The 113,754-nt window shown below is 40.0% G+C and carries 118 protein-coding genes, 1 other RNA gene, 4 pseudogenes and 1 riboswitch; of the genes and pseudogenes, 101 read left to right on the forward strand and 22 right to left on the reverse strand.

The features are described 5' to 3' along the window. Window positions 1-86 precede the first annotated feature (86 nt). The 19 genes and pseudogenes from ACESOD_RS04365 (at window position 87) to tnpA (ending at window position 19,147) form a co-directional block, all read left to right on the forward strand. Window positions 87-1,502 carry a flippase gene (locus ACESOD_RS04365; RefSeq protein ID WP_049528890.1) on the forward strand — a complete coding sequence of 472 codons (1,416 nt, stop codon included), beginning with the start codon at window positions 87-89 and terminating at the stop codon, window positions 1,500-1,502. Between the two features lies 1 nt (window position 1,503). Beyond that, window positions 1,504-2,502, forward strand: coding sequence for an acyltransferase (locus ACESOD_RS04370; RefSeq protein ID WP_049528893.1), 999 nt, complete (start codon window positions 1,504-1,506; stop codon window positions 2,500-2,502). A gap of 12 nt (window positions 2,503-2,514) precedes the next feature. Next, on the forward strand, window positions 2,515-3,615 hold the full coding sequence (gene glf / locus ACESOD_RS04375) for a UDP-galactopyranose mutase (RefSeq protein WP_373094228.1): 1,101 nt from the start codon (window positions 2,515-2,517) through the stop codon (window positions 3,613-3,615). Between the two features lie 57 nt (window positions 3,616-3,672). After that, window positions 3,673-4,542 carry a glucose-1-phosphate thymidylyltransferase RfbA gene (gene rfbA / locus ACESOD_RS04380; RefSeq protein ID WP_373094230.1) on the forward strand — a complete coding sequence of 290 codons (870 nt, stop codon included), beginning with the start codon at window positions 3,673-3,675 and terminating at the stop codon, window positions 4,540-4,542. After that, entirely contained in the window at window positions 4,543-5,136 is a 594-nt protein-coding gene (locus ACESOD_RS04385; RefSeq protein WP_373094232.1) for a dTDP-4-dehydrorhamnose 3,5-epimerase family protein, read from the forward strand. It abuts the gene before it with no gap. Window positions 5,137-5,148: 12 nt separating this feature from the next. Further along, window positions 5,149-6,198 (forward strand): dTDP-glucose 4,6-dehydratase, encoded by a 1,050-nt coding sequence (rfbB, locus tag ACESOD_RS04390; RefSeq protein ID WP_373094234.1) that lies wholly within the window; start codon window positions 5,149-5,151, stop codon window positions 6,196-6,198. Between the two features lie 216 nt (window positions 6,199-6,414). Then, entirely contained in the window at window positions 6,415-8,001 is a 1,587-nt protein-coding gene (locus ACESOD_RS04395; RefSeq protein WP_373094235.1) for a hypothetical protein, read from the forward strand. A gap of 282 nt (window positions 8,002-8,283) precedes the next feature. Further along, window positions 8,284-9,138 (forward strand): dTDP-4-dehydrorhamnose reductase, encoded by an 855-nt coding sequence (gene rfbD, locus ACESOD_RS04400; RefSeq protein WP_373094237.1) that lies wholly within the window; start codon window positions 8,284-8,286, stop codon window positions 9,136-9,138. Window positions 9,139-9,380: 242 nt separating this feature from the next. After that, window positions 9,381-10,572 (forward strand): annotated as a pseudogene (gene ftsA / locus ACESOD_RS04405) (cell division protein FtsA); the annotation flags it as partial. Continuing rightward, window positions 10,563-10,754, forward strand: coding sequence for a cell division protein FtsA C-terminal domain-containing protein (locus ACESOD_RS04410; RefSeq protein ID WP_373094392.1), 192 nt, complete (start codon window positions 10,563-10,565; stop codon window positions 10,752-10,754). The pseudogene ftsA and the gene ACESOD_RS04410, both read left to right, overlap by 10 nt. Before the next feature lie 17 nt (window positions 10,755-10,771). Further along, complete coding sequence (ftsZ, locus tag ACESOD_RS04415) at window positions 10,772-12,028, forward strand: cell division protein FtsZ (RefSeq protein ID WP_049503964.1); 1,257 nt, start codon at window positions 10,772-10,774, stop codon at window positions 12,026-12,028. A 5-nt stretch (window positions 12,029-12,033) separates the two neighbouring features. Further along, window positions 12,034-12,705, forward strand: a complete 672-nt coding sequence (locus ACESOD_RS04420) for a YggS family pyridoxal phosphate-dependent enzyme (protein WP_373094239.1) — start codon at window positions 12,034-12,036, stop codon at window positions 12,703-12,705. Window positions 12,706-12,714: 9 nt separating this feature from the next. Then, on the forward strand, window positions 12,715-13,266 hold the full coding sequence (locus tag ACESOD_RS04425; protein ID WP_049510385.1) for a cell division protein SepF: 552 nt from the start codon (window positions 12,715-12,717) through the stop codon (window positions 13,264-13,266). Beyond that, window positions 13,266-13,529, forward strand: coding sequence for a YggT family protein (locus ACESOD_RS04430; protein ID WP_000576492.1), 264 nt, complete (start codon window positions 13,266-13,268; stop codon window positions 13,527-13,529). Before ACESOD_RS04425 ends, ACESOD_RS04430 begins: the two co-directional genes overlap by 1 nt. After that, complete coding sequence (locus tag ACESOD_RS04435; protein ID WP_373094241.1) at window positions 13,526-14,311, forward strand: YlmH family RNA-binding protein; 786 nt, start codon at window positions 13,526-13,528, stop codon at window positions 14,309-14,311. Before ACESOD_RS04430 ends, ACESOD_RS04435 begins: the two co-directional genes overlap by 4 nt. Before the next feature lie 8 nt (window positions 14,312-14,319). Continuing rightward, window positions 14,320-14,574: a DivIVA domain-containing protein gene (locus tag ACESOD_RS04440; RefSeq protein WP_373094243.1), complete on the forward strand. Its 255-nt coding sequence runs from the start codon at window positions 14,320-14,322 to the stop codon at window positions 14,572-14,574. Window positions 14,575-14,590: 16 nt separating this feature from the next. After that, a pseudogene (locus ACESOD_RS04445) lies at window positions 14,591-15,266 on the forward strand (DivIVA domain-containing protein); the annotation flags it as partial. Window positions 15,267-15,631: 365 nt separating this feature from the next. Next, window positions 15,632-18,424 (forward strand): isoleucine--tRNA ligase, encoded by a 2,793-nt coding sequence (gene ileS, locus ACESOD_RS04450; RefSeq protein WP_373094244.1) that lies wholly within the window; start codon window positions 15,632-15,634, stop codon window positions 18,422-18,424. 208 nt (window positions 18,425-18,632) lie between these two features. Next, a pseudogene (gene tnpA, locus ACESOD_RS04455) lies at window positions 18,633-19,147 on the forward strand (IS200/IS605 family transposase). A gap of 451 nt (window positions 19,148-19,598) precedes the next feature. Here tnpA and ssrA read toward each other — a convergent pair. After that, window positions 19,599-19,946: a transfer-messenger RNA gene (gene ssrA / locus ACESOD_RS04460) on the reverse strand. A 207-nt stretch (window positions 19,947-20,153) separates the two neighbouring features. On the opposite strand from ssrA, the gene recJ reads away from it, so the two are divergent. The 22 genes and pseudogenes from recJ (at window position 20,154) to dnaJ (ending at window position 45,385) form a co-directional block, all read left to right on the forward strand. Then, window positions 20,154-22,379, forward strand: coding sequence for a single-stranded-DNA-specific exonuclease RecJ (gene recJ, locus ACESOD_RS04465; protein ID WP_373094393.1), 2,226 nt, complete (start codon window positions 20,154-20,156; stop codon window positions 22,377-22,379). 553 nt (window positions 22,380-22,932) lie between these two features. Further along, the gene (locus ACESOD_RS04470; protein ID WP_373094246.1) at window positions 22,933-24,594 is read left to right on the forward strand and encodes a ribonuclease J; all 1,662 of its coding nucleotides are present in this window, start codon (window positions 22,933-22,935) and stop codon (window positions 24,592-24,594) included. Between the two features lie 65 nt (window positions 24,595-24,659). Further along, the gene (locus tag ACESOD_RS04475; protein ID WP_373094248.1) at window positions 24,660-25,439 is read left to right on the forward strand and encodes an alpha/beta hydrolase; all 780 of its coding nucleotides are present in this window, start codon (window positions 24,660-24,662) and stop codon (window positions 25,437-25,439) included. 130 nt (window positions 25,440-25,569) lie between these two features. Continuing rightward, window positions 25,570-26,790 carry an aminoacyltransferase gene (locus ACESOD_RS04480; RefSeq protein ID WP_373094250.1) on the forward strand — a complete coding sequence of 407 codons (1,221 nt, stop codon included), beginning with the start codon at window positions 25,570-25,572 and terminating at the stop codon, window positions 26,788-26,790. 4 nt (window positions 26,791-26,794) lie between these two features. Further along, window positions 26,795-27,962: pseudogene (locus ACESOD_RS04485) on the forward strand (peptidoglycan bridge formation glycyltransferase FemA/FemB family protein). Between the two features lie 119 nt (window positions 27,963-28,081). Next, window positions 28,082-28,783, forward strand: coding sequence for a M57 family metalloprotease (locus ACESOD_RS04490; protein ID WP_373094251.1), 702 nt, complete (start codon window positions 28,082-28,084; stop codon window positions 28,781-28,783). 68 nt (window positions 28,784-28,851) lie between these two features. Beyond that, window positions 28,852-30,678: an excinuclease ABC subunit UvrC gene (gene uvrC, locus ACESOD_RS04495; RefSeq protein ID WP_373094253.1), complete on the forward strand. Its 1,827-nt coding sequence runs from the start codon at window positions 28,852-28,854 to the stop codon at window positions 30,676-30,678. 68 nt (window positions 30,679-30,746) lie between these two features. After that, window positions 30,747-31,697: a 16S rRNA (cytosine(1402)-N(4))-methyltransferase RsmH gene (gene rsmH / locus ACESOD_RS04500; RefSeq protein ID WP_000159438.1), complete on the forward strand. Its 951-nt coding sequence runs from the start codon at window positions 30,747-30,749 to the stop codon at window positions 31,695-31,697. 9 nt (window positions 31,698-31,706) lie between these two features. Then, entirely contained in the window at window positions 31,707-32,024 is a 318-nt protein-coding gene (gene ftsL, locus ACESOD_RS04505; protein ID WP_373094254.1) for a cell division protein FtsL, read from the forward strand. 3 nt (window positions 32,025-32,027) lie between these two features. Continuing rightward, window positions 32,028-34,283: a penicillin-binding protein PBP2X gene (gene pbp2x / locus ACESOD_RS04510; RefSeq protein ID WP_373094256.1), complete on the forward strand. Its 2,256-nt coding sequence runs from the start codon at window positions 32,028-32,030 to the stop codon at window positions 34,281-34,283. A gap of 1 nt (window position 34,284) precedes the next feature. Further along, the gene (gene mraY, locus ACESOD_RS04515; protein ID WP_000908759.1) at window positions 34,285-35,265 is read left to right on the forward strand and encodes a phospho-N-acetylmuramoyl-pentapeptide-transferase; all 981 of its coding nucleotides are present in this window, start codon (window positions 34,285-34,287) and stop codon (window positions 35,263-35,265) included. A 126-nt stretch (window positions 35,266-35,391) separates the two neighbouring features. Then, on the forward strand, window positions 35,392-35,919 hold the full coding sequence (locus tag ACESOD_RS04520; protein ID WP_373094258.1) for an FUSC family protein: 528 nt from the start codon (window positions 35,392-35,394) through the stop codon (window positions 35,917-35,919). Window positions 35,920-35,994: 75 nt separating this feature from the next. After that, window positions 35,995-36,351 carry a transcriptional repressor GlnR gene (glnR, locus tag ACESOD_RS04525; protein ID WP_373094260.1) on the forward strand — a complete coding sequence of 119 codons (357 nt, stop codon included), beginning with the start codon at window positions 35,995-35,997 and terminating at the stop codon, window positions 36,349-36,351. A 35-nt stretch (window positions 36,352-36,386) separates the two neighbouring features. Then, window positions 36,387-37,733 (forward strand): type I glutamate--ammonia ligase, encoded by a 1,347-nt coding sequence (gene glnA, locus ACESOD_RS04530; protein ID WP_225750719.1) that lies wholly within the window; start codon window positions 36,387-36,389, stop codon window positions 37,731-37,733. Between the two features lie 119 nt (window positions 37,734-37,852). Beyond that, window positions 37,853-38,173 carry a PadR family transcriptional regulator gene (locus tag ACESOD_RS04535; RefSeq protein ID WP_000423982.1) on the forward strand — a complete coding sequence of 107 codons (321 nt, stop codon included), beginning with the start codon at window positions 37,853-37,855 and terminating at the stop codon, window positions 38,171-38,173. After that, on the forward strand, window positions 38,173-38,748 hold the full coding sequence (locus ACESOD_RS04540) for a DUF2812 domain-containing protein (RefSeq protein WP_373094262.1): 576 nt from the start codon (window positions 38,173-38,175) through the stop codon (window positions 38,746-38,748). The genes ACESOD_RS04535 and ACESOD_RS04540 overlap by 1 nt, the downstream gene beginning before the upstream one ends. 21 nt (window positions 38,749-38,769) lie before the next feature. Then, a complete protein-coding gene (locus ACESOD_RS04545; RefSeq protein ID WP_049504314.1) occupies window positions 38,770-39,282 on the forward strand; it encodes a DUF2812 domain-containing protein in 513 nt (170 codons plus the stop codon). 161 nt (window positions 39,283-39,443) lie between these two features. Continuing rightward, on the forward strand, window positions 39,444-40,478 hold the full coding sequence (gene hrcA, locus ACESOD_RS04550) for a heat-inducible transcriptional repressor HrcA (RefSeq protein WP_314945980.1): 1,035 nt from the start codon (window positions 39,444-39,446) through the stop codon (window positions 40,476-40,478). Between the two features lie 26 nt (window positions 40,479-40,504). Then, window positions 40,505-41,020 (forward strand): nucleotide exchange factor GrpE, encoded by a 516-nt coding sequence (gene grpE, locus ACESOD_RS04555; RefSeq protein ID WP_045763635.1) that lies wholly within the window; start codon window positions 40,505-40,507, stop codon window positions 41,018-41,020. Window positions 41,021-41,275: 255 nt separating this feature from the next. Next, window positions 41,276-43,099, forward strand: coding sequence for a molecular chaperone DnaK (gene dnaK, locus ACESOD_RS04560; RefSeq protein WP_373094263.1), 1,824 nt, complete (start codon window positions 41,276-41,278; stop codon window positions 43,097-43,099). 362 nt (window positions 43,100-43,461) lie between these two features. Then, window positions 43,462-44,094 carry a DJ-1/PfpI family protein gene (locus ACESOD_RS04565; protein WP_373094265.1) on the forward strand — a complete coding sequence of 211 codons (633 nt, stop codon included), beginning with the start codon at window positions 43,462-43,464 and terminating at the stop codon, window positions 44,092-44,094. Window positions 44,095-44,248: 154 nt separating this feature from the next. Then, on the forward strand, window positions 44,249-45,385 hold the full coding sequence (dnaJ, locus tag ACESOD_RS04570; protein WP_049530135.1) for a molecular chaperone DnaJ: 1,137 nt from the start codon (window positions 44,249-44,251) through the stop codon (window positions 45,383-45,385). Between the two features lie 192 nt (window positions 45,386-45,577). Here the strand turns inward: dnaJ and ACESOD_RS04575 are convergent, their stop codons facing one another. The 3 genes from ACESOD_RS04575 to ACESOD_RS04585 all read right to left on the reverse strand — a co-directional run bounded on the left by ACESOD_RS04575 (window position 45,578) and on the right by ACESOD_RS04585 (window position 47,019). Next, entirely contained in the window at window positions 45,578-46,231 is a 654-nt protein-coding gene (locus tag ACESOD_RS04575) for a hypothetical protein (RefSeq protein ID WP_373094266.1), read from the reverse strand. Between the two features lie 80 nt (window positions 46,232-46,311). Further along, complete coding sequence (locus ACESOD_RS04580) at window positions 46,312-46,599, reverse strand: hypothetical protein (protein ID WP_373094267.1); 288 nt, start codon at window positions 46,597-46,599, stop codon at window positions 46,312-46,314. Window positions 46,600-46,608: 9 nt separating this feature from the next. Beyond that, window positions 46,609-47,019, reverse strand: coding sequence for an HIT family protein (locus ACESOD_RS04585; RefSeq protein ID WP_373094268.1), 411 nt, complete (start codon window positions 47,017-47,019; stop codon window positions 46,609-46,611). A 67-nt stretch (window positions 47,020-47,086) separates the two neighbouring features. Between ACESOD_RS04585 and ACESOD_RS04590 the strand changes: the two genes are divergently transcribed. Next, on the forward strand, window positions 47,087-47,818 hold the full coding sequence (locus ACESOD_RS04590) for an ABC transporter ATP-binding protein (RefSeq protein ID WP_373094270.1): 732 nt from the start codon (window positions 47,087-47,089) through the stop codon (window positions 47,816-47,818). Then, window positions 47,815-48,864: an ABC transporter permease gene (locus ACESOD_RS04595; RefSeq protein ID WP_373094274.1), complete on the forward strand. Its 1,050-nt coding sequence runs from the start codon at window positions 47,815-47,817 to the stop codon at window positions 48,862-48,864. The genes ACESOD_RS04590 and ACESOD_RS04595 overlap by 4 nt, the downstream gene beginning before the upstream one ends. Before the next feature lie 187 nt (window positions 48,865-49,051). On the opposite strand, the gene ACESOD_RS04600 is transcribed toward ACESOD_RS04595, so the two are convergent. Further along, complete coding sequence (locus ACESOD_RS04600) at window positions 49,052-49,381, reverse strand: helicase BlpT (RefSeq protein WP_373094276.1); 330 nt, start codon at window positions 49,379-49,381, stop codon at window positions 49,052-49,054. Window positions 49,382-49,659: 278 nt separating this feature from the next. Here ACESOD_RS04600 and ACESOD_RS04605 point away from each other — a divergent pair, with 278 nt between their 5' ends. From ACESOD_RS04605 to ACESOD_RS04705, 21 genes are all read left to right on the forward strand, one after another. Continuing rightward, entirely contained in the window at window positions 49,660-49,998 is a 339-nt protein-coding gene (locus ACESOD_RS04605; RefSeq protein WP_373094277.1) for a LytTR family DNA-binding domain-containing protein, read from the forward strand. A 4-nt stretch (window positions 49,999-50,002) separates the two neighbouring features. Continuing rightward, a complete protein-coding gene (locus tag ACESOD_RS04610; RefSeq protein ID WP_373094279.1) occupies window positions 50,003-50,740 on the forward strand; it encodes a response regulator transcription factor in 738 nt (245 codons plus the stop codon). Between the two features lie 13 nt (window positions 50,741-50,753). After that, window positions 50,754-52,103, forward strand: coding sequence for a sensor histidine kinase (locus tag ACESOD_RS04615; protein ID WP_373094281.1), 1,350 nt, complete (start codon window positions 50,754-50,756; stop codon window positions 52,101-52,103). A 101-nt stretch (window positions 52,104-52,204) separates the two neighbouring features. Further along, entirely contained in the window at window positions 52,205-52,561 is a 357-nt protein-coding gene (locus ACESOD_RS04620) for a hypothetical protein (RefSeq protein ID WP_373094282.1), read from the forward strand. A gap of 346 nt (window positions 52,562-52,907) precedes the next feature. Continuing rightward, entirely contained in the window at window positions 52,908-53,312 is a 405-nt protein-coding gene (locus ACESOD_RS04625) for an immunity protein (protein WP_075230635.1), read from the forward strand. A gap of 502 nt (window positions 53,313-53,814) precedes the next feature. After that, window positions 53,815-54,417 carry a CPBP family intramembrane glutamic endopeptidase gene (locus ACESOD_RS04630; RefSeq protein ID WP_373094284.1) on the forward strand — a complete coding sequence of 201 codons (603 nt, stop codon included), beginning with the start codon at window positions 53,815-53,817 and terminating at the stop codon, window positions 54,415-54,417. A gap of 329 nt (window positions 54,418-54,746) precedes the next feature. Then, complete coding sequence (locus ACESOD_RS04635) at window positions 54,747-55,058, forward strand: role in replication (protein WP_153225109.1); 312 nt, start codon at window positions 54,747-54,749, stop codon at window positions 55,056-55,058. Window positions 55,059-55,378: 320 nt separating this feature from the next. After that, window positions 55,379-56,068: a CPBP family intramembrane glutamic endopeptidase gene (locus tag ACESOD_RS04640; protein WP_373094286.1), complete on the forward strand. Its 690-nt coding sequence runs from the start codon at window positions 55,379-55,381 to the stop codon at window positions 56,066-56,068. Window positions 56,069-56,293: 225 nt separating this feature from the next. Further along, entirely contained in the window at window positions 56,294-57,088 is a 795-nt protein-coding gene (ccrZ, locus tag ACESOD_RS04645) for a cell cycle regulator CcrZ (RefSeq protein ID WP_373094288.1), read from the forward strand. Next, complete coding sequence (gene trmB, locus ACESOD_RS04650; RefSeq protein WP_049508543.1) at window positions 57,085-57,720, forward strand: tRNA (guanosine(46)-N7)-methyltransferase TrmB; 636 nt, start codon at window positions 57,085-57,087, stop codon at window positions 57,718-57,720. The genes ccrZ and trmB overlap by 4 nt, the downstream gene beginning before the upstream one ends. Window positions 57,721-57,846: 126 nt before the next feature. Continuing rightward, window positions 57,847-58,326 carry a ribosome maturation factor RimP gene (rimP, locus tag ACESOD_RS04655; RefSeq protein ID WP_000338687.1) on the forward strand — a complete coding sequence of 160 codons (480 nt, stop codon included), beginning with the start codon at window positions 57,847-57,849 and terminating at the stop codon, window positions 58,324-58,326. A 42-nt stretch (window positions 58,327-58,368) separates the two neighbouring features. Continuing rightward, window positions 58,369-59,505: a transcription termination factor NusA gene (gene nusA / locus ACESOD_RS04660; RefSeq protein WP_049504279.1), complete on the forward strand. Its 1,137-nt coding sequence runs from the start codon at window positions 58,369-58,371 to the stop codon at window positions 59,503-59,505. Window positions 59,506-59,527: 22 nt separating this feature from the next. After that, window positions 59,528-59,821, forward strand: coding sequence for an RNase P modulator RnpM (gene rnpM, locus ACESOD_RS04665; protein WP_000857562.1), 294 nt, complete (start codon window positions 59,528-59,530; stop codon window positions 59,819-59,821). Then, on the forward strand, window positions 59,814-60,113 hold the full coding sequence (locus ACESOD_RS04670; RefSeq protein WP_049504276.1) for a YlxQ-related RNA-binding protein: 300 nt from the start codon (window positions 59,814-59,816) through the stop codon (window positions 60,111-60,113). The genes rnpM and ACESOD_RS04670 overlap by 8 nt, the downstream gene beginning before the upstream one ends. 16 nt (window positions 60,114-60,129) lie before the next feature. After that, the gene (infB, locus tag ACESOD_RS04675) at window positions 60,130-62,883 is read left to right on the forward strand and encodes a translation initiation factor IF-2 (RefSeq protein WP_373094297.1); all 2,754 of its coding nucleotides are present in this window, start codon (window positions 60,130-60,132) and stop codon (window positions 62,881-62,883) included. A gap of 168 nt (window positions 62,884-63,051) precedes the next feature. Next, window positions 63,052-63,402: a 30S ribosome-binding factor RbfA gene (gene rbfA / locus ACESOD_RS04680; RefSeq protein WP_373094299.1), complete on the forward strand. Its 351-nt coding sequence runs from the start codon at window positions 63,052-63,054 to the stop codon at window positions 63,400-63,402. 162 nt (window positions 63,403-63,564) lie between these two features. After that, window positions 63,565-64,344, forward strand: a complete 780-nt coding sequence (locus ACESOD_RS04685) for a hypothetical protein (RefSeq protein WP_373094301.1) — start codon at window positions 63,565-63,567, stop codon at window positions 64,342-64,344. A 1-nt stretch (window position 64,345) separates the two neighbouring features. Next, window positions 64,346-64,528, forward strand: coding sequence for a hypothetical protein (locus ACESOD_RS04690; protein WP_373094303.1), 183 nt, complete (start codon window positions 64,346-64,348; stop codon window positions 64,526-64,528). A gap of 322 nt (window positions 64,529-64,850) precedes the next feature. Continuing rightward, window positions 64,851-65,084: a DUF1858 domain-containing protein gene (locus tag ACESOD_RS04695; protein WP_000368731.1), complete on the forward strand. Its 234-nt coding sequence runs from the start codon at window positions 64,851-64,853 to the stop codon at window positions 65,082-65,084. Continuing rightward, window positions 65,084-66,418 (forward strand): DUF438 domain-containing protein, encoded by a 1,335-nt coding sequence (locus ACESOD_RS04700; protein ID WP_373094305.1) that lies wholly within the window; start codon window positions 65,084-65,086, stop codon window positions 66,416-66,418. The genes ACESOD_RS04695 and ACESOD_RS04700 overlap by 1 nt, the downstream gene beginning before the upstream one ends. Window positions 66,419-66,427: 9 nt before the next feature. Beyond that, the gene (locus ACESOD_RS04705; RefSeq protein WP_061862687.1) at window positions 66,428-66,682 is read left to right on the forward strand and encodes a DUF1912 family protein; all 255 of its coding nucleotides are present in this window, start codon (window positions 66,428-66,430) and stop codon (window positions 66,680-66,682) included. A gap of 37 nt (window positions 66,683-66,719) precedes the next feature. On the opposite strand, the gene ACESOD_RS04710 is transcribed toward ACESOD_RS04705, so the two are convergent. Further along, a complete protein-coding gene (locus tag ACESOD_RS04710; protein WP_373094307.1) occupies window positions 66,720-67,025 on the reverse strand; it encodes a DUF898 family protein in 306 nt (101 codons plus the stop codon). A gap of 164 nt (window positions 67,026-67,189) precedes the next feature. Between ACESOD_RS04710 and ACESOD_RS04715 the strand changes: the two genes are divergently transcribed. From ACESOD_RS04715 to groL, 16 genes are all read left to right on the forward strand, one after another. Next, on the forward strand, window positions 67,190-67,480 hold the full coding sequence (locus ACESOD_RS04715; protein ID WP_373094309.1) for a DUF4651 domain-containing protein: 291 nt from the start codon (window positions 67,190-67,192) through the stop codon (window positions 67,478-67,480). Continuing rightward, window positions 67,477-67,794 carry a thioredoxin family protein gene (locus ACESOD_RS04720; protein ID WP_373094311.1) on the forward strand — a complete coding sequence of 106 codons (318 nt, stop codon included), beginning with the start codon at window positions 67,477-67,479 and terminating at the stop codon, window positions 67,792-67,794. The genes ACESOD_RS04715 and ACESOD_RS04720 overlap by 4 nt, the downstream gene beginning before the upstream one ends. Before the next feature lie 13 nt (window positions 67,795-67,807). Further along, window positions 67,808-68,434, forward strand: a complete 627-nt coding sequence (gene ytpR, locus ACESOD_RS04725; protein ID WP_373094313.1) for a YtpR family tRNA-binding protein — start codon at window positions 67,808-67,810, stop codon at window positions 68,432-68,434. 29 nt (window positions 68,435-68,463) lie between these two features. After that, window positions 68,464-69,225: an SDR family NAD(P)-dependent oxidoreductase gene (locus ACESOD_RS04730; RefSeq protein ID WP_373094315.1), complete on the forward strand. Its 762-nt coding sequence runs from the start codon at window positions 68,464-68,466 to the stop codon at window positions 69,223-69,225. Between the two features lie 74 nt (window positions 69,226-69,299). Then, complete coding sequence (locus tag ACESOD_RS04735) at window positions 69,300-69,695, forward strand: single-stranded DNA-binding protein (RefSeq protein ID WP_000282453.1); 396 nt, start codon at window positions 69,300-69,302, stop codon at window positions 69,693-69,695. A 188-nt stretch (window positions 69,696-69,883) separates the two neighbouring features. Continuing rightward, window positions 69,884-70,867: a substrate-binding domain-containing protein gene (locus ACESOD_RS04740; RefSeq protein ID WP_000164670.1), complete on the forward strand. Its 984-nt coding sequence runs from the start codon at window positions 69,884-69,886 to the stop codon at window positions 70,865-70,867. Then, window positions 70,867-72,183: a sensor histidine kinase gene (locus ACESOD_RS04745; protein ID WP_049527044.1), complete on the forward strand. Its 1,317-nt coding sequence runs from the start codon at window positions 70,867-70,869 to the stop codon at window positions 72,181-72,183. The genes ACESOD_RS04740 and ACESOD_RS04745 overlap by 1 nt, the downstream gene beginning before the upstream one ends. Window positions 72,184-72,189: 6 nt before the next feature. Further along, window positions 72,190-72,873, forward strand: a complete 684-nt coding sequence (locus tag ACESOD_RS04750) for a response regulator transcription factor (RefSeq protein WP_006147185.1) — start codon at window positions 72,190-72,192, stop codon at window positions 72,871-72,873. Then, a complete protein-coding gene (locus ACESOD_RS04755) occupies window positions 72,870-74,168 on the forward strand; it encodes an ABC transporter substrate-binding protein (RefSeq protein ID WP_223140600.1) in 1,299 nt (432 codons plus the stop codon). Before ACESOD_RS04750 ends, ACESOD_RS04755 begins: the two co-directional genes overlap by 4 nt. A gap of 140 nt (window positions 74,169-74,308) precedes the next feature. Further along, on the forward strand, window positions 74,309-74,746 hold the full coding sequence (locus tag ACESOD_RS04760; RefSeq protein ID WP_373094318.1) for a PTS sugar transporter subunit IIA: 438 nt from the start codon (window positions 74,309-74,311) through the stop codon (window positions 74,744-74,746). Window positions 74,747-74,760: 14 nt separating this feature from the next. Then, a complete protein-coding gene (locus ACESOD_RS04765; protein WP_000261775.1) occupies window positions 74,761-75,255 on the forward strand; it encodes a PTS system mannose/fructose/N-acetylgalactosamine-transporter subunit IIB in 495 nt (164 codons plus the stop codon). Window positions 75,256-75,311: 56 nt separating this feature from the next. After that, complete coding sequence (locus ACESOD_RS04770; RefSeq protein WP_006151610.1) at window positions 75,312-76,154, forward strand: PTS mannose/fructose/sorbose/N-acetylgalactosamine transporter subunit IIC; 843 nt, start codon at window positions 75,312-75,314, stop codon at window positions 76,152-76,154. Further along, window positions 76,138-76,992: a PTS system mannose/fructose/sorbose family transporter subunit IID gene (locus tag ACESOD_RS04775; protein ID WP_049530112.1), complete on the forward strand. Its 855-nt coding sequence runs from the start codon at window positions 76,138-76,140 to the stop codon at window positions 76,990-76,992. The genes ACESOD_RS04770 and ACESOD_RS04775 overlap by 17 nt, the downstream gene beginning before the upstream one ends. A gap of 102 nt (window positions 76,993-77,094) precedes the next feature. Further along, complete coding sequence (locus tag ACESOD_RS04780) at window positions 77,095-77,388, forward strand: hypothetical protein (RefSeq protein WP_049530111.1); 294 nt, start codon at window positions 77,095-77,097, stop codon at window positions 77,386-77,388. A 135-nt stretch (window positions 77,389-77,523) separates the two neighbouring features. Then, complete coding sequence (gene groES / locus ACESOD_RS04785) at window positions 77,524-77,808, forward strand: co-chaperone GroES (protein WP_049530110.1); 285 nt, start codon at window positions 77,524-77,526, stop codon at window positions 77,806-77,808. A gap of 15 nt (window positions 77,809-77,823) precedes the next feature. After that, the gene (gene groL / locus ACESOD_RS04790; protein ID WP_373094321.1) at window positions 77,824-79,443 is read left to right on the forward strand and encodes a chaperonin GroEL; all 1,620 of its coding nucleotides are present in this window, start codon (window positions 77,824-77,826) and stop codon (window positions 79,441-79,443) included. Window positions 79,444-79,541: 98 nt separating this feature from the next. On the opposite strand, the gene serS is transcribed toward groL, so the two are convergent. From serS to ACESOD_RS04805, 3 genes are all read right to left on the reverse strand, one after another. After that, window positions 79,542-80,816 (reverse strand): serine--tRNA ligase, encoded by a 1,275-nt coding sequence (gene serS / locus ACESOD_RS04795; RefSeq protein WP_373094322.1) that lies wholly within the window; start codon window positions 80,814-80,816, stop codon window positions 79,542-79,544. Window positions 80,817-81,029: 213 nt separating this feature from the next. Then, window positions 81,030-81,401: a DUF956 family protein gene (locus tag ACESOD_RS04800; protein WP_373094324.1), complete on the reverse strand. Its 372-nt coding sequence runs from the start codon at window positions 81,399-81,401 to the stop codon at window positions 81,030-81,032. Between the two features lie 2 nt (window positions 81,402-81,403). Further along, entirely contained in the window at window positions 81,404-82,768 is a 1,365-nt protein-coding gene (locus ACESOD_RS04805) for an aspartate kinase (protein WP_373094325.1), read from the reverse strand. Between the two features lie 159 nt (window positions 82,769-82,927). On the opposite strand from ACESOD_RS04805, the gene ACESOD_RS04810 reads away from it, so the two are divergent. From ACESOD_RS04810 to ACESOD_RS04880, 15 genes are all read left to right on the forward strand, one after another. Beyond that, window positions 82,928-83,488: a hypothetical protein gene (locus ACESOD_RS04810; RefSeq protein WP_373094327.1), complete on the forward strand. Its 561-nt coding sequence runs from the start codon at window positions 82,928-82,930 to the stop codon at window positions 83,486-83,488. A gap of 110 nt (window positions 83,489-83,598) precedes the next feature. Next, entirely contained in the window at window positions 83,599-84,384 is a 786-nt protein-coding gene (locus tag ACESOD_RS04815) for an enoyl-CoA hydratase (RefSeq protein WP_126419707.1), read from the forward strand. A 91-nt stretch (window positions 84,385-84,475) separates the two neighbouring features. Continuing rightward, complete coding sequence (gene fabT, locus ACESOD_RS04820; RefSeq protein ID WP_075228495.1) at window positions 84,476-84,910, forward strand: fatty acid biosynthesis transcriptional regulator FabT; 435 nt, start codon at window positions 84,476-84,478, stop codon at window positions 84,908-84,910. Continuing rightward, window positions 84,910-85,884 carry a beta-ketoacyl-ACP synthase III gene (locus ACESOD_RS04825; protein WP_373094330.1) on the forward strand — a complete coding sequence of 325 codons (975 nt, stop codon included), beginning with the start codon at window positions 84,910-84,912 and terminating at the stop codon, window positions 85,882-85,884. Before fabT ends, ACESOD_RS04825 begins: the two co-directional genes overlap by 1 nt. 56 nt (window positions 85,885-85,940) lie before the next feature. Then, window positions 85,941-86,165: an acyl carrier protein gene (locus ACESOD_RS04830; RefSeq protein ID WP_000257840.1), complete on the forward strand. Its 225-nt coding sequence runs from the start codon at window positions 85,941-85,943 to the stop codon at window positions 86,163-86,165. 116 nt (window positions 86,166-86,281) lie between these two features. Next, window positions 86,282-87,256: an enoyl-[acyl-carrier-protein] reductase FabK gene (fabK, locus tag ACESOD_RS04835; RefSeq protein ID WP_373094332.1), complete on the forward strand. Its 975-nt coding sequence runs from the start codon at window positions 86,282-86,284 to the stop codon at window positions 87,254-87,256. Next, window positions 87,249-88,169, forward strand: a complete 921-nt coding sequence (fabD, locus tag ACESOD_RS04840) for an ACP S-malonyltransferase (RefSeq protein WP_373094334.1) — start codon at window positions 87,249-87,251, stop codon at window positions 88,167-88,169. Before fabK ends, fabD begins: the two co-directional genes overlap by 8 nt. A gap of 32 nt (window positions 88,170-88,201) precedes the next feature. After that, window positions 88,202-88,936 (forward strand): 3-oxoacyl-[acyl-carrier-protein] reductase, encoded by a 735-nt coding sequence (fabG, locus tag ACESOD_RS04845; RefSeq protein WP_373094336.1) that lies wholly within the window; start codon window positions 88,202-88,204, stop codon window positions 88,934-88,936. A 22-nt stretch (window positions 88,937-88,958) separates the two neighbouring features. After that, a complete protein-coding gene (gene fabF / locus ACESOD_RS04850) occupies window positions 88,959-90,194 on the forward strand; it encodes a beta-ketoacyl-ACP synthase II (RefSeq protein WP_373094338.1) in 1,236 nt (411 codons plus the stop codon). Between the two features lie 2 nt (window positions 90,195-90,196). Then, complete coding sequence (accB, locus tag ACESOD_RS04855) at window positions 90,197-90,679, forward strand: acetyl-CoA carboxylase biotin carboxyl carrier protein (RefSeq protein ID WP_373094339.1); 483 nt, start codon at window positions 90,197-90,199, stop codon at window positions 90,677-90,679. Further along, on the forward strand, window positions 90,676-91,098 hold the full coding sequence (gene fabZ / locus ACESOD_RS04860; protein ID WP_000565515.1) for a 3-hydroxyacyl-ACP dehydratase FabZ: 423 nt from the start codon (window positions 90,676-90,678) through the stop codon (window positions 91,096-91,098). Before accB ends, fabZ begins: the two co-directional genes overlap by 4 nt. Before the next feature lie 11 nt (window positions 91,099-91,109). Continuing rightward, the gene (accC, locus tag ACESOD_RS04865; RefSeq protein ID WP_373094341.1) at window positions 91,110-92,477 is read left to right on the forward strand and encodes an acetyl-CoA carboxylase biotin carboxylase subunit; all 1,368 of its coding nucleotides are present in this window, start codon (window positions 91,110-91,112) and stop codon (window positions 92,475-92,477) included. Between the two features lie 34 nt (window positions 92,478-92,511). After that, a complete protein-coding gene (accD, locus tag ACESOD_RS04870) occupies window positions 92,512-93,375 on the forward strand; it encodes an acetyl-CoA carboxylase, carboxyltransferase subunit beta (protein ID WP_049503080.1) in 864 nt (287 codons plus the stop codon). Continuing rightward, a complete protein-coding gene (locus tag ACESOD_RS04875; protein ID WP_373094343.1) occupies window positions 93,375-94,142 on the forward strand; it encodes an acetyl-CoA carboxylase carboxyl transferase subunit alpha in 768 nt (255 codons plus the stop codon). Before accD ends, ACESOD_RS04875 begins: the two co-directional genes overlap by 1 nt. A gap of 375 nt (window positions 94,143-94,517) precedes the next feature. Next, the gene (locus ACESOD_RS04880; protein WP_373094344.1) at window positions 94,518-95,243 is read left to right on the forward strand and encodes a CPBP family intramembrane glutamic endopeptidase; all 726 of its coding nucleotides are present in this window, start codon (window positions 94,518-94,520) and stop codon (window positions 95,241-95,243) included. Between the two features lie 54 nt (window positions 95,244-95,297). Here ACESOD_RS04880 and nusB read toward each other — a convergent pair whose 3' ends face one another. The 9 genes from nusB to gatC all read right to left on the reverse strand — a co-directional run bounded on the left by nusB (window position 95,298) and on the right by gatC (window position 102,573). Further along, the gene (nusB, locus tag ACESOD_RS04885; RefSeq protein ID WP_049503062.1) at window positions 95,298-95,720 is read right to left on the reverse strand and encodes a transcription antitermination factor NusB; all 423 of its coding nucleotides are present in this window, start codon (window positions 95,718-95,720) and stop codon (window positions 95,298-95,300) included. Beyond that, window positions 95,713-96,102, reverse strand: coding sequence for an Asp23/Gls24 family envelope stress response protein (locus ACESOD_RS04890; RefSeq protein WP_049503061.1), 390 nt, complete (start codon window positions 96,100-96,102; stop codon window positions 95,713-95,715). The genes nusB and ACESOD_RS04890 overlap by 8 nt, the downstream gene beginning before the upstream one ends. 28 nt (window positions 96,103-96,130) lie before the next feature. Next, window positions 96,131-96,691, reverse strand: coding sequence for an elongation factor P (gene efp / locus ACESOD_RS04895; RefSeq protein ID WP_000568646.1), 561 nt, complete (start codon window positions 96,689-96,691; stop codon window positions 96,131-96,133). Window positions 96,692-96,771: 80 nt separating this feature from the next. After that, a complete protein-coding gene (locus ACESOD_RS04900) occupies window positions 96,772-97,899 on the reverse strand; it encodes an SPFH domain-containing protein (protein ID WP_373094347.1) in 1,128 nt (375 codons plus the stop codon). Window positions 97,900-97,908: 9 nt separating this feature from the next. After that, window positions 97,909-98,865: a zinc-ribbon domain-containing transport protein gene (locus ACESOD_RS04905; RefSeq protein WP_373094349.1), complete on the reverse strand. Its 957-nt coding sequence runs from the start codon at window positions 98,863-98,865 to the stop codon at window positions 97,909-97,911. Between the two features lie 50 nt (window positions 98,866-98,915). Continuing rightward, the gene (locus ACESOD_RS04910; RefSeq protein ID WP_373094351.1) at window positions 98,916-99,308 is read right to left on the reverse strand and encodes a hypothetical protein; all 393 of its coding nucleotides are present in this window, start codon (window positions 99,306-99,308) and stop codon (window positions 98,916-98,918) included. A gap of 51 nt (window positions 99,309-99,359) precedes the next feature. Continuing rightward, window positions 99,360-100,805 carry an Asp-tRNA(Asn)/Glu-tRNA(Gln) amidotransferase subunit GatB gene (gene gatB, locus ACESOD_RS04915; RefSeq protein ID WP_373094353.1) on the reverse strand — a complete coding sequence of 482 codons (1,446 nt, stop codon included), beginning with the start codon at window positions 100,803-100,805 and terminating at the stop codon, window positions 99,360-99,362. Continuing rightward, window positions 100,805-102,271, reverse strand: coding sequence for an Asp-tRNA(Asn)/Glu-tRNA(Gln) amidotransferase subunit GatA (gene gatA, locus ACESOD_RS04920; RefSeq protein WP_061862717.1), 1,467 nt, complete (start codon window positions 102,269-102,271; stop codon window positions 100,805-100,807). The genes gatB and gatA overlap by 1 nt, the downstream gene beginning before the upstream one ends. Continuing rightward, window positions 102,271-102,573, reverse strand: a complete 303-nt coding sequence (gene gatC, locus ACESOD_RS04925; RefSeq protein WP_004251926.1) for an Asp-tRNA(Asn)/Glu-tRNA(Gln) amidotransferase subunit GatC — start codon at window positions 102,571-102,573, stop codon at window positions 102,271-102,273. Before gatC ends, gatA begins: the two co-directional genes overlap by 1 nt. 212 nt (window positions 102,574-102,785) lie before the next feature. On the opposite strand from gatC, the gene ACESOD_RS04930 reads away from it, so the two are divergent. From ACESOD_RS04930 to ACESOD_RS04940, 3 genes are all read left to right on the forward strand, one after another. Further along, window positions 102,786-103,460 carry a YwaF family protein gene (locus ACESOD_RS04930; protein WP_004251928.1) on the forward strand — a complete coding sequence of 225 codons (675 nt, stop codon included), beginning with the start codon at window positions 102,786-102,788 and terminating at the stop codon, window positions 103,458-103,460. 34 nt (window positions 103,461-103,494) lie between these two features. After that, complete coding sequence (locus ACESOD_RS04935) at window positions 103,495-104,187, forward strand: YwaF family protein (protein WP_373094356.1); 693 nt, start codon at window positions 103,495-103,497, stop codon at window positions 104,185-104,187. Between the two features lie 207 nt (window positions 104,188-104,394). Beyond that, on the forward strand, window positions 104,395-105,939 hold the full coding sequence (locus ACESOD_RS04940; protein ID WP_001025409.1) for a peptide chain release factor 3: 1,545 nt from the start codon (window positions 104,395-104,397) through the stop codon (window positions 105,937-105,939). Between the two features lie 610 nt (window positions 105,940-106,549). On the opposite strand, the gene ACESOD_RS04945 is transcribed toward ACESOD_RS04940, so the two are convergent. The 4 genes from ACESOD_RS04945 to trkA all read right to left on the reverse strand — a co-directional run bounded on the left by ACESOD_RS04945 (window position 106,550) and on the right by trkA (window position 111,201). Continuing rightward, window positions 106,550-107,242 (reverse strand): CPBP family intramembrane glutamic endopeptidase, encoded by a 693-nt coding sequence (locus tag ACESOD_RS04945; protein ID WP_373094358.1) that lies wholly within the window; start codon window positions 107,240-107,242, stop codon window positions 106,550-106,552. A gap of 61 nt (window positions 107,243-107,303) precedes the next feature. Beyond that, window positions 107,304-107,936 carry a hypothetical protein gene (locus tag ACESOD_RS04950; RefSeq protein ID WP_373094394.1) on the reverse strand — a complete coding sequence of 211 codons (633 nt, stop codon included), beginning with the start codon at window positions 107,934-107,936 and terminating at the stop codon, window positions 107,304-107,306. A gap of 472 nt (window positions 107,937-108,408) precedes the next feature. After that, window positions 108,409-109,848: a TrkH family potassium uptake protein gene (locus ACESOD_RS04955; protein ID WP_373094360.1), complete on the reverse strand. Its 1,440-nt coding sequence runs from the start codon at window positions 109,846-109,848 to the stop codon at window positions 108,409-108,411. 3 nt (window positions 109,849-109,851) lie between these two features. Beyond that, window positions 109,852-111,201, reverse strand: a complete 1,350-nt coding sequence (gene trkA, locus ACESOD_RS04960; protein ID WP_373094362.1) for a Trk system potassium transporter TrkA — start codon at window positions 111,199-111,201, stop codon at window positions 109,852-109,854. Window positions 111,202-111,594: 393 nt separating this feature from the next. Here trkA and ACESOD_RS04965 point away from each other — a divergent pair, with 393 nt between their 5' ends. The 3 genes from ACESOD_RS04965 (at window position 111,595) to ACESOD_RS04975 (ending at window position 113,748) form a co-directional block, all read left to right on the forward strand. Beyond that, window positions 111,595-112,098, forward strand: a complete 504-nt coding sequence (locus ACESOD_RS04965; protein WP_001273606.1) for a tRNA (cytidine(34)-2'-O)-methyltransferase — start codon at window positions 111,595-111,597, stop codon at window positions 112,096-112,098. A 48-nt stretch (window positions 112,099-112,146) separates the two neighbouring features. Beyond that, window positions 112,147-112,381: riboswitch (FMN riboswitch) on the forward strand. A 163-nt stretch (window positions 112,382-112,544) separates the two neighbouring features. Next, complete coding sequence (locus tag ACESOD_RS04970) at window positions 112,545-113,108, forward strand: ECF transporter S component (RefSeq protein WP_000185852.1); 564 nt, start codon at window positions 112,545-112,547, stop codon at window positions 113,106-113,108. Next, the gene (locus ACESOD_RS04975; protein WP_373094365.1) at window positions 113,098-113,748 is read left to right on the forward strand and encodes a phosphatase PAP2 family protein; all 651 of its coding nucleotides are present in this window, start codon (window positions 113,098-113,100) and stop codon (window positions 113,746-113,748) included. The genes ACESOD_RS04970 and ACESOD_RS04975 overlap by 11 nt, the downstream gene beginning before the upstream one ends. Window positions 113,749-113,754 lie beyond the last annotated feature (6 nt).

Consider the following 113,754-nt stretch of genomic DNA (forward strand, 5'->3'; position numbering starts at 1 on the left):
ATGTAGTTTGAAATTTCTAATGATCTATTTTTATTTTGTAAAATAGAATATATTTAATAAAAACGAAGTAGGAGTCTCTCTTTGAAATGAAAATCTTAAAAAACTACGCCTACAATCTTTCTTATCAATTGTTGGTGATTATTCTCCCGATTATTACGACTCCCTATGTAACACGGGTTTTTTCATCGGATGATCTAGGGACTTATGGCTATTTTAACTCCATTGTTACTTATTTTATCCTCTTAGCGACTTTAGGGGTTGCCAACTATGGGACCAAGGTCATTTCGGGGAATCGCAAGGAAATTGGAAAAAACTTTTGGGGAATTTATTCTCTGCAATTAGGTGCAACATTTCTTTCTTTGTCATTGTATGTTGTTCTTTGTTTGACACTTCCCTTTATGCAAAATCCAGTTGCCTATATTCTAGGATTGAGTTTGGTTTCTAAAGGCTTAGACATTTCTTGGCTTTTTCAAGGTTTAGAGGATTTTCGAAAGATTACAGTTCGAAATATCACGGTTAAACTCGTTGGAGTCGCCTCCATCTTCCTCTTTGTCAAGTCGGCAAATGATCTTTATCTCTATGTCTTTTTGCTAACCATTTTTGAACTATTGGGGCAACTCAGTATGTGGTTACCAGCTCGAGAGTTTATCGGTAGACCTCATTTTGATATAGATTATGCTAGTCATCATTTGAAGCCAATTATTTTATTATTCCTTCCTCAAGTAGCTATTTCTTTGTATGTTACTCTAGACCGTACCATGCTTGGAGCATTGGCATCTACAAAAGATGTAGGAATCTATGATCAGGCTTTAAAATTAGTAAATATTCTTCTGACCTTAGTAACATCTCTGGGAAGTGTTATGTTGCCACGTGTTTCGCATCTATTAGCGACAGGTGAAAGCAAAGCGGTCAATAAGATGCATGAAATGTCCTTCCTCATTTATAATTTAGTCATTTTCCCAATTATGGCGGGGATGTTAATTGTAAATGATGATTTTGTTCAATTTTTCCTTGGTCAAGATTTTCAAGATGCACGTTATGCCATTGCTATTATGATCTTCCGTATGTTCTTCATCGGTTGGACTAATATAATGGGAATTCAGATACTGATACCTCATAACCAAAATAAAGAATTCATGATTTCAACAACGGCTCCTGCAATAATCAGTGTAGGCTTGAACTTGCTATTTCTTCCTAAACTTGGTTATATCGGAGCAGCGATTGTCTCTGTATTGACAGAAGCACTTGTGTGGGCAATTCAATTGTACTTTACCCGCAGACATCTAAAAGAAGTTCCTATTATCGGATCAATGGCAAAAATTGTACTCGCATCGGCTATCATGTATGGCCTTTTGTTAGGTTCAAAAACAGTTATACATTTTTCACCAACCTTAAATGTTATAATATTTGCAGTTCTTGGTGGAATCATCTATCTTTTTGCAATTTTATCTCTGAAAGTGATAAATGTGAAAGAACTAAAACAACTTATTAGGAAAAACTAGAATGAGAAAAATTAGAAATATCAACCTAGATTTAATAAAAGTGCTTGCCTGTGTTGGAGTTGTTTTACTTCATACAACAATGGGCGGATTTAAAGAGACAGGCTCATGGAATTTTTTGGCATATTTATATTATTTAGGTACCTACTCTATTCCCCTATTTTTTATGGTCAATGGTTATTTATTGTTAGGAAAGAGAGAGATAACTTATCCCTACATACTCCAGAAAGTAAAATGGATTCTAATAACAGTGTCATCATGGACATTTATCGTATGGCTTTTTAAACGAGATTTTACAACTAATCCAATCAAAAAAATTGTAGGTTCTTTGCTACAAAAAGGTTATTTCTTTCAGTTTTGGTTTTTCGGTGCACTAATACTTATCTATCTATGTTTGCCGATTTTGAAAAAATTTCTAAATTCCAAAAGAAACTATTTATACCTTATTTCTTTATTGGTCGCTATTGGGGTGATTTTTGAGTTATCAAATATTCTACTTCAAATGCCGATACAAACATATGTTGTACAAACTTTCAGATTATGGACCTGGTTTTTCTATTATATTTTAGGTGGTTTTGTAGCGCAATTTAATGTGTGTAGTCTCAAATCAAGGTTTAAGAATTGGATGAAAATAATTAGCCTACTTTTGTTATTGATTTCACCAATAATAATGTTTTTTCTAGCGAAAACAATTTATCATAATCTTTTTGCTGAATATTTTTATGATATTCTATTTGTAAAGATTGTAACTTTAGGCATCTTTTTGACAGTATTCACACTTGATTTGAATGGAGATAAGAGTAAATGGATTGTTTCTCTTTCTAATCAAACTATGGGGGTTTTCATAGTACACACTTATATTATGAAGATGTGGGAAAAACTATTTGGTTTTAGTTTTGTAGGGGCATACTTACTATTTTCTATATTTACATTGTGTGTAAGTTTCATTGTTATTAGAATGTTAATGAAAGTTCCTTATCTTAATCGAATCATTAAATTATAAAAAGGAGAAAAAATGTACGATTATCTTATCGTTGGTGCAGGTTTGTCAGGGGCAATCTTTGCACACGAAGCTACAAAACGTGGAAAAAAAGTTAAAGTGATTGACAAGCGTGATCACATTGGTGGAAATATCTACTGTGAGAATGTTGAAGGTATCAACATTCACAAGTACGGTGCCCACATTTTCCATACTTCAAACAAAAAAGTTTGGGACTATGTCAACCAGTTTGCTGAGTTTAACAACTATATCAACTCACCAGTAGCCAACTACAAGGGCAGTCTTTACAATCTTCCCTTTAATATGAATACTTTCTACGCTATGTGGGGGACAAAAACTCCGCAAGAAGTCAAAGATAAAATTGCCGAGCAAACGGCTGACATGAAAGATGTTGAGCCTAAAAACCTTGAAGAACAAGCTATCAAGTTGATTGGTCCAGATATCTACGAAAAGTTGATCAAGGGATACACTGAAAAACAATGGGGCCGTTCTGCAACAGAGCTTCCACCATTTATCATCAAACGCCTTCCAGTTCGCTTGACTTTTGATAATAACTACTTTAATGACCGTTACCAAGGAATTCCAATCGGTGGTTACAACGTCATCATTGAAAACATGCTAGGCGATGTAGAAGTAGAACTTGGTGTTGACTTCTTTGCCAATCGTGAAGAATTTGAAGCTTCAGCTGAAAAAGTTGTCTTTACAGGTATGATTGACCAGTACTTTGATTACAAACATGGTGAGTTGGAGTATCGCAGTCTTCGTTTTGAACATGAAGTCTTGGATGAGGAAAACCATCAAGGTAATGCCGTGGTCAACTACACAGAGCGTGAAATTCCTTATACTCGTATCATTGAGCATAAGCACTTCGAGTATGGGACACAATCGAAGACAGTCATTACTCGCGAATACCCAGCAGATTGGAAACGTGGGGATGAACCATACTATCCGATTAACGACGACAAAAATAATGCTATATTTGCTAAGTACCAAGAAGAAGCAAACAAAAGTGATAAGGTTATCTTCTGTGGACGTCTAGCAGACTACAAATACTATGATATGCATGTTGTTATTGAACGAGCACTTAGTGTAGTAACGGATGAGTTTGGTTACTGAAACTTGCATTTTTAACAATTTAATTATTGTTCAACAACAAAGAAAGGTACCCTATATATGAAAGGTATTATTCTCGCGGGTGGTTCGGGGACACGTTTATATCCTTTGACTCGAGCTGCATCAAAACAACTGATGCCGGTTTATGATAAACCGATGATTTACTATCCACTTTCAACATTGATGTTGGCTGGGATTAGGGATATTTTGATTATCTCAACTCCTCAAGATTTGCCTCGTTTCAGAGAGCTTCTTCAAGATGGCTCTGAGTTCGGGATTCAACTGTCTTATGCGGAGCAACCGAGTCCAGACGGTTTGGCCCAAGCCTTTATCATTGGGGAAGAGTTTATTGGCGATGATAGCGTTGCTCTGATCTTAGGTGACAATATCTATCATGGTCCTGGTCTTTCGAAGATGCTACAAAAGGCAGCAAGCAAGGAGTCAGGAGCGACTGTCTTTGGCTATCATGTGAAGGACCCAGAACGTTTCGGTGTTGTTGAGTTTGATAAAGACATGAACGCCATTTCTATCGAAGAAAAGCCAGAACACCCTCGTTCAAATTATGCAGTTACAGGCCTCTATTTCTATGATAATGATGTAGTAGAAATTGCTAAAAGTATTAAGCCAAGCCCGCGTGGTGAATTGGAAATTACAGATGTAAACAAGGTTTATCTAGATCGTGGAAATTTATCGGTTGAGGTTATGGGACGTGGTTTTGCTTGGTTGGATACTGGCACTCATGAAAGTTTGCTAGAGGCTTCACAGTACATCGAAACAGTCCAACGGATGCAAAATGTTCAGGTGGCAAACTTGGAAGAAATTGCTTACCGTATGGGCTATATCAGTCGAGAAGATGTGTTGGCCTTAGCTCAACCGCTTAAGAAAAATGAATACGGACAGTATCTGCTCCGTTTGATTGGAGAAGCATAGATGACAGATAATTTTTTCGGTAAGACGCTTGCAGCACGCAAGGTTGACGCAATTCCAGGTATGTTGGAGTTTGATATCCCCGTTCATGGTGATAATCGTGGCTGGTTTAAAGAAAATTTCCAAAAGGAAAAAATGCTTCCACTTGGATTTCCAGAGTCTTTCTTTGCAGAAGGAAAATTGCAAAACAATGTATCCTTCTCACGCAAAAATGTTCTTCGTGGTCTCCACGCAGAACCTTGGGATAAGTACATCTCTGTGGCAGATGGTGGGAAAGTTCTGGGTTCTTGGGTTGATTTACGTGAGGGTGAAACCTTTGGGAATACCTATCAGACAGTAATTGATGCAAGCAAGGGAATTTTTGTTCCTCGAGGCGTGGCCAATGGCTTCCAAGTCCTATCAGATGCAGTTTCTTATAGTTATCTGGTCAATGATTACTGGGCTCTTGAACTCAAACCCAAGTATGCCTTTGTAAACTACGCTGATCCAAGCCTTGGCATCGAATGGGAAAATCTTGCAGAAGCAGAGGTTTCAGAAGCAGATAAAAATCATCCACTACTAAAGGATGTAAAACCTTTGAAAAAAGAAGATTTGTAAAAAGGAAAGAATATGACTGAATACAAAAATATTATCGTGACAGGTGGGGCTGGTTTTATTGGTTCCAACTTTGTCCACTATGTTTACAATAATTTTCCAGATGTTCATGTGACAGTCTTGGATAAGTTGACCTATGCTGGAAACCGCGCCAATATTGAGGAAATTTTAGGTGATCGTGTTGAGTTAGTTGTTGGTGACATTGCTGATGCAGACTTGGTAGATAAGTTGGCAGCTCAAGCAGATGCTATCGTTCACTATGCTGCTGAGAGTCACAATGATAATTCACTCAATGATCCATCACCATTTATCCATACTAACTTCATCGGAACCTATACTCTTTTAGAAGCTGCTCGTAAGTATGATATTCGCTTCCACCATGTATCGACAGATGAAGTTTATGGGGATCTCCCTCTACGTGAGGATTTGCCAGGTCATGGTGAAGGTCCAGGTGAGAAATTTACCGCTGAAACCAAATACAATCCAAGCTCTCCTTACTCATCAACTAAAGCAGCTTCAGACTTGATTGTCAAAGCCTGGGTACGTTCTTTTGGAGTCAAGGCAACGATTTCTAACTGTTCAAATAACTATGGTCCTTATCAACACATTGAAAAATTTATCCCACGTCAGATTACCAACATCCTAAGTGGCATAAAGCCCAAACTGTATGGTGAAGGTAAGAACGTTCGTGACTGGATTCACACCAATGACCATTCTTCAGGTGTTTGGACAATCTTGACAAAAGGGCAAATCGGTGAAACCTACTTGATTGGTGCTGATGGTGAAAAGAACAACAAGGAAGTTTTGGAACTAATCCTTAAGGAAATGGGACAACCTGCCGATGCCTATGATCATGTGACTGACCGTGCAGGACATGACCTTCGTTATGCGATTGACGCAAGCAAGCTCCGTGATGAGTTGGGCTGGAAACCAGAATTCACCAACTTCGAACAGGGTCTCAAAGACACCATTCAATGGTACAAAGATAACCAAGACTGGTGGCAGGGAGAAAAAGAAGCTGTTGAAGCCAACTACGCTAAAACACAAGAGGTTCTTGAAAAATAAAAGTCGGTGGGACAGAAATCGATAGACAAAGTCTCGATTTCCTAGTCTCAGCCCCGCGAAGATGATTAGGAGTTTTTGAAGTCTAAAAGTCAAACAAAAAGTCCAATCAGCTACCGCGTCAAAGTTTGATTGCAAATAAAAGTGAGGTAGGGATCTTTTGTCCCAACCTCTATTGCTATACCGAGGAATTGTGAATCAGTTGAAAGGAAGAAGTATATGAAAGTGAAGAAAAAACGTATACGAAATTTAGAAAAAGAAAAGATGAAATCAATAGAAAAAGCGATGAAGATTGGTATGGATAATTTTCACAGTAATGTGAGTTATCTTCTACAGGAGTTAGAACAAAAAAACGAGGGCTCATCTGAGTATGTCATTTTAAAAAGCGAAGATGATATTTTAGAAGAAATGGACAAACTCAAAAAAGATATTATCTTTCTTTCTAAAGGAGTCAATATAAATTTCACTATACCAATACTTATCAAAGCTTTGGATATAATTTATTTTGATAATAATTGGAAACATTTGAAAGATAAAGGTGTCGCATTAAAAAATCTGATTGCTATTATATGGTCAGAGGGGGATAAAACTATTTTAAGCAATACTTGTCGTCTAGAGAAATCTTTTTTTGATTTAATAAAAAAGATGATTAAGTATTCAAACCTAGTTCCCTATCAGTGGTTATTTTCAGATGAGAAAAATGATTTGCAAATAAATCTTTATTTATCTGAAATGGAGGTAGGACTGGATGAAGCTTCTAGAACATTTTTACAGAATAACTATATCTTTCCAGAAGTTCTATATGGTGATGGACAAAGGTCTACAGAAATAAATAATAATTTATTTTTTGATGATCCTGTAAAATACATTAATTCTATAAATAGAATATTTGATGGAGAAGCACCAAATAATATTGATTATTTTAAAGGAACTTTTTTTGAACATTTCAAAGGAGTTAATGATACTAGGTATACAAATTTTTGGAAGGGTTTCAAAATAAGATTGAATTTGTATACTAATTCCATAGTCCAGCTACAAAATAATAGTGGGATATTTTACTTAAGTATGAGTGAATTTGAGAAAATTATTTCTCGGTACACTTCTGATTTAAACTTTAAAAATAATTTAATGTTAACTAGAGATTTTCTAGATATTGACTATTTAGGAAATCCAAATAAAATTGTCTCAAGACCTTTAATACCATTATTTAATGAGAAATATTGTTTTGCATCATGTTATAATATGTTTGATTCTCTTAATAATTACATTGAATCATTTATTTTTAAAATGAATACAACAAGAACAATATCTGAAAAAGATGAAAAGTTATTTCAAAATATCTATTCAAAACCTTTTGAAATAGAAGTTGTTAAGTTATTATCTAATTTTGGGTATAAATCTGGTGGTGTTACTGATTGTGGTGCTTGGCAAATATATACAGAAACAGGAATAGTGACGGAAGAAATTGCGAATGATGTTTTTCGAAATCAAAATACTGGAGAAATTGATTGTTTAGCAATAAGCGAAGCTAAAGGAATTATCTATGTTATTGAGTGTAAAGTACTACAGTTTCCATCAGATTTTTCGTCGTATAGGAATAGAATAAGTGATCTACATGAAAAGTTTAAAAAACAACTTCAGAAAAAAGTAGATTTTGTAAAAAGTAAGTATAAAGATTATTCTATTAGGCCTGTTATTTTATTAGATAAAAATGTTACAACAATTAGACAGTATCCTAATGATTTAGATAATTTAGACAATTTGAGAATTTTAACTTTAAGTTTATTAAAGGAAGAATTAGAGTAACAGATTTAGTGAAGTCCTGTATTTTTGTAAAACAAGAAGGTAGGGATAGAGGAATTTGCGGATTCTTTTTTGATCATGTGACTAATTGTACAGGACATAAATTTTGCTATGCTATTTACACAAGCAAATTATATGATGACTGGGGGAAAGCCTGAGTTCACCATTTTCGAAGCTGGTGAGCAATTTTGCTAAAAAATAATAGTTTGTTAACTTATAAAAAGCAGAGACTATCTGCATTTTATTGCTATATTGGACAGAGTTAATTATTAGAAAGATGTAGAGATGATTTTAATTACAGGGGCAAATGGCCAATTAGGAACGGAACTTCGCTATTTATTGGATGAGCGTAATGAAGAATACGTTGCGGTAGATGTGGCTGAGATGGATATTACCGATGCGGAAATGGTTGAGAAAGTTTTTGAAGAGGTGAAACCGACTTTAGTTTACCATTGTGCAGCCTACACAGCTGTTGATGCAGCAGAGGATGAAGGAAAAGAGTTGGACTTCGCCATCAATGTGACGGGGACAGAAAATGTCGCAAAAGCATCCGAAAAGCATGGAGCAACTCTAGTCTACATCTCTACTGATTATGTATTTGATGGTAAGAAACCAGTTGGACAAGAGTGGGAAGTGGATGACAAACCAGATCCTCAAACTGAATATGGTCGGACTAAGCGTATGGGAGAGGAGCTTGTAGAAAAACACGTTTCAAACTTCTATATTATCCGTACTGCCTGGGTTTTTGGAAATTACGGCAAAAACTTTGTCTTCACGATGCAAAATCTTGCTAAAACTCATAAGACTTTGACAGTTGTAAATGACCAACATGGTCGACCAACCTGGACGCGTACCTTGGCTGAGTTCATGACTTTCCTAGCTGAAAATCGCAAGGAATTTGGTTATTATCATTTGTCGAATGATGCGACAGAAGACACAACTTGGTATGACTTTGCGGTTGAAATTTTGAAGGATACAGATGTCGAAGTCAAGCCAGTAGACTCGAGCCAATTTCCTGCCAAAGCTAAACGTCCTCTAAACTCAACGATGAGTTTGACCAAAGCCAAAGCAACTGGATTTGTCATCCCAACTTGGAAAGATGCCTTGAAAGAATTTTACAAACAAGATCTTAAAAAATAGCCTTACTGGAGGCTGAAATGTATACAGAAAGAGAGAGAAGAGTGATTCTCTTTCTTTTTTTGTTTACTCGTATATGCAATCGTCGGATAATTATAAAAATTCAAGAAAAAGCTTGTTTAAATGTTAGAAAATTCGAGCACGAATGTTTTTTTTGTGTTATAATATTTTGTGAGTAGTTATGCCTTGGTGTAGCTATTAAAAATAGAAGTGTGAAACTGGGAAGATAGAGAGGACGCAGTGTAATGACTAGAAATGGTTTTTTTACAGGCTTAGATATCGGAACTAGCTCTATTAAAGTGTTGGTTGCAGAGCTTGTAAATGGTGAAGTAAATGTAATTGGCGTTAGCAATGCCAAAAGTAAAGGTGTCAAAGATGGGATTATCGTTGACATCGAAGCAGCAGCGACTGCTATTAAGTCTGCAATTTCTCAAGCAGAAGAAAAAGCAGGAATTTCAATCAAGTCTGTAAACGTTGGCCTACCAGCTAATTTGCTACAAGTGGAGCCAACTCAAGGCATGATTCCAGTGACATCAGATACAAAAGAAATTACGGATCAAGATGTCGAAAATGTTGTCAAATCAGCCTTGACTAAAAGTATGACTCCAGACCGTGAAGTTATCACCTTTATTCCAGAGGAATTTGTCGTAGATGGATTCCAAGGAATTCGTGATCCTCGCGGAATGATGGGTGTGCGTTTGGAAATGCGCGGTCTCTTGTACACTGGCCCACGTACCATCCTCCACAATCTTCGTAAAACTGTTGAGCGTGTAGGCGTTCAAGTCGAAAACGTGATTATTTCACCTCTTGCAATGGTTCACTCTGTCTTGAATGAAGGTGAACGTGAGTTTGGTGCGACTGTTATTGACATGGGTGGTGGTCAAACGACTGTTGCCACTATTCGCAACCAAGAACTTCAATATACAAATGTCAACCAAGAAGGTGGCGATTATGTCACAAAAGACATTTCAAAAGTTCTCAAGACTTCTAAGAAAATTGCAGAAGGTCTAAAATTGAACTATGGTGAAGCTTATCCACCACTAGCTAGCAAGGAAACTTTCCAAGTTGAAGTGATCGGTGAAGTTGAACCAGTTGAAGTAACTGAAGAATACTTGGCTGAGATTATTTCAGCAAGAATCAAGCACATTTTTGAGCAAATTAAGCAAGACTTGGAAAGACGTCACCTATTAGACTTGCCAGGTGGTATTGTCTTGATTGGTGGGAATGCTCTTCTTCCAGGTGTCGTTGAATTGGCCCAAGAAGTATTTGGAGTACGCGTTAAGTTATTCGTACCAAATCAAGTGGGTATTCGCAATCCTGCTTTTGCTCATGTCATCAGCTTGTCAGAATTCGCTGGTAGTCTTACTGAAGTGAATATTTTGGCACAACGAGCAATTCGAGGTGACGAAAGTTTACGCCACCAACCGATTGACTTTAGAAGTTCAGCTCAACCAGTTTCACCTGGTTCTCCACGACCAGTATTTAATACAGTGGCAACTCCTGAGCCTGAAACAACTCAATCTGTTGAACCAGTAGCTCCTCTTCAATCAGAAGAAAAGAGCAAAGGTAAATTAACGGATCGTTTCCGTAGCTTGATTGGAAGCATGTTTGACGAATAAAATAGAGGAATATAAATATGACATTTTCATTTGATACAGCAGCAGCACAAGGTGCAGTAATTAAAGTAATCGGTGTCGGCGGTGGTGGTGGAAATGCCATCAACCGTATGGTTGACGAAGGCGTTTCTGGCGTTGAATTTATCGCAGCCAACACAGATGTACAAGCTTTGAGCAGTACAAAAGCTGAGACAGTTATTCAGCTCGGCCCTAAATTGACTCGCGGACTTGGTGCAGGAGGACAACCTGAAGTTGGTCGTAAAGCTGCAGAAGAAAGCGAAGAAGTATTGACAGAAGCAATCAGCGGTGCTGACATGGTCTTCATCACTGCTGGTATGGGTGGTGGTTCTGGTACAGGTGCTGCACCAGTTATCGCTCGTATTGCAAAAAGTCTTGGTGCTTTGACAGTCGGTGTTGTAACTCGTCCATTTGGTTTTGAAGGAAGCAAACGTGGACAATTTGCCATCGAAGGAATTAACGAACTTCGTGAGCATGTTGATACACTCTTGATTATCTCAAACAACAACTTGCTAGAAATCGTTGACAAGAAGACTCCACTTCTTGAAGCATTGAGTGAAGCTGACAACGTTCTTCGTCAAGGTGTACAAGGGATTACAGATTTGATTACAAATCCTGGTTTGATCAACTTGGACTTTGCAGACGTTAAGACGGTTATGGCCAACAAAGGTAATGCCCTCATGGGTATTGGTATCGGTAGCGGTGAAGAACGTGTTGTAGAAGCTGCTCGTAAAGCAATCTACTCACCACTTCTTGAAACAACTATCGATGGAGCAGAAGATGTGATTGTCAACGTAACGGGTGGCTTGGACTTGACTTTGATTGAAGCTGAAGAAGCATCAGAAATTGTGAACCAAGCAGCTGGTCATGGTGTTAACATCTGGCTTGGAACATCTATCGATGAGACAATGAAAGACGAAATCCGCGTGACTGTTGTTGCAACAGGAGTACGTCAGGATAAAGTTGAGAAAGTTGTAACTGCTCAACCACGTCAAGCAACACATCGTGAACCTGCTCGAACTAGCCATGTACAAACTTTTGACCGTAATTTTGATATGGCTGATACAGCAGAAATTCCAACTCCAAGTTATCGCCGTCAAGAAGCGCCAAAGACATCGGCCTTTGGTGACTGGGACTTGAGACGCGATGCCATTGTTCGTCAAGGAGAACCAGTTGTTTCTCCAGTGGAACGTTTTGAAGTTCCAGCAGCGACAGATGAAGATGAGTTGGAAACACCACCATTCTTTAAAAATCGTTAATGAAGATGAATTTAAAAGAAAATACGAACCTTGTTTTTCAACAGATATCGAATGCAGTTCAAGAAGCCGGTCGTGAAAACGATTCGGTTTCTGTGATTGCGGTGACCAAATATGTAGATGTTGAAACAGCCTCAGCTTTGGTTTCGCAAGGAGTGCAACACATTGGTGAGAACCGTGTTGATAAATTTCTTGACAAGTATCATGCTCTAAGTGATAAGAATCTTACCTGGCATTTGATCGGAACCTTACAGAGACGTAAAGTCAAGGAAGTGATTTCTTATGTGGATTATTTTCATGCTTTAGATTCCTTAAAGCTAGCTCAGGAAATTCAAAAACGAGCGGACCACAAGATTAAGTGCTTTTTGCAAGTAAATATTTCTCAGGAAGAAAGTAAGCACGGTTTTTCGAAAGAAGAATTGTTAGCCCTCTTACCTGAACTTTCAGAATTAGACCAGATTGAGTATGTAGGTCTGATGACCATGGCTCCATTTGAAGCAACTAGTCAAGAATTACTAGAGATATTTAAAGAAACGCAAGAATTGCAAAAAACCATTCAAGAAAAACATCTCCCCCATATGCCGATGACAGAACTAAGTATGGGTATGAGTCGAGACTTCAAAGAAGCGATTCAATGTGGTTCAACTTTCGTTCGAATCGGTACAGCATTTTTTAAATAGGAAATAACCATGTCACTAAAAGATAAATTTGATAAGTTTATAGATTATTTCACTGAAGATGGAGAAGAGGTGGCACCAAGCGTTGCTGAATTAAAGTCTGAACAAACCTTAACTTCAGTTTCGGCTCCAAAGGAAGAACTTCCACGAGCTCAACAATCACCACAGTCTTCACAAGTGAATTCTAAAGAGAAAAATATTACGCGCCTTCATGCCCGTCAGCAAGAGTTGGCGATGCAGAGCCATCGTAGCACAGAAAAGGTAACCATTGATGTTCGTTATCCTCGTCGCTACGAAGATGCAACAGATATCGTTGATTTGTTGGCAGGTAACGAAAGTATTCTAATTGACTTCCAATATATGACTGAAGTACAAGCGCGCCGCTGTCTAGATTACTTAGATGGAGCTCGTCATGTGCTAGCTGGTGAATTAAGAAAGGTTGCAAATACTATGTATCTTTTGACACCAGTAGGAGTTGTGGTTAATATTGAAGACATTCGCTTGCCTGATGGTTCTCACGGTGAAGAGTTTGATTTTGATATGAAGAGAAATCGAGTGAAATAATGATTTTTCTAATTCGTTTTATACAGAATGCTGCAACTATCTATTCATGGATACTTGTAGCTTTTGCTCTATTATCTTGGTTTCCCAATGCCTATGATACAGCACTAGGTCGTTTGTTGACTAGCTTAGTCAAACCGATCCTTCAACCCTTGAGACGTCTGCCCCTAAGTATTGGTGGTATTGATTTTTCAGTTTGGGTGGCTGTCATTTTAGTTCATTTACTTGGAAACTATTTGATCCGTTTTCTTTATATACTAGCATGAGAAAAGATATTTATCAGCATTTCTCAGTCGAGGATATTCCTTTCATTGATAAGGGATTGGAGTGGCTTAGGCAGGTAGAAGAGCACTACGCTCCCATCCTAACTCCCTTTATCAACCCCCATCAGGTCTTTATTTTAAAGACATTGGGGAATCATCAAGGGATTCAAGTTTTTTCAAGCAATGATTTTGTGCCTAGTGAGTATAGTCGTGTGCTTCTTGCACCAGATTATTTCATACCGACTTTGGCGGATTTTGAAATGGAATTACTCGAGATTGTTTATTCTAGTAAGTTTGACCAATTGACTCATTCCAAGATTTTAGGAACCGTTCTGAATCGTCTGGGAATTGATCGCAAGTTATTTGGTGATATATTAGTAACGGAGAATAGAGCCCAAATCATTGTGGACCAAAAATTCACTTCTCTCTTTCAAGATGGGATTCAAAAGATTGCTAGATTGCCTGTCAAACTAGAAGTCGTATCTTTTGAAGAATTGGTAGAAGCCGAGAGTGATTATCAGGAAAAGGAAGTTTTAGTTCCGAGTATGCGCTTGGATGCTTTCTTGTCAAATGTTCTGAAATTGTCTCGCTCTCAGACAGCTGATTTATTAGAAAGAAAGTTTGTTCAGGTAAATTACCATCTGGTTGAAAAATCTGACTATCAAGTTAAGTTAGGTGATTTAGTAAGTGTTAGACGCTTCGGACGGATTATCTTACTCAAAGAAAATGGTCAAACCAAAAAAGATAAGAAAAAAATAACAGTCCAATTACTACTAAGTAAGTGAGAAGAAACATGTCGATTACACCACAGGAAATTATTGATAAAGCTTTCTCCATTAAATTCAGAGGCTATAATAAGGAAGAAGTTGACGAATTTTTGGATAAGATTTATTTTGACTATGAGGAACTAGTCCGTTACAAGGATGAAACTGAAGTCTATATCAAAAGATTAGAAGAATGTCTTTCGTCTTTTACTACTGATTTTCCTAAGAGATCAGTGACAAACGAGCAAGAACCAGAACCATTGAATGATTCTATTTTTTATTAAGTAAGTGAGGAAAAATATGCCAATTACATCGTTAGAAATCAAGGATAAAACCTTTAGTACCAAGTTTAGAGGTTTTAATCCTGAAGAAGTTGATGAATTTCTAGATATTGTTGTTCGTGACTATGAAGCGCTTGTTCGTAGTAACCATGAAAAAGAACAACACATTAAAAATTTAGAGGAACGTTTGTCTTATTTTGATGAGATTAAGGAGTCATTGAGCCAGTCTGTATTGATTGCTCAAGATACTGCGGAGCGCGTCAAGCAATCTGCCAATGAACGCTCACAAAATATCATCAAACAGGCAGAACAAGATGCCCAGCGTTTGCTTGATGAGGCTAAGTATAAGGCTAACGAAATCTTGCGTCAAGCTACGGATAATGCTAAGAAGGTTGCAGTAGAGACGGAAGAGTTGAAGAATAAGAGCCGTGTCTTCCATCAACGTTTGAAATCTACAATTGAAAGTCAATTGGCTATTGTAGACTCATCTGACTGGGAAGAAATTTTGCGTCCGACAGCGACTTACCTTCAAACAAGTGACGAAGCTTTTAAAGAAGTTGTCGGAGAAGTTTTGGGTGAGGATGTTACTGGTTACCATGATGAAAATCCGATTGATATGACTCGTCAGTTTTCACCTGAGGAAGTAGCAGAGCTCCAAGCTCGCATCGAAGCAGCTAATCGAGAATTGGCTGAATCACAAAAAGAAGCAAGACCAGATACTGCTAGCTCAGTAGTAGAAGGAGTAGTTTCTTCAAATCAAGATTCTCAACCAACACTCGTGAAAGAATCTATTGATCTTTTATAAGAAATAAAATCTGAGAACAAGATCTTATCAAACATATTTTTAGCGAGTAGGAGATGGTGGAAGTCCTACAATCCCTGTTGATAAGATTATCCTCTCAAGTTATCAAGTCTGAAGTTAGTAAGATTTGACGTCGCCCACGTTACGGGAAAAGAGGGAGAAAGACTAGTTCTTTTTCCGAATAAAGGTGGTACCACGATCTTCGTCCTTTTTAGCGAGTCGTGGTTTTTATTTTGTCTATATAATAAAGGAGATATCATGAAACTCAAAGAAACTTTAAATCTTGGGAAAACAGACTTCCCAATGCGTGCAGGCCTTCCTACCAAAGAGCCAGTATGGCAAAAAGAATGGGAAGAAGCTAAACTTTACCAACGTCGTCAAGAATTGAACCAAGGAAAACCTCATTTCACCTTGCATGATGGCCCTCCATACGCGAACGGAAATATCCACGTTGGACACGCTATGAATAAGATTTCAAAAGATATCATTGTTCGCTCAAAATCAATGTCAGGTTTCTATGCACCTTACATCCCAGGTTGGGACACTCATGGTCTGCCAATCGAGCAAGTTTTGGCAAAACAAGGTGTCAAACGTAAAGAAATGGACTTAGTTGAGTACTTGAAACTTTGCCGTGAATATGCTCTTTCTCAAGTAGATAAACAACGTGAAGACTTTAAACGTTTGGGGGTTTCTGGTGACTGGGAAAATCCATATGTGACTTTGACTCCTGATTATGAAGCAGCGCAAATCCGTGTCTTCGGTGAAATGGCGAACAAGGGCTACATCTACCGTGGAGCTAAGCCAGTTTACTGGTCATGGTCATCTGAGTCAGCTCTTGCTGAAGCGGAAATCGAATACCATGACTTGGTTTCAACCTCACTTTACTATGCCAACAAGGTCAAAGATGGCAAAGGTATTTTAGACGCTGATACTTACATTGTTGTTTGGACAACGACTCCATTCACCATCACGGCTTCACGTGGTTTGACTGTTGGTGCGGATATTGATTACGTCTTGGTGCAACCAGCTGGCGAATCTCGTAAGTTTGTGGTCGCTTCAGAACTATTGAATAGCTTGTCTGAGAAGTTTGGTTGGTCTGATGTTCAAGTTTTAGCAACTTATCGTGGACAAGAACTCAACCATATCGTAACAGAACACCCATGGGATACTGCAGTAGATGAACTTGTTATTCTTGGTGACCACGTTACAACTGACTCTGGTACAGGTATCGTCCATACAGCCCCTGGTTTTGGTGAGGATGACTACAATGTTGGTATTGCTAATGGTCTTGAGGTTGCTGTGACTGTTAACGAACGCGGTATCATGATGGCTAATGCTGGCGCTGAGTTTGAAGGTCAATTCTATGACAAGGTATTGCCAACGGTTATTGAAAAATTAGGTAGCCTCCTTCTTGCTCAAGAAGAAATCTCTCACTCATACCCATTTGACTGGCGTACGAAAAAACCAATCATCTGGCGTGCAGTGCCACAATGGTTTGCCTCTGTATCCAAATTCCGTCAAGAAATCTTAGATGAAATTGAAAAAGTGAAATTCCATTCAGAATGGGGTAAAGTTCGTCTTTACAACATGATTCGTGACCGTGGTGACTGGGTTATCTCTCGTCAACGTGCTTGGGGTGTTCCACTTCCGATCTTCTATGCTGAAGACGGCACACCAATCATGACAGCTGAAACGATCGAACATGTAGCTCAACTCTTTGAAGAGCATGGATCCATCATCTGGTGGGAACGTGATGCTAAAGACCTCTTGCCAGAAAGATTTACACATCCAGGTTCACCAAATGGTGAGTTCAAGAAAGAAACAGACATCATGGACGTTTGGTTTGACTCAGGTTCTTCATGGAACGGAGTTGTGGTTAACCGTCCAGAATTGACTTACCCAGCAGACCTTTACTTAGAAGGTTCTGACCAATACCGTGGTTGGTTTAACTCATCACTCATCACATCTGTTGCCAACCATGGCGTAGCACCTTACAAACAAATCTTGTCTCAAGGTTTTACGCTTGATGGTAAGGATGAAAAGATGTCCAAATCTCTTGGAAATACTATTTTGCCTAGCGATGTTGAGAAACAATTTGGCGCTGAAATTCTTCGTCTTTGGGTAACAAGTGTAGATACTAGCAATGACGTTCGTATCTCAATGGATATCCTTAGCCAAGTATCGGAATCTTACCGTAAAATCCGTAACACGCTTCGTTTCTTGATTGCTAACACATCTGACTTTAACCCAGCTGAGGATGCAGTGGCTTACGAAGAATTACGTTCAGTTGACAAGTACATGACTATTCGCTTTAACCAGCTTGTTAAGACCATTCGTGATGCTTATGCCAACTTTGAATTCTTGACCATCTACAAGGCGCTTGTTAACTTTATCAACGTTGATTTGTCTGCCTTCTACCTTGATTTTGCCAAAGATGTTGTCTACATCGAGGGTGCCAAATCACTTGAACGCTGTCAAATGCAAACTGTCTTCTACGATATCCTTGTAAAAATCACCAAACTCTTGACACCAATCCTTCCTCACACTGCGGAAGAAATCTGGTCATATCTTGAGTTTGAAGCCGAAGACTTTGTTCAATTGTCAGAATTGCCAGAAGCTCAAACATTTGCTAACCAAGAGGAAATCTTGGACACATGGGCAGCCTTCATGGACTTCCGTGGTCAAGCTCAAAAAGCCTTGGAAGAAGCTCGTAATGCCAAAGTAATCGGTAAATCCCTTGAAGCTCATTTGACAGTTTATCCAAACGAAGTCGTGAAAACTCTTCTTGGAGCTGTTGATAGCAATGTAGCTCAACTCTTGATCGTCTCAGAATTGACTATCGCAGAAGGACCAGCTCCAGAAGGTGCAGTAGCCTTTGAAGATGTGGCCTTTACAGTTGAACGCGCTGCAGGTGAAGTTTGTGACCGTTGCCGTCGTATTGATCCAAGTACAGCAGAACGTCACTACCACGCAACCATCTGTGACCACTGTGCAAGTATCGTTGAAGAAAACTTTGCGGACGCAGTTGCAGAAGGATTTGAAGTAAAATAAATTTATATACTGGAGAGAACAGATGTTCTCTCTTTTTTATGGAGTGAATACTCTCTTATTATGTGACTATTAGTCCGTCTCGCTCCGTGAGGTGCGAGACAAATAAACCACCCGCTATGCGGGTGCGCGTCGAAGGTTATATCAAAAAAACTCCAAACGCGATACAATAAAGGTGTTCAAGCTAATTGTAAAGCGAAAGGAGAAAACCATGGCACAAAAGTCTCATAGTTTATCACACACAAAGTGGATGTGTTCTATCACATTGTGTTCACCCCTAAGTATAGACGAAAAGTCATCTATAATCAATATCGAAGTAGTTTGGGAGAAATATTTCATCGCTTGTGTAGTTATAAAAGAGTTGAAATTATCGATGATCACTTAATGCCAGACCATGTACATATGCTAGTAAGTATTCCACCAAGGATAAGTGTTTCAAGTTTCATGGGTTATTTAAAGGGTAAAAGTGCACTCATGATGTTTGATAAACACGCCAACCTCAAGAACAAATTTGGGAATCGACATTTATGGGCAGAAGGTTATTATGTGAGTACAGTAGGGCTTAATTAAGCCACGATAAGGAAATACATCCAAGGTTAAAGAAATTATCCAGTGGATGATTTCTTCACGAGTATAAAAATTTGAGAACGAGTAAAGCATGAGCTAGCACTAGATAAATTAAGTGTAAAAGAATATGAGGATCCCTTTAGGGATAGTGGTAAGTAGTACCAATGTCTCTTTAAGAGGCAAGTGACGAGTCAAGAGCAGTAAGGCTTGAACAACGTGAAAGCCAGCGTCTTTAGGCGCTGGCTGGTTGATTGGGCTACTTAATGGAAAAGTGGAAAATAAGCAATTTTTAAACTGTTCAAAAGGGTCGTAAATTGAAGTGGAGAAATTTCTATCGAGTATCGTTAGTAGGATCACGAAAAATAAAAGGTGACTGTTTATTTTTAAAATATGGAGATGGAGCCTTGTAAACTAGGCAAACAAAAAGAGGTTGGGATAAAAAAGATCCCGACCTCACTTTTTATTAGCAATCAAACTTTGACGCGGTAGCTGATTGGACTTTTTGTTCGTCTTTTAGACTCCAAAAAACTCCTAATCATCCTCACGGGGCTGGGACTACGAAACCGAGACTTTGTCTATCGATTTCTGTCCCACCGCCTTTTTTTAAATATAATGGAGCCGGTGGGAGTCGAACCCACGTCCAAACACCTGCTAACATATTTGTCTACAACCATAGGTTATGTATTGTTTTAACAGCTCCTCGACACATAACTCAAGCCTAGGAACTGCGAGTCTATAAATCTCTTATCAAACTGCTAGACAAAGTTTGATCGTATCTCGCTAATAATAAGACCTGTCATTGAACACGAGCGATTCAAATCGGGTCACGCCTGCTGGTTTTTAGGCAGCTAGAGCGTAAGAAGTGTTATTTTTTGCAGTTATATTTAACTGAGCGTTTACGTCGCCACACGAGTCGCAAAATATGCCTCATAATGCCTGTCGAATCCGTAACGACCCCAAAAGACAATACAATTATTATACCTTATCTGAGGGGAAATTGCAAAAGTCAAGTAAACAAATGGAAAGAGACTTTGGTATGTATATGTTTTATAAGTGGGTGCTTAGAGTGATGAAGAGTCATTAACTTAGTAAGAAAATCAAGAGAAAAACTGGAAATCATGTTATAATAAAAAGATAGAATCGTAAGAAAGAGTGGATGATTTTTTTGATAATTCCTACTTATAATTGGCAATTCGCTCCGCAAGTTGAGGATGCGAATTTTACAAAGATAGCTAAGAAAGCTGGTTTGGGACCTGAAGTAGCTCGTTTGTTATTTGAACGAGGCATCAAGGATGAAACTAGTCTGAAAAAATTTTTAGAACCTTCTTTGGAGGAATTACATGATCCCTACCTTTTAAATGATATGAAAAAGGCAGTGGAGCGGATTCGCTATGCTATTGAACAAGGGGAACTGATTCTTATTTACGGGGACTACGATGCGGATGGGATGACTTCGGCTTCCATTGTTAAGGAAAGTTTAGAACAGTTAGGCGCTGAGTGCCTGGTTTATCTTCCCAATCGCTTTACGGATGGTTATGGTCCAAATGCCAGTGTCTACAAATATTTTATCGAACAGCAGGGTGTGTCTTTGATTGTGACTGTGGACAATGGTGTGGCGGGGCATGAAGCCATTGATTTGGCCCAGTCTATGGGAGTGGATGTCATTGTGACCGACCACCATTCTATGCCTGAGGTTTTACCAGATGCCTATGCTATTATCCATCCTGAACATCCAGGGGCGGACTATCCTTTCAAGCATTTGGCGGGTTGTGGTGTCGCATTTAAGTTGGCTTGTGCCCTTTTAGAAGAAGTACAGGTTGAGTTGTTGGACTTGGTTGCCATCGGTACAATTGCCGATATGGTCAGCCTGACGGATGAAAATCGTATCATGGTCCAATATGGTCTTGAGGTCTTGCGCAATACTCAGCGAATGGGATTGCAAGAAATGTTTGAAATCGCTGGGATTTCGAGTAGTGATGTGACAGAAGAGACAGTTGGTTTTCAGTTAGCACCGCGTTTAAATGCTCTAGGACGTTTGGATGATCCCAATCCAGCTATTGATTTGTTGACTGGATTTGACGATGAGGAAGTGCATGAAATCGCCCTTTTGATTCATCAAAAGAATGAAGAACGTAAGGAAATTGTTCAGTCGATTTACGATGAAGCCAAGGGCATGGTGGATCCTGATAAAAGTGTTCAAGTTTTGACCAAGGAAGGCTGGAATCCGGGGGTTCTTGGAATTGTAGCTGGACGCTTGTTGGAAGAACTAGGTCAGACAGTTATTGTGCTAAATATCGAAGATGGACGTGCCAAGGGAAGTGCTCGAAGCATAGAAGCAGTCGATATCTTTGAAGCCTTGGACCCACATCGAGAACTGTTTATCGCATTTGGAGGTCACGCAGGTGCTGCAGGTATGACCCTCGAAGTGGATAAGCTGGAAGTCTTGTCTGATGTTTTGGAAGCATATATCCGAGAAAAAGGTGCAGATGCCCAAGGTAAAAACAATCTATTTTTAGACGAAGAACTGGATTTAGAGGCCTTGAGTTTGGAGACGGTGAAAAGTTTTGAACGTCTAGCTCCTTTTGGGATGGATAACCAAAAACCTGTCTTCTATATTCGAAATTTTCAAGTTGAAAATGCTCGCGTTATGGGGGCTGGTAATGCTCATCTCAAGCTGAAAATTTCAAAAGGTGAGGCCAGTTTTGAGGTAGTCGCTTTTGGTCAAGGGAAATGGGCGACTGAATTCTCACAGACCAAGCAACTGGAACTAGCAGTGACTCTCTCTGTCAACCAATGGAATGGACAAACAACCTTGCAGTTGATGATGGTTGATGCCCGTGTAGAAGGTGTCCAGCTCTTTAACATCCGTGGTAAGAATGCCCTGTTGCCAGAAGGGGTAGCCGTTTTGGACTTTACGCAAGAGTTACCTGATGTGACCTCTTGTTCAGCCATTGTTGTGAAGAATATCCCTGAGGATATATCCCTTCTTAAGAAAATCTGTCAGGAGCAGGAATTGTCAGCTCTTTACTTTAAAAATGATATAGCCAAGGCTTACTATTTGACGGGATATGGAACGAGAGAGCAGTTTGCAAAATTGTATAAAACCATCTATCAGTTCCCAGAGTTTGATATTCGCTATAAACTCAAGGATTTGGCGGCCTATCTCAAGATTGAGCAAATTCTATTAGTTAAAATGATTCAGATATTTGAAGAACTTGGCTTTGTGACCATTGAAAATGGAGTCATGAGGGTGAATAAAGAGGCTGAAAAGCGTGATATAGCTGAGAGTCAGATTTATCAAAAGCTGAAACAAACTGTTAAAGAGCAAGAGATAATGGCGCTTGGAACAGTCCAGGAAATCTATGATTTCTTAATGGAAAAAAGTGAATAGAAATAGAAAGAGTTGGCTTGCTGACTCTTTTTGTTTGCTCTCAAGTGGAAGTTAGTTGAAGTAGAAAATGGAGAAAGAAGTGGAAAAGAAATTCCTGATAGATTATAAACCCTAACAGGGGAAAGGATTGAAGTGAGTTTATCTTTGTTCAGGGGATGCTTTTGGATATGTATGATTTTTGGAACAAGAGATAAAGTTGCTTGCCATGCTGATTTTTATTAGAAGCTTATGTCTAAAGGTGTGTGATATAAAGGTTGATGAGGGAGAGATGTTGGGAGCAAAGAGACCTGCTGTGGCCGAGAAGTACTTGTTAATCTTGTCGAAGTAGTTGAAGATTAGAGGTAATCTGACGGCTTAGTCGGAATTTAGCCATCTTGTAATTATAAGATAAAAACAGATGGTTGAAGTCGGATTATGTGTGAGATTCATTTTGAAAATTAGTAAAAAAATGGTATAATGAATGGAAAAGATTCGGCTGAAAGTGAATTGGACTTTCAGAAAAAGAGAGCATTTAAAGCTCTACAAACAGTTGAAGTGACTATTCGGAGGAAAAATGAATACTATTAAATTAACAACACTTGGGGGTGTACGTGAAAATGGTAAGAACATGTACATCGCAGAAATTAACGATTCGATTTTTGTATTGGACGCAGGTTTGAAATATCCTGAAAATGAACAGTTGGGTGTCGATGTCGTTATTCCAAATATGGACTATTTGTTTGAAAATAGCGACCGTATTGCTGGGGTTTTCTTAACACACGGGCATGCGGATGCGATTGGCGCCCTTCCTTATCTCTTGGCAGAAGCTAAGGTTCCTGTATTTGGTTCAGAGTTGACCATCGAACTGGCTAAACTCTTTGTTAAGGGAAATGACAGCGTCAAGAAATTTGATGATTTCCATGTGATTGATGAAAATACAGAGATTGATTTTGGTGGAACGATAGTGTCCTTTTTCCGTACAACCCACTCTATCCCAGAAAGTTTGGGTGTGGTTTTGAAAACATCTGAAGGCAACATCGTCTATACAGGAGATTTCAAGTTTGACCAAACAGCTAGTGAATCTTATGCCACTGACTTTGGACGTTTAGCCGAAATTGGTCGTGAAGGAGTCCTGGCTCTTCTAAGTGATTCTGCGAATGCAGATAGCAATATCCAAGTAGCCAGTGAAAATGAAGTTGGTGTAGAAATCACGCAAACCATCTCTGACTGGGATGGACGCATCATTGTTGCTGCAGTTGCAAGTAACCTTTCTCGTATTCAGCAGGTTTTTGACGCAGCTGCGGAGACAGGACGTCGTGTTGTCTTGACAGGATTCGATATTGAAAATATCGTCCGTACAGCTATTCGTCTGAAAAAATTGTCTCTAGCAAGTGAAAATCTTTTGATTAAGCCAAAAGATATGTCTCGTTTTGAAGATCATGAGTTGATCATTCTTGAAACTGGACGTATGGGTGAACCCATTAACGGCCTACGCAAGATGTCTATTGGTCGTCACCGTTATGTTGAAATCAAAGAAGGTGACCTAGTTTATATCGTTACAACACCATCAATCGCCAAGGAAGCAGTGATGGCACGTGTAGAAAATATGGTTTACCAAGCAGGTGGAATTGTCAAACCAATTACTCATAGCTTGCGTGTGTCAGGACATGGGAATGCGCGTGATTTGCAATTGATGATCAATCTCTTGCAACCTCAGTATCTTTTCCCGATCCAAGGAGAATACCGTGAGTTGGATGCCCATGCTAAGGCTGCTATGGCAGTTGGTATGCTACCAGAACGTATTTTTATCCCTAAAAAAGGGACTACTATGTCTTACGAGCATGGGGACTTTGTTCCATCTGGTGCAGTTACAGCAGGCGATGTTTTGATTGACGGAAATGCCATTGGGGATGTTGGGAATGTCGTTCTTCGTGACCGTAAGGTCTTGTCAGAAGATGGGATTTTCATCGTGGCTATCACTGTTAACCGTCGTGAGAAAAAAATCATTGCTAAAGCTCGAGTGCACACGCGTGGATTTGTCTATCTCAAGAAGAGCCGTGATATCTTGCGCGAAAGTACAGAGTTAGTCAATCAAACAGTAGAAGACTATCTACAAGGTGAAGAGTTTGATTGGGCAGAGCTCAAAGGTAAGGTACGTGATAATTTGGCCAAGTTCCTCTTTGACCAAACCAAGCGTCGTCCAGCTATCTTACCAGTAGTCATGGAAGCAAAATAGGATCAAATAGCAAGAGAAAGTCGAGTTTCGGCTTTTTCTTATCTTAAACGAATAAGGAGCAAGTTATGGCAGTAATGAAGATTGAGTATTACTCAGAAGTTTTAGATATGGAGTGGGGAGTGAATGTTCTCTACCCTGATGCGTCTCGGGTTGAGGAGCCAGATTCTACGGATATTCCTGTTCTTTATCTCCTTCATGGGATGTCCGGGAATCACAACAGTTGGCTCAAGCGGACCAATGTAGAGCGCTTGGTGCGAGGGACTAATCTGATTGTTGTCATGTCTAGTACAAGTAACGGTTGGTATACAGATACTCAGTATGGCTATAACTACTATACAGCTCTAGCAGAAGAACTGCCTAAAGTGCTCAAACGTTTCTTCCCTAATATGTCTAGCAAGCGTGAAAAAACTTTTATCGCTGGCCTTTCAATGGGAGGCTACGGTTCCTTCAAGTTGGCTTTGTCAACCAATCGTTTCTCACACGCAGCTAGTTTTTCTGGTGCTCTTAGTTTCGAAGAGTTTTCTCCAGAAAGTCAAAATCTTGGAACGCTTGCTTACTGGCGAGGAGTTTTTGGCAAGCTTGATAACTGGGAAACTAGTCCTTATTCACTTGAAACCCTTGCAAAAAAGTCAGACAAGAAGACCAAGCTTTGGGTTTGGTGTGGCGAGCAAGATTTCTTGTATGCTGCCAATAACCTAGCGGTGAAGAACCTCAAAAGGCTTGGTTTTGATGTGACCTATAGCCATAGTGCAGGAACTCATGAATGGTATTATTGGGAAAAACAATTGGAACGGTTTTTGGCTACACTGCCGATTGATTTTGTTTTGGAAGAGAGATTGAGCTAGTTTTTTATCGATAAAATAATATAGACTATTTCTCTAAGGTTAAAAATGAAAATGAGAGTTTATTTTCACTAGACTTTTTAATTGAAAGTAGTAAAATAGTAATGAGATACTAGGTGAAAGAGAGTGAGATATGTATCGTTATCAAATTGGTATTTCTTCGTTAGAGCATGATCGATTTATCGAACAACATGAGTTGGTCAATATTTTACAAAGCAGTGCCTGGGAAAAAGTTAAATCTGATTGGAATCATGAGAGACTTGGTGTTTATGAAGGGGAGAAATTACTGGCTGTGGCAAGTATTCTCATAAAGTCTCTGCCTTTGGGGTATAAAATGTTTTATATCCCAAGAGGACCTATATTGGATTATGGGGATACGGAACTCTTGAGTTTTGTCGTTCAGTCCATTAAGTCTTATGCTCGCAGTAAGAGAGCTATTTTTGTGATTTTTGATCCAAGTATTTGCCTGTCTCAAAGTTTAATTAATCAGGAAAAAACAGAATTTCCTGGAAATTTGGCTATTATTGATAGTTTGCAACAAATGGGAGTAAGGTGGTCAGGAAAAACAGAGGATATGGGAGACACCATTCAACCTCGTATTCAGGCGAAAATATACAAGGAAAATTTTGAAGAAGATAAACTTTCAAAGTCAACAAAACAGGCTATTCGAACAGCACGGAATAAGGGGGTAGAGATTCAATTTGGTGGAACTGAATTATTGGAGTCTTTTTCCTTTTTGATGAAAAAAACCGAGAAGCGAAAAGAGATTCATTTGAGGAATGAAGCCTATTATAAAAAGTTGTTAGATAATTTTAAGGACAAGGCCTACATCACCTTGGCAACCTTGGATGTCTCTAAACGTTCGCAAGAATTAGAAGAACAGTTGGCGAAAAACAGAACCTTGGAAGAGACCTTTACTGAGTCGACTCGAACTTCAAAAGTAGAAGCGCAAAAGAAGGAAAAAGAACGTTTGTTAGAGGAATTGACTTTCTTGCAGGAATATATGGATGCAGGTCAAGCAAGAGTTCCCTTGGCGGCTACCTTGACTTTAGAATTCGGACAAACTTCTGTCAATCTATACGCAGGAATGAATGAAGATTTTAGACGTTATAAAGCTCCTATTTTGACTTGGTATGAGACAGCTCGATATTCCTTTGAACGTGGCATTTTATGGCAAAATTTAGGAGGCGTCGAGAATGCTTTAGATGGTGGACTCTATCGTTTTAAAGCTAATTTTAATCCAACGATTGAAGAATACTTGGGTGAATTTACAATGCCCACTCATCCTCTCTATCCCCTGTTAAGACTTGCTCTTGATTTCCGTAAAATATTAAGAAAAAAACATAGAAAGTAAGTATATGGCACTAATTACACTCACGAAAGAAGAGTTTCGTACTTATTCTAATCAGGTTTCTTCTCGTTCCTTTATGCAATCTGTCCAGATGGGGGACTTATTAGAAAAAAGAGGAGCTCAAATTGTTTATCTTGCTTTTTGAAACAAGAAGGAGAAATTCAAGTTGCAGCTCTGGTTTATAACTTGTCCATGCTAGGTGGTCTGCATATGGAGCTCAATTCGGGTCCGATTTATACCCAAAAAGCTGCCCTTCCAGTTTTTTATGAGGGACTAAAAGAATATGCCAAGCAAAATGGTGTATTAGAGTTGCTTGTAAAACCTTATGAAACTTATCAAACTTTTGATAGTGAAGGTAATCCAATAGATACTGAGAAAAAAATATCATTCAAGGTTTAACTGATTTAGGTTATCAATTTGATGACTTGCCAACAGGTTACCCTAATGGCGAGTTTTTTTGGCATTTTATCAAAGATTTGGAGGGTTACGATGAGAAATCTTTGCTGAAATCCTTTAATAAAAACAGTATTCGAAATATTCAATCAGCATATGATTTTAATCTGATTGTAAGAAATATAGAACGAGATGAAATTTCGAAATTCAAACAAATTATTGAAGAAACAGGAAAAAGACAAGGGTTTAAGGATAAGAATTTAGATTATTACTGTAAATTGTATGATACTTTTGAGGACAAGGCGGCTTTTCTAATTGCTGAAGTGAATCCTAAAAAATCAATCGAAGCTCTCGATGTGAAGCAGGCTGGTCTTGATGAAAAGTCAAAGCAATTTAAACAGCAATATCAAGCTTTACAAAAGAAAAAAGATCTTTTGAGGAACTTGGATAGTGAATCTGACAACATTGCTTTAGCTTGTGCTTTAATCATTTACACAAATACGGAAGCAACATATTTGTTTGGAGGCTCATTTACAGAGTATCAGAAGTTTTCTGCTCCGTTTTTGCTTCAATATCATGCAATGAAGCAGGCCCTGGAAAGAAAAATTGACAAATACAACTTCCTAGGTATTCAAGGGATTTTTGATGGAAGTGATGGCATATTACGATTTAAGCAGAACTTTAATGGTTATATTGTGAGAAAGGCAGGAACTTTCCGATATTATCCAAATCCAATCAAGTTTAAGTGTTTACAATTTTTGAAAAAAATAATCGGAAGATAAGTGAACAAAGTGGTTTTAGTTTTCTTTTAGCTTACTAAAGTAAAATAAGGAATCTATCTTTAGAATGGGAATCCATGGTTTAAAGGTGGATTCTTATTTTTTTAGAAAGGCGGGAAATCATGTTCTGGATTATACGTGTTCTATGTCGATTGTTACTAGAAATTTGGCGCATGTTCTGGCGCCTTGTGTGGACTCTTGTAGTCTTAATTCTCATTGCTTTAGGGATTCTCTGGTATGTGACAGGGGATTTATCTGGTGTCTTCAATCAAGCGGGACAACTAGTTCAAGTTGGTCAAGCAGGTTGGCATCAATGGCAAGAAACTGGTAAGTTGCAAGGCTTGTCTCAGACTGATCATCATCAAGATTCAGGAGTAAAATGGTCCCAAGCACAGGCGACGATTTATATTGATCCTCAAATGGATGCAACCTTTCAAAAGGCTTACGTTGAGGCTATTACCAATTGGAATCAGACCGGCGCTTTTAATTTTGTAGTTGTGACAGAACCTGACCAAGCAACTATTTTTGCGACTGAAATGAATGATGGTTCGACAGCTGTAGCAGGTGAGGCGGAGAGTCAGACAAACCTCCTAACCAAACAATTCATTTCAGTGACCGTTCGCCTGAATCATTATTATTTATCTAATCAAAACTATGGCTATACCTACGACCGCATCTTGCATACAGCAGAGCATGAGCTAGGGCATGCCATTGGTTTGGAACATACCAATGAAGTTTCGGTCATGCAGCCAGCGGGGTCATACTATGGTATTCAGGCTCAAGATGTTCAAGCAGTTCAGAAACTTTACGGCTCTGGAGAATAAGTGTTTTTAAGCTCAAATAGGACTTCTTGATGTCAGCAATGGTAAGGAGTTTTTGCTATAATGGAACTATGAATAACTTGATCAAATCAAAACTGGAGCTCTTGCCAACTAGTCCAGGTTGTTACATCCACAAAGACAAGAATGGGACCATCATCTATGTGGGGAAGGCTAAAAATCTGCGTAATCGTGTACGGTCCTATTTCCGTGGAAGTCATGATACCAAGACAGAAGCCTTAGTATCTGAAATTGTGGATTTTGAGTTTATCGTTACGGAGTCCAATATTGAGGCTCTCCTTCTGGAGATTAACCTCATCAAGGAAAACAAGCCCAAGTACAATATTATGCTCAAGGACGACAAGTCCTATCCTTTCATCAAAATTACCAATGAGCGCTATCCTCGACTGATTATTACTCGTCAGGTCAAAAAAGACGGAGGACTCTATTTTGGACCCTATCCGGATGTGGGCGCAGCCAATGAAATTAAACGACTTCTGGATCGGATTTTCCCTTTTCGCAAGTGTACTAATCCACCATCGAAGGTTTGTTTTTATTACCATATCGGGCAGTGCGTGGCTCACACCATTTGTAAAAAAGATGAGGCTTATTTCAAAGCCATGGCTCAAGAAGTCTCTGATTTTCTAAAGGGTCAAGATGATAAAATCATCGATGACCTCAAGGAAAAGATGAATGTGGCAGCTCAGAGTATGGAATTTGAACGTGCAGCTGAATATCGAGATCTGATTCAGGCCATTGGAACCCTTCGGACCAAGCAACGAGTTATGGCCAAGGATCTCCAAAATCGCGATGTCTTTGGCTATTATGTAGATAAGGGGTGGATGTGCGTCCAGGTATTCTTTGTCCGCCAAGGTAAGCTCATTGAGCGTGATGTCAACCTTTTTCCTTACTACAATGATCCAGATGAAGATTTCCTGACTTACGTTGGGCAGTTTTATCAAGAAAAATCTCATCTGGTTCCCAATGAAATTTTGATTCCTCAGGATATTGATGAAGAGGCAGTCAAAGCCTTGGTGGATACCAAGGTTCTCAAACCCCAACGTGGGGAGAAAAAACAATTGGTCAATCTAGCTATCAAAAATGCGCGTGTTAGTTTAGAGCAGAAATTTAACCTACTAGAAAAATCAGTTGAGAAGACACAAGGGGCTATTGAAAATCTAGGGCGACTTTTACAAATTCCAACCCCAGTTCGCATCGAGTCCTTTGACAATTCCAATATCATGGGGACTAGTCCAGTTTCTGCCATGGTTGTTTTTGTCAATGGGAAACCGAGCAAGAAGGATTACCGCAAGTACAAGATAAAAACAGTTGTAGGTCCAGATGACTATGCTAGTATGCGAGAGGTTATCTGCAGACGCTATGGGCGAGTTCAACGTGATGGCTTGACACCGCCAGATTTGATCGTCATTGATGGGGGACAAGGTCAAGTTAATATTGCCAAGCAGGTTATTCAAGAAGAGTTGGGGTTGGATATTCCTATCGCAGGGCTTCAAAAGAATGACAAGCACCAAACCCATGAATTGCTTTTTGGAGATCCGCTTGAGGTGGTAGAGCTGTCTCGTAATTCTCAGGAATTTTTCCTCTTGCAACGCATCCAAGATGAGGTCCATCGCTTTGCAATCACCTTCCACCGACAACTCCGTTCGAAAAATTCCTTCTCCTCTCAATTGGATGGAATTGAAGGCCTGGGTCCAAAACGCAAGCAGAACTTGATGAAATATTTCAAATCTCTGACAAAAATCAAGGAAGCCAGCGTGGATGAAATTGTGGAAGTTGGGATACCAAGAGCAGTAGCAGAATCTGTTCACCAACACTTGAATCCTCAAGAACGAGTAGAACTAGCTCAGGTAGCTGAGTCGCCTGCTGAATACAAGGGCTAAAGTAGTAAGGAAAGGTTTTTGCTTTAGCGAGTGCAAGCTAGTCAGAATTGTGGTAAAATAGATAAGATATGACTAAAGAATTTCATCATGTAACGGTCATGCTCCATGAAACTATTGATATGCTTGATGTGAAACCTGACGGTATTTACGTTGATGCGACCTTGGGAGGAGCAGGCCATAGCGAGTATTTATTAAGTAAACTAAGTGAAAAGGGGCATCTCTATGCCTTTGACCAGGACCAGAATGCCATTGATAATGCGCAAAAACGTCTGGCGCCTTATATCGAAAAAGGAATGGTCACCTTTATCAAGGACAACTTCCGTCATTTGCAGCTACGTTTGCAGGAAGCAGGTGTAGAAGAGATTGATGGTATTTGTTATGACTTGGGAGTTTCTAGCCCGCAGTTGGATCAGCGTGAGCGTGGTTTTTCTTATAAAAAGGATGCGCCACTGGATATGCGGATGAACCAGGAAGCTAGTTTGACCGCTTATGAGGTTGTCAATCACTATGACTATCATGACTTGGTACGAATCTTTTTCAAATATGGAGAAGACAAGTTTTCCAAGCAGATCGCTCGGAAGATTGAACAGGCGCGTGAGTTGAAACCGATTGAGACAACGACTGAATTAGCAGAGATTATCAAGTCTGCTAAGCCTGCCAAGGAACTCAAGAAAAAAGGTCATCCGGCCAAGCAAATTTTCCAAGCCATCCGTATTGAGGTCAATGATGAATTAGGAGCTGCAGATGAGTCCATCCAACAAGCTATGGAATTACTAGCAGTGGACGGAAGAATCTCAGTCATTACCTTTCATTCACTGGAAGATCGCTTGACCAAGCAATTGTTCAAGGAAGCTTCGACGGTAGAGGTTCCAAAAGGCTTGCCATTCATCCCGGATGATCTCAAGCCCAAGATGGAATTAGTCTCTCGCAAACCGATTCTACCAAGCAAGGAGGAGTTGGAGGCCAATAATCGTTCCCACTCAGCCAAGCTACGAGTAGCTCGAAAAATTCACAAGTAAGGGGATAAAATGGTAGAAAAAAGAGAAACGACGAGCCAATTACTGCAAGCTCGTATCAAGAGATTTTCACGTGTTGAAAAGGGCTTTTACCTTTCAATTGCCATCACAGCCCTTGTCTTAGCAATTAGTGTAGTCTATATGCAGACAAAACTTTTTCAGGTCCAGAGTGATTTGACAAGAGTCAATGCACAAATTGAAGAAAAGAAGACAGAGCTGGATGATGCTAAGCAAGAAGTCAATGAATTGATCCGTTCAGAGCGTCTGACAGGAATTGCGGATTCGCAAGAACTAAAATTAAATAATGAAAATATCCGATCGGCGGAGTAGTATATGAAAACCTGGAAAGAAAAAATAATACACTTTGCCATTAAGAATCGCAAATCTCCCCTTGAAAACCGCAGACGAGTTGGAAAGAGCCTCAGTCTCATAGCCGTCTTTCTCTTTGCAGTTTTTTTGGTTAACTTTGCGGTGATTATTGGTACGGGGAAGAAGTTTGGCGTTGACTTGGTCAAAGAAGCAAGTAAGGTTCACCAAACAACTCTGACAGTTCCTGCTAAGAGGGGGACCATTTATGATCGTAATGGAACTCCCATAGCAGAAGATGCGACCTCTTATAATGTTTATGCTGTAATAGATAAAGAATATAAGTCCGCTAATGGTGATGTTCTTTATGTAGAAGAATCTCAGTACAACAAAGTGGCAGAAATTTTTCATAAATACTTAGATATGGAGGAGACTTACGTCAAAAATCAACTCTCTCAACCAAATCTCAAACAGGTTTCTTTTGGTGCTAAAGGGAATGGGATTACCTATGCTAATATGATGTCCATTAAACAGGACTTAGAATCTGCTAAGGTTGAGGGTATTAATTTTACGACTAGTCCAAATCGAAGTTATCCAAATGGGAAATTTGCCTCATCCTTTATTGGTTTAGCACAGTTACATGAAAATGAAGATGGCACGAAAAGTCTAATTGGGACATCTGGTATCGAGAGTTCCTTAAATAGTTTATTGGCAGGGACAGATGGTATTATTACATACGAAAAAGACCGTCTAGGTAATATTGTTCCTGGTACAGAACAAGTCACCCAACAGACCGTAAACGGGAAAGACGTCTATACGACCCTATCTAGTCCTTTGCAGTCCTTTATGGAAAGTCAAATGGATGCCTTCCAAGGAAAACTAAAAGGCAAGTACATGACTGCGACCTTGGTTAGCGCCAAGACAGGAGAAATTCTGGCCACGACTCAAAGGCCGACCTTTGATGCTGATACCAAAGAAGGGATTACAGAGGACTTTGTCTGGCGTGATATCCTTTACCAAAGTAACTATGAACCAGGTTCAACCATGAAGGTCATGACCTTAGCAGCAGCTATAGATAACAACACCTTCCCTGGTGGAGAATACTTCAATAGTAGTGAATTAAAGGTTGCTGATGCGACTATCAGAGACTGGGATGTTAATGATGGCTTATCAGCTGGGAGTATAATGACATACTTGCAAGGTTTTGCTCACTCCAGTAATGTTGGAATGAGTCTTCTTGAACAAAAAATGGGAGATACTACTTGGTTGGATTATCTAAACCGCTTTAAATTTGGGGTCCCAACTCGTTTTGGTATGCCTGATGAGTATGCGGGACAACTACCTGCAGATAACGTTGTTAATATTGCCATGAGTGCATTTGGTCAAGGGATTTCTGTTACCCAAACCCAAATGCTCCGCGCTTTTACTGCCATTGCTAATGATGGGGTTATGCTAGAGCCTAAGTTTATCAGTGCCCTTTATGATCCTAATGATCAGACAGTGCGGAAGTCTAAAAAGGAAATTGTAGGTAATCCTGTATCAAAAGAAGCGGCTAGTCTGACTCGAGAAAATATGATTTTGGTTGGTACAGATCCCGTTTATGGTACAATGTACAATCAACTTACCGGTAAACCAATCGTTACTGTACCTGGTCAGACTGTTTCTGTAAAATCAGGAACTGCCCAGATTGCTGACGAACAAAAAGGGGGATACTTAAAGGGAGTCACCAACTATATCTACTCAGTAGTTTCGATGAATCCGAGTGAAAATCCTGATTTTATCCTTTATGTGACAGTTCAACAACCAGAACATTTTTCTTCAGTACAACTAGGAGAATTTTCTAACCCGATTCTGGAGCGAGCTTCAGCTATGAAGGAGACGCTCAATCTTCAATCTACGGCTAAGAATTTGGACCAAGTGACAACTACAACTAGTTATGCCATGCCTAGCATTAAGGACTCTAGCCCTGGAGATTTAGCTGAAGAACTCCGTCGTAACCTTGTACAACCAATTGTTATCGGTTCGGGAACAAAAATCAAAGAAAGTTCTGTAGCAGAAGGAACCAATCTAGATGCCAATCAGCAAATTTTACTCCTTTCAGATAAGGTAGAAGAGATGCCTGACTTATATGGATGGTCTAAGAAAAATGTTGAAACCTTTGCCAAATGGCTGAATCTTGAAGTTGAGTTTGAAGGTACAGGAGAAACTGTTAAAAAGCAAAGTGTTCGTTCTAATACAGCTTTAAAAGATTTACAGAAAATAAAAATAACATTAGGAGATTAGAATGCTTATTTCTATCTTTGCTGGAGTGATTGCCTTTATTCTAACAGTCATAGGAATTCCAGCCTTTATCCGTTTTTACCACAAAGCACAGATTACCGGTCAACAGATGCATGAGGATGTCAAACAACACCAAGCAAAAGCTGGGACACCAACAATGGGAGGACTCGTCTTTCTCCTAGCAGGAGTTTTAGTTAGTCTGGTCCTTGCTCTCGTGACTAATCAATTAACCAATAATGTCGGAATGATCCTCTTTATCCTGGTCTTATATGGTTTGGTCGGTTTCTTGGATGATTTCCTCAAGGTTTTCCGCAAAATCAATGAAGGACTTAATCCTAAACAGAAGCTCTTGCTTCAGTTAGTCGGAGGAGTTATTTTCTATTTCTTCTATGAAAGAGGAGGAGATATCTTAAATGTATTTGGTTATCCCTTGCATTTAGGTGTTCTGTATATTCTCTTTGCCCTCTTCTGGTTAGTTGGTTTCTCAAATGCAGTTAACCTGACTGACGGAATCGATGGCTTGGCAAGTATTTCTGTGGTGATTAGCCTATCTGCCTATGGAGTCATTGCCTATGTGCAAAATCAGCTTGATATCTTACTAGTGATTGTAGCTATGATTGGTGGTCTTCTTGGCTTCTTTGTCTTTAACCACAAGCCTGCTAAAGTTTTCATGGGAGATGTAGGTAGCCTAGCCCTTGGAGGGATGTTAGCGGCTATTTCCATGGCACTGCACCAAGAATGGACGCTGCTTTTGATTGGTCTAGTGTATGTTTTTGAAACAACATCTGTTATGATGCAAGTCACCTACTTTAAGTTGACTGGAGGAAAACGTATCTTCCGTATGACACCAGTTCACCACCATTTTGAGTTGGGGGGCTTTTCTGGGAAAGGCCAAGCTTGGAGTGAGTGGAAGGTCGACTTCTTCTTCTGGGGAGTGGGCTTACTCGCTAGTCTCTTGACTTTGGCTTTCATGTATTTGTTCTGAAAATAGAATATTGATTATAAGAGAGAAGGATTAAGTTCCTTCTCTTTTCTATTTCCATCAGTTTATTGCATCTCCTTCTCAAAAATAGGTAAATTTATGGTAAAATGGAAATAGAAAGTTGAAATGATGAGTTATTTTAAAAAGTATAGATTTGACAAATCCAAGTTTAAGTTAGGGATGCGAACTTTCAAGACAGGGATCGCTGTTTTTTTAGTTCTCATGATTTTTGGTTTTTTTGGTTGGAAAGGACTTCAGATTGGAGCTCTTACTGCAGTTTTTAGTTTAAGAGAAGACTTTGATAAGAGTGTCCACTTTGGGACATCTCGTATCTTAGGGAATAGTATCGGTGGTTTTTATGCCCTGATTTTCTTTCTCTTAAATAATCTTTTTCACGGCGCCTTCTGGGTAACCCTTCTTGTCGTTCCAATTTGCACCATGTTAACCATTATGACAAATGTTGCCATGAACAATAAAGCAGGTGTTATCGGTGGAGTTGCTGCTATGTTGATTATTACCTTATCAATTCCGAGTGGAGAGACTGTTTTGTACGTGTTTGCTCGTGTATTTGAAACTTTTATGGGTGTTTTTGCAGCAATTCTTGTAAATTACGATATTGATCGTTTACGGAGCATTTTACTGAAAAAAACAAAATAATGTCACAAGATATAACATTATTGATTGACGATTGAATTTTTTTAGACTATAATAGACAGAAAGAAGGAAGTGTACATGAAGGAAAAAGAATTTCGTCGCAATATGGCAGTTTTTCCTATTGGTAGTGTTATGAAACTAACCGATCTTTCGGCGCGCCAAATTCGTTACTATGAAGACCAGGAATTGATTAAACCTGATCGCAACGAAGGTAATCGCCGGATGTATTCTTTGAATGATATGGATCGATTGCTTGAGATTAAAGATTATATCTCTGAAGGTCTGAACATTGCTGCCATTAAGAAAAAATATACTGAACGTGAGGCGAAGTCTAAAAAACCAGTGAGTCAAACTGAAGTACGTCGAGCACTTCGGAATGAAGTTCTCCAGCAAAGTCGCTTTGCTTCTCAACAATCACCTTTTGGTCGCGGTTAGGCAACCGCTAGTCGTCAAATATAAGGAGAAAAAACATGCCAATCACAGCTGCAGATATTCGTCGTGAAGTTAAGGAAAAAAATGTAACCTTTATTCGTCTCATGTTTTCAGATATTTTGGGAACGATGAAAAACGTCGAAATTCCTGCTACAGATGAACAACTAGACAAGGTCTTGTCAAATAAGGCTATGTTTGATGGGTCTTCTATTGAAGGATTTGTCCGTATCAATGAATCAGACATGTATCTATATCCAGATTTGGACTCTTGGACGGTCTTCCCATGGGGAGATGAGAACGGTAGTGTCGCAGGATTGATTTGTGATGTCTATACAACAGAAGGGGAACCATTTGCAGGAGACCCTCGTGGAAATCTTAAACGTGCTCTTCGTCATATGGAAGAAGTTGGATTCAAATCTTTCAACCTTGGACCAGAGCCAGAATTCTTCCTATTTAAGCTTGATGAAAATGGAGACCCAACTCTTGAAGTGAATGACAAGGGTGGTTACTTTGATTTGGCGCCTACAGACCTTGCTGATAACACCCGTCGTGAGATTGTAAATGTCTTGACTAAAATGGGATTTGAAGTAGAAGCCAGTCACCACGAAGTTGCCGTAGGTCAACATGAGATTGACTTTAAGTATGATGAAGTTCTTCGTGCTTGTGATAAGATTCAAATCTTTAAACTTGTTGTAAAAACAATTGCCCGTAAACATGGTTTGTATGCAACCTTTATGGCTAAACCTAAATTTGGTATAGCTGGTTCAGGGATGCACTGCAATATGTCCTTGTTTGACGCGGAAGGAAACAACGCCTTCTTTGATCCAAATGATCCAAAAGGAATGCAATTGTCAGAAACAGCTTATCACTTCCTTGGTGGTTTGATCAAGCACGCTTACAATTACACAGCTATTATGAACCCAACAGTTAACTCATACAAACGTTTGGTTCCAGGCTACGAAGCGCCGGTTTACATCGCTTGGGCTGGTCGTAACCGTTCTCCGTTAGTACGCGTTCCCGCTACTCGTGGAATGGGAACTCGTTTGGAGTTGCGCTCAGTAGACCCAATGGCAAATCCATATATCGCAATGGCTGTTCTTTTGGAAGTTGGTTTGCACGGTATTGAAAACAAAATCGAAGCACCAGCACCAATCGAAGAAAACATCTATATCATGACTGCAGAAGAGCGTAAAGAGGCTGGTATCACAGACCTTCCATCAACTCTTCACAACGCTTTGAAAGCTTTGACAGAAGACGAAGTGGTTAAAGCAGCTCTCGGTGAACACATCTACACTAGCTTCCTTGAAGCCAAACGAATTGAGTGGGCAAGCTATGCAACCTTTGTCTCACAATGGGAAATTGATAACTACCTAGATCTTTATTAATGATAAATCAGAAAGATTGTCCGTGAGGACGATCTTTTTTTCTTGCAAATTATATCGAGATGTGATATATTTTATATAACGAGGTGCGATATATCGAACTAAATAGGAGGACTGATTAAATGGAATTAACAGATAAGATTAGGCGGGTTTACCTTCCTATGACTGAAACGGGTTTTTATATTCTATTCTGTCTGCAAAAGGAGAACCATGGTTATGGTATCACACAAAAGGTCAAGGAGATGACAGATTCGCAAGTTTCGATTAGTCCTGGAACTATGTATGGGACCTTGTCAAAGATGGAAAAGGATGGTTTGGTTTCTTTTGTCCGAGAAGAGGAAAAACGTAAAATCTATCAGATAACAGACTTGGGTCGAAAAGTTTTAGAGATTGAGTTGAAACGTATTGAGCGGCTCTACAGAAATAGTCGGGAGGAGCTTTGATGGAAAAGAAGGTTGTTTATAGAATTGCTACCATTGCGGATTATGATAGAGAGGCTCTCTATCTCGGAGAAATGCATGCTGAGGGCTGGAAACTTAAGGAAGTAAGCTACTCTAACTTAGTAGTTGCGGTTAAGTATACTTTTGAAAAGTGCCAACCGGACCAGGTGGTTTATCAGTTGGACTTTTATCCTATGAAAAAGTCAGAGAGAGCTTCCTATTTACAACTGTTTAAAGATTTTGGCTGGGAGCATATTACAAACTTTAATGGGTTTTCCTATTTTAGAAAGCTTTATTCTGGAGTTGAGTCGGATGCCGAGTTTGAAATTTATAATGACGCGGCCGAGAAGTTAGCCATGGTCAAGCGCATTTTAATAATGCGGATGCTTCCTATTTTGCTTCTCTTTTCGGCTCTACTACCGGTTTTCCCAAAGTTTGTCAGTGGAGGTAGTTCTTTCAGTTGGGGAATGTTCTTGATTGTTATCATAAACTGTACTTTATTGATAGTTTTCACGATTCAGATTTCTTATATTTTTTGGAGATTGCTTCAAAAGTGGAAAGAATTATCTGATAAATAAGACCATTTTGGAGGTTAGACAATGAATAGCAAAGTACAATTTCGAATGTTTACCATTTTTGATTTGGATAAGGTAGAAGATTATTTACATGAGATGCATCTGAAAGGTTGGAAATTTAAATCGAATCGTTTTGGCTTTTTCTATTTTGAGCAATGCCGACCAGATGATGTGATGTACCGTGTGTGGAATACTAGCTACCTTAGAAAGAATGAGGTAGATTTACAAAGTATTAAGGATAGAGGATGGGAATTTGTGGAAAATTGTTCTTATACTGTTTTTCGAAAAGCAACTTGTGATATAGATTCAAATAATCAATCTTTCATGGATAATCGTCTTCGATGGGCTGATGTGAAATCTAGACTTCGTACATCTACAGTTTCTATCTCTGGCGGTCTAGTTATTTGTATGAGCTTGTTTCGTGAAAGTCTCTCTCAATCTTTCTTCCTTGTTTTTGCCCTTTATGCCCTCATGATTTCCTATCTAATCTATAGTTTTTATAGACTTAAAAAGAAATATCTTGAGAATGTAAGATGATTTTCTAGGTCCTCAGACTGATTTTTAGCACTCTTGGGAAAAGAGTGCTAATTTTTTGAGTTTTTGTCTTGACATTCTTTTCTAAGGGTGTATAATAGAATCATAAGTTAGCACTTGGATGTGTCGAGTGCTAAAAAGATCTATCAGAGAGGAGTAGCGAGATGGTTACAGAACGTCAGCAGAATATTTTAAATCTGATTATTGACATCTTTACCAAAACGCACGAACCTGTTGGATCCAAAGCCTTGCAAGAGTCTATCAACTCAAGTAGTGCTACCATTCGAAATGATATGGCAGCTCTAGAAAAGCAAGGTTTGCTTGAAAAGGCTCATACTTCCAGTGGTCGGATGCCGAGTGTGGCTGGTTTTCAATACTATGTCAAACACTCCTTATCCTTCGACCGTTTAGCTGAAAATCAAGTTTATGAGATTGTAAAAGCCTTTGATCAAGAATTCTTCAAGCTTGAGGATATTCTTCAAGAGGCAACTAGAATCTTGACAGACTTGAGTGGTTGTACGGTTGTTGCACTGGATGTAGAACCAAGTAGGCAGAAGCTAACAGCTTTTGATATTGTTGTCCTCGGGCAACATACAGCTCTTGCTGTTTTTACGCTTGATGAGTCTAGAACAGTTACCAGTCAGTTTTTGATTCCGAGAAATTTCTTGCAGGAGGATTTGAACCGCCTCAAGACCATGATTCAAGAACGTTTCCTGGATCAGACTGTTTTGGATATTCACTACAAGATTCGGACAGAGATTCCGCAGATTATCCAACGTTACTTTACAACGACGGACAATGTTATGGACCTCGTTGAACATATCTTCAAAGAAATGTTCAATGAAAATATCGTGGTTTCTGGCAAAGTCAATCTTTTGAATTTCGCTAATTTAGCGGCCTATCAATTTTTTGATCAGCCACAAAAGGTAGCTTTGGAAATTCGAGAGAATCTGATTGGCGACCAGATGCAAAGTGTCCGAGTTGCGGATAGCCAAGAATCCTGTTTAGCTGACTTAGCAGTGATTAGCAGTAAGTTCCTGATTCCCTATCGTGGATTTGGAATCCTTGCGATTATAGGTCCCGTTAATCTGGATTATCAACAATTGGTCAATCAACTCAATGTAGTTAATCGAGTTTTGACTATGAAGTTGACGGATTTTTACCGCTATCTCAGCAGTAATCACTATGAAGTGAATTAAGATTGAAATCATTAAAGGAGGCGAAAATGGCCCAAGATATTAAAAATGAAGAAGTAAAAGAAGAGGAAGTTGTGGAAACAGCTGAAGAAACAACTCCTGAAAAGTCTGAATTGGACTTGGCCAATGAACGTGCCGAAGAATTTGAAAATAAATACCTTCGTGCTCATGCAGAAATGCAAAACATTCAGCGCCGTGCCAACGAAGAGCGCCAACTCTTGCAACGCTATCGCAGTCAAGATTTGGCAAAAGCAATCTTGCCATCACTTGATAACCTCGAACGTGCCCTTGCCGTCGAAGGATTGACAGATGATGTGAAGAAGGGCTTGGAAATGGTCCAAGAAAGTTTGGTACATGCTCTGAAAGAAGAAGGGATCGAAGAAATCCCAGCAGATGGAGAATTTGACCATAACTACCACATGGCTATTCAAACAGTTCCAGCAGATGACGAACATCCAGCAGACACCATCGCACAAGTCTTCCAAAAAGGCTACAAACTCCATGACCGCATCCTAAGACCGGCTATGGTGGTAGTCTATAACTAGGCTAAAGACTTTGAAAACCTTGTCCGAAACGACACTAAACTATGAAAGAAAGATAAGAGGCAAGCCGGAGGCTTGCAAAGCAGATATTTCCCGCCGTGGTGAAAGTTTCAGTAGCTCATGCTACTGAAACAGGGGTATTTTTGAGACAATAGGCTCAAAAATAAGTGATGAAATCCCGAAGGGAGTTGCTCACGTCCCCACCACTTAAGGGAAAATATCAAAAAGAAAGAATAAAAAATTTAAGGAGAAAAACAAATGTCTAAAATTATCGGTATTGACTTAGGTACAACAAACTCAGCAGTAGCAGTTCTTGAAGGAACTGAAAGCAAAATTATCGCAAATCCAGAAGGAAACCGCACAACTCCATCTGTAGTATCATTCAAAAACGGAGAAATCATCGTTGGTGACGCTGCAAAACGTCAAGCAGTCACAAACCCTGATACAGTAATCTCTATCAAATCTAAAATGGGAACTTCTGAAAAAGTTTCTGCAAACGGTAAAGAATACACTCCACAAGAGATTTCAGCTATGATTCTTCAATACTTGAAAGGTTACGCTGAAGATTACCTTGGTGAAAAAGTAACAAAAGCAGTTATCACAGTTCCAGCTTACTTCAACGATGCTCAACGTCAAGCAACTAAAGATGCTGGTAAAATTGCTGGTCTTGAAGTAGAACGTATCGTCAACGAACCAACTGCAGCAGCTCTTGCTTACGGTTTGGATAAGACTGACAAAGAAGAAAAAATCTTGGTATTTGACCTTGGTGGTGGTACATTCGACGTTTCTATCCTTGAATTGGGTGACGGTGTCTTCGACGTATTGTCAACTGCAGGGGACAACAAACTCGGTGGTGATGACTTTGACCAAAAAATCATTGACCACTTGGTAGCAGAATTCAAGAAAGAAAATGGTATCGACTTGTCAACAGACAAGATGGCTCTTCAACGTTTGAAAGACGCAGCTGAAAAGGCTAAGAAAGACCTTTCTGGTGTAACTTCAACTCAAATCAGCTTGCCATTTATCACTGCTGGTGAGGCTGGACCTCTTCACTTGGAAATGACTTTGACTCGTGCGAAATTTGACGATTTGACTCGTGACCTTGTAGAACGTACAAAAGTTCCAGTTCGTCAAGCCCTTTCAGATGCAGGTTTGAGCTTGTCAGAAATCGACGAAGTTATCCTTGTTGGTGGTTCAACTCGTATCCCTGCCGTTGTGGAAGCTGTTAAGGCTGAAACTGGTAAAGAACCAAACAAATCAGTAAACCCTGATGAAGTAGTTGCTATGGGTGCTGCGATCCAAGGTGGTGTGATTACTGGTGATGTCAAAGACGTTGTCCTTCTTGACGTAACACCATTGTCACTTGGTATCGAAACAATGGGTGGAGTCTTCACAAAACTCATCGACCGCAACACAACAATTCCAACATCTAAATCACAAGTCTTCTCAACTGCAGCAGACAACCAACCAGCCGTTGATATCCACGTTCTTCAAGGTGAACGTCCAATGGCAGCAGACAACAAGACTCTTGGACGTTTCCAATTGACAGATATCCCAGCTGCACCTCGTGGTATCCCACAAATCGAAGTAACATTCGATATCGATAAGAACGGTATCGTATCTGTTAAGGCTAAAGATCTTGGAACTCAAAAAGAACAAACCATTGTCATCCAATCAAACTCAGGCTTGACTGACGAAGAAATCGATCGCATGATGAAAGATGCTGAAGCAAATGCTGAAGCAGATAAGAAACGTAAGGAAGAAGTTGACCTTCGTAACGAAGTAGACCAAGCAATCTTTGCGACTGAAAAGACAATCAAGGAAACTGAAGGAAAAGGCTTTGATGCAGAACGTGACGCTGCCCAAGCTGCTCTTGATGATCTTAAAAAAGCCCAAGAAGACAACAACTTGGATGAAATGAAAGCAAAACTTGAAGTCTTGAACGAAAAAGCTCAAGGACTTGCTGTGAAACTCTACGAACAAGCTGCAGCAGCCCAACAAGCTCAAGCAGGAGCAGAAGGCGCACAAGCAACAGGAAACGCAGGCGATGACGTCGTAGACGGAGAGTTTACGGAAAAATAAGATGCAAAGCCCGTTAAAACCTCACAGTGAAAATAGGAAATCTGACGCAGAAACTTTAGTTTCTAGAAAGATTTGTCTTTTTCACCAAGAGGTTAGGGCGTGCTCAGTTCGGTAAGATGTTAAGGCGTTAAGAAAACGAAAGAAAAATAGGAAGCCATCGCCTTGTGCGATGCACAAAAGATGGCTTGTCTTTTTTCCGAAGTTTTTAGCCGAAACTCAATTAAGCCTAACTCGTTAAGAATGTCTAATCACTAAAGTGATTGTCCTTCTACAGTGCTTTGCTTAAATGTTAATAATGATAAGAAGAAATCCAGAGGTTGCAACCCAGCCTCTGTTTTTCGGTAAAATAGAGGATGTTGCGTATGAAAAAAGTACTTTGTATCATTTATCCTAATTTTTCTCTTTATGAGATAACCACTTTAACAAGTACTTTAGCCCTGTCTTTTGACGTAACAATTGATTATGTGGCTTCAGAACATTCGATAGTTATATCTGAGGATGGCTTACCCTGTCAACCGATCAAAACATTGGATCAAATCCGTATAGAAGATTATTCTTGTGTGATTTTGCCAGGAATGGTAAATATAGGTCCTGCTTTACAAGATGAGAAATTGATTTCGTTTTTGAGAAGTCTTGATGAGCAAGATATCCTAATTGCAGCTATTTCTTCAGCCCCCCTTTTATTAGCCAAAGCAGGCTTGTTGAAGGACACGAAATTTACAGGTGGAATTTGGCAAAACTTCTTTGACTATTTTGAATTTCTTCCTCGTGAGAATTTCCAACCGAAAGTTCTTGTGCAAGATAAACAGATCATTACGGCTATAGGATTCGCACATCAAGAGTTTGCAAGGAAAGTGATTCTAAGTCTAGGGTTGGCAGAAAATACGGGCAACTATTTTAAAGAACAAAACGAGTATGCTGAAGAGGATTTGATATTTACTCTATCAGATGAAGAGTTTGATCAAGTGAAGCAAAGTATAGAAAACACCCTCTAAAGATTTACATAAAAATTATAGAAAGGAACAAAGAGTGTTCGGGGAATTGAACCCGAGAGGAAAGCCTGAAAATTAGATAAACCGCCTAAGAAATCAGGATTTCTTGTCGGTTTCCTAAATTTCAGTCGCTTTCTGTTCGCTCTTAGTATCTTGTATGAACAATACTGAATTTTATGACCGTTTGGGCGTTTCGAAAAATGCATCTCAAGATGAGATCAAGAAAGCCTATCGGAAATTATCTAAAAAATATCACCCAGATATCAACAAGGATCCTGGTGCTGAGGACAAGTACAAGGAAGTTCAAGAAGCTTATGAAACTTTGAGCGATGAACAGAAACGTGCTGCCTATGACCAATATGGTGCTGCTGGTGCCAATGGTGGTTTTGGTGGTGCTGGCGGTTTCGGAGGCTTCGACGGAGCAGGTGGCTTTGGCGGATTTGAAGATATCTTCTCAAGCTTCTTTGGTGGTGGCGGTGCATCACGTAATCCAAACGCCCCTCGTCAAGGTGACGACCTCCAGTATCGCGTTCATTTGACTTTTGAAGAAGCTATTTTTGGTACAGAAAAGGAAGTCAAATATAATCGTGAAGCAAGCTGTCGTACTTGTAATGGGTCTGGTGCTAAACCTGGAACAAGTCCAGTTACTTGTGGACGCTGTCATGGTTCAGGTGTGATCAATGTTGATACCCAAACACCTCTCGGTATGATGCGTCGCCAAGTAACCTGTGATGTCTGTCATGGCCGTGGTCAAGAAATCAAAGATCCATGTACAACCTGTCATGGAACTGGTCATGAAAAACAAGCCCATAGCGTACACGTAAAAATCCCTGCTGGTGTGGAAACTGGTCAACAAATCCGCCTAGCTGGTCAAGGTGAAGCTGGTTTTAATGGTGGTCCTTATGGTGACTTGTACGTGGTGGTTTCAGTTGAAGCTAGTGATAAGTTTGAACGTGAAGGAACGACTATCTTCTACAATTTGAACCTCAATTTTGTTCAAGCAGCACTTGGTGATACAGTAGACATCCCTACAGTTCATGGTGATGTAGAATTAGTCATTCCAGAAGGAACTCAGACTGGTAAACGATTCCGCCTACGTGGTAAAGGTGCGCCTAGCCTTCGTGGTGGTGCCCTTGGTGACCAATACGTTACTGTCAATGTTGTTACCCCAACAGGTTTGAATGACCGCCAAAAAGCAGCCTTGAAAGAATTCGCAGCTGCAGGTGATTTGAAAGTAAATCCAAAGAAAAAAGGCTTCTTTGACCATATTAAGGATGCCTTTGAAGGAGAATAAATCATAAAGTAAAAAGAGCCTTCGGGCTCTTTTTCGTGCAATCTTTAGAATGTTATACTCAATGAAAATCAAAGAGCAAACTAGGAAGCTAGCCGCAGGCTGTACTTGAGTACGGCAAGGCAACGCTGACGTGGTTTGAATTTGATTTTCGAAGAGTATTAGCATGGGAGAAATCATTCTCCGACTGGTCTGTTATTGATATTTTTGAGTGAGTAAGCCAGCCTCATCCATTTCCTGGATGAGTTGCTTGAATTCCGCTTCCTTGCCAGGTTTCACGGTGACGGTATCAATGTGCTTAATTGCCGAATTATCCTGAATATCCACCAAGGTTAAAGCTTTTTCATAAAATGCGATTCCCTTTTTCAGGCTTTCCGGATCCTGCCAAGAGAGAATAAAGAAAGAAGGATTTGATTTTTTTCCGATTTCTTGGAAATACTTCCTGCTCTCCCCCTCTAAAAATTGGAATAAACCATGATTGAATAAGTTGTCCTCTACTGAATGGTAGGAAATATCTCCTGTGTTTAGGACATAGACTTTGAGTCGATTTTTAGTCAGGTTAGGACTTTCTTTTAGGACTGGGTGGCTATTGACAACATCATCAGAGAAAGTTACATAAAAATCTAAGCCTCCACCCTCGAATTGATAGCTTCCATTTGATTCTACTTTCTCAGGAGGCAGGTCAAGGGAGATGAAGATTTGTTTTAAGGCTTCATTTCCTTTTTTGATGTCACTCGGTGAGGCCTTGAACAGATTGGTCAGTATTAGAAATGCCAGGGCTGCAAGAAGGCAGAGGCCACCACAAATGATCAGGATGATACGCGTCAGAACTTTAAAAAACTGTTTCATTTTCATGCCCTCCCTGGTCTGTTAGAATTTACTAACCCAAAATGGATTTAAAGGGGAAATAAGGAAAATTGGAGTTTCCCTTAGTTTTCTTCAGTTTCCTGCAATTCTTTTAGTACAGCAAGTCTTGTTTGGACGTCTTTTTCCAAGACTTTAAATTTGTAAGTGAGGTCTTCTTGGTATTCCTTGATGACTTCTTTTTGTTGATTGATAATTTGAAGGCTATTTTGAATGACATCCAAGTCATCCTTAATGGCTTCAACACGATCAGTAGTATCTAGAACTTCTTCAGTGATAGCTTGGCGATTCTTAACGAGGAGGTATGAACCGACTGCAGAGCCTGCAAAAAGTAGTAAATTTGATAGTTTCATAGTGACTCCTTAAGCGTTTTTGATCGTTTCAGCGACTTGGGCAAGTTTGCCGAAGTCTGGTTCATGTGCGATAAAGTCAATCTTGAGATCGTCATCTGCACTATAGCGAGGAACAAGGTGGACATGGGTATGGAAAACGGTTTGTCCAGCAACTTCTTCGCAGTTGGCGATGATATTCATACCTTCAGCTTTGGTAGCTGCCATGACTTTTTGAGCAATCTTTGGTACTTGGGCGAAAAGTTGGCTAGCACTAGTAGCATCCATTTCTAAAAGGTTGCGATAGTGTTCTTTTGGTACGACCAAGGTGTGACCAGGTGTTACTTGTGAGATATCAAGGAAGGCAAGAACTTGATCATCTTCGTAAACCTTTGATGCGGGAATCTCTCCTGCGATAATTTTACAAAAAATGCAATCTGACATAAAATCTACCTCTACTGTATTGAATTTTGATATAATATAGCTACATTATACCAGATTTGGAGAAAATATGTTAGAAATTAAAAACCTGACTGGGGGCTATGTTCATGTTCCTGTCTTGAAAGATGTGTCCTTTACAGTCGAGAGTGGACAGTTGGTCGGTTTGATTGGTCTCAATGGTGCTGGAAAATCAACGACTATCAATGAAATTATTGGACTTTTGACACCTTATAGTGGAGAAATAAACATTGAAGGACTAACCTTAGGTGCAAATCCTCGTGAATATCGTCAGCAGATTGGTTACATCCCTGAAACTCCTAGTTTGTACGAAGAATTAACTCTCAGAGAACATATCGAGACGGTTGCTATGGCCTATGGTATTGAGCAAAATCTAGCTTTTGAACGTGTAGAACCTCTTTTAAAAATGTTTCGTTTGGATCATAAGTTAGATTGGTTTCCTGTTCATTTTTCAAAAGGGATGAAGCAGAAGGTCATGATTATCTGTGCCTTTGTTGTGGATCCGAGTCTCTTTATCGTCGATGAACCTTTCCTTGGTCTTGATCCCCTGGCAATTTCAGACTTAATTCATCTTCTAGAAGCAGAAAAGAAAAAAGGGAAGTCGATCCTCATGAGTACCCACGTTCTTGACTCTGCTGAAAAAATGTGTGATTCTTTTGTCATTCTCCACAAAGGTCAAGTGAGGGCTAAAGGGGATCTTAAAGAGTTGAGACAAGCTTTTGCCATGCCAGAAGCAAGTCTCAATGATATCTATTTGGCTTTGACCAAAGAGGAGGACCGATGAAAGACTTGTTTCTAAAGCGAAAGCAGGCTTTTCGTAAAGAGTGCGTCGGTTATCTGCGCTATGTGCTCAATGATCACTTTGTCTTGTTTTTACTGGTCTTAGTAGGTTTTCTAGCCTATCAGTATAGTCAGCTGCTCCAGCATTTTCCTGAGAATTATTTGCCAATCCTAGGTTTAATTGGGATTGTCTCTGTTTTACTCTTACTTTGGGGAGGAATAGCGACCTATGTGGAAGCGCCTGATAAGCTCTTTCTCTTAGTAGCTGAAGAAGAAGTAAGAGAACACATCCAGAAGCAAAGTTTAGTTTCCTTCATCTTTTGGGTTAGTGTACAGACTCTCTTTTTGCTCCTTTTTGCTCCTTTATTTTTAGCCATGGGCTTAGGCTTAGGAGTTTTTTGGGTATATGTTCTTCTTTTGGGAGTCGGGAAATATTTCCTGTTTCAGAAAAAAGCTGGCAAGTTTTTTAGTGCAAATCATCTGGACTGGGACTATGTGATTGCCCAAGAAAGTAAACGCAAGCAGTTTTTACTCCGTTTTTTTGCCCTCTTTACCCAAGTCAAGGGAATTTCAAACAGTGTCAAGAGACGAGCTTATCTAGACTTTATCCTAAAAGCAGTTCAGAAGGTGCCGAGCAAGATTTGGCAGAACCTCTATCTTCGTTCTTATCTGCGAAATGGAGACCTCTTTGCCCTCAGTCTTCGTCTCCTCTTCCTATCCTTGCTGGCGTTGATCTTTATCGAGCAGTCTTGGATTGCGACAGCAGTGGTGGTTCTATTTAACTACCTCTTGCTCTTTCAGTTATTGGCCCTCTATCATGCCTTTGACTACCAATATTTGACCCAACTTTTCCCGCTAGATAAGGGGCAAAAGGAAAAGGGATTACAGGCAGTTGTCCGAGGATTGACTGGTTTTGTTTTATTGGTTCAACTGATAGTTGGTGTGATTACTCTCCAAGAAAAACTAGCCCTTCTGGCCCTCCTTGGAGCTGGACTGGTCTTGCAAATCTTGTATCTCCCTTATCAGGTGAAACGTCAGATGCAGGACTAATACTCTTCGAAAATCTCTTCAAACTAGGTCAGCATCCATCTGCAACCTCAAAGCGGTGCTTTGAGCAGCCTGTGGCTAGATTCCTAGTTTGCTCTTTGATTTTCATTGAGTATAACATTGCTTATATGATACTAAAAAAGAAGTTGAGTTCAGTCTGTCTCAACTTCTTTTATTTTCTACAAGTTTTCTACAAGATAATGGTTGGTCCGTAGAGGCTCAACTTGGTTTTGACTTGGTCGAAGTGGAAACGGTCATAGGCCCGCCAAGCGGCGCGAGTAGGAGCATCTGGATTGAGAGCACTGAGGCCCATGAGAAGACTGGAAGTCTGGTAAAATTTTTCCAGCTCAATCAAGAATCGATTATCCACTGTCTCAGCTTTAGAGAGAAAGCGGAGGATATTGTCCAGTTGCTCCTGAAAGCGGACATCGTCAGCTGTTGCCTGTTTGCAGACTTGGTAGGCTTTGTTTAACTCGGCAATCAGTGCCTGAGCTCTTTTGATGGGGTCTGTATCCGTCATGAGAATTCCTCCTTTGTGATGGTTTTAAAGTTGTTTTAAGCCTTTGGCTTTCTATAATCCTAGCCTATCACTTTTTACTCTTTTTTCACCTTCAAATCTTTAATTGTCATTGAAATTTCCTGAATGGTAATAGCGGGATTTTATGATAAAATAGTTGTAAGGTTATCATAGTTATTTTGTAAAAGCTTCGACACTTTAGGAATTTTTGAGGACCGTTTAGGATTTGGTGAAAATTAGTTGCTAGACTTATGGTATCCTCTTTTTAGGAGGTTTTATCCATGAACTATATCATCATCCAAAAAGAGAAAGAAATTTTCAAATTAAACATAAAGGATATCTACTATATCCAAACGCATCCAAGTAAAGCCCATACCGTGCAGATTTTTACTAAAGAAGCTAGCTTTGATCTGTTTCAAAATTTAAGCAAGCTTGAGAAACAATATGGGGAAACCTTAACGAGATGTCATCGAAATTGTCTGGTCAACCTTGAACGGCTAAAATCCATGGATATCAAATCAAAGACACTCTTTCTTGGAGAAGAAGGTCAATACGCTGTCAAGTATGCCAGACGTCGCTATAGAGAAATTCGCCAAAAATGGTTGAAACAAGGAGAGTAAGAAGATGAGAATATTTGTTTTAGAAGATGATTTTTCCCAACAAGCTAGGATTGAAACGACGATTGAAAAACTTTTGAAAAAACAGAGTATCATTCCCAGTTCTTTTGAAGTCTTTGGCAAGCCAGACCAACTGCTGGCAGAGGTGCATGAGAAGGGTGCGCATCAGCTTTTCTTTTTGGACATTGAGATTCGAAACGAAGAGATGAAGGGACTAGAAGTGGCTAGAAAGATTCGGGATCGGGATCCTTATGCTCTAATCGTCTTTGTGACGACACACTCAGAGTTTATGCCCCTGTCCTTTCGCTACCAAGTTTCAGCTTTGGACTACATTGATAAGGCCTTGTCGGCAGAGGAGTTTGAATCTCGGATCGAGACAGCCCTCCTCTATGCCAATAGTCAAGATAGTAAAAGTCTGGCGGAAGATTGCTTTTATTTTAAATCAAAATTTGCTCAATTCCAGTATCCTTTTAAAGAGGTTTACTATCTCGAAACGTCCCCAAGACCCCATCGTGTCATTCTCTATACTAAGACGGACAGGCTGGAATTTACGGCGAGTTTAGAGGAGGTTCTCAAGCAGGAGCCCCGTCTCTTGCAGTGCCATCGCTCTTTTCTAGTCAATCCAACTAATGTAGTTCGTTTGGATAAGAAAGAAAAACTCCTTTTCTTTCCCAATGGCGGAAGCTGTCTGATCGCACGTTATAAGGTCAGGGAAGTGTCTGAGGCTATCAATAACTTACATTGAGCTAGGAGAGTTTATGAATATTGCTTGGATATTGTTGTACACACTTGTTACTAATGGATTAAAAATTGTCATATTCTTTAAGGTAGATGGAATTGGTCTCACTTTTGAGAGGATTTTTAAGGCTTTTCTTTTGAAATTTCTTCTAGCGGCCATTTTTGCAACTTTTCAATTTTTAGTTGTGAGTGACTATCTGTCATATTTTATAGAACCCTTGTTCGGCATAGGCTTATCTTTCTTATTGTTAAGAGGCCTTCCTAAAAAACTCCTTCTCTTTTATGGTCTCTTTCCAATGATATTAGTGAATCTCTTTTATAGAGGGGTTTCCTATTTTGTGTTTCCATTTTTGGGGCAAGGAATAGTAGATAGAGATGGCAATCCTGCCTTTTTATTGATTATGTTTTTCGTTTGCTTCATAGTTTTAGTTTTTTTGAAATGGTTGGACTATGATTTTACTAGCTTGAGAAGAGAGATTCTAGATAAAGATTTTCAAAAGTCCCTGACTAAGATTAACTGGATAATGGGAACCTACTATCTAGTGATGCAAAGTCTGTCTTACTTTGAATATGTACAAGGTATCCAATCAACGACTGTTCGCCATCTGATTCTAGTGTTTTACCTGCTCTTTTTTATGGGGATTATCAAGAAGCTGGATACCTATTTGAAGGAAAAACTTCAGGAAAAACTGAACCAAGAGCAGGACTTGCGCTATAGAGATATGGAGCGATATAGTCGGCATATAGAGGAGCTTTATAAGGAAGTGCGGAGCTTTCGTCATGATTATACCAACCTCTTGACTAGCTTACGTCTGGGCATTGAAGAGGAGGATATGGAGCAGATAAAAGAGGTCTACGACTCCGTCTTGAAGGACTCTAGCCAAAAATTGCAGGACAATAAATATGACCTGGGCAGATTGGTAAATGTTCGTGACCGTGCCCTCAAAAGTCTTCTAGCAGGGAAATTTCTAAAAGCCAGAGATAAGAAGATTGTCTTTAATGTCGAAGTTCCTGAGGAGATTCAGGTCGAGGGGATGAGTCTGCTTGATTTTCTGACTATTGTGTCTATCCTTTGTGACAATGCTATTGAAGCCAGTGTAGAGGCCAGTCAACCTCATGTCTCAATCGCCTTTATAAAAAATGGCGCACAGGAGACCTTTATCATTGAAAACTCCATCAAAGAAGAGGGTATAGATGTTTCTGAAATCTTCTCTTTTGGAGTTAGTTCTAAAGGGGAGGACCGAGGTGTTGGTCTCTATACCGTCATGAAGATTGCGGAAAGTTATCCCAATGCCAGTCTCAATACCACCTGTCAAGATCAAGTCTTTCGTCAGGTTTTGGCGGTTCATTTGCTGTCAACTTCTGATTAGAGAATGTGTGAACAAGAGGACCTAAGCATTTTAGGTTGAAAAACACTGCTACGATTTGTCCTTATCCAGCCTGACTTTTTATAATATTCGAGGAAAAATAAATGAACCAGAAATCTTATTTTATAGCGTGTTCTGTACTGATTATCCTATCCAATCTTCTCATGTTTTCTCTAGTCAATGAGGGAGAAGGTACAGGAGCTAATCTGATTATAATTGTTGCAACCTGTGTCTTGCTACCAGCCTTTTTACATGCAGTTGAAAATCAGCAGACATCATTGGTTAGGGCAGAATCCTTGCTCCTCATTCAGATGGCAGTTATGTCCTTAGTCCGTCTCATCAGCCGAATAGAGAGGACACCTGAAATCTTACATACAGGCCTCACCCTTCTAGTTTTAGCAAGCTGGCTGGCCTTTCTCGTCCTAGCTATCATGAGAATATATCAGAAAAAAGGGAAGTAAAGTTAAGTACATTTTGATTTGTTAGGTTTTATTAGGGCAAGCATATTTTCCGTGCTTGCTTTTTATTTTTTCTACAATTTAGGAGGTTTTGATGACCATTTATGATTTGGGGGAATTAAGGCCGAAAGGAGTGCTATACTAGCAGTGTAAAGGATATAGCTCAACTGAAATATAGCACACATTTAGGAGGAAATCTTATGAAGCAAAAAATACTTGTCATTTTCATCTTGTATCTAATCATGTCTCCGCTTGGGGAGAGTAATTGGTATCATTTATTTTATACCATAGCCTATCTGATTGCAGTTATGATCTATTTTGCTATCATTAAAAAGAAAGGAGTAAAGAAATGAAAACTTTTCTTTCAAAAAAACGAAACATCTTCCTAGCTAGATTGTTCCTAGGTCAGTTACCTGTACTGATCTCTACTTATTTATTTCTCTCTCGTCAGTTTTTGCAATTTTCCTTAGTTTTTCAATTGCTTTTAGTAGTTGTTAACTTGGCTTCTATTTTGGTAATTGTTTACCTCACTAGGGAAATGAGAGTGAGAAAGTTTGAAGATGATGAGTTGGTCAATCCGAGAACCAATCAACTCATGTTCATCGGATTGACAGGCTTTATGTCTATTATCGGTTTGTATAGAGGTATGACGGCGGCAGAATCCTATCAACAACTGATTGGTTATATTGCTTCTGTTCTCTGCTTATTCATCATGCTGCTGCTCATTTGGGGCTTGAAGTATTATAAAAAGTAAGATAAAAAAAGAACTTACAGGCAGTGTTTTCAGACTGCTGGTCTTTTTTAAGAGAAATTCTTATAATTTAAGAGTTTTTGACGACCGTTTAAGATTTGGATGCAAAACCTAAAAAAGCAGTGCTATACTGAGTGTGTAAAAGTTACAAGGATACCAATGCTAAACTGAAATAAAGGAGTGATTCTTATGGCGAAAAAAATAATTACGATTGTCATCTTGTATGTAATCATGCAAACTTGTCTTTATCCGCTTAGGGGAAATGAGTGGTATTATGTAATGGATGCACTAGCATACTTTGCTTCGGTTTATATCTTCGTTCAGTTCAATAAAAAATGGAGAAAAAGCCACTTTGAATCTTGAACATAGAAGTTTTATAGGTCTGTAATGGATCATCTAAATAGAATGAATAGTTTCAAATTAATATCTGCTAAGGATCATCTGTAAAATGCAAAATTCTTGCATCCTTATTTTGATCGACTTTTAAAGGAGAGAGGTTGTGTTTATGGCCATTTTTAATAAATGTCATGCCGTTTTTGTTGGATTTTTAGTCTATGTAATAGTCGCTACAGTAGGTTATACCATCAATCAAGGGGATTATTTTCAAAACGAGTACATATTTATTGTAACAAACACTTTCTTGATTTCACTGAGTGTTGCCTATGCGAAGTGGTTTGATATGATTTCGCTAAAAAGTTTAACGAAGAAAGAAGTTCAACTTTTTATTGGAAGCTTTCTTCTTTGCGTGCTGGTAAATATAGGTTATCATAGTTTTTTCACAGTTTCTTCTGGTGCAGGATATCAACACCTTGAAGCAGCTAGTACAGGAATTTCATTATCCTTTATTGCAAACGCGACAGTTTTTGGGCCTATTCTGGAGGAATTTGTTTTCAGAGGTATCCTTCAAGGTGCGGTTTTTGAAAATTCTTGGTTGGGGCTTATACTGACTGCCTCTCTCTTCTCCTTCCTGCATGCACCTTATGATGTTCCTTCATTTATCTATTATCTATTTGGAGGTTTGATGCTGGGCTTTGCTTATAAGAAGAGTCAAAATCTATCGGTGCCTATCTTAGTCCATATCTGTTACAATTGTTTATCATTCTTCTAGTAGTTGACAGTGGTTAAATTTACAAAGGAATGTAGAGGATGGTCAGTTAGCGTCATAGTGACTAGGGAACGGACCTGGTAGATGTGAAATCAATAGATGGAGGAATCAAATGAAAAAGTATGTCGAATTGTTAGATTTATTTGCTCGAGTTGTAATAATATTGCTATCTCTTGTTCTTTGTATAAGAGTACTCATGATTTCAACAGAACTCTGGAGACATGTTCTTGTACTGGTAAGTACCCCTGTTACGATCTATAGTCTGCTAAAACATAGACCAGGCAAGAAGAACATAAAAACCCTGTGAGAATCTTAAAAGAAAGATTAAAAAGATGCAAGCAAAATATAAAAATCAAATAGTAGAAGTTTGGGAAATTGGTAAAGATACTCCTAAACCAGATTGGGTAGAAGACGCCTTGCAAAAGAATTACATAGTATGGCTAGACAATCATGTCCGAATTTTAATGGCAGGACTTCAGTCTTCTCTTGTAACCAATCTCAAAATTGGTCTAGTCGGAACAGCAGGAGGAGGTTTTGCTGGTTATAGTATGTATGTCCTTGGCTATCCAGGAGATTATCTTGACCTCACAAATCATAGAGTGGTATCTGCCACAACTTTTCATCGAGACTATCAAGTTTTATAAAATGATTAGGTAGAAAAAAGATGATGGTCTATCACTTTGAAAAGAATTGACTACCTAGATGATGAAAAATATAAAGTTTTTAACAGCAACAAAAGTACACAAGGGTAGATGTATTGGCTTATCAAAGTCATGGTGATAGCTACCGAGACTGAATGATAGAGGATTAATACTCAATGAAAATCAAAGAGCAAACTAGGAAGCTAGCCGCAAGCTGTACTTGAGTACGGTGAGGCGACGCTGACGTAGTTTGAATTTGATTTTCGAAGAGTATAAATGATAATTGGTGGCAGTTACGATAGCAAAGCTATTAGGGAGTTTCTATGAAAAAATATTCTATTCTTTTCAAAACGAGTGCAGTCCTTTCTTATTTATTTTTGTTTTTCGGATTGTCTTGGACAACCCAATTTTGGAGAAATTATTGGGAGTTCTCGTCTTGGGTAGGAAATCTTATCTGGATTCGAAACATCATCAGTGTTTTCTTTATCGGTTTGATGATGTGGTTCTTGGTTAGGTCGGGCCATGCTTATCTCTTTCGTATCCCTAGGAAAAAGTGGTTGAGTTATTCTGTTCTGACGATGTTAGCAGCTGTCGTTCTTATAAGCTTTAACTATCTGACAGCTAAACATGTTCAGGGGACAAACGAAGGTTGGAATTTGTTTATTGCCTATAGTGAGACCAATTTTGCAGAGTTCGGAGTTTACCTAACCTTAATAGTACTAGGGCCTCTGATGGAAGAATTGGTATGTAGGGGACTGCTTCAACATGCCTTCTTTAAGAATTCAAGATGGGGACTGGATATTCTATTTCCGTCGGTTTTGTTCGCCTTACCCCATTTTTCAAGTTTTCCTAGTCTATTAGACCTTCTGGTTTATACAGCAGTTGGATGTATATTTGGTGGTTTGACACGCTATACAAAGACTATCTATCCTTCTTACACGATTCATATTGTTAATAATATCATCGCAAACTTACCATTTATCATGACTTTTTTGCATAGGGTATTTGCATGATGAGAACCAGTTAAAAGCTTGAATTATCAGATTAAGCATAGATTTTTTCCTTACAATTTTCTGCTAAAAAAATTGAATGACCAAGGCTAGGTAGATCTCTCTGCTTGGCTTTTTCTTTTAACAAGATTGGATAAAGGGCTTTTATTTGAGAATCGAGTCTGGACTGGTTGACGAATAGCCTAAAAACTAGTAGAATAGTAAGGAAACTTTATACGGAGGAAAGAAATGGACTTGGGTGATATTGAGCTAACGCTGACCCCTATACCTGGGAAAAGCGGAAAAGCTTATATGGGAAGCTACCCTGATGGGAAGCGCGTCTTTATTAAAATGAACACCTCTCCAATCCTACCTGGTTTAGCCAAGGAACAAATCGCTCCTCAATTATTATGGACTCGCCGTTTATCGGATGGGCGTGATATGTGTGCCCAAGAATGGTTGAATGGTAAAATTTTGACCCCTTATGATATGAATCGCAAGCAGATTATCAATATTTTGAGCCGCTTGCATCGTTCGCGTCCTTTGATGACGCAATTGACTCGTTTGGGCTATTCTTTAGAAACACCTTTTGACTTGCTTCAGGCTTGGTTAAAAGATGCTCCAGAATCCTTGAAGAACAATCAATATCTAAGAATGGTAGTAGAGGATTTGCGAGGAAGCTTGCCAAACTTTAGGGAAGATTATGCAACGATCGTTCATGGAGATGTACGACATAGTAATTGGATTGAGACAGAGAGCGGTCTTATTTATTTAGTGGATTGGGATTCCGTTCGTTTAACGGATCGCATGTTTGATGTGGCGCATATGCTATGTCACTATATTCCAGACTATCAGTGGAAAGAGTGGTTGACTTATTACGGTTACAAATACAACCAAACAGTCATCAGCAAACTATTTTGGTATGCTCAGTTATCCTTCTTGAGCCAGATTGCCAAATATTATACAAATGAAGATCTAGAAAATGTCAATCGGGAGATTTATGCCTTGCGCATCTTCCGTGACAAGTATGGAAAGAAGAGATGAGAGTTAGAAATCGTAAAGGGGCAACAGAATTACTAGAGGCTAATCCTCAGTATGTTGTCTTAAATCCTTTAGAAGCCAAAGGAAAATGGCGAGACCTCTTTGGAAATGACAATCCTATCCATGTTGAGGTTGGTAGTGGTAAGGGAGCCTTTGTGTCAGGTATGGCCAAGCAAAACCCTAATATCAACTATATCGGGATTGATATTCAAAAGTCTGTTTTGAGTTATGCCTTGGACAAGGTTTTGGAAGTCGCTGTACCCAATATTAAGTTGTTGTGGGTTGATGGTTCTGATTTGACCGACTACTTTGAAGATGGTGAGATTGATCGCTTGTACCTAAACTTTTCAGATCCGTGGCCTAAAAAGCGCCATGAAAAGCGTCGTCTAACCTATAAAAGTTTCTTGGATACCTTCAAGCGTATCTTGCCTGAACACGGTGAGATTCATTTCAAGACAGATAACCGTGGCTTATTTGAATATAGCTTAGTGAGTTTTTCTCAATACGGCATGAAGCTCAATGGAGTTTGGTTGGACTTGCATGCCAGCGATTTTGAAGGTAATGTCATGACAGAATATGAAGAAAAATTCTCAAGTAAGGGTCAGGTCATCTATCGAGTTGAGGCAGAATTTTAAGAAAAAGCTTAAAATCAAGACTTCTGAGTGCTTATACTTTACATAAGTATTCAAAAGTGCTATACTGTAAGTAAGAATATGAGAAAGTGAGGCGGGGAAATATCTTCGCCTCTTGCTTATGAGGAGGTGGACGCAATCGCAACTATCGTAGAATTAGTCAGAGAAGTCGTAGAACCTGTCATTGAAGCTCCCTTTGAACTCGTTGATATCGAGTACGGAAAGATTGGCAGTGACATGATTCTTAGTATTTTTGTAGATAAACCAGAGGGAATTACCTTGAACGACACAGCGGACTTGACAGAGATTATCAGTCCTGTCCTAGATACTATCAAGCCAGATCCCTTCCCAGAACAATATTTCCTAGAAATCACCAGTCCAGGCTTGGAGCGTCCTTTGAAAACCAAGGAAGCAGTCGCTGGAGCGGTTGGGAAATACATCCATGTTGGACTTTACCAAGCCATCGATAAGCAAAAGGTCTTTGAAGGAACCTTGCTAGCCTTTGAAGAGGATGAGTTGACTATGGAATATATGGACAAGACACGTAAGAAAACGGTCCAAATCCCATACAGTTTGGTGTCAAAAGCACGTTTAGCAGTAAAATTATAGTAAAAGAAAGGAAGCTTTTGAAGATTCAAAAGTGAATAGAAGATGAGTAAAGAAATGCTAGAGGCCTTCCGCATTTTGGAAGAAGACAAGGGAATCAAAAAAGAAGACATCATTGATGCAGTGGTGGAATCACTTCGTTCAGCCTATCGCAGACGCTATGGTCAATCAGACAGTGTAGCCATTGATTTCAACGAAAAGACAGGTGACTTTACAGTTTATACTGTTCGTGAAGTAGTTGATGAAGTATTTGATAGCCGTTTGGAAATCAGTTTAAAAGATGCTCTTGCCATTAACTCAGCTTACGAGCTTGGGGACAAGATTAAATTTGAAGAAGCACCAGGTGAGTTTGGTCGTGTAGCAGCTCAATCTGCCAAACAAACCATCATGGAAAAAATGCGCAAGCAAACACGTGCCATTACCTACAATACTTACAAAGAGCATGAGCAAGAAATCATGTCTGGTACAGTGGAGCGTTTTGACAATCGCTTTATCTATGTCAATCTTGGTAGCATTGAAGCCCAATTGTCAAAACAAGACCAAATCCCTGGAGAAGTTTTTGCTTCTCATGATCGTATCGAAGTTTATGTCTACAAGGTTGAAGACAATCCTCGTGGTGTGAACGTATTTGTGAGCCGTAGCCATCCAGAAATGATTAAACGTTTGATGGAACAAGAAATTCCTGAGGTCTATGACGGAACTGTTGAAATCATGAGTGTTGCTCGTGAAGCAGGTGACCGTACCAAGGTTGCTGTTCGTAGCCACAATCCAAACGTGGATGCGATCGGGACAATCGTCGGACGTGGTGGTGCTAACATCAAGAAAATTACTAGCAAATTCCACCCAGCCCGCTACGATGCTAAGAGCGATCGTATGGTTCCAATCGAAGAAAACATCGACGTTATCGAATGGGTAGCCGATCCAGCTGAATTTATCTACAACGCTATTGCTCCTGCAGAAGTTGACCAAGTTATCTTTGATGAAAACGACAGCAAGCGTGCCTTGGTAGTTGTGCCAGATAACAAGCTTTCTCTTGCGATCGGTCGTCGTGGACAAAACGTTCGTTTGGCAGCTCATTTGACAGGATATCGTATCGATATCAAATCTGCAAGTGAGTTTGAAGCCATGGAAGCAGCAGAAGAAGCTGACCAGGTAGAAACAGACGAATTGGTCGAAGAATAAAAGCTGATCAGAGGAGGGAAGGATGAAAACTAGAAAAATCCCTTTGCGCAAGTCTGTTGTTTCCAATGAAGTGATTGATAAGCGAGATTTACTCCGTATTGTCAAGAACAAAGAAGGACAGGTCTTTATCGACCCAACAGGAAAGGCTAATGGCCGTGGCGCTTATATCAAGCTAGACAATGCAGAAGCCCTTGAGGCCAAAAAGAAAAAAGTCTTTAACCGTAGCTTTAGTATGGAAGTTGAAGAAAGCTTTTATGACGAGTTGATTGCCTATGTCGATCACAAAGTGAAAAGAAGAGAGTTAGGACTTGAATAAACAAAAAATTGCCAATCTCTTGGGACTTGCTCAACGAGCAGGGAAAATCATCTCGGGTGAAGAAATGGTGGTCAAGGCCATCCAAGATCAGAAAGTAAAGCTGGTATTTCTCGCTCATGATGCCGCCCCCAACCTGACCAAGAAGATTCAGGATAAAAGTCATTATTATCAAGTAGAAGTTATTACCGTGTTTTCAACACTGGAATTAAGCATAGCAGTCGGAAAATCAAGAAAAGTTTTGGCTGTGACAGATGCTGGATTTACAAAGAAAATGAGGTCTCTTATGGAATAGAAGAGGAGGACATGATTTGTCTAAGAAAAGATTGTACGAAATCGCAAAAGAACTTGGAAAAGAAAGTAAAGAAGTTGTAGCGCGTGCAAAAGAGTTGGGCTTGGATGTAAAAAGCCACTCATCAAGTGTGGAGGAAGCAGCTGCTTCAAAAATCGTAGCAAGTTTTAAACCTGCTCCTGCTCCAAAGGTAGAGTCGAAACCTGTGGCTCCAAAGCCAGTTGACGCTAAGGAAGAGGCAAAACCAGCAGCAGCTGTTGCCCCTAAAGAAGAAAAAGTGGCACCAGCAAAACCGCAGAGTCGAAACTTTAAGGCTGAGCGTGAAGCACGTGCAAAAGAGCAGGCTGAACGACGCAAGCAAAATAAGGGTAATAACCGTGACCATCAACAAAATGGGAATCGTCAAAAAAATGATAACCGTAATGGTGGTAAACAAGGCCAAGGCAATCGTGACAACCGTCGATTCAATGATCAAGGTAAAAAACAACAAGGTCAGCAAAATCGCGGAAATGATCGCCGCAAGCAAGAGGACAAACGTCCAAATCAAGCAGGCCCACGTGTTGACTTTAAAGCCCGTGCAGCTGCTCTAAAGGCAGAGCAAAATGCAGAATATGCTCGTTCAAGTGAGGAACGCTTCAAGCAAACTCAAGCAGCTAAAGAAGCCTTGGCCCAAGCAAACAAACGCAAGGAACCTGAGGAAATCTTTGAAGAAGCTGCTAAGTTAGCTGAACAAGCGCAGCCAGTTCAACCAGTGGTTGAAGTTGCTCCTGCAGCTAAAGAACCTGTAGTGGATACACGTCGTAAGAAACAAGCCCGACCAGACAAAGATCGTGATGATTACGATCACGAAGAAGATGGTCCTAGAAAACAACAAAAGAATCGAAGTAGTCAAAATCAAGTGAGAAATCAAAGAAATAGTAACTGGAACAATAACAAAAAGAATAAAAAAGGCAATAACAAAAATAACCGTAATCAGGCACCAAAACCTGTTACAGAGCGTAAGTTCCATGAATTGCCAACAGAATTTGAATATACAGATGGTATGACCGTTGCGGAAATCGCAAAACGTATCAAACGCGAACCAGCTGAGATTGTTAAGAAACTCTTCATGATGGGTGTGATGGCGACACAAAACCAGTCCTTGGACGGTGAAACAATCGAACTCCTCATGGTAGATTACGGTATTGATGCGAAACAAAAGGTTGAAGTCGACAATGCTGATATCGAACGTTTCTTTGCTGAAGAGGGTTATCTCAATGAAGATGAACTTGTAGAGCGTCCACCAGTTGTAACGATCATGGGACACGTTGACCATGGTAAAACAACCCTTTTGGATACCCTTCGTAATTCTCGTGTTGCAACAGGTGAAGCCGGTGGTATCACTCAGCATATCGGTGCCTATCAGATTGAGGAAAATGGTAAGAAGATTACCTTCCTTGATACACCAGGACACGCAGCCTTTACCTCTATGCGTGCGCGTGGTGCCTCTGTTACCGATATTACCATCTTGGTCGTAGCGGCAGATGACGGGGTAATGCCTCAAACTATCGAAGCCATCAACCACTCAAAAGCAGCTAATGTCCCAATCATCGTAGCTATCAATAAAATCGATAAACCAGGTGCTAATCCAGAACGTGTTATCGGTGAATTGGCTGAACATGGTGTTATGTCAACAGCTTGGGGTGGCGATTCTGAGTTTGTAGAAATCTCAGCTAAATTCAACCAAAATATCGATGAACTATTGGAAACTGTTCTACTTGTGGCTGAAATCCAAGAACTCAAAGCAGATCCAACAGTTCGTGCCATTGGTACTGTTATCGAAGCCCGCTTGGATAAAGGAAAAGGTGCAGTTGCGACCCTCCTTGTCCAACAAGGTACTTTGAACGTTCAAGATCCAATCGTTGTCGGAAATACTTTCGGACGTGTCCGTGCTATGACCAACGATCTCGGACGTCGTGTCAAGGTCGCAGGCCCATCAACACCTGTATCGATCACTGGTTTGAACGAAGCACCAATGGCGGGTGACCACTTTGCTGTTTACGAAGATGAAAAATCTGCGCGTGCAGCTGGTGAAGAACGTGCCAAACGTGCTCTTATGAAGCAACGTCAAGCTACTCAACGTGTTAGCCTTGAAAACCTCTTTGATACCCTTAAAGCAGGAGAACTCAAGTCAGTTAACGTCATCATCAAAGCCGACGTACAAGGTTCTGTTGAGGCTCTCTCTGCATCACTTCAAAAGATTGATGTGGAAGGCGTTAAAGTAACCATTGTTCACTCAGCAGTTGGTGCTATCAATGAATCTGACGTGACTCTTGCCGAAGCTTCAAATGCCTTTATCGTTGGTTTCAACGTGCGTCCTACACCACAAGCTCGTCAACAAGCAGAAGCCGACGATGTAGAAATCCGTCTCCACAGCATCATCTACAAGGTGATTGAAGAGATGGAAGAAGCCATGAAAGGGATGCTTGACCCAGAATTTAAAGAAAAAATTATTGGTGAAGCGATCATCCGCGAAACCTTCAAGGTATCTAAAGTGGGAACAATCGGAGGATTCATGGTTACCAGCGGTAAAGTTACCCGTGACTCTAAAGTCCGTGTTATCCGTGATGGTGTTGTTATTTACGATGGCGCTCTAGCTAGCTTGAAACACTATAAAGATGACGTTAAAGAAGTTACAAACGGCCGTGAAGGTGGTCTTATGATTGATGGCTACAATGATATTCAGATGGATGATGTGATTGAAGCCTACATCATGGAAGAAATCAAACGATAATAGAGAAACGATAGCCGATTTGACTCGTCGTCAACAGTGCCTTGATGAACCCGTAGTTCTATCTAAGGCTTGTTTCCTAGATTCAAATGGCTCTAGTTCCTCTATCTAATAGACAAAGCTAGGTCTGCTGGCCTAGCTTTTGGTTCAATTTAGAGAAAGGAAAAAAGCATGGCAAATCATTTCCGTACGGATCGTGTGGGCATGGAGATCAAGCGCGAAGTCAACGAGATTTTGCAAAAGAAAGTCCGTGATCCACGTGTCCAAGGTGTGACTATCACTGATGTTCAGATGCTAGGTGACTTGTCTGTTGCTAAGGTCTACTACACTATTTTGAGTAACCTGGCTTCAGATAATCAAAAAACTCAAGTCGGACTTGAAAAAGCAACTGGTACTATCAAACGTGAACTTGGTCGTAATTTGAAATTGTACAAAATTCCAGACTTAACTTTCGTCAAAGACGAATCCATCGAATATGGAAACAAGATTGACGAGATGCTACGCAATCTGGATAAACATTAAGCAGAAAGAGGGGCAACCCTCTTTTTTGTGGCTATAAGTCGGTCATTGTCTAGTCAGATTATATAAATAGAAATTCAGAAAATAAAATAAATCTTGAAAATATCATTTATTCCATAAATATGATAAGATAAAGCTTGATATGAATGAAAAATGGAGATAGAGATGGCTAAAGAAGATGTGGCGATGCAAGTGTTGCAACAGGTAGTAAAACTTCCTGTCGTTAAAGTGAACCGGTCAAAATTTTTAATGGACAAATTCTCTAAGGAAGTGGCTTCAAAGGATATTCCTAGATTATTGGATGAAGGGCCGACAGCTTTATTACCTCAGAAAACCTTAGATCGAGTGGCCAATGCCTGTATTAGAGATAATGTATTGTTAGCAAGTGGGACATCTGTTTTGGCTGGATTACCTGGAGGTATTGCCATGGCCGTTACAATTCCGACAGATGTAGCCCAGTTTTACGCATTTTCACTGAAACTAGCTCAGGAGCTAGGCTATATTTACGGCTATGATGATCTCTGGGCTTCACGAAATGAGCTGAGCGAAGAAGCTAAAAATACCCTCTTGCTCTATCTGGGAGTGATGTTGGGAGTAAATGGTGCGGGAGCTCTCCTTCGTTCTGGTGGTGTTACAGTTGCTAAGCAAGTGATGAAAATCGTGAATAAAAAGGCTTTAACAAAGACTCTTTGGTATCCAATTTTGGAAAAAGTTCTGAAAATCTTTGGAGTGAATCTGACCAAGGGAGGATTGGCTAAGGGGATGGGGAAAGTTATTCCTATCTTAGGTGGAGTCCTATCAGGTGGCTTAACCTTTGCGACCATGAAACCCATGGGAGAAAGATTGCAAAAAGAATTGTCCAAATTGATTAACTACGATGAAGCACAATATCAAAGAGATGTTGCCACTATCCGAAAAGAAGTGGAAATCATAGAAGGAGATTGACATGGGGAACATAACAGTACTGGCCAAAACCTACGGTAATTATCTTCTAACAAGGCAAGCTTTAAAAGTTGCAGAAACCATAAAAAAAGATGAAAACACAGTCGTTAGTTTGGGAAAATTATTTCTCGTAGATAAGCTTATGGATACAGCTACTTGGTTGATGAAGCCGGAGGATAAAGAATGAAATCTTTTTGGAGGTTCTTCACTCTTCTTTTTATAACACCAATTGTTGGTTTGATAAAAATTCTATGGTTCCTAATCTCTTTTGCCTTCCAATTACTGTTCTATAGGATTCTTTTCAAGATCATAGATTGGTTTTTCAAACTTCTCTGATGATCATGGTAAGGATAAGACTTTGAGGTTTTACTAGGAAAAGTCTATATAATTGGAAATAATGAAATTATACGAAATAAACTGGCAAGTCTTCTACTGCTAGTTTTTTAATCTTTGCCCTTGTGGTATAATAAAAAAGAAAAAAACTGTTAGAGAATATGATGGAGGTTATGATGGACAATATCATTGATGTATCTATTCCTGTTGCGGAAGTTGTGGACAAGCATCCAGAAGTTTTAGATATCCTAGTAGAACTCGGTTTTAAACCTCTTGCAAATCCTTTGATGCGAAATACAGTCGGACGAAAAGTATCGCTCAAACAGGGGTCTAAACTGGAGGGAACTCCTATGGATAAGATTGTGCGCACACTTGAAGCAAATGGTTACGAAGTGATTGGAATAGACTAATGGCAGATGAACGTATTCATGTCCTACGGGATATTTTATTAGAATTGCATAATGGAGCCTCCCCTGAATCCGTTCAGGAACGCTTTGATGCAACCTTTACAGGTGTATCAGCTATCGAGATTTCTCTCATGGAGCACGAGTTGATGAACTCTGACTCAGGTGTGACATTTGAAGACGTCATGGAGCTCTGTGATGTGCATGCTAATCTCTTTAAGAATGCTGTTAAGGGTGTCGAAGTTGAAGATACCGAGCATCCAGGTCATCCTGTACGTGTTTTTAAGGATGAAAATCTAGCCCTCCGTGCTGCCTTGATTCGTGTTCGAAGATTGTTAGACACATATGAGTCTATGGAAGACGAGGAAATGCTTGCAGAGATGCGTAAGGGGTTGGTTCGTCAGATGGGGCTTGTAGGTCAGTTCGACCGTCACTACCAGCGTAAGGAAGAACTCTTCTTTCCTATCATGGAGCGTTATGGACATGATTCGCCTCCAAAAGTCATGTGGGGAGTCGATGACCAGATTAGGGAACTCTTTCAAACAGCTTTAGCGGCAACTAAGTCGCTCCCAGAAGTGCCAATTTCCGCCGTAAAGGAAGCTTTTGAAGCTTTTGCGACTGAATTTGAGAGTATGATTTTCAAGGAAGAGTCCATCCTCCTCATGATTCTGCTCGAATCCTTCACCCAGGATGACTGGATTCAGATTGCAGAGGAAAGTGATGCTTATGGCTATGCCATTATCCGTCCGTCTGAGAAATGGGTTCCTGAACGTCAAAGTTTTGTTGAGGAAAAAAGTGTAGAAGAACCAACTCAGCCAGAAACTGTAGATGGACAGGTTCAACAAGTGATTGATACGCCAGAAGGTCAGTTTACTATCACCTTCACACCTAAGGAAAAGGAAGCGGTAGTAGATCGCCATAGTCAACAGGCTTTTGGTAATGGCTATCTCTCAGTCGAGCAGGCTAATCTTATTCTCAACCATCTGCCAATGGAAATTACCTTTGTTAATAAGGATGATATTTTCCAGTATTACAATGACAATACGCCAGCAGATGAGATGATTTTCAAGCGGACACCTTCTCAAGTCGGGCGCAATGTTGAGCTTTGTCACCCGCCCAAGTACCTTGATAAGGTAAAGACCATTATGAAAGGTCTTCGTGACGGGGTCAAGGACAAGTATGAGATGTGGTTCAAGTCCGAGTCACGAGGTAAGTTTGTCCATATCACCTATGCTGCAGTACACGATGAAAATGGAGAATTTCAAGGTGTATTGGAGTATGTTCAGGATATCCAGCCTTACCGTGAGATTGATACAGACTATTTCCGTGGATTAGAATAAGGAGAAAAAATGAGTTACGAACAAGAATTTATGAAAGAATTTGAAGCCTGGGTTAATACCCAGATTATGATTAATGATATGGCTCTCAAGGAAAGCCAAAAGGTCTATGAAGAAGACCAAGATGAGCGTGCTAAAGATGCTATGATTCGCTATGAAAGCCGCTTGGATGCCTACCAGTTCTTGCTAGGCAAATTTGAAAACTTCAAGGCAGGCAAGGGGTTCCATGAATTGCCGGAAGGTTTATTTGGTGAGAGACATTATTAAGAGCTATAAAAAAAGTGTGGTCTATAAACCGCACTTTTTACATATGATGCGTATGCTTGGTAATCCATTGTTCTGTTTTTATTTTTAACCAAAATGAATAGATTCCAAGAGTGATAATTGTCAGTAAGAACCATTTGATCCAATTTCCAAATAACTGGGTGCCAGTTCCATCAAAGTATAAACGTTGACCATCGATGCCAGTATGTCGGACTTTCCAATCTTGCATAAAACAAACGGCCCAAGGTGTGGCAATTCCTAGAGTTAAGGCGATGATGAAAAAAGCGACAATTGAGTGCCCGATAAAGCTGAGTAATCCACCGTCAAAATAACTTTCTTTGTTCATATAGAGTCTCCTTAGAATTTTATGGATAAGTAAATCATTACTTTGAGGTGTTGTACCATAGGAGGAGATAGGAGTCAATATTTCTTGAAATGAGGTACATATAGTTCAAACGAAAATAGCATTCACGATTTGTCCTACTTATCTTTTTGTGTTACAATGTTAGCATGAAAACGAAAAATATCATTAAAACAGGTTTGGCATTAGTAGGCCTCGGAGCACTTGCTTTTGGAGCTAAGAAAGTAGCTGATGACCATAAACTCATGAAAACGCAGGAAGAGTTGACCGCTATTGTGCGTGACTCCTTTTCAGAGATGGGTGAAATTGCGACTCTCTATGTCCAAGTCTACGAAAGTAGCTTAGAGCGTCTCGTTGGTGGTGTCATTTTTGAGGATGGTCGTCACTATACCTTTGTCTATGATGATGATGCTCTCATCTATGAGGAGGAAATCTTATGATAAATCCTCATAGTTTGGAAGAACTAGCTAATCTAGTTGAACGGGATGGCAAGAAGGTCTTCCTTTTTATTGCGGATTGGTGTGGCGATTGTCGTTATATCTACCCTGCTTTGCCAGAGATTGAAGAATCAAATCCAGAGTTTACCTTTATACGAGTAGACCGTGATGAGTACATGGAACTAGCTAAACTTTGGGATGTTTACGGGATTCCAAGTCTTGTTGTTTTAGACAAGGACAAGGAGATTGGGCGCTTTGTCAATCGTGACCGTAAAACCAAGGCACAAATTAACGACTTTTTAGCAGGATTAAAATAGGAGAAAAGAAAGAATGATTTTTACATATAACAAAGAACATGTTGGTGATGTCCTTATGGTCATCGTGAAAAACAGTGGCGATGCCAAACTAGATGTTGAACGTAAAGGCAATGTGGCGCGTGTTTTCCTAAAGGAAACAGGTGAAACTGTTGCTTGGAATATTTTTGAAGTTTCTAGCTTATTCGAAATTGAGGAACGTGGCCAAGTATTCTTGACAGACGACCAAGTAGCTCATTTGAACCAAGAATTGCAAGCTCAAGATTTTACCGAAGAGATTATCAATGACAAGGAACCGAAATTTGTGGTTGGAGAAATTGTAGAGATGGTGGCACATCCAGATAGTGATCACTTGAACATCTGTCAAGTTGCTGTTGGGAATGACAAAACAGTACAAATCGTGGCAGGTGCTCCAAATGCGCGTCTTGGTTTGAAAACCATTGTAGCTCTTCCAGGAGCTATGATGCCAAAAGGCAATCTCATTTTCCCAGGGGAACTTCGTGGTGAAAAGAGTTTTGGCATGATGTGTAGTCCTCGTGAATTGCATTTGCCAAATGCTCCACAAAAACGTGGTGTCATTGAATTGTCCGAAGACCAAGTTGTTGGAACTCCATTTGACCCAGCAAAACACTGGACAGCTTAAATTTGTTAAGTTAGATAGGAGAAAGTAAGATGGCAAAAAATGTTGTGATAACAGGTGCAACATCAGGTATTGGTGAAGCTATTGCGCGTGCCTATCTAGAAAAAGGTGAGAATATTGTTCTCACAGGACGTCGAACAGAAAGACTTGAAGCTCTCAAAACTGAGTTCGCAGAAATCTTTCTAAATCAAAAAGTTTGGACCTTTCCTTTAGATGTTACGGATATGCGCATGGTTAAGACTGTCTGTTCAGATATTCTAAAAACTGTGGGTCAGATTGATATATTGGTCAATAACGCTGGACTTGCTTTAGGCTTAGCTCCCTATCAGGATTATGAAGAGTGGGATATGCTGACCATGCTGGATACCAATGTCAAGGGCCTGATGGCTGTTACTCGTTGTCTCTTGCCTTCTATGGTGACTGCAAATCAAGGCCATATCATTAATATGGGTTCAACCGCAGGTATTTACGCTTACGCTGGTGCAGCAGTCTATTCAGCAACCAAGGCTGCAGTCAAAACCTTTTCAGATGGACTACGGATTGATACCATTGCGACTGATATCAAGGTGACAACCATTCAGCCTGGTATTGTAGAGACTGATTTTTCAAAAGTCCGTTTCCATGGAGATGAGGCACGGGCTGCGACGGTCTATCAGGGGCTCGAAGCCTTGCAAGCACAAGACATCGCTGATGCCGTTGTTTATGTGACCAGTCAACCACGTCGTGTGCAAATTACAGATATGACCATCATGGCCAATCAACAAGCAACTGGATTTATGATTCACAGAGATTAACATTATTTAAAAAAGTTACAAATTTTGTAACTTTTTTCTTTTACCTTCGAATAGATAAGTAGGAGGATGAAAAAATGTATAATAAAGTTATTATGATCGGACGTTTGACGTCTACACCAGAGTTGCACAAAACCAACAATGATAAGTCTGTTGCACGAGCAACTATCGCAGTGAATCGCCGTTATAAAGATCAAAATGGGGAACGTGAAGCAGACTTCATCAATATTGTGGTCTGGGGAAAATTGGCTGAAACCTTGGCTAGTTATGGAAGCAAGGGTAGTCTCATTTCTGTGGATGGGGAACTTCGTACCCGTAAGTTTGAGAAGAATGGCCAGACCAACTATGTAACAGAAGTTCTCTGTACAGGTTTCCAACTCTTAGAAAGCCGTGCCCAACGTGCTATGCGTGAAAATAATGCAGGACAAGACTTAGCAGATTTGGTCTTGGAAGAAGAGGAACTTCCATTTTAATATCAATCAAATAGAAGAGCTGGTTCGCCTATAGACCAGCTTTTTCTATTGTTTTTGTGCTATTGTTCGGAAATTAATTCTTAAATAGGTCAAATAAATGCACTTGTACAATAAAATCAAGCACTTTTTTTGAAAAAGTAGTAGAATAAAGTAATATATATTCAAAATTTTCAGAAAAGGAATGAAATTTGACGAAAAATAAAGAGAAAATAGAATTGTTGAAATGGCTGATAAAGCGTCTATTACTGCTGATTCCAGTGGTCTGTGTTCTCTTATGGGTTTTCGGCCGTTGTCAAACAAGTGGCATCAAGGATCAGACTAAAATTGGTGTCACCTATATGACCATGAACAATGGGTTCTATAAAAGTATTCATTCGGAAATTAGTCGAATTGCCGATGAAAGAGGAGCTCTTGTTTATGTCCGAGATCCAGAATTGGACGAAGAAAGACAGAGCCAACAGATTGATGATTTTTGTGCTCAAAAAGTTGATATGATAGTGATCAATCCGGTCAAGGGGGATAGCCAGTCAATTTTAACTGCTCTTGAAAAAGCTAGAAAACAAGGAATTAAAATCATTGCGGTCGATACCCAACTGAAGAATTTTAAGCCAGATGCAAGTATTGTATCCGATAACTACCAAGCGGGAGTATTGATTGCTAAAGAGTTGATGAAACGTTCTTCTAGTGCTCGGGTCCTCCTTTTGGAACATAAGGGGACTGTTTCAGCAGATACGCGGATTCAGGGCTTTAAAGACACTATTGAGGGGCACAGTTCTTATCAGATTGTATCGGAACTGGAAACCAAGGGGCAAACGGAAATCGCCATGCCGGCTGTCCAGAATTTTTTACAATCAGGGGTTGAAATTGATACCTTGGTTGCCTTAAATGATCGCTCAGCTATAGGAGCTCTGGCTGCAATTAAGGAGCAAGGAATAACTTACCCCATTGCGATTTATGGAATCGATGGTTCACCAGATATGAAATCTTTGTTGCACTCGACGGATGATGTTGTGGGAACCGTTGCTCAGTCTCCTTTGAAAATGGGAGACCGCGTGATGGAGGTCATTCAAGATATTGCTGAAGGGAAGAGCTATACCAAAGAGGTGAGCATTCCAGTTGAAATGATGACAAAGGAAAACATTGATCAGTTTGATGTGAATGGGTGGCAGTAATGAGAAAGTTTAGAGGTGTTCGATACAGTTTGGCCATTCTTATGGTCGTCAATTTTATCGCTGTTATGCTAAACAGTATCATCTATCTTCAAGCAACCAACTATATCATAGCTCAACGCCAAGCCTCTCTATTATTAGAGCGTCTAGAGCGTATTCCCTTTGCTCCATCTACGACTTTTTGGTTGTCTGCAGTTTTGTTTGCTGGGATTGCTTTGATATCGATGAGTCGATATCGGCCTCAAACGAGTCGATGGTCTATTTTTGATAAGAGGAATATTCTGGAGATTCTCCTGATGCTGCTTCTGATGTGGGTTCAAAATGTAGCTTATAACGGGCTCATTCTCTTGGTTTTTGCGGATATCTTCTATGGTTCCAAAGAGTTGAATACCAAGAGAGATCGGAAGTATTGGTTTGCCTTTATCCTAGTGAGCTTCTTGATGCTCCTTGTGACAAATTCAGATGTCTTTTCGCTTTTCTTCCCGATTCCGTCCTTAGATGTCTATATTCATTTTTATCCTGAATCTATCCGCATTCTGGCCTTTTTCTTAAAGAATTCCCTTTATGCCTCGAATATGGTACTCTTCATTATTTCACTTTTGTTTTATATTATGAACGTCCTTGCGGAAAACCACGAAGTAGAGGAAGAATTGGCTATGGTGTCCAAGGTTAATACGGAGTTGAACAATTATATGGCCTTGTCTGAGAAGATTGCAGAGGATCGGGAGCGTAAGCGGATTGCTCGTGAGATTCATGATACTCTGGGGCACGCACTAACAGGCATCTCAGCAGGTTTAGATGCTGTTGGGGTCTTGATCGATATCGATCCAAATCGAGCAAAAGAGCAGGTGAAAAACGTATCAGAAGTGGTCCGTGAAGGAATCCAAGATGTGAGAGGTTCTCTTAATCGTCTTCGTCCGGGAGCCCTTGAGGGACGAACTCTCAAAGATGCTTTAGAAAAGACCATCCGCGAGTATCAAATTCTTTCCAACTTACAAGTTGATCTAAACTACGAATGGGTAGATGTCGATATGGATGTCATGATTGAAGATACGATCTTTCGTGTGATTCAAGAGTCTATGACCAATGCGGTTCGCCACGGTCACGCCAGCCAACTAAAACTCCATTTTTTTGAGGATAAAGAGAATTATTTGATCGCTCTGCAAGATAATGGAGTTGGGTTTGAAACCTTAACTTATGGTTATGGACTCAAACAGATGATGGAGCGTATTTCAATTCTAGGAGGCCAGCTTCAATTTGAAAGTCGCGATGGATTTTTCACACGTGTCAGTTTACCAAAATATAAAGAGGGGAGATAAGATATGGTGATAAAAGTAATGGTGGCAGATGACCAAGCCTTGATTCGAGAATCTTTGAAAATTATTTTGTCGGCTCACTCCGACATCGAAGTGGTAGCTACAGTGGAAGATGGGAATCATGTCTTGTCCAGCATTCCACAGACGCATCCGGATCTGATCCTGATGGATATTCGGATGCCAGGCATGGATGGGGTTTTGGCTACAAAAGAAGTAAAAGAACACTATCCGGATATCAAAATTATTATTTTAACAACTTTTGACGATGATGAATTTATCTATAGTGCACTCAAGTATGGTGCTTCAGGATATCTCTTAAAGGGAGCCTCGACAGAAGAGCTCTATGAGGCTATTAAGGTGGTGCATCAGGGTGGAGCTATGATCAATCCCAATATCGCAAGCAAGGTCTTTCAGATCTTCTCTCAAATGGCCAAATCGAATTTCTCTATTGCTGTGGATGAGGACAATGTCAAGGATTTGAGCACGACAGAATGGCGAATTATTCAAGAAGTCGGCTATGGCGAGTCAAACAAAGAAATTGCTGCAAAACTCTTCTTATCAGAAGGAACTGTGCGCAATTACTTATCAACGATTTTGGCGAAATTAAACCTAAGAGATCGAACGCAATTAGCAATTTGGTCAGTTCAAACAGGAGTGACTAGACGCGATTTTTCAAAAGGAAATACGGAATGAAATTAAACCGAAAGCATCTTTGTTGGGGAATCGTTCTCCTTTTTGTGGTCTCTGTGAGTACTGGTTTTTATTGGTGGAAACAACAACCGATCGTGCTCCATATAGGAGTTTATGCAGGATCTAGTTGGGATGTACCGACCAGTCAACGCTCCCATGCTTTGGATCTTGCGATTCAAAAATTTGAAAAGTCCCATCCTAATGTCCGTGTGGAATATGAAAATGGGATTCCACAGTCGGATTATTCAGACTGGCTCTCAGAAAAGATTGTTTCAGGAAAGACGCCGGATGTGTTTATGGTCTCTGAGCAAGATCTGTCCTTATTGGCGGCGCGTGGCGTTCTAGAAAAGTTAAATGGCTATATGAATCAAGAAGACCAAGCTGCTTTTTATCCTGTTGCATTTGAATCAGGTGTCTATCAGGGGCAATCCTATGCATTACCTTATGAAAGTAATCCTATTTTGATGTGTGTCAATAAAGATTTGCTGGACAAAGAAGGCATTGAGGTTCCCAAGGAAGGTTGGAGCTTGGAAGAGTTCCATACAATTTGTAAAAAACTAACCAAAGATACCAATGGAGATGGTCAATTGGATCAGTTTGGGAGTACAGAATATACCTGGAAAGAAGCTTTGGCAGCAAATGGGGGTAGTCTCTTTCAAGGAGGGATGCTCAAACTTACGGCTCCAGAAGTCAAAGAGTCTTTGACTTTTTTACAAAAATTGGAAGAGCTGAATAAGAACTATAAGGTAAGTTCCAAAGATTTTGACCAGGGGAAAGTCGCTTTTTATCCCATGACTTTGGCTCAATATAGAACCTATAAACCTTATCCTTACCATGTTTCAAAATATTCAAACTTCACCTGGACCTGTATCCCTATGCCTGCTAAGTCAAAAACTACCAAGGCGACTTTGGTTACGACGACTTCTTTTGCCATGTCTGCTCGGACTCCTCATTCCAAGTTAGCTTGGGAATTGATGCAATTGTTGACAGAAGATCCAGAAATTCAACAACTCCTCTTTGCTCAATCTCAAGGGATTTCCGTTATGCCACAGGTGGTCCAAAGTCAATCTAGTAAAGATCTTCTACAGGTAGATGATTTTGGCACGGATTCCTTGACCAATCAGACCTTGAACCGTATCATGGAACAAGCTGTTGAAAGTAGTCCCAAGAATGTCTCTAAAGAAATGTTGGAAAAGCTAGACTACTTGATTGGCAATGCTTTGCGCGATCAAGATGTCGAGAACCGCTTGCCTCAAATTCAGAGGGAAATTGAAAGTAGTCTTCAGGTAGGAGTTTAAAGAAAAATAAGATGACATTGTGTCAAGTGACAGATGTCATTTTTTTGTTGCTAAATGTCATGTTTATCATGTGACATTTGACAATATAAAAGCGCTTCCAAATATTCTACAATAGAGTCAAATAAAGGAGGCGTAGTAAAATGAAATACCTCATTTTAGTCAGTCATGGTGGATTGGCAGAAGGACTAAAAACATCGCTAGCTATGTTTGCTGGTGACAAGATGAATCAGGTCATCGCAGTTGGACTTAAAGAAGGAAAATCGGTCGATGACTTTGCAGTTGATTTTAGAGAGAGCATCTCAGAATTGACAGCAGATGATTCTGTGCTGGTCTTGGCAGACATTGTAGGTGGTAGTCCATTAACCACGGCAGCCACTGTCCTAGAAGAAGCTGGAAAGCTAGATGGAGCTTTGATCCTTGGTGGGATGAACCTCACCATGGCCTTGACAGCAGTTGTGATGAAGGATGTGTTGGATGGAGACGATTTGTCAGCAACTATCTTATCAGAAGCAAAATTTGCACTACAACCTTTTGAAGTTTCAGCCACTAGTGCTGAAGAAGATGATGACGATATTTAATAGGGAGGTACCTTATGGTAGTAACATTTGTACGGATTGATGACCGCATGATTCACGGTCAAACAGTCACACGCTGGGCAAAAGAAAAACCATGTGATGGTTTGATTGCTGTAAACGATGCAGCAGCATCAAACAAGGTTTTGATCCAAGCTTACAAAGGCGCATCAGACAAGAAAACCTTTGTATGGACAAAAGAAGCCTTTAAAGAAAAGTCAGCAAAAGTAACGGAATCTGACAGTCGGTACTTCTTGATTACCAAAAACCCAATCGATATGAAGGAAATTTTGGTGGATCAAGGTTTTGTCCCAGGAGATGTTAAAGAAATCATCGTTGGCCCTGCAAATGATAGACCTGGTGCAGTGAAATTGGGCAATAACCAATCCATCACCCAAGAAGAAGCAGAAGCCTTTCAGGCAATTCAGGCAGCAGGTTACAAGGTTAAATTCCAATTGTTGCCGGATGTCTCAATTGGTTATTGGGACGATTTCAAATCTAAATTTGGTTTTTAAACCTAACAGTTTTATTAGTTAGGTAAATAAATTTACAAACAAAAGGAGCGTTTGTTATGACAATTTCATGGATTCAAGCAATCTTGCTTGCTGTTTTCGCCAGCTTGTCTTCAATGCCAGGTATGGGAGGTTCCAGTATCGGGAACTATACACTCGGTCGTCCCTTGATCGGTGGGTTGATTTCAGGTTTAATTCTTGGAGATGTGACAACTGGTATTATGGTCGGGGTTGCCCTTCAAGTCGTTTATATCGCCTTGGTAACACCTGGTGGAACTGTATCTGCCGATGTTCGTGCCATCTCTTATATCGGTGTTCCTCTTGCTATCTTGTTTGTGCATGCAAATCACATCACAGACGAAGCTGGAATTGCCGCAGCTGCAGCCCCAATCGGTGCAGCCGTTGGGACAATCGGTACTGTTCTTTTCTACGGTACAGCTACAATGAACTTGCTTTGGCAACACATTGGTTGGAAAGCCGTTGAAGAAGGAAACTTCAAAAAACTCTACGCAGTTGACTGGGTTTATCCTTGGATCTCTCACTTCCTCTTCTCTTTCCTTCCAACTATGATTATCACCAAATATGGTGAAAACATGGTTGATTTGATGAAACTTTACCTTCCTATGGATGGTTTCTGGATGAAAGCTCTCTTTACAGTCGGAGCTCTTCTCCCATGTGTCGGTATTGCTATCTTGTTGAAACAAATTGTTACAAAAGCAACTGACTTCATTCCATTCTTTGTTGGATTTACCTTGGCTAAATCTCTCGGCTTGAACTTGGTAGCTAGTGCGGTTGTTTCATTGATCTTTGCAGTAATCTACTATGAACTTGAAGTAATCAAATCTATGAAAGCTGCTCCAGCTGGGGTTGTTTACGTAGACGATGATGAGGAGGATATTTAAAATGGCTGATAGAAAGAAAATTTCAAAGAAAACATTAGCAAAAGCATTTCATCATTGGTATTATGGTCATTTGACTTGTTTCTCTCAAGAACACATGCAAACCTTTGGGTACTTGACTTCTATGCTTCCAATCGTAGAAGAAATGTATGATACAAAAGAAGAACAAAAAGATGCTATGCAAACCTATACTGCCTTCTTCAATACTGAACCACAACTTGGCTCTCTCGTTGTAGGGATTACGGCTGGTTTGGAAGAAGCGCGTGCAAACGGAGATGCAGTGGATGGTGAAACTATCAATGGTATGCGTGCCGGTTTGATGGGGCCAATCGCTGGTATCGGTGACTCTTTGGTCGTTGGGACCTTGATTCCAGTTCTTTTGGGGATTGCCCTGGGTCTCTCTAAAGGTGGTAACATCGCTGGTGCTATCTTCTACATCATCGTATGGAACCTCTTAGTATACTTTGGTATGCGCTTTGCCTTCTTTAAAGGGTATCAATTAGGGGATAAAGCCGTTGAATTCCTAGTAGGACCAAAAGGACAAGCACTTCGTAAAGCAATCAGTGTTGTCGGCGGTATGGTTATCGGTGCGGTAGCAGCAACTTGGGTCTCTGTTACAACAGCTCTTCAATTCGAGAATTCTGAAGGAAAAGTCTTCTTAAATATCCAAGAAAAGATTGATGGTGTTTATCCAGGTCTCTTGACAGCAGCTTTCATCACTATTTGCTGGTGGTTAATGTCTAAGAAAAAAGTTTCACCAAACAAAGTAATGTTGCTTCTAGTTGTTGTCGCTTTGGTTGGTGTTGCTCTAGGTATCTTTGACCCACATCTTAATTACTAAGCTCAAGAAAAGCACATATTTACTAGTAGAAAATTTTGAGAATGAAGTAGACTAACCTCCTTCTCTTACCCTTCATTCTCAATTTTTGTCAGGAGGATCCTCATGGTTACAAAACAAGAACTTGTTAATGGATATGAAACAGAAATTAAGTATCAACGTCATATGATTGAAAATCTTGGCCGTTGGTTTAGCTTACTCTTTATCATTGCCAGTATAGGTATGGTCTTAATTTTTCTCTTTCATAAAAGCTTCCTCCCAATCTTAATTTTCGGAATTATACTTGCCTTGGTTGGAATATTGGGAATGGTGGTTTTTGGATATGGTATCTATCGAGGACGGATCAATCTCCAAAAAGTCGTCGATGATTTTAATCGAAAATTAATAATTCTAAAGTGATCTTTAAGGAACATCTCATTCATTTTGAGGTGTTTTTTTCTTGACTATTTCTGACTAAGTGATAAAATAGAACTATGGTTTAGCACTCGTTCGTAAAGAGTGCTAACAATATGATTATGTTATGGAGGAAAACAGATGTTGAAACCATTAGGGGATCGTGTGGTCTTGAAAATTGAAGAGAAAGAACAAACAGTCGGAGGCTTTGTCCTCGCAAAATCAGCCCAAGAAGAAACGAAAACAGCTACAGTAGTGGCTACTGGACAAGGTGTTCGCACCTTGAACGGTGATTTGGTTGCCCCAAGTGTAAAAGTTGGAGATCAGGTTTTGGTTGAAGCTCATGCAGGTATCGAGGTCAAAGATGGTGACGAAAAATATGTCATCGTTGGTGAAGCTAACATCTTAGCAATCGTGGAAGAATAAGAGGAGGAAGTAAGTATGGCAAAAGACATTAAATTTTCATCAGATGCTCGTTCAGCTATGGTACGTGGTGTTGATATCCTAGCTGATACAGTTAAAGTAACCTTGGGGCCTAAAGGCCGTAATGTTGTTCTTGAAAAATCATTCGGCTCACCATTGATTACCAATGATGGTGTAACAATCGCTAAAGAAATCGAACTAGAAGACCATTTTGAAAATATGGGTGCTAAATTGGTGTCAGAAGTGGCTTCTAAAACCAATGATATTGCTGGTGACGGGACAACTACTGCAACAGTTTTGACCCAAGCTATTGTTCGTGAAGGAATCAAAAACGTTACGGCTGGCGCAAACCCAATCGGTATTCGTCGTGGGATTGAAGCAGCGGTTGCTGCAGCAGTAGAAGCTTTGAAGAATACGGCTATCCCTGTTGCTAATAAAGAAGCCATCGCGCAGGTTGCTGCTGTATCCTCTCGTTCTGAAAAAGTAGGTGAGTACATCTCTGAAGCCATGGAAAAAGTTGGTAAAGATGGTGTTATCACTATTGAAGAATCACGTGGTATGGAAACAGAGCTTGAAGTCGTAGAAGGAATGCAATTTGACCGTGGGTATCTATCACAGTACATGGTGACAGATAATGAAAAAATGGTTGCAGACCTTGAAAATCCATACATTTTAATCACTGACAAGAAAATTTCAAATATCCAAGAAATCTTGCCACTGCTAGAAAGCATTCTACAAAGCAGTCGTCCACTCTTGATTATTGCTGATGACGTTGACGGTGAAGCTCTTCCAACTCTTGTTTTGAATAAGATTCGTGGAACTTTCAACGTAGTTGCTGTTAAGGCACCTGGTTTCGGGGACCGTCGTAAAGCAATGTTGGAAGACATCGCAATTTTGACAGGTGGAACTGTTATCACAGAAGATCTTGGTCTTGAATTGAAAGATGCTACTATCGAAGCGCTTGGTCAAGCAGCTAAAGTGTCTGTTGATAAAGATAGTACAGTCATTGTAGAAGGTGCAGGTAATCCTGAAGCAATTGCTAACCGTATTGCTGTCATCAAGTCACAAATCGAAACAACAACTTCAGAATTTGACCGTGAAAAACTCCAAGAACGCTTGGCTAAATTGTCAGGTGGAGTTGCTGTTATCAAGGTCGGTGCTGCAACAGAGACAGAATTGAAAGAAATGAAACTCCGCATCGAAGACGCCCTCAATGCGACTCGCGCAGCTGTTGAAGAAGGAATCGTTGCAGGTGGTGGTACTGCCCTTGTTAATGTTATCTCTGCTGTTGCTGCCTTGGAGTTAGAAGGTGATGAAGCAACAGGACGTAACATTGTTCTTCGTGCCTTGGAAGAACCTGTACGTCAAATCGCCTACAATGCAGGTTATGAAGGTTCAATCGTAATTGATCGTTTGAAGAATGCAGAAGCTGGTACAGGCTTCAACGCTGCAACAGGTGAATGGGTCAACATGATTGAAGCAGGGATTATCGATCCTGTTAAGGTTAGCCGTTCGGCCCTTCAGAACGCAGCTTCAGTAGCAAGCTTGATTCTAACAACAGAAGCAGTCGTAGCTAACAAACCAGAACCCGCTGCACCAGCGCCAGCTATGGATCCATCAATGATGGGTGGCTACTAAGAAATAAATAAAAACAGGTAGAATGAAAGATTTCTACCTGTTTCTTTTGAATTACTCAAAAAGAGGAAGCTCAGCCTCCTCTTTTTACATCTATTTAATTATGGTTTGATAACTTCAGCTCCACCCATGTATGGACGAAGAACTTCTGGAATGGTCACAGAACCATCTTCGTTTTGATAGTTTTCAAGGATAGCAGCGACTGTACGTCCAACAGCAAGTCCAGAACCATTCAAAGTATGAAGAAGTTTAACCTTACCATCGGCTTCATCACGGTAACGGATTTGGGCACGACGAGCTTGGAAATCTTCTGTATTTGAACAGCTTGAGATTTCACGGTAGGTATTTTGTGCAGGGATCCATACTTCCAAGTCATAAGTCTTAGCAGCTGAGAAGCCCATGTCTCCTGTAGAAAGAGCAACTACGCGATATGGAAGGTTGAGTTTTTGAAGGATGTTTTCAGCGTTGGCTGTCATCTTTTCTAGTTCTTCGTATGACTCTTCAGGTTTGGCAAATTTCACCATTTCAACCTTGTGGAATTGGTGCAAACGAATCAAACCACGAGTATCACGACCAGCTGAACCAGCTTCAGAACGGAATGATGGGCTCATAGCAGTAAAGTAGATTGGCAAGTCTTTTCCGTCAAGGATTTCATCACGATAGTAGTTTGTCAGAGGAACTTCAGCGGTAGGAATGAGGACGTAGTTCGTATCTTTCAATTCAAACGTATCTTCTTTGAATTTTGGATATTGTCCTGTACCAAACATTGAGTCATGGTTAACCATGTAAGGTGTGATGACTTCAGTATAACCTTCCTTTCCATGCTCATCCAACATAAAGTTGTAGATAGCACGTTCCAAACGAGCCCCAAGTCCTTTGTAGAATAGGAAGCGCGCTCCAGTTACCTTTCCACCGCGTTCCCAGTCAAGGATACCGAGGTCTTCACCAAGATCCCAGTGGGCTTTTGGTTCAAAGTCAAACTCACGAGGAGTTCCCCAACGGCGAATTTCTACGTTATCGTCTTCGTCTGCTCCAATAGGAACACTGTCAGCTGGGATGTTTGGAAGAGTAGTGGTAAATTCTGTCAATTTAGCATCAATCTCCGCCAACTCAGCATCAAGAGCTTTTACCTCGGCAGAGAGGGTTTGCATAGCTGCAATCTTGTCGTCTGCATTTTCCTTGTTGCGCTTAGCTTGTGCAATTTCAGCAGAAACTGTGTTACGCTCAGCCTTAAGGGTTTCAACCTTGACTAAGATGTCACGTCGTTTGGCATCGATTTCTTTCATCTCGTTCAAGATAGCAGCATCTACACCACGTGTAGCTAGTTTTTCTGCGACAGCATCAAAGTCTGTACGAATACGTTTGATATCTAACATATAAACTCCTTTATGAAAAAAGCACACCCGACAAAGCGTTGGAGTGGCAGGGCCACGGTTCCATCCAACTTCACAGGTGTGCACTTGATTCTGTATTTGATTTAAAACAACGGTAGAATTTCAATTAAATCTTCTATCTGCTCGCAGCACCCGCAGACTTTCTGAAAGAAGGAAGTAACCTACTTATCCGTTTCTATGATTATACTAAACTTTCTATTTTTTTGCAAATAGATTTTTAATTTTTCGACCAATGATTTGGACTAAGGTAGGAAGTTTGACTACCTTGTCATTTCCCAATTTTTTACGAGCTATTTTAAGAATTTTTCCAGAGTCTTTTGAGGCGAAGAGAAATTTTCCTTGATCTGTAAAGACTTCAAAATGACGACTAACCTTGCGGCCTGAAACATTGGCTCCGATTTGATTAATGCTGGACCAAGGGATTTGAATATAGTCCTCGACATTACGATCTGCGTAAAATTCTAAGGCATGATCTCCGACTAGAAATTTTCCAACCTTTCCTGTAATGGAGAGATAGGAGGTTCCAGTTGTTTGCAAGTCGACGACCTTATTGAGGGATTGTGCCATGTTTAGTCTTCCTTATTTTCACCGAAAAATGCTTGGTAGAGAGCTTTAAGAGCGGCTTTTTCTTGGTCTTTGTGGACAACAAACATGATAGAAACTTCGCTAGAACCTTGTGACATCATTTGGATGTTGATGTTGTTTTCAGATAAGGCACGAGTGGCTGTAGCAGTTACCCCGATATGACGCTTCATTTTTTCCCCAACAATCATAATGATAGAGAGGTCGTGTTCGATTTCAGCGTGGTCTACCTCTGCTTTTTGGACTAATTGACGAAGGATTTCTTCTTCCTTGATCGGAGTTAATTCTCGTGAACGTAAGATGATAGACAGGTCATCGATACCAGTTGGCATATGTTCCCAACCAATATTAAGGTCCTCAAGGATCTGAAGAACTTTACGACCAAAACCGATTTCGCGGTTCATCAGATATTTAGACATATTAATGCTGACAAAGCCAGAATCACCAGCGATCCCAACAACTGGGAATTTGTCGCTGCTATGTTGTAGCACAATGCGAGTACCTGGGTGGTCTGGATTGTTGGTATTTTTAATGACAAGAGGAATTTTCCCACGGTAGGCTGGCAAGAGAGCTTCGTCATGGAGTACAGAGAATCCTGCATAGGCCAATTCACGCATTTCACGGTAGGTCAATTCAGGGATAGAGTGTGGCTTATGGATAATACCAGGGTGAGCTGCAAATATTCCATCTACATCAGTAAAGTTTTCATATAGGTCAGCCTTGACACCAGCAGCAATGATAGAACCAGTGATATCTGAACCCCCACGTGAGAAGGTGCAAATTTGATCTTCTTTAGTAACACCGAAGAAACCAGGGATAACAAGAACTTCAGTTGAATTTGTCAATTCCTCGATTTTATCGTAACTTGATGGGATGATACGTGCATTTCCAGGTTCGCTCGTAACAACGATACCAGCTTCTCTAGGATGAACATAACGCGCCTCCAAGCCATTTTGGTTAAAGTAGGCTGCAATCAACTTAGCATTGTTATTTTCTCCAGCTGCTAGGAAGGTATCATAGAGAAACTTATTATCTTCAATTGGAAGAGTAGCTAGAGAGCGAATGCTTTTTGAAATTTTGTCTAAAACGGCTGGTTTGAGACCTAATTCGCTAACCATAGCAGCATAGCGATCAATAATCCAGTTTTGGCTTTTGCTAATATCATTTCCAGCTACATAGTCGCGGTAGTATTTAATCAAGGCATCTGTCACCTTGGTATCTTCAGAATTTCGTTTACCAGGGGCAGATACAACCACAAAACGACGTTCTGGATCACTTTTGACAATATTTAAAACTTTTTCTAACTGACTAGCAGAGGCAAGCGAGCTTCCACCAAATTTAACAACCTTCATAAGAACTCCTAAAGTAAGTATTTTATACGATTATAGCAGAAAGAGGGGCTTTTTTCAATCTGGAAAATTACCTATATAATTGTTTGAAAGTCTCATCAGGAAAGCTTATAATAAAGGTGTAGGAGGAAAGACTCTTCTAATGAAAGGAGTTGGGGGAAGATGATTAAAAGAGTAGTTTGTTTAATCTTACTAGTCCTTACCTTCGTGATGATTCCTACAAATATCGGAGCAAGTTTTCAACCTCTTCCCAGTGGTCGTTTGACCGGAGAAGAATTAGCAATGGAATATGCTCAGGAAGGTCAGATTTCAGTTGAGAGAGCTAAAATTATCTTATCTATCAGCTTGTCAGATAGTAAGGCAAGGACCTATCGAATTCTCTCTGAAAAGATTATCGTCAATCCTAACTATGAAGCTAGAGTCAAGTTTTACTGTCGAACAGATGAGAGTGGACAATTTAGAGGAATCACGAAACTCTTAGCTGCAAGTCTGGTCACCAAGGACGGGGATAAGGAAGCTCCTTTTACAGGAAATCTTTTTGCCTACCTTGAAGATCCAAATCGTGTTTTTTACATGATTTCAGGAGAATTCTACTATAAAGGCTCCAACAAAGAACAGCTTTATCAGAGAGAAGGAGGACGAATGCTTGAAGTGATTTATGATTTCATGGATGATACAAGTACTGGTTTTCCTGTATTTTTAGAGACCAAACTAAGATTTTAAAATCGGCCGAGACACTTTCGGTCGATTTTTCTCTTGTTTAAAAAGCCGGAAAAAGATATAATTTGAAAATAAAATAATTTATTCTTCGTTGTAAATTAAAAGGAGTGCCTATGAATCATATTCTCTATCAAGTTCAAGACGATTTAGCGATACTAACTTTAAATCGTCCTGAGGTGGCCAATGGTTTTCATATTCCTATGTGTCAAGAAATTCTAGAAGCATTGGAATTGGCTGAAAAAGATGCTTCGGTTTCGTTTATTCTCATTAATGCTGCTGGCAAAGTCTTCTCTGTTGGGGGCGATTTAGTAGAAATGAAACGTGCAGTCGATGAGGATGATATTGCCTCCCTTACCCAAATTGCGGAGTTGGTAAATACGATTTCCTATAAGATTAAACAAATTCCTAAACCAGTCATTATGGAAGTGGATGGAGCAGTTGCTGGAGCTGCAGCCAATATGGCTTTAGCAGTTGATTTCTGTATTGCTTCTGACAAAGCTAAATTCATTCAGGCATTTGTAGGTGTGGGCTTAGCTCCTGATGCGGGTGGCTTATTCTTGCTTACACGATCACTAGGTGCGACTCGGGCAACGCAATTAGCTATGACTGGAGAAGCTTTCACAGCAGAAAAAGCACTGGAAGCTGGAGCTGTCTATCGTCTGTGTGCTAGTGATCAACTGGAAAAGACAAGAGAACAACTGTTGAAGAAGTTGAGAAGAGGCTCCTCTAACTCTTATGCTGCTATTAAGAAGTTAGTCTGGGAAAGCGAGTTTAAGCAGTGGCACGAGTACGCACAGCTAGAACTGGAATTGCAAAAATCTCTATCTTATACGGAAGATTTTAAAGAAGGTGTTCGTGCACATTCTGAAAGACGACGTCCAAAATTTATCGGAAAATAAAAAAATACTTGCACAATTCTTTGAAGTTTGATATACTTTTTTTGTCAAATGTTTTGATAGTTAAACTTTTTTGATAAAGGAGGGAAGAGAAATGGACTACCAACAAGTCAATGACTATTTAACATCAATTTTTAACAACGTCCTAGTAATCGAGGAAGTAAGTTTGCGAGGTAGTCGTTTCAAGGACATCTCTATCAAAGAAATGCACACGATTGATGTTATCGGTAAGTATCCAGAAGTGACTCCGAGTCAAGTTTCTAAAGAGTTGATGGTAACTCTAGGGACTGTGACAACGAGTTTAAACAATTTGGAGAGAAAAGGATACATCGAACGTATCCGTTCAGATCAAGATCGTCGTGTAGTACATCTGCATTTGACAAAGAAAGGTCGACTCATACATCGTCTCCATAAACGTTTCCACAAGGCCATGGTCGAAAGAATTATCGAGGGCATGAGTCCTGAAGAGATTGAAGTTATGGGAAAAGGGTTGACTAATCTTTATCACTTTTTGGAGGATTTGAAGTAATGGCTTTTGCAAAAATAAGCCAGGTCGCTCATTATGCTCCAGAGCAGATTATCACTAACGAAGACTTGGCTCAGGTCATGGATACGAGTGATGAATGGATCTCAAGTCGAACTGGGATTAAGGAACGTCGCATTTCTAAGACAGAATCAACAGGAGATTTGGCAACGGCAGTTGCAAAACGACTCCTGGAGAAGTCAGGAATTTCTGCTGAAGAGTTGGATTTTATCATTCTAGCTACGATGACACCTGACTCGATGATGCCTTCAACAGCCGCTCGTGTTCAGGCTAAAATCGGTGCTCACAAGGCTTTTGCCTATGACTTAACAGCTGCCTGTAGTGGATTTATCTTTGCTCTATCAACTGCAGAGAAGTTCATCTCTTCAGGAGTTTATCGTAAGGGTCTGGTCATCGGAAGTGAAACCATGTCAAAAGCTTTAGACTGGTCAGATCGCTCAACTGCTGTCCTATTTGGAGATGGAGCTGGGGGCATCTTGTTAGAAGCAAGCGAAGAGCCACATTTTCTAGCGGAGAGTCTCAATAGCGATGGTTCGCGAAGTGAGTGTTTGACATATGGACAGACTGGTTTAACTTCACCATTTTCAAATCAAGAAAAGCCCGATGCTTTCTTGAGAATGGATGGTCGAGCAGTTTTTGATTTTGCGATTCGAGATGTTGCTAAGTCTATAAAAAATACTATAGTAGAGAGTCCTCTGTCGGCAGAAGAACTAGATTATCTCTTGCTTCATCAAGCTAATATCCGCATTCTAGATAAGATGGCTAGAAAGATCGGTGTAGATCGAGACAAGCTTCCTGCCAATATGACCAAGTATGGAAATACCAGTGCGGCAAGTATTCCGATCCTACTTTCAGAGTGTGTAGAGGAAGGGCTCATTCGTTTGGATGGTAGCCAAAATATTCTCTTGTCAGGCTTCGGTGGAGGTTTGACATGGGGCACGCTTATTGTTACAATTTAGGTAATCATGTGGTGAACACATTGTTATAAAAACTATTTATTTTAAAGGAGTCTATCATGGCAGTATTTGAAAAAGTACAAGAAATTATCGTTGAAGAACTCGGAAAAGATGCATCAGAAGTAACACTTGAATCTACTTTTGATGATTTGGATGCAGATTCATTGGACTTGTTCCAAGTGATCTCAGAAATCGAAGACGCTTTTGATATCCAAATCGAAGCTGAAGACAACTTGAAAACAGTTGGCGACTTGGTTGCTTACGTTGAAGAGCAAACAAAATAATTAAAATAAAAGAAGAAGGAGTAGGGGGAACCCGCTCCCTCTTGTTTAGGTAATAGTTTGACTGTCAAATTATAATGTAGTCGAACTATTACGTAAGCAAGACATACGGAGGCACTATGAAAACACGTATTACAGAATTATTGAATATTAAATATCCGATCTTCCAAGGTGGAATGGCTTGGGTTGCAGATGGTGACCTTGCTGGAGCTGTTTCAAAAGCAGGTGGTCTCGGTATCATTGGTGGAGGAAATGCTCCTAAAGAAGTGGTTAAGGCTAATATTGATAAGATTAAATCATTAACAGACAACCCTTTTGGTGTCAACATTATGCTTCTGTCTCCATTTGCTGATGATATTGTGGACCTTGTGATTGAAGAAGGAGTTAAGGTAGTTACAACTGGTGCAGGAAATCCAAGTAAATATATGGAACGATTCCATGAAGCAGGAATCACCGTTATTCCTGTAGTACCTAGCGTGGCTTTGGCTAAACGTATGGAAAAAATTGGTGCGGATGCTGTTATTGCTGAAGGTATGGAAGCTGGTGGACACATCGGTAAATTAACGACCATGACCTTGGTTCGTCAAGTTGCAGCTGCTGTTTCAATTCCTGTTATCGCTGCTGGTGGTATTGCAGACGGTGAGGGAGCTGCAGCTGGATTTATGCTTGGTGCAGAAGCTGTGCAAGTAGGAACTCGTTTTGTAGTTGCTAAAGAATCAAATGCTCATCCAAACTATAAAGCTAAAATTTTAAAAGCTCGTGATATTGACACAACGATCTCAGCACAACATTTTGGACACGCAGTTCGTGCCATTAAAAACAAATTGACTCGTGATTTCGAACAAGCTGAAAAAGATGCCTTTAAACAAGAAAATCCAGATTTAGAAATCTTTGAACAAATGGGCGCAGGAGCCTTAGCTAAGGCTGTTGTTCACGGAGATGTGGATGGTGGATCTGTTATGGCTGGTCAGATTGCAGGTCTGGTTTCGAAAGAAGAAACTGTTGAAGAAATCTTAAAAGATATTTACTACGGTGCAGCTGAAAAGATTCAAGCAGAAGCTGCTCGTTGGGCAGGAGTTACAAGAAATGACTAAAATAGCCTTTCTATTTGCAGGTCAAGGAGCCCAGTACCTAGGAATGGGACGTGAGCTATACGACCAATATGCTATCGTCAAGGAAACAATCGACCAAGCTAGCCAAGTCTTGGGGTATGACCTTCGTGACTTGATTGATAATGATGAAACAAAGCTAAATCAGACTCGTTACACGCAACCAGCTATTTTAGCTACGTCCGTTGCTATTTACCGACTACTAAAGGAGAAAGGTTATCAGCCTGATATGGTGGCAGGTTTATCTCTTGGAGAATATTCTGCCCTGGTAGCTAGTGGTGCCTTGGATTTTGAAGCTGCAGTGGCTCTAGTTGCTAAACGTGGAGCTTATATGGAAGAAGCGGCACCAGCAGGATCAGGGAAAATGGTAGCTGTGCTTAATACACCGGTTGAAGTAATTGAAAAAGCTTGTCAAGAAGCCTCTAAACTTGGTGTTGTAACTCCAGCTAACTACAATACGCCGAGTCAAATTGTTATTGGTGGTGAGGTAGTGGCGGTAGATCGTGCAGTTGAACTTTTGCAAGAGACAGGAGCAAAACGCTTGATTCCTCTAAATGTTTCTGGTCCTTTCCATACAGCTTTATTGGAACCTGCTAGTCAAAAATTATCTCAAGCCCTAGAAGATGTTGAGTTTAGTGACTTTGCTTGTCCACTTGTTGGCAATACAGAAGCAAAGGTCGTGGAAAAAGAACGAATTGCTGAACTCCTGACTCGTCAAGTTAAGGAACCCGTTCGTTTTTATGAAAGTATTGCAGTCATGCAAGAAGCGGGTGTCACTCGTTTTATCGAGATTGGACCTGGTAAAGTTTTGTCAGGATTCGTCAAAAAGATTGATAAAACAGCTCAACTTGCTCATGTGGAAGATCAAGCAAGTTTACTAGCACTCTTAGAAAATTAGACCAAACTGGTAGAAGTTCTGAAAGGAGAAAAATGAAACTAGAACAGAAAAATGTCTTTATTACAGGCTCAAGTCGAGGAATTGGTCTTGCCATTGCTCATAAATTTGCCAGCTTGGGAGCCAATGTTGTCTTGAATAGTCGTGGTGAAATCTCCGAGGAGCTTCTAGCCGAATTTAAACCATATGGAGTGAAGGTCCTTGCTATTTCTGGTGACGTTTCTGATTTTGCGGACGCAAAGCGCATGGTGGACCAAGCCATTGAAGAGCTGGGTTCAGTTGATGTCCTCGTTAATAATGCTGGGATTACTCAAGACACTCTCATGCTTAAGATGACAGAAGAAGATTTTGAGAAGGTTTTAAAAGTCAATTTGACAGGTGCCTTCAATATGACACAATCAGTCTTAAAACCGATGATAAAAGCTCGCGAAGGTGCTATCATCAATATGTCTAGTGTCGTTGGTTTGATGGGAAATATCGGTCAAGCAAACTACGCTGCTTCCAAGGCCGGTTTGATTGGATTTACCAAATCGGTAGCACGTGAGGTTGCCAATCGCAATGTGCGTGTCAATGCCATTGCTCCAGGAATGATTGAATCAGATATGACTGCAGTTCTATCTGATAAGGTGAAAGAAGCCATGTTGGCACAAATTCCGATGAAACAATTTGGCCAAGCTGAGCAAGTCGCAGAGGTGACAGTCTTTCTTGCAAGCCAAGATTATCTAACGGGACAAGTCCTTGCAATTGATGGTGGACTAACCATGCAATAAGAGTTAAAATAGAGGTATAAAAATGAAACTAAATCGAGTAGTAGTAACAGGTTATGGATTAACATCTCCAATTGGGAACACACCAGAGGAATTTTGGAACAGTCTAAAAAATGGAAAGATTGGAATCGGTGAAATCACCAAGTTTGATCACAGTGCTTTTGATGTTCATAATGCGGCAGAAATTCAGGATTTTCCTTTTGACAAATATTTTGTAAAAAAAGATACCAACCGTTTTGATGACTATTCTTTGTATGCCTTGTATGCAGCTCAAGAAGCAGTGAACAATGCAAATCTTGACCTTGAAGCACTTGATAAAGACCGCTTTGGTGTCATTGTGGCATCAGGTATCGGAGGTATCAAAGAAATCGAAGACCAAGTGCTTCGACTACATGATAAGGGACCAAAACGTGTAAAACCATTGACACTTCCAAAAGCCTTGCCAAATATGGCTGCAGGGAATGTTGCTATGCGCTTTGGGGCAAATGGGATTTGTAAATCTATCAATACAGCTTGTGCTTCATCAAATGATGCTATCGGAGATGCCTTCCGTTCTATCAAATTTGGTTTCCAAGACATCATGCTAGTTGGTGGTTCAGAATCTTCTATTACTCCATTTGCCATTGCTGGTTTCCAAGCCTTAACAGCTCTTTCAACAACAGAGGACTCAACTCGTGCTTCTATTCCATTTGATAAGGATCGTAATGGATTTGTCATGGGTGAAGGATCAGGGATGTTGGTTCTTGAAAGTTTAGAGCATGCTGAAAAACGCGGTGCAACTATTCTAGCTGAAGTTGTTGGTTACGGTAACACTTGTGACGCCTACCACATGACTTCACCACATCCAGAAGGTCAAGGGGCTATTAAAGCTATCAAACTTGCCTTGGACGAAGCTGAGATTACACCAGACCAAGTAGCCTATGTCAATGCTCATGGTACATCAACTCCTGCTAATGAAAAAGGGGAGAGTGGTGCTATCGTAGCAGTTCTTGGTAAGGAAGTACCTGTATCTTCAACCAAGTCATTTACTGGACACTTGCTCGGTGCAGCTGGTGCAGTTGAAGCCATTGCAACAATTGAAGCCATACGTAACAACTATGTTCCAATGACAGCCGGAACTACTGAATTGTCAGACTATATTGAAGCAAATGTTATTTATGGACAAGGCGTGGAACGTGAAATTCCTTATGCTATCTCAAACACTTTTGGGTTTGGTGGGCATAATGCAGTTCTTGCTTTCAAACGTTGGGGGAATAAGTAAAGATGAATTTAAATGAAATCAAAGACTTGATGGCACAATTTGACCAGTCAAGCTTGAGAGAATTTTCTTATAAAAATGGAACGGATGAGTTACTCTTCAGCAAGAATGAAGCAAAACTTGTTGCAGAAACAAGTCCAGCACCTCAACCAGTTGTTTCAGCACCTGCACCTACAGTAGCACCTCAAGCTCTAACTTCAACACCAGCTGTAGAAGCAGTTTCAGAATCAAGTGCTAGTGAATCTGTAGCTGAGGGGGACCTTGTAGAGAGCCCACTTGTCGGAGTTGCTTACTTGGCTGCGGGACCAGACAAACCTAATTTTGTTTCAGTCGGTGATACTGTTAAAAAAGGACAAACCTTGGTCATCATCGAAGCCATGAAGGTCATGAACGAAATTCCAGCACCTAAAGACGGTGTCGTAACAGAAGTTCTTGTTGCTAATGAAGAAATGGTTGAGTTCGGGAAAGGCTTGGTACGTATCAAATGATTGATATTCAAGGAATTAAAGAAGCTTTGCCTCACCGCTATCCCATGCTCTTAGTGGATCGTGTTTTGGAAGTCAGCGAAGATACAATCGTTGCTATTAAAAATGTAACGATTAACGAACCTTTCTTCAACGGTCATTTTCCTCAATACCCAGTTATGCCAGGAGTCCTCATTATGGAAGCTTTGGCACAAACGGCAGGTGTTTTGGAATTATCAAAACCTGAAAACAAAGGGAAGCTTGTCTTCTATGCTGGCATGGACAAAGTCAAATTTAAGAAGCAAGTTGTTCCTGGTGATCAGCTTGTCATGACAGCAACGTTTGTCAAACGTCGTGGCACAATCGCCGTAGTAGAAGCGAAGGCAGAAGTAGATGGTAAGCTTGCAGCAAGCGGGACTCTGACCTTTGCTATTGGAAACTAGGGAGGTTTTCCATGTTTCGTAAGATTTTAATTGCCAATCGTGGTGAAATTGCTGTTCGTATTATTCGTGCGGCACGAGAATTAGGAATTGCCACAGTTGCTGTTTATTCAACTGCTGACAAGGAAGCTCTCCACACGCTTTTGGCTGATGAGGCTATCTGTATCGGCCCTGGAAAGGCTACAGAATCTTATCTGAACATCAATGCTATCCTTTCAGCTGCGGTCTTGACTGAAGCTGAAGCCATTCACCCTGGATTTGGTTTTTTAAGTGAAAATTCCAAATTTGCCACCATGTGTGAAGAAGTTGGTATCAAATTTATCGGGCCATCAGCTCGTGTCATGGATATCATGGGGGATAAAATTAACGCCCGTGCTCAAATGATTAAGGCTAATGTGCCCGTCATTCCAGGATCAGATGGTGAAGTTCATACTGCAGAAGAGGCTCTGGCTGTTGCCGAAAAAATTGGTTATCCAGTTATGCTGAAAGCTTCAGCTGGAGGTGGTGGTAAAGGGATTCGTAAGGTTGAAAAGGCAGAAGACCTTGTATCAGCCTTTGAAACAGCCTCTAGTGAAGCTAAAGCAAACTTTGGTAACGGGGCTATGTACCTCGAGCGCGTGATTTATCCTGCTCGCCACATTGAGGTACAGATTCTTGCTGACCAGATGGGACATGTGATTCACCTAGGTGAGCGTGACTGTTCGCTTCAGCGGAATAACCAAAAGGTTTTAGAAGAAAGTCCTTCGATTGCTATTGGGAAAACACTTCGTAATGAAATTGGTGCTGCAGCTGTTCGTGCAGCGGAGTCTGTAGGCTACGAAAATGCTGGTACGATTGAATTCCTACTAGATGAAGCAAGTGGGAAATTCTACTTTATGGAGATGAATACTCGTGTCCAAGTAGAACATCCAGTAACCGAATTTGTTTCTGGTGTGGATATTGTCAAGGAACAAATCCGTATTGCGTCAGGTCAACCTTTGACTCTGAAACAAGAAGACATTGTTCTAAAAGGACATGCTATTGAGTGCCGTATCAACGCAGAAAACCCAGCCTTTAATTTTGCACCGAGTCCAGGTAAGATTACCAATCTTTATCTACCAAGCGGTGGTGTCGGATTGCGTGTTGACTCTGCAGTTTATCCAGGTTATACCATTCCGCCATACTATGATAGTATGATTGCTAAGATTATCGTTCATGGCGAAAATCGTTTTGATGCTCTCATGAAAATGCAACGAGCTCTTTATGAACTCGAAATTGAAGGGGTTGTCACCAATGCTGATTTCCAACTCGATTTGATTTCAGATCGTCGAGTAATTGCTGGAGATTACGATACTTCCTTCTTGATGGAGACCTTCTTACCACACTATCAAGAAAAAGAATAATGTAAAAAGACTATGAGACCGAAAAGGGGGATGTATGGCTCTATTTAGTAAAAAAGATAAATATATTCGAATCAATCCCAATCGTTCGACTGTAAATCAACCTCAGATCAAGCCAGAGGTTCCAGATGAGCTCTTCTCCCAATGTCCAGGTTGCAAATATACGATTTACCAAAAGGACTTGGGGAGTGAGCGTATATGCCCTCACTGTGGCTATACCTTCCGTATTTCAGCTCAAGAGCGTTTAGCTTTAACCATTGATATGGGTACGTTTTTGGAAATGTTTAAAGGGATTGAGACTCAGGATCCTTTGAATTTTCCAGGCTATCGTAAAAAATTGACTTTGATGCGTGAAAAGACAGGTCTTGATGAGGCTGTTGTAACAGGAACAGCTTTGATTAAGGGAGAGAAGGTTGCCCTTGGCATCATGGATTCTAACTTTATTATGGCGTCAATGGGGACAGTTGTTGGTGAGAAAATCACTCGCTTGTTCGAATATGCGACCGCTGAAAAATTACCTGTCGTATTGTTTACAGCTTCTGGCGGAGCACGCATGCAGGAAGGAATCATGAGCTTGATGCAGATGGCCAAAATCTCTGCAGCAGTCAAACGTCATTCCAATGCAGGTCTCTTTTATCTGACAATCCTTACAGACCCGACGACTGGAGGAGTAACAGCTTCCTTCGCTATGGAAGGGGATATCATCTTGGCAGAACCCCAAAGTTTGGTAGGTTTTGCTGGACGCCGTGTGATTGAAAATACAGTAAGAGAAGACCTACCAGAAGACTTCCAGAAAGCAGAGTTTTTACTGGAACATGGTTTTGTAGATGCAATTATTAAACGGCGAGAATTGCCAGATACGATTGCTCGATTGGTAAGACTACATAGGAGGGAGAGTTGATGAATATTGCGAAAATCGTTAGAGAAGCTCGTGAACAAACTCGCCTAACAGCCTTGGACTTCGCAACAGGAATTTTTGATGATTTTATTGAACTGCATGGGGACCGCTCCTTCCGTGATGATGGTGCTATTATTGGTGGTATCGGTTGGTTGGGAGACCAAGCAGTGACTGTTGTTGGAATCCAAAAAGGTAAAAGTTTACAAGATAATCTTAACCGTAACTTTGGTCAACCTCATCCTGAAGGTTACCGAAAAGCCCTTCGTTTGATGAAGCAAGCAGAAAAGTTTGGTCGTCCTGTTGTAACCTTTATCAACACGGCTGGTGCCTATCCTGGTGTCGGAGCAGAGGAGCGTGGTCAAGGTGAAGCTATTGCTCGTAACCTCATGGAGATGAGCGATCTTAAGGTGCCCATTATCGCCATTATTATCGGTGAAGGTGGATCAGGAGGGGCTTTAGCTCTTGCAGTAGCTGACCGTGTTTGGATGTTAGAAAACTCGATCTATGCAGTTCTCAGTCCTGAAGGATTTGCTTCTATTCTTTGGAAAGATGGCACGCGTGCCATGGAAGCAGCTGAGTTGATGAAAATCACTTCACATGAACTTTTGGAGATGGAAGTCGTAGATAAGGTTATTTCAGAGAGAGGTCTCTCTGCCAAAGAGTTGCTAGCTCGTGTGAAAAATGAACTTCAAACAGAAATTGAACAATTAAAACAATTATCGTTGGAGAAACTTTTGGAAGAACGTTATCAACGCTTTAGAAAATATTAAAAAGACAGCTAGAACTAAAAAAGGTTCTAGCTTTTTGGTTTCTCTCAAAAATTCATTTCAGGATTAAAAATTGACAGTTGAGGAAATAGAACTGAGAGTCATAAAAAAAGATGTATATTATATAATAAGGAATGATAATCTATAAGTGCTACAGAGAATAGATTAATACTCAATGAAAATCAAAGAGCAAACTAGGAAGCTAGCCGAAGGCTGTACTTGAGTACGGCAAGGTGAAGCTGACGTGGTTTGAATTTGATTTTCGAAGAGTATAAGTTTTTATAGATTTTATGCTGTGTTTGGTCAGTATATAACTGATAAACTGAATAGGGGGTTGTTATTCTTTCCCTCCATCAAGGTAATTTTTTAGGAGTGAGTATGAAAAAACTAGGGCATTTGGGAGTCTTTATCTTACTGGTATTCTTATCGGTTTATCTACCAGAGTTAGGGATTGTGCATCTGACTAAGTTTTTAGGATGGGGGATAGATGGCTATTCTATCTTTTCAACAGTTGAAGTAATAGCTCTTTTGCTATTATTTATCTACTGGCTCAAAAAGAAAGAGATGCTCTATATTTTTGAAAAAAAGGGTTCTAAGAAGTCAAGATTCTTTTACCTTGTAGTTGGTCTAGTGGCTACTTATTTTGATCGTCAATTGGTGGATGCTTTTCAGTTACAGTTTCATCACTTAATTGATAACAAGTATATCTTTCAAGACATTCTTTCGATTCTATACTCCAATGGGCAACCAACTTTTCTATCAACTGTTCTCAGTTTTAGTTTAACAGTAGTCGTCGGACCTATATTGGAGGAACTGGTTGATAGAGGGTATTTTATGAATACCTTTTTCCCCCAGTCCAAGTACTATCTGGATGTTATCCTATCTGCTCTTATCTTTGGACTTAGTCATTTGATCCTAACTCACCGAGATCCTATCAGTTTGATCATTTATAGTTTAGGCGGTCTCTTCTATGCTCTGGTCTACCGTTGGACAAAGAACTTAAAAATTACCATCCTATGCCATAGTTTTTTCAATTTTCTCATTTATGTAAAACCCATCTGGATATTTGTTTATAATTATGTCTATTACCACTTTTTTAGATAGTGGAAGGCAAAGAAAAAAGTGTTTGATAATTGTCAAACACTTTTTCTATATTATTTAATCTTCTTCTGTCACAAATTGACTAAGGAGTCCATTGATGAAACGGGCTGACTTTTGATCTGAAAAGCTCTTAGCAAGTTCAATAGCTTCGTTAACAGCTACGAGTTGAGGAGTATCAAATGAAGTGATTTCAAAAACTCCTAGGCGTAGTAAATTCTTTTCTACCAAAGTCAGACGATCGATGGTCCAACCGGTTTTCAAATGTTGAGTAATTTGTTTGTCCAGATCATCCTTTTTAGCTTGGACACCAGAAACGAGCTCTACAAGGAAGTTAGGAAGTTGTACGTCTGTATCTTCGCGATCATGTGTGTAGGCGAAGCGACAAGCAGTTTCTAGATCTGAACCAAATTCAAGACTCATCAAGGCTTGGAAGGCACACTTACGTAGTTCACGTCTAGATTCTAATAATGGACTAGTCATTGAGGAAGTCCTCGTCGAATAAGTCTTTCAATTCTGGTTTTGGTGTTTTATCTGGAACGATACCTGCAACGTGAATGTTGACAGCAGAGATTTCAACATCAGCCATGTTACGGACAGCATCCTTAACAGCTTTCTGGATAGCCATAGCAACCTTAGGAACTTTGACACCGTACTCTAGGTAGAGGTAGATATCAGCTGTGAGCTCATCGTTTGCTTCTTTTAGATATACGCCACGACCAAGAGAAAGTTTTGAAAGGGTGTCAGATACTGATTTGTTTGAAAAAGAGTGTACTCCTTCAACTTTCGCAGTTGCAATAGCAATGATTTTTTCAAGTACACGTGGGGCGATGACGATTTCGCCAAGTTGTTCTTCAATTCCCATAGAATGACCTCTTTCTAGTTTCTAGAGATTAGGCGCGAGAAACGTAAGTTCCTTCTGCAGTGTTGATAATCAATTTTTGACCTGCTTCGATGAAGTCTGGAACGTTTACGACAAGACCAGTTTCCATTGTTGCTGGTTTACCAGAACCGGTAACAGTAGCACCTTTGATAGATGGTTGTGTTTCAGCAACTGTCAATTCAACAGTAGTTGGTACAGTTACACCGATTACTTCAGTTCCGTAGAATTGGATTTTTACATCTGAGTTTTCAAGGATGTAAAGCAATTCGTTTTCAACATTCACAACAGGAATTTCGTATTGGTCGTAAGTTTCTGTGTTCATGAAGTAAGCTGTGTCGTCCATTTTGTACAAGTATTGAGCTGGAACTGTTTCGATGATCGCTTGCTCAAATTTTTCTTCTGGGCGGTAGCTTGTTTCAAAAGTTGAACCAGTGCGGACATCACGCAATTTCATACGCATGATCGTGTTTCCTTTACCTGGTTTGTGGTGGCTAGCTTCCAAAACGCGGATCAATTTTCCTTCAGCTGTTTCAAAAGTCATACCAGCCTTTAGTTTACTTGCTTCAATCATGATTTTACCTCTTTAATAAATAGTTTACTCTTTATTGTACCATAAAATGCAATAATTCTCAAATATCAGATGAGCTTGAATTAGTTGACTGGTACGATATTTCCTTCTTCATCTTTGGTTACGAGAACATACTTACCGTCTACCTCGATGTAAAAGTTCTTGCTTGCAGTTTGCCCGTTATTTTGAACAGGGGCTTGAGTTTGGGCTTGTTGGTTGAGTTGACCACCAAGTGTTTGTCCTAGGTTCATTCCCATAATCATGTTCATACCATTGCCATTGCCTTCATTGTTAGCAGCAGCGATGAGAGCTTCATTACGAGCACGACGTTCTTCAATCTCAATCGTATTGTACTTCATAGCGACAAGCTCGCTATCAAGCTTACGGACAATATCTAAGCTTTCTTGATCATAGCTCAAATCTTCAAGCAGGATGTTGGTTGTTTCAATCCCATAAAGTCCAACCCATACCTTATTAACTTCTTGTTTAGCTAGCTCATTGAAAGTATCTTGATTGGCATTAAGGCTATAGATATCTACCTTGTTTTCATTGGTAAATTTAGCAATTGCAATGGCAATCTTTGGTGCGATATTTTGTCGGAGTGTTCCTTGAGCTACATTTTGTAATGTAAAGGCTTTATGGTCTTCAATTTGTTGACTGATGGAGCTAACATAGAATAGGACTGGATCAGCAACTTTGATATCAAACAAGCCATAGAAACGGATGTTGAGCAGTTGTTGATAACGTTCACTGAAGTATTCTACAGCATTTTGTGTACCGAATTTATTTCCGGCAACGGGTTGCATACGAATAAAGATGATTTCTTGTTGGGTAATGACTTGACCACCAAATGAGAAGCGGTTTTTGAAGTTTTCCCAAGTACCCTTTAGGCCACCTTTTTCAAGAAGCCAGGCATTATCTCCTGAACGCCATTCGTGGCTACCAGCTTCTAAGACATCTCCAAGGAAGGTACCGTTGTTCACTAGAATAGCGACATAGCCTTGAGGAACAATAACGACACTACCATCTGTTAGTAGTCCAGTGTTTTGATTGCTTTGTCTAGATTTGCCGTCTGGATCTTTTGAAAGAAGTTGACCTTTAATGGCCAAAGCATCTGCTGTTAGGTTATTTGGAAGTACGATCGCTTCTTTAAATTTGCTATCGTTGAAACTATTAAGCCCTGAAGATAGGGCGGCACGAATAAATCCCATAATTTCCTCCTAATTATAAAGTTCGTCTTCATCCACAACATCGTAGGTATCGAGTACCCATTGGTTTGGACTACGTGTGAGATCAGCTCCGCAGTATTCACATTGGCTAATAGCTGAGATTTTAAGTGGAGCGCCACAGTTTGGACAGTGGTCGCTAACAGCCTCATCTTGAACATTGTTTTCGGTTTGGCTACCATGTTTGCGGATAAAGTTCATTTGATAAACTGTAAATAGATCTTGTTGAGGGTCTCCTTCGATAACCTTACGAGTCTCATCATCGATAACATAGTCTCTGAGTGTAGATGACAAGATAACAACAAGGGTATCGTTACCATCAGGATTTTCATAGAAATCTTTGATGCGGATATTTTCAACATAGACTTTTTCTAAGACATTGGTTGTTTTTGCCCGAATATGATCTTCGAGTTGAGTACTATGTTGGGAATAGAGACTAGTACTTTCGAGAGAACGAACCAAATTCCAATCCTTTTTAGTCCAGGCTGCCTGTAACTGAATATAGACTTCTTTAACCCATGAAGCGAAGGCATCAGCATCAAAGTTTGGATCACCATATTTGATACGACTAACAGCTAGTGTGTTGTGTTCTGCTCGGCGATGGCTAGGTGGATTATATCCAGTTGAACTACCGTAAGACTTGCCAGAAGATGAATTCAGGTCGTTTAGATATTTGATGAACATGTAGAGTAAGAATCCTCCGACACCAAACATGATAAGCATGTTCATACCAGTACCTAAAGAGCCACCTGAACTAGAGGAGCTGCTTCCAGAGCGATTACTACTTCTATAAGAAGAGCTACGACTTGAGCTACTGCGGCTGCTACTTCTTGAACTACTTCGGCTAGAGCTACCACTTCGCGAATGGCCAACTCCAGCATCAATTGAGTTAAATGGTGTGAAGAAGAACAACAATAAACAAGTGGCGAGAAGAGTATATAACTTTTTCATATGTCTCCTAACTATGTGAGTACAAAAACAGTTTTTGCCAAATTTTATGTCTAAAAAGATTTTTGGAGTTTTATAGTTTTATTTTCAATAAACCACCCTATAATCCAACCAAATACGAGTATATAATTCTCGATAGCGCCAATCGCATTAACAGGAGAATGATATTCAATAAAATTTAACAAATGATTTGTTCCTATTCCTATACCACCAATAATGAGGGCAAGAAGGGCAATTCTCAGGTAAAACCAATCGTACTTAATATTAACGGCAAGAATAATAATTAAGACAGCTAGATTCCAAATTCCAATTTCTCTTTGCCATCCTGCAGAAATACCGTAACCAGAATGCTCTCCCATATATGATGGGAGAAAGATTTGTAGAATAGAAGCACCCAACATGGCGACAATAACTAAAATAAATAGTACTCGTAAAAATTTGTTCATTTATTCTCCTTTTCTATTTTTTAGTGGAAAAGTCTATTAACAAAAGTATATTTACTCGTTCTCTTTCAACTTCGCCAATTCTTGGGCAAGTAGCTTGAGGGCGACTTGTGGGTTGGCTTGGCCTTTGGTTGCTTTCATGAGGAATCCTGTGAAGGCCTTGTCAGCGTTACGTTTTCCTGACTTGAAGTCGGCAACAGCGGCTTCGTTATCGGCAAAGACTTGGTGGATGATTGGAATCAAGACATCGGGATCTGAGATTTGAACCATACCTGCTTTTTCAACGTATTCACGTGCTCCACCACCATTTTTAGCTAGGTGAACAAAGACTTTCTTGGCAATCTTAGATGAAATCGTACCATCTTCGATGATAGCAATCATTTCAACCAAGTTTTCAGGTGTCAATTCGATTTGTTCCAGTGTCTTACCTTCGGCGTTCAAGAATTGAGCGACTTCACCTTGGAGCCAGTTAGAAACTTGTTTAGCATCACCACCGAGGGCGACAGCTTTTTCAAAGAAATCAGAAGTGACTTTATTGGCAGTCAACTGGATAGCATCGTAGTCTGATAGACCAAGTTGAGATACGTAGCGAGCACGGCGTTCTTTTGGAAACTCTGGCAATTCAGTACGCATTTCTTCGATCCATTCATCTGAGATTTCAAAGAGTGGTAGGTCAGGTTCTGGGAAGTAGCGGTAGTCTGCAGCACCTTCCTTGACACGCATGAGGATGGTTGCTTTGTTGGCTTCATCGTAACGACGTGTTTCTTGGCGGATTTGACCACCAGAGCGAAGGATTTCAGCCTGACGTTGTACTTCGTATTCAAGACCCTTGCGAACGTTTGAGAAGGAGTTAAGGTTTTTCAACTCAGTTTTGGTACCAAATTTCTCTTGACCATAAGGACGAAGGGAGATGTTGGCATCTACACGCATAGAACCTTCTTCCATCTTAACGTCAGAGATACCAGCGTATTGGATCACTTCCTTGAGGGCTGTTAGATAAGCGTAGGCTTCTTCTGGTGAGCGCATGTCGGCTTCAGATACAATCTCAATCAATGGCACGCCTTGACGATTAAGGTCGACATAAGAGAAACCATCTGTACTGTGGGTGTTCTTACCAGCGTCTTCTTCTAGGTGAGCGCGTTCAATACCGATTTTTTTAGTTGTACCGTCTTCTAGCTCAACTTCAATCCATCCATTGTAACCAATTGGTTCATCAAACTGGGAAATTTGATAGGCTTTAGGATTATCAGGATAGAAGTAGTTTTTGCGATCAAAGTGCATCTTCTTATGGATGTCCATGTTGAGGGCAAGAGCTGCCTTGATACCAGCATCGACAACACCCTTATTGAGAACTGGCAGTACGCCAGGGAAAGACCAGTCAATCACATTTGTGTTGGCATTTTGGTCATTTCCGAAGTGGGCAGAAGTAGGTGAGAAGATTTTTGAATTGGTGTTGAGCTCTACGTGGACTTCAAGTCCAATGACTGTTTCAAAGTTCATTAGTTATCACCTCCAAAAATCACGGGTTGTTGTTTGTGGTAGTCTGTTGTTGCTTCAAAAGCAGCAGCAGCTTGGTAGATAGTCTCTTCTGAGTATTTAGGACCAATCAATTGGAGCCCGACAGGTAGACCTTGGGCAAATCCTGCAGGAATTGAAATTCCTGGAAGTCCAGCCAAGTTGACTGGGATGGTCAAGAGGTCAGCCAAGTACATGGCAACTGGATCGTGGTTGAGTGAATCCAAATCAAAGGCCACGCTTGGAGCTGTTGGACCAAGGATGAGATCGTAATCTGCAAAGACTTTTTCAAAATCTTGGATGATGAGGGTACGAACTTGACCAGCCTTCTTGTAGTAGGCATCGTAATAACCTGATGAAAGGCTGAAAGTTCCAAGCATGATACGACGTTTCACTTCATCACCAAATCCTTGGCTGCGAGTATTAACGTAAATCTCGTCCAAGTTTTTAGCGTCTTCAGCACGGAAACCATAGCGGATACCGTCAAAACGTTGTAAGTTTGATGAAGCTTCTGATGAAGCGATGATGTAGTAGACTGCTACACCGTATTTAGAGTGAGGAAGGCTCACTTCTTCAACGATAGCACCAAGTTTTTCAAAGTGTTTAGCAGCGTTCAGAATGGTTTCCTTAACTTCTGGGTCAATCCCTTCGCCAAGGTATTCCTTAGGCAAAGCAATTTTCATGCCCTTAATGTCTTGACCGATTTTTGAAGTAAAGTCAGCAATGCGGACTGGAGCAGAAGTAGAGTCTTTTGCATCTTCGCTAGCAATAGCATTGAGCAAGAGCGCATTTTCCTTAACAGTTGGTGCAAAAGGACCAATTTGGTCTAATGAGCTACCAAAGGCAATGAGACCGAAACGTGAAACTGTTCCGTAAGTTGGTTTGAGACCAACAATCCCGTTAAAGGCAGCAGGTTGGCGGATAGAACCACCAGTATCAGAACCAAGTGATAAACGGACTTGTCCAGAAGCTACAGATGCAGCTGAACCACTTGATGATCCACCAGGAACCTTGCTGTGGTCCCAAGCATTTTTAGTAGCACCGTAGTAAGAAGTCTCACCTGATCCACCCATGGCAAACTCGTCCATGTTAGTTTTTCCGACAACAATCATGCCCTTAGATTTTGCATTGGCAACAGCTGTCGCATCAAAGATTGGCTCGTAGTTATAAAGCATTTTTGAGGCTGCAGTTGTTAGGATACCGTCTGTAGAGATATTATCCTTAACAGCTAGCGGAATTCCTGAAAGGACATTATCAGCGTCAATTCCAGTTTCGTCAATAGCTTTAGCTTGAGCAAGAGCTTGATCTTCAGCGATAGTGACAAAGGCATTGATAGCCTCTTCACGCGCCTTGATATCTTCAATCGTTGCTTGCGTTAGTTCGGTTGCAGAAATTTCCTTAGATACAAGGAGGTTGTGCAACTCTTCAATCGTTTTATTGTTAAAAGTCATTAGGCATCTCCTCCATCATCCAGGATAGCTGGTACCTTGATATAGTAGTTATCTTTTTCAGGTACATTTTTAAATAAGCGATCACGGTCAGTTCCTTCTTCGGCTACGTCTGGGCGAAGAACGGTCTTGCGATCTGCCATGGTAGTCGTTGGTTCAACACCAGTAGTGTCGACTTCGCCGAGCAATTCGACCATATCAACAATCTTAGACAAGGTTGTCGCAAACTCAGCAGTTTCTTCTTCTGAGAATTTTAATTTTGAAAGATTGGCAACGTGAGTTACCTCTTCTTGCGTAATTTTCATCTGGTATCCTTTCGTGAAATGATGATTATTTATCTGTTCTATTTTACCATATTTTCCTATAAATAAGGTGAGCTAAGTTGAAAAGAAATAGAAATTGAAAAATGGTTTTTAATTCGATATAATGGTTGAAAATAGAAGCAAGAACAGCATTGGTTTTTAGCCGGCAAACAAGATGGAGACATTGACCGATTCGAACAAGTTAAGGAGGACATATGAAAATTTGGGATTTACTTTTTACCAGTAAAAAAACAGTCCCTCCTCATTTGGGGATGTGGTACTTCTTATTACCCACTTCTTTGGTAATCATAGCTGTTTTATCGATTCGTTTCGCATCATCTAAAGGTTACAGAAAATTTTGGTATTGGGGTCAATTGATTCAGTTGCTCATTATCAACGCTTGGTATATTTCGGCACGCCTGCCCTTGTCAGAGGCTCTCCCTTTTTACCATAGTCGCATGGCTATGTGGATGATTCTTTTTGCTCCTAACAAGACCTTTTTCAAACAATATTTTGCCCTGGTTGGAGTATTTGGTTCTATTATGGCTTTAGTTTATCCAGTCTTCTATCCTTTTCCTTTTCCTCATGTTTCCTCGGTTAACAATGTTTTCGGCCACTGGGCCCTCTTAGCAAATTGCTTGATTTATCTTGTTAGATATTATAAAGTTGAAAAAGGGGATACTTGGAAAATATGCCAGATTACCTTTGGTGTCAATGCTATTATCTTTCTAGCTAATCTTGCAACAGGAGGGAATTATGGCTTTATGAGCAAGCCCCCTGTGATTGGGGATCATGGTAGTTTGCTTAACTATTTGATAGTAACCAGTTTGATGACAGGTATTCTCGTCCTTATCAATCAACTCGTCAAATATAAACATAAGAATAGTTAGCGAACAAATGAATTAATTATTCTAAGGAGATTTTATGCATCATTTTATTACAAGAACCCAAACCACACCACCGCCTATTCCGATTTTTTGGTACGGTGTCATGATAGGCCTTCTTGCCTTGTCTATTTATGCTTCTCTTACTTACTACAAAAATCCCAAATTTGTTCGATTATTTAAGTGGATTCAAATAGCGCAACTGCTAGCGCTCTATACTTGGTATATTGGATTTGGGATTCCGTTTTCGAACAGCCTGCCTCTTTACCATTGCCGTTTGGCCATGTTTGCAGTAGTTTTCTTGCCAGATAAATGGAAAACCAAGCAGTATTTTGCCCTTATGGGGGCTAGTGGGGCAGTATTTGCTTTGGGCTATCCGGTTTTTGATCCCTATGACTTTCCGCATATTACCAGTTTTTCATTCCTGATTGGGCATTATGCTCTCTTGGTCAATTCCTTGGTCTATCTTATGAACCACTACGATAAGACCTTGCTGAAAAAGTATCGCATTATCGCCTACACTTTTGTTCTCAACCTTTTCCTAGTTGGAGTTAATCAAGTAACAGGTGGGAATTACGGGCTTTTGAATACCACGCCTTTTATCCCAGATGCTCCTATATGGATAAAGTATCTTCTGGTTTCAATCATTCTATCTGCAGCTCTAGTACTCTTTGATATCTTATTTAAGAAACGTTGGCAAAAGAAAATTGCTCTAGAAACGATTCATCTGTGAAGCGATATTAAGAGTGATAGATATAAATAATCAACAAAAGAATCTGAAGAGCAGGTCTACTATCTTGACCTGCTTTTTCTTGTGTAAGCAATTGAAAAACTCTCTAAAATCCGATATAATGGAGTGTTGAAAGGAATTTTAGAGTCCGATGTAACAAAGAATGCTTATAAATTGAAATTATTAAAAAAGTAGAAAGAAAGAGAACTTATGAACATTCAAGAAGAAATTAAAAAACGCCGTACCTTTGCCATCATCTCTCACCCGGACGCGGGGAAAACAACCATCACTGAGCAATTGCTCTATTTTGGGGGAGAGATTCGTGAGGCAGGTACTGTAAAAGGGAAGAAAACAGGAAACTTTGCCAAGTCTGACTGGATGGATATCGAGAAACAACGTGGGATTTCGGTAACGTCATCTGTGATGCAATTTGACTACGATGGTAAGCGTGTCAATATCCTCGACACTCCAGGGCACGAGGATTTCTCAGAAGATACCTATCGTACATTGATGGCGGTGGATGCGGCTGTCATGGTTGTGGACTCTGCCAAGGGTATCGAGGCCCAAACCAAAAAGTTATTTGAGGTTGTTAAACACCGTGGCATTCCAGTCTTTACCTTCATGAACAAGCTAGACCGTGACGGTCGTGAACCACTAGATCTCTTGCAAGAATTGGAAGAAGTCTTGGGTATTGCAAGTTATCCAATGAACTGGCCAATCGGAATGGGGAAAGCCTTTGAGGGGCTCTATGACCTCTATAACCAACGTTTGGAACTCTACAAAGGGGATGAACGTTTTGCTAGTCTGGAAGATGGGGACAAGCTATTTGCTAGCAACCCATTCTACGAGCAAGTCAAGGATGACATCGAGCTCTTGCAAGAAGCTGGAAATGAATTCTCAGAAGAAGCCATCCTTGCGGGTGAATTGACTCCGGTATTCTTTGGATCAGCCTTGACTAATTTTGGTGTGCAGACTTTCTTAGAAACCTTCCTCAAGTTTGCTCCAGAACCACACGGTCACAAGAAGACAGACGGAGAAATTGTCGATCCTTACGACAAGGATTTCTCAGGCTTTGTCTTTAAAATCCAAGCCAACATGGACCCTCGTCACCGTGACCGTATCGCCTTTGTTCGAATCGTATCGGGTGAATTTGAGCGTGGTATGAGTGTTAATCTCCCTCGTACTGGTAAGGGAGCTAAGCTGTCAAATGTTACTCAGTTTATGGCAGAAAGTCGTGAGAATGTCACTAATGCCGTAGCTGGAGATATCATCGGGGTTTACGATACAGGTACTTATCAGGTTGGGGATACATTAACTGTTGGAAAAAATAAGTTTGAGTTTGAACCACTGCCAACCTTTACACCTGAGATTTTCATGAAAGTTTCTGCTAAGAACGTCATGAAACAAAAATCTTTCCACAAGGGAATTGAGCAATTGGTGCAAGAAGGAGCTATTCAGCTTTATACCAACTACCAAACAGGTGAATATATGTTGGGTGCCGTTGGTCAATTGCAGTTTGAAGTCTTCAAACATCGTATGGAAAATGAGTACAATGCAGAAGTGGTTATGAGCCCAATGGGTAAAAAGACCGTTCGCTGGATCAAACCTGAAGATCTGGATGAGCGTATGTCTTCAAGCCGAAACATCCTTGCCAAAGACCGCTTTGACCAGCCTGTTTTCCTCTTTGAAAACGACTTTGCCCTCCGTTGGTTTGCAGATAAGTATCCGGATGTAGAGTTAGAGGAAAAGATGTGATTCAGTAAGTCTACTTGATTGCAAAGCAATCTAAGTAGACTACGGCAAGTTCTATAAGACTTGCCTACCTGCCTCACTAACTTAGTTTTACAAATGGAATCGATTTGTAAAACTAAGTGTGGTAATCTAATAAACACTATCCACTAAGACGGTTTACCTAAACGCTTCACTAGGCAAAATCCACGAATAGTTTCGATTTGTGGGCTTTTCCGTCGTAACAGAAAGGAAGTGGTCTAGCTACCTGTCTTACTAACTGCGTTTGGCAAATAAAATAACTCAGTGTTGTAGTAAAAAAGTACTTGCTTTGGAACCTTAAATCTATTTAAAAAAGCCAAGAATAATATCTTCTTGGCTTTTCTTGTAGGCTGGTTTTAACAAAATTCCTAAACTCTGCCCTGTTGAGGGACGGAGCTTAGGAGGTTTTTTAGGTCGCTAATCGGTAAATAACTTCAGTATAGATATCCATTTTTAAACTCTATAAAATTTATGCAGAAAAATTTTTTAAGATGGTAGAAAAAATGAATTCTTCCGAGATAAAGTGCTGCGTGAAACAAAAAAATCCCTTAGACCAGGACGATTGATCTAGCCTAAAGGAATGGATAGTTGGGTATTAGATACCGAAATTTTTCATAAAAATTGTGAAGAGTGCCAGTAAGATGAAGCTGATACTATTAAGCAACATATGGACCGAGATAGACATTTCCAAACGTCTGGTACGATAAGCAGTCCAAGTGAGGACGGCTGACATCCAACCATAAATCAAGAAGGAAGGGAGATTAGAAGGCATATGTGCAAGGAGGAAGATTAGCCAACCAATGACATAGCCAAACTTTTCGTAGCCTTGGAAGAGTTTGGTAGGAATAATCCCGCGACAAATGATTTCTTCACAAATAGGTGCGATTAAAACGATGAGGAAGAAACTGCTAATCAGAGAGCTTTCAGAAACAAGATTGTTAATTACTTGTTGATTAGCAGTTGTTGTTTGCTTCACGAGTTGTAACCAGATTCCACCCACAAGATTTCCAACATAAATAGCTAGATAGCTAAAGACAATGCGAGGAAGATCGTTAATGGTGAGAAGTTTAGATTTTAAATCCAGCAACTTGCTCTTATGGGCTCCGTATAAAAAGATAACAAGTACAAGAATCGAAATAAGGGACACAAGAATTGTTGACCAGATTGGATTAAACTGAATTTTAGTTAGTATAGCTAGAGTTAGCATAGGAGTCTGAGATAGAAAGATAGCTACTAACAAAATCCCAAACCAAGCGAGTCGCTTACGAAAATCTTTAAAAAAGTTCATTGATGTATCTCCTAAAAAATTTTTATTAATTATAACATAATTATTGCAAGGATTCTATTTGTTACCATAAGAGGAACGTACAGACGACAAATAGAATATCCCGAATCAAATGACTGTAGAATGATACCTCCTGTCTCAAATTTTTGGGGAATAAAAAACTGAGAAATAGAGCACCAAGACCAATATAAAAAGCAATGGATAAAATGGTGATTGGATTACGTAGGAAGATTAAAATGGAAATGATGATGATGGAAAATCTCACTTCCTTGCTACTGGAATTTTTTTGCAACCTTCTCCATTTTTTCAAGGGGAGAAAGGTGACGAGATCAACTCCAAAGAGAAAAAAGAAGGAGGGGAGGATGAGATCTACAGCTTCTTTTTGAAGTAAGTTGACAGTAACGATAGTCTCTGATAGAACCAGCCCAACCCCGCAGAGATTGACCACAATCATCATACTATAAAATAAAAAGATAAAGCGACTCCTGTCAATCAGTCTATCTCTTTTCAGGTTGTGATTAGATAAATAATGCATAAAGGCACAAGACCCAGATAAGCCCAATAAAGCCAGTAGAAAATAAAAACAGGATTGTTTGAGGGCCAGAGAGGTTCCAGACCAAAAGATACAACTACAAAATGCCAGTTGGATTAAGGCAAAGAATAAGAGTAGTCGAATTGATTTTATGACTTTTTCCATAAAGTATCCCCTATATTTTTTTCTTATTATAGCTAAAAGATAGGAGGTGAAGTGGTTTATTTTCCCAATTGTCATGTTTTAAGGCTGACTTGTCTTTTGATACTCTTCGAAAATCTCTTCAAACCACATTAGCTTCGCCTTGGATTATATATGTGAGGCTGGGACAAAAGTCCTAGTCTCTCAATTGTCTATGACTTGTCGAGCAAGACGCAGTGGTTGAGTGGGCTCTACCACGCTGATTTCATCAGCTTTTACAGCCCTACTCAACTGTGCGGAGGTGGGACGACGAAATCGAATTCTAACGAATTACCGATTTCTATCCCACTCTCTTATCTGCAACCTCAAAGCAGTGCTTTGAGCAACCTGCAGCTCGCTTCCTAGTTTGCTCTTTGATTTTCATTGAGTATAAAACTAAAAAATCCCCCTTCAAAGGTTCCTTGAAGAGGGGAGATAGGGTGTGAATTTGATTGTTCTAACGTTTAGACCAAGTGCGCTTCATAAAGAGCAGTATGATTGGATAGATTTCAAGACGTCCTGCAATCATTGCAAAGGATAGTAGAAGTTTTGAAAATGGACTAAAAATTGAGAAACTTGCAGTTGTTCCTAAAATAGGACCGATATTGTTAAAGCAACTGAAAACAGCACTTGTGACAATCATTAAATTATTGGTATCTAAACTGACGATGAAAATCAAACTGAGTAGAATCATGATATAAACCACAAAATACTTCAGAATCTTGTGCTGGGTATCCTTATCAATAACCGTTTGATTAACCTGAAGGGTTAACACACGGTGAGGTGATATGGTAGACAAGACTTGATTTTTAGCAATTTTAGACAGGATGACTCCACGGATGATCTTGAGACCACCAGCGGTAGAACCAGCAGAACCACCGATTGCCATCAGCATTAGCAAGATGTATTGAGAGAACAAAGGCCAGTTCGTGATATCTCCATATCCAAAACCTGTAGTGGTGATGATATTAGATACTTGGAAGAAGGCCATCTCAAAGCTTTGTGAAACTCCGCTATAGAGGTGGAGTGTGTTTAGCGTGATTAAGCCAGTTGATATGGCTACAATCAAGAGATATGCTCGAAGTTCTTCATCAAAAAAGAATTCCTTGATACGACGGAGCATGAGGTAGTAGTAGAGGTTGAAATTGACACCGAACATCAAAACCCCGATACTTGTCAGATAGGTAATGAGAGAACTGTGATAGTGGGCGATACCATCATTATAAACAGTGAAACCACCAGTGCCAGCAGTACCCATAGCGATAACAAAACTATCGTAGAGTGGCATGCCAGCAAGGTAATAAATAACCACAAAGAGTGCAAACATAGCCAAGTAGAGGATATAAAGGATTTGAGCTGTATTTTTTAGTTTAGACACTACTTTACCAAATACTGGTCCTGGAACCTCAGCCTTCATAACTTCTAGGTGACTATTTTTAGCGTTGTCCATAATCGCTAAAGCAAACACCAGCACCCCCATCCCTCCGATGAGGTGGGTAAAACTCCTCCAAAATAGAAGAGAACGGCTTAAGACAGAAACGTCGTTGAGGATGGTTGCCCCTGTCGTTGTAAAGCCAGAACTAATTTCAAAGAAGGCATCTATGAGATTGGGGATTTGTCCAGAAAAGACGAAAGGAAGAGCCCCAAAGAAAGACCAGAGGATCCAACAGAGAGCAACAATCAAGACCCCTTCTTTTGCATAGATACGTTGTTTTTTAGGCTTGCTAATAATGCCGATGACTCCTAAAACTACAAGTATAGCAATAGTAGAAAAAAGAGCTGTAAAAACTTGACTCGATTCTCGATAATAAAGAGCAATGCTAACTGGAACCAAGAGTAAACCAGCCTCGATCAAGAGTAGCTTTGCAAGAAGAAATCGTACCATACTTCTATTCATAGCTTACCTCTCTAACAAATCATAAATCTTGGTGATATTTGATAGTAGTGTGATAACCACTAGCTTATCACCGACTTGAAGGCTATCTTCACCAGTTGGGAAGATGGTCTTCCCGTTACGAATAATAGCAGCAATCAATAAATCTTTTTTGAATTTAAGTTGAGACAAAGGTTTGCCAGTCATTTTATTGGCTTCTTTGATGAGAAATTGAAGTGTCTCAATCTGCCCATTTGCTAGGTGGTGCATAGCTTGAAGGTCTGAATATTGGGCATTAGCACGACCATGTATAAAGTGCATAATGGTATCGACAGCGATTGTTTTTGGTGTGATGATACTCGAAAACTCTGGAGCATGGATAATCTCTAGGAGACTGGTACGATTGACTTTAGTGATATTTTTCTGAACACCTACACTGTCTAAGAACATAGAAGTAATGATATTTTCTTCGTCAACGCCAGTAAGAGTTGCGACAGCATCGTAATGTTGGGCACTTTCTTCTAAGAGGATATCTTTTGCCGTTCCGTCGCCTTGGACAATATAAAGTTTCGGATATTTTTGGCTGAAAAATGCTGCCCGATCTGGATTGAGCTCAATGACCTTGGTATCAATACGGCTATCTTTCAAAATACCAACGAGATAGTAAGCGATTTTTCCGGCACCGACAATGAGTAAGCTCTTAACGACACGAGATTTGACATAGTTATGAAAGAGCATCATGTCTACACGATTACCAGTAACAAAAATCCGATCCTTGTCATGGAGGATCATATCTCCACTTGGAATCATGAGCTTATGATCTCGCTCAATAGCACAGACGATCACATTGCCAAACTTTTTCCGGAAGTCTGCGATAGACATCTGACAGATATTGCTATCCTTACGGACAACAAATTCCATCAAACTAACTAAGCCACCTGCAAAACGCTCAACAGATAGAGCGTTTGGGAAATCGATGATATTAGCGATTGCCCGAGCTGCAAGGAGTTCAGGATTGACAATGAGAGAAAATCCGAGAATATTTTTTTCTTTGAAATAGGGGTTGGAATATTCAGGGTTGCGGACACGAACGATGGTTTCTTTAGCCCCCATTTTTTTAGCCAGAACAGCTGAAACCATGTTGACCTCATCATACTGAGTCATAGCAATAAAAATATCGCAGTCTTGAACGTTGGCAGCTTCTAGCATGGCAAAGTCAGCCCCATTACCTGCAATTCCAATAATATCAAAACGGCTAGTCATGTAATTAAGAACTGTTTCGTTCTGTTCAATGAGGACAACATCATGATTGTCAGCGACAAGCGAACGACAGAGGGCAGAACCAACTTTTCCCCCTCCGACAAGAATAATCTTCATATTAAATAACCTACTTTTTCAATATGTATCTATCATACTCTTTTTTAGAATAAAATGCACTCGGCAACCGACTCTTTTCATTATTAGGGTAGAAAATTGTCCCACTGATAAGCTTACTCGTTAAAAATTTAAGATATAAATCAGCTATTTTCGTGTAATTTTAATGAATACATAAGCATTTTTAGCTAATGTAAATATGTTTGTAAAAAAATTGAAAAAATCAAGTCATTTCTATTGACATTCAAGCTGAAAGTGATATACTAAAACAGTAGTTTCGCTGATTTACTTCAAACCTGTTGTGAGGTAAGTTAACGATGCCTTAACCACGCTGTTTGCTGAGCTTGACTCCGAGCAGTGTGGCTATTTTTTTGCACTAGTGAGAGGAAACAAGGCATGGCAAATCATATTGTATTATTTGAACCCCAGATTCCACAAAATACGGGTAATATTGCTCGTACTTGCGCAGCAACGAATGCGCCCCTTCATATTATCAAACCGATGGGTTTTCCTATTGATGATCGTAAGATGAAGCGGGCAGGTCTAGATTATTGGGACAAGCTTGAGATTCATTTTTATGATAGCTTGGCTGATTTTATGGAAAAAATGGATGGTCAGCTCTACCTGATTTCCAAGTTTGCAGAAAAAGTCTATTCAGATGCAGATTTCACGACAGAAGGAGATCATTATTTTCTCTTTGGGCGCGAAGATAAGGGCTTGCCTGAGGAATTTATGCGCGAGCATCCAGAAAAAGCTCTCCGCATTCCCATGAATGATGAGCATGTTCGAAGTCTCAATGTTTCAAATACAGTTTGTATGATTGTCTATGAGGCTCTCCGACAACAAAACTTTGTGGGCCTCGAACTGGTTCACACTTATGAAACAGATAAATTGAAATAAACACTTAGATAAAATGCTTGCGCTTGCAAGCTTTTTTTGTTATCATAAAGGGGTCTTCAGGGCTGGGTGAGATTCCCGACCGGCGGTGACTTTTACTCGGAAATGTTCTTTTCCTTTTATACTTTGTTGCCAAGCTTTGCCTAACCAAAAGTTATGCCTACAGCTTGTCGCCTAGTCTAAAAGAAAAATCTCCATTTCCTTACTCTAAAAGAAGTCCGCGAGCGCAAGCTGATGTGGTGAGATTCCACAACCGACAGTATAGTCTGGATGGGAGAAGACGAAAGAATGGCTTTGTCTATTCTAATTGATTTTTTATAGGTAAATTGCAACCGCTTGCTTAAACAGAGTGAGGGGAAACTTTTGGAATTTAAAAATAAAAATAGAGGGTAGATAGAGGAATCCTTTCCAACTTCTTCTGATTTTATAGAAAATTGGAGGAACCTGTTATGACAAACACACGTCGACTTTCGACCATTGCAATTCTATCAGCGCTTTCATTTGTGTTGATGTACTTTGACTTTCCGCTTTTGCCAGCGGCATCCTTTTTGAGGATTGAGTTCAGTATTTTACCGGTCCTTGTGGGTTTGGTAGTCTTGGATTTACCAGCAGCTTTTGGAGTGCTTTTCCTTCGGTCCTTGTTGAAAATTCTTTTGAACAATCAAGGGGTTAGTACCTATATTGGTTTACCGATGAATATTGTTGCCTTGGGAGTCTTTGTGCTTGCTTTTGGTTTGATTTGGAAAAAAGAGCGAACAACCATGCGTTTCGTCCTAGCTTCACTAGCTGGTACGCTTGGTTTGACTCTAGCTATGCTAGTTCTGAACTACGTCTATGCTGTTCCTTTGTACGCTAAGTTTGCTAATTTTGATATTGAGAAAATCTTAGGATTGAGCAACTACCTGATGACTATGGTCTTGCCTTTTAATCTGATTGAAGGTATTATCTTTGCCATCTCTTTCTGGTTGTTGTTTGTCCTTTTGAAACCAACTTTAAAATACTATGAAAGATAAACAAACATATTTGATGAAGGGCTCTTTTGCCCTTTTGCTTTTTGTAATTTTAGGTTATATTGTCAAGTTTTACCCTAATATGCTGATTGGCTTTGATCAACCAATCCAGACTGCTATTCGAGGTGACTTACCTGCTTCCTTGACCGTTCTTTTCAGAACAATCACACATTTAATTGATATCCCAGTCATTATCACTTGGGTTCTCATTGTAGCTTTTATTTTTTACCGTAAGCAATGGAAACTGGAAAGTTATCTCATGCTGGGGAATTTGACTTTAGCTGGAATCTTAATCGTAACCTTTAAAAATATCTACCAACGACCTAGACCAGAAATAGTACATCTAGTAGAGGAAAAAGGTTTTTCTTTTCCTAGTGGACATTCTCTGGCAGTAACGATTATGGTTGGAACTTTGATTGTGATTTTGAGCCAACGGATTAAGAATACAACTTGGAGAAAAGTAGTGCAAATCTTACTAAGTTTATACATCGTCAGTGTATTGGTATCAAGAATTTATCTGGGAGTTCACTATCCATCAGATGTGATTGCCAGCCTTTGTGTAGGCCTAGGAGTTTTGTTTATGGAGTTTCCTTTCTATGATAAACTGCGTTTTCAATGGCGCTTCAAAGGAAAGCAGAAGTAGGCATTA

Origin of the sequence: Streptococcus oralis (assembly GCF_964238205.1) — a bacterium.
In the GTDB taxonomy this organism is placed as follows: domain Bacteria; phylum Bacillota; class Bacilli; order Lactobacillales; family Streptococcaceae; genus Streptococcus; species Streptococcus oralis_CZ.

What these genes read in the sequence shown, in the direction of transcription:
- dnaJ (WP_049530135.1), top strand. Translation starts at nt 44,249, where the DNA reads ATGAACAATACTGAATTTTATGACCGTTTGGGCGTTTCGAAAAATGCA.
- ACESOD_RS04875 (WP_373094343.1), top strand. Translation starts at nt 93,375, where the DNA reads ATGAATATTGCGAAAATCGTTAGAGAAGCTCGTGAACAAACTCGCCTA.
- grpE (WP_045763635.1), top strand. Translation starts at nt 40,505, where the DNA reads ATGGCCCAAGATATTAAAAATGAAGAAGTAAAAGAAGAGGAAGTTGTG.
- ACESOD_RS04565 (WP_373094265.1), top strand. Translation starts at nt 43,462, where the DNA reads ATGAAAAAAGTACTTTGTATCATTTATCCTAATTTTTCTCTTTATGAG.
- ACESOD_RS04600 (WP_373094276.1), bottom strand. Translation starts at nt 49,381, where the DNA reads ATGACGGATACAGACCCCATCAAAAGAGCTCAGGCACTGATTGCCGAG.
- ACESOD_RS04425 (WP_049510385.1), top strand. Translation starts at nt 12,715, where the DNA reads ATGTCACTAAAAGATAAATTTGATAAGTTTATAGATTATTTCACTGAA.
- ccrZ (WP_373094288.1), top strand. Translation starts at nt 56,294, where the DNA reads ATGGACTTGGGTGATATTGAGCTAACGCTGACCCCTATACCTGGGAAA.
- ACESOD_RS04765 (WP_000261775.1), top strand. Translation starts at nt 74,761, where the DNA reads ATGGTAGTAACATTTGTACGGATTGATGACCGCATGATTCACGGTCAA.
- ACESOD_RS04825 (WP_373094330.1), top strand. Translation starts at nt 84,910, where the DNA reads ATGGCTTTTGCAAAAATAAGCCAGGTCGCTCATTATGCTCCAGAGCAG.
- glf (WP_373094228.1), top strand. Translation starts at nt 2,515, where the DNA reads ATGTACGATTATCTTATCGTTGGTGCAGGTTTGTCAGGGGCAATCTTT.
- ACESOD_RS04975 (WP_373094365.1), top strand. Translation starts at nt 113,098, where the DNA reads ATGAAAGATAAACAAACATATTTGATGAAGGGCTCTTTTGCCCTTTTG.
- nusB (WP_049503062.1), bottom strand. Translation starts at nt 95,720, where the DNA reads ATGACTAGTCCATTATTAGAATCTAGACGTGAACTACGTAAGTGTGCC.
- serS (WP_373094322.1), bottom strand. Translation starts at nt 80,816, where the DNA reads ATGTTAGATATCAAACGTATTCGTACAGACTTTGATGCTGTCGCAGAA.
- ACESOD_RS04630 (WP_373094284.1), top strand. Translation starts at nt 53,815, where the DNA reads ATGGCCATTTTTAATAAATGTCATGCCGTTTTTGTTGGATTTTTAGTC.
- ACESOD_RS04775 (WP_049530112.1), top strand. Translation starts at nt 76,138, where the DNA reads ATGAGGAGGATATTTAAAATGGCTGATAGAAAGAAAATTTCAAAGAAA.
- ACESOD_RS04830 (WP_000257840.1), top strand. Translation starts at nt 85,941, where the DNA reads ATGGCAGTATTTGAAAAAGTACAAGAAATTATCGTTGAAGAACTCGGA.
- ACESOD_RS04905 (WP_373094349.1), bottom strand. Translation starts at nt 98,865, where the DNA reads ATGAAAAAGTTATATACTCTTCTCGCCACTTGTTTATTGTTGTTCTTC.
- ACESOD_RS04575 (WP_373094266.1), bottom strand. Translation starts at nt 46,231, where the DNA reads ATGAAACAGTTTTTTAAAGTTCTGACGCGTATCATCCTGATCATTTGT.
- ACESOD_RS04930 (WP_004251928.1), top strand. Translation starts at nt 102,786, where the DNA reads ATGAAAATTTGGGATTTACTTTTTACCAGTAAAAAAACAGTCCCTCCT.
- ACESOD_RS04970 (WP_000185852.1), top strand. Translation starts at nt 112,545, where the DNA reads ATGACAAACACACGTCGACTTTCGACCATTGCAATTCTATCAGCGCTT.
- rnpM (WP_000857562.1), top strand. Translation starts at nt 59,528, where the DNA reads ATGAAAACTAGAAAAATCCCTTTGCGCAAGTCTGTTGTTTCCAATGAA.
- ACESOD_RS04745 (WP_049527044.1), top strand. Translation starts at nt 70,867, where the DNA reads ATGAGAAAGTTTAGAGGTGTTCGATACAGTTTGGCCATTCTTATGGTC.
- ACESOD_RS04420 (WP_373094239.1), top strand. Translation starts at nt 12,034, where the DNA reads ATGAATTTAAAAGAAAATACGAACCTTGTTTTTCAACAGATATCGAAT.
- ACESOD_RS04605 (WP_373094277.1), top strand. Translation starts at nt 49,660, where the DNA reads ATGAACTATATCATCATCCAAAAAGAGAAAGAAATTTTCAAATTAAAC.
- ACESOD_RS04580 (WP_373094267.1), bottom strand. Translation starts at nt 46,599, where the DNA reads ATGAAACTATCAAATTTACTACTTTTTGCAGGCTCTGCAGTCGGTTCA.
- groL (WP_373094321.1), top strand. Translation starts at nt 77,824, where the DNA reads ATGGCAAAAGACATTAAATTTTCATCAGATGCTCGTTCAGCTATGGTA.
- fabK (WP_373094332.1), top strand. Translation starts at nt 86,282, where the DNA reads ATGAAAACACGTATTACAGAATTATTGAATATTAAATATCCGATCTTC.
- ACESOD_RS04370 (WP_049528893.1), top strand. Translation starts at nt 1,504, where the DNA reads ATGAGAAAAATTAGAAATATCAACCTAGATTTAATAAAAGTGCTTGCC.
- groES (WP_049530110.1), top strand. Translation starts at nt 77,524, where the DNA reads ATGTTGAAACCATTAGGGGATCGTGTGGTCTTGAAAATTGAAGAGAAA.
- glnR (WP_373094260.1), top strand. Translation starts at nt 35,995, where the DNA reads ATGAAGGAAAAAGAATTTCGTCGCAATATGGCAGTTTTTCCTATTGGT.
- ftsZ (WP_049503964.1), top strand. Translation starts at nt 10,772, where the DNA reads ATGACATTTTCATTTGATACAGCAGCAGCACAAGGTGCAGTAATTAAA.
- ACESOD_RS04760 (WP_373094318.1), top strand. Translation starts at nt 74,309, where the DNA reads ATGAAATACCTCATTTTAGTCAGTCATGGTGGATTGGCAGAAGGACTA.
- ACESOD_RS04800 (WP_373094324.1), bottom strand. Translation starts at nt 81,401, where the DNA reads ATGGCACAATCCCTCAATAAGGTCGTCGACTTGCAAACAACTGGAACC.
- accC (WP_373094341.1), top strand. Translation starts at nt 91,110, where the DNA reads ATGTTTCGTAAGATTTTAATTGCCAATCGTGGTGAAATTGCTGTTCGT.
- ACESOD_RS04625 (WP_075230635.1), top strand. Translation starts at nt 52,908, where the DNA reads ATGAAAACTTTTCTTTCAAAAAAACGAAACATCTTCCTAGCTAGATTG.
- fabG (WP_373094336.1), top strand. Translation starts at nt 88,202, where the DNA reads ATGAAACTAGAACAGAAAAATGTCTTTATTACAGGCTCAAGTCGAGGA.
- fabF (WP_373094338.1), top strand. Translation starts at nt 88,959, where the DNA reads ATGAAACTAAATCGAGTAGTAGTAACAGGTTATGGATTAACATCTCCA.
- ACESOD_RS04470 (WP_373094246.1), top strand. Translation starts at nt 22,933, where the DNA reads ATGAATACTATTAAATTAACAACACTTGGGGGTGTACGTGAAAATGGT.
- ACESOD_RS04720 (WP_373094311.1), top strand. Translation starts at nt 67,477, where the DNA reads ATGATAAATCCTCATAGTTTGGAAGAACTAGCTAATCTAGTTGAACGG.
- ACESOD_RS04690 (WP_373094303.1), top strand. Translation starts at nt 64,346, where the DNA reads ATGGGGAACATAACAGTACTGGCCAAAACCTACGGTAATTATCTTCTA.
- pbp2x (WP_373094256.1), top strand. Translation starts at nt 32,028, where the DNA reads ATGAAAACCTGGAAAGAAAAAATAATACACTTTGCCATTAAGAATCGC.
- ACESOD_RS04620 (WP_373094282.1), top strand. Translation starts at nt 52,205, where the DNA reads ATGAACCAGAAATCTTATTTTATAGCGTGTTCTGTACTGATTATCCTA.
- ytpR (WP_373094313.1), top strand. Translation starts at nt 67,808, where the DNA reads ATGATTTTTACATATAACAAAGAACATGTTGGTGATGTCCTTATGGTC.
- ACESOD_RS04900 (WP_373094347.1), bottom strand. Translation starts at nt 97,899, where the DNA reads ATGGGATTTATTCGTGCCGCCCTATCTTCAGGGCTTAATAGTTTCAAC.
- ACESOD_RS04815 (WP_126419707.1), top strand. Translation starts at nt 83,599, where the DNA reads ATGAATCATATTCTCTATCAAGTTCAAGACGATTTAGCGATACTAACT.
- rfbA (WP_373094230.1), top strand. Translation starts at nt 3,673, where the DNA reads ATGAAAGGTATTATTCTCGCGGGTGGTTCGGGGACACGTTTATATCCT.
- ACESOD_RS04880 (WP_373094344.1), top strand. Translation starts at nt 94,518, where the DNA reads ATGAAAAAACTAGGGCATTTGGGAGTCTTTATCTTACTGGTATTCTTA.
- ACESOD_RS04945 (WP_373094358.1), bottom strand. Translation starts at nt 107,242, where the DNA reads ATGAACTTTTTTAAAGATTTTCGTAAGCGACTCGCTTGGTTTGGGATT.
- ACESOD_RS04490 (WP_373094251.1), top strand. Translation starts at nt 28,082, where the DNA reads ATGTTCTGGATTATACGTGTTCTATGTCGATTGTTACTAGAAATTTGG.
- rfbD (WP_373094237.1), top strand. Translation starts at nt 8,284, where the DNA reads ATGATTTTAATTACAGGGGCAAATGGCCAATTAGGAACGGAACTTCGC.
- ACESOD_RS04695 (WP_000368731.1), top strand. Translation starts at nt 64,851, where the DNA reads ATGGACAATATCATTGATGTATCTATTCCTGTTGCGGAAGTTGTGGAC.
- gatA (WP_061862717.1), bottom strand. Translation starts at nt 102,271, where the DNA reads ATGACTTTTAACAATAAAACGATTGAAGAGTTGCACAACCTCCTTGTA.
- ACESOD_RS04705 (WP_061862687.1), top strand. Translation starts at nt 66,428, where the DNA reads ATGAGTTACGAACAAGAATTTATGAAAGAATTTGAAGCCTGGGTTAAT.
- ACESOD_RS04430 (WP_000576492.1), top strand. Translation starts at nt 13,266, where the DNA reads ATGATTTTTCTAATTCGTTTTATACAGAATGCTGCAACTATCTATTCA.
- ACESOD_RS04435 (WP_373094241.1), top strand. Translation starts at nt 13,526, where the DNA reads ATGAGAAAAGATATTTATCAGCATTTCTCAGTCGAGGATATTCCTTTC.
- ACESOD_RS04610 (WP_373094279.1), top strand. Translation starts at nt 50,003, where the DNA reads ATGAGAATATTTGTTTTAGAAGATGATTTTTCCCAACAAGCTAGGATT.
- ACESOD_RS04710 (WP_373094307.1), bottom strand. Translation starts at nt 67,025, where the DNA reads ATGAACAAAGAAAGTTATTTTGACGGTGGATTACTCAGCTTTATCGGG.
- glnA (WP_225750719.1), top strand. Translation starts at nt 36,387, where the DNA reads ATGCCAATCACAGCTGCAGATATTCGTCGTGAAGTTAAGGAAAAAAAT.
- ACESOD_RS04475 (WP_373094248.1), top strand. Translation starts at nt 24,660, where the DNA reads ATGGCAGTAATGAAGATTGAGTATTACTCAGAAGTTTTAGATATGGAG.
- ACESOD_RS04715 (WP_373094309.1), top strand. Translation starts at nt 67,190, where the DNA reads ATGAAAACGAAAAATATCATTAAAACAGGTTTGGCATTAGTAGGCCTC.
- ACESOD_RS04890 (WP_049503061.1), bottom strand. Translation starts at nt 96,102, where the DNA reads ATGGGAATTGAAGAACAACTTGGCGAAATCGTCATCGCCCCACGTGTA.
- ACESOD_RS04520 (WP_373094258.1), top strand. Translation starts at nt 35,392, where the DNA reads ATGAGTTATTTTAAAAAGTATAGATTTGACAAATCCAAGTTTAAGTTA.
- ACESOD_RS04365 (WP_049528890.1), top strand. Translation starts at nt 87, where the DNA reads ATGAAAATCTTAAAAAACTACGCCTACAATCTTTCTTATCAATTGTTG.
- ACESOD_RS04700 (WP_373094305.1), top strand. Translation starts at nt 65,084, where the DNA reads ATGGCAGATGAACGTATTCATGTCCTACGGGATATTTTATTAGAATTG.
- accD (WP_049503080.1), top strand. Translation starts at nt 92,512, where the DNA reads ATGGCTCTATTTAGTAAAAAAGATAAATATATTCGAATCAATCCCAAT.
- ACESOD_RS04585 (WP_373094268.1), bottom strand. Translation starts at nt 47,019, where the DNA reads ATGTCAGATTGCATTTTTTGTAAAATTATCGCAGGAGAGATTCCCGCA.
- trmB (WP_049508543.1), top strand. Translation starts at nt 57,085, where the DNA reads ATGAGAGTTAGAAATCGTAAAGGGGCAACAGAATTACTAGAGGCTAAT.
- ACESOD_RS04635 (WP_153225109.1), top strand. Translation starts at nt 54,747, where the DNA reads ATGCAAGCAAAATATAAAAATCAAATAGTAGAAGTTTGGGAAATTGGT.
- rbfA (WP_373094299.1), top strand. Translation starts at nt 63,052, where the DNA reads ATGGCAAATCATTTCCGTACGGATCGTGTGGGCATGGAGATCAAGCGC.
- ACESOD_RS04950 (WP_373094394.1), bottom strand. Translation starts at nt 107,936, where the DNA reads ATGGAAAAAGTCATAAAATCAATTCGACTACTCTTATTCTTTGCCTTA.
- ACESOD_RS04540 (WP_373094262.1), top strand. Translation starts at nt 38,173, where the DNA reads ATGGAAAAGAAGGTTGTTTATAGAATTGCTACCATTGCGGATTATGAT.
- ACESOD_RS04730 (WP_373094315.1), top strand. Translation starts at nt 68,464, where the DNA reads ATGGCAAAAAATGTTGTGATAACAGGTGCAACATCAGGTATTGGTGAA.
- ACESOD_RS04545 (WP_049504314.1), top strand. Translation starts at nt 38,770, where the DNA reads ATGAATAGCAAAGTACAATTTCGAATGTTTACCATTTTTGATTTGGAT.
- ftsL (WP_373094254.1), top strand. Translation starts at nt 31,707, where the DNA reads ATGGTAGAAAAAAGAGAAACGACGAGCCAATTACTGCAAGCTCGTATC.
- ACESOD_RS04780 (WP_049530111.1), top strand. Translation starts at nt 77,095, where the DNA reads ATGGTTACAAAACAAGAACTTGTTAATGGATATGAAACAGAAATTAAG.
- rfbB (WP_373094234.1), top strand. Translation starts at nt 5,149, where the DNA reads ATGACTGAATACAAAAATATTATCGTGACAGGTGGGGCTGGTTTTATT.
- ACESOD_RS04595 (WP_373094274.1), top strand. Translation starts at nt 47,815, where the DNA reads ATGAAAGACTTGTTTCTAAAGCGAAAGCAGGCTTTTCGTAAAGAGTGC.
- mraY (WP_000908759.1), top strand. Translation starts at nt 34,285, where the DNA reads ATGCTTATTTCTATCTTTGCTGGAGTGATTGCCTTTATTCTAACAGTC.
- ACESOD_RS04735 (WP_000282453.1), top strand. Translation starts at nt 69,300, where the DNA reads ATGTATAATAAAGTTATTATGATCGGACGTTTGACGTCTACACCAGAG.
- fabD (WP_373094334.1), top strand. Translation starts at nt 87,249, where the DNA reads ATGACTAAAATAGCCTTTCTATTTGCAGGTCAAGGAGCCCAGTACCTA.
- ACESOD_RS04755 (WP_223140600.1), top strand. Translation starts at nt 72,870, where the DNA reads ATGAAATTAAACCGAAAGCATCTTTGTTGGGGAATCGTTCTCCTTTTT.
- ACESOD_RS04770 (WP_006151610.1), top strand. Translation starts at nt 75,312, where the DNA reads ATGACAATTTCATGGATTCAAGCAATCTTGCTTGCTGTTTTCGCCAGC.
- ACESOD_RS04955 (WP_373094360.1), bottom strand. Translation starts at nt 109,848, where the DNA reads ATGAATAGAAGTATGGTACGATTTCTTCTTGCAAAGCTACTCTTGATC.
- ACESOD_RS04480 (WP_373094250.1), top strand. Translation starts at nt 25,570, where the DNA reads ATGTATCGTTATCAAATTGGTATTTCTTCGTTAGAGCATGATCGATTT.
- ACESOD_RS04805 (WP_373094325.1), bottom strand. Translation starts at nt 82,768, where the DNA reads ATGAAGGTTGTTAAATTTGGTGGAAGCTCGCTTGCCTCTGCTAGTCAG.
- ACESOD_RS04910 (WP_373094351.1), bottom strand. Translation starts at nt 99,308, where the DNA reads ATGAACAAATTTTTACGAGTACTATTTATTTTAGTTATTGTCGCCATG.
- fabZ (WP_000565515.1), top strand. Translation starts at nt 90,676, where the DNA reads ATGATTGATATTCAAGGAATTAAAGAAGCTTTGCCTCACCGCTATCCC.
- ACESOD_RS04385 (WP_373094232.1), top strand. Translation starts at nt 4,543, where the DNA reads ATGACAGATAATTTTTTCGGTAAGACGCTTGCAGCACGCAAGGTTGAC.
- ACESOD_RS04395 (WP_373094235.1), top strand. Translation starts at nt 6,415, where the DNA reads ATGAAAGTGAAGAAAAAACGTATACGAAATTTAGAAAAAGAAAAGATG.
- ACESOD_RS04940 (WP_001025409.1), top strand. Translation starts at nt 104,395, where the DNA reads ATGAACATTCAAGAAGAAATTAAAAAACGCCGTACCTTTGCCATCATC.
- efp (WP_000568646.1), bottom strand. Translation starts at nt 96,691, where the DNA reads ATGATTGAAGCAAGTAAACTAAAGGCTGGTATGACTTTTGAAACAGCT.
- trkA (WP_373094362.1), bottom strand. Translation starts at nt 111,201, where the DNA reads ATGAAGATTATTCTTGTCGGAGGGGGAAAAGTTGGTTCTGCCCTCTGT.
- ACESOD_RS04440 (WP_373094243.1), top strand. Translation starts at nt 14,320, where the DNA reads ATGTCGATTACACCACAGGAAATTATTGATAAAGCTTTCTCCATTAAA.
- ACESOD_RS04640 (WP_373094286.1), top strand. Translation starts at nt 55,379, where the DNA reads ATGAAAAAATATTCTATTCTTTTCAAAACGAGTGCAGTCCTTTCTTAT.
- hrcA (WP_314945980.1), top strand. Translation starts at nt 39,444, where the DNA reads ATGGTTACAGAACGTCAGCAGAATATTTTAAATCTGATTATTGACATC.
- ACESOD_RS04535 (WP_000423982.1), top strand. Translation starts at nt 37,853, where the DNA reads ATGGAATTAACAGATAAGATTAGGCGGGTTTACCTTCCTATGACTGAA.
- accB (WP_373094339.1), top strand. Translation starts at nt 90,197, where the DNA reads ATGAATTTAAATGAAATCAAAGACTTGATGGCACAATTTGACCAGTCA.
- ACESOD_RS04935 (WP_373094356.1), top strand. Translation starts at nt 103,495, where the DNA reads ATGCATCATTTTATTACAAGAACCCAAACCACACCACCGCCTATTCCG.
- ACESOD_RS04615 (WP_373094281.1), top strand. Translation starts at nt 50,754, where the DNA reads ATGAATATTGCTTGGATATTGTTGTACACACTTGTTACTAATGGATTA.
- gatB (WP_373094353.1), bottom strand. Translation starts at nt 100,805, where the DNA reads ATGAACTTTGAAACAGTCATTGGACTTGAAGTCCACGTAGAGCTCAAC.
- ACESOD_RS04685 (WP_373094301.1), top strand. Translation starts at nt 63,565, where the DNA reads ATGGCTAAAGAAGATGTGGCGATGCAAGTGTTGCAACAGGTAGTAAAA.
- ACESOD_RS04965 (WP_001273606.1), top strand. Translation starts at nt 111,595, where the DNA reads ATGGCAAATCATATTGTATTATTTGAACCCCAGATTCCACAAAATACG.
- rsmH (WP_000159438.1), top strand. Translation starts at nt 30,747, where the DNA reads ATGACTAAAGAATTTCATCATGTAACGGTCATGCTCCATGAAACTATT.
- ACESOD_RS04590 (WP_373094270.1), top strand. Translation starts at nt 47,087, where the DNA reads ATGTTAGAAATTAAAAACCTGACTGGGGGCTATGTTCATGTTCCTGTC.
- fabT (WP_075228495.1), top strand. Translation starts at nt 84,476, where the DNA reads ATGGACTACCAACAAGTCAATGACTATTTAACATCAATTTTTAACAAC.
- ACESOD_RS04810 (WP_373094327.1), top strand. Translation starts at nt 82,928, where the DNA reads ATGATTAAAAGAGTAGTTTGTTTAATCTTACTAGTCCTTACCTTCGTG.
- uvrC (WP_373094253.1), top strand. Translation starts at nt 28,852, where the DNA reads ATGAATAACTTGATCAAATCAAAACTGGAGCTCTTGCCAACTAGTCCA.
- nusA (WP_049504279.1), top strand. Translation starts at nt 58,369, where the DNA reads ATGAGTAAAGAAATGCTAGAGGCCTTCCGCATTTTGGAAGAAGACAAG.
- dnaK (WP_373094263.1), top strand. Translation starts at nt 41,276, where the DNA reads ATGTCTAAAATTATCGGTATTGACTTAGGTACAACAAACTCAGCAGTA.
- ileS (WP_373094244.1), top strand. Translation starts at nt 15,632, where the DNA reads ATGAAACTCAAAGAAACTTTAAATCTTGGGAAAACAGACTTCCCAATG.
- gatC (WP_004251926.1), bottom strand. Translation starts at nt 102,573, where the DNA reads ATGAAAATTACGCAAGAAGAGGTAACTCACGTTGCCAATCTTTCAAAA.